Source organism: Pseudomonas sp. LAIL14HWK12:I7, from assembly GCF_000483465.1.
GTDB classification, from domain to species: Bacteria; Pseudomonadota; Gammaproteobacteria; order Pseudomonadales; family Pseudomonadaceae; genus Aquipseudomonas; species Aquipseudomonas kermanshahensis.
Window position 1 is genome coordinate 342,261 of the sequence record NZ_AXYZ01000004.1, and the last position, 113,500, is coordinate 455,760.

At 62.7% G+C, this 113,500-nt stretch carries 105 protein-coding genes, 1 other RNA gene and 2 pseudogenes (2 of these 108 only partly in view); 35 read left to right on the plus strand and 73 right to left on the minus strand.

Going from position 1 to position 113,500, the window contains the following annotated elements; all coding sequences use genetic code 11:
• A protein-coding gene (gene fnrA, locus D886_RS0105505; RefSeq protein ID WP_027592933.1) for a Crp/Fnr family transcriptional regulator FnrA crosses the window boundary here: on the plus strand, positions 1-459 show its 3' portion. The gene continues 276 nt to the left of window position 1, outside the view; only the last 459 of its 735 coding nucleotides appear in the window; its start codon lies off the left edge, out of view; the stop codon is at positions 457-459.
• Positions 460-512: 53 nt separating this feature from the next.
• On the plus strand, positions 513-1,061 hold the full coding sequence (locus D886_RS0105510) for an adenine phosphoribosyltransferase (RefSeq protein ID WP_003254303.1): 549 nt from the start codon (positions 513-515) through the stop codon (positions 1,059-1,061).
• Positions 1,062-1,194: 133 nt separating this feature from the next.
• Here D886_RS0105510 and recR read toward each other — a convergent pair whose 3' ends face one another.
• The 3 genes from recR to dnaX all read right to left on the minus strand — a co-directional run bounded on the left by recR (position 1,195) and on the right by dnaX (position 4,349).
• Positions 1,195-1,797 (minus strand): recombination mediator RecR, encoded by a 603-nt coding sequence (gene recR / locus D886_RS0105515; RefSeq protein ID WP_027592934.1) that lies wholly within the window; start codon positions 1,795-1,797, stop codon positions 1,195-1,197.
• 88 nt (positions 1,798-1,885) lie between these two features.
• Positions 1,886-2,221, minus strand: coding sequence for a YbaB/EbfC family nucleoid-associated protein (locus tag D886_RS0105520; RefSeq protein ID WP_008093501.1), 336 nt, complete (start codon positions 2,219-2,221; stop codon positions 1,886-1,888).
• A 64-nt stretch (positions 2,222-2,285) separates the two neighbouring features.
• Entirely contained in the window at positions 2,286-4,349 is a 2,064-nt protein-coding gene (gene dnaX / locus D886_RS0105525) for a DNA polymerase III subunit gamma/tau (RefSeq protein WP_027592935.1), read from the minus strand.
• 123 nt (positions 4,350-4,472) lie between these two features.
• On the opposite strand from dnaX, the gene D886_RS0105530 reads away from it, so the two are divergent.
• Both D886_RS0105530 and D886_RS28535 read left to right on the plus strand, forming a co-directional pair.
• On the plus strand, positions 4,473-5,240 hold the full coding sequence (locus D886_RS0105530) for an ABC transporter substrate-binding protein (protein ID WP_027592936.1): 768 nt from the start codon (positions 4,473-4,475) through the stop codon (positions 5,238-5,240).
• 536 nt (positions 5,241-5,776) lie between these two features.
• A pseudogene (locus tag D886_RS28535) lies at positions 5,777-5,875 on the plus strand (hypothetical protein); the annotation flags it as partial.
• Between the two features lie 303 nt (positions 5,876-6,178).
• Here the strand turns inward: D886_RS28535 and D886_RS0105540 are convergent.
• The 3 genes from D886_RS0105540 to D886_RS0105550 all read right to left on the minus strand — a co-directional run bounded on the left by D886_RS0105540 (position 6,179) and on the right by D886_RS0105550 (position 8,646).
• A complete protein-coding gene (locus D886_RS0105540; protein ID WP_202883857.1) occupies positions 6,179-7,078 on the minus strand; it encodes an EamA family transporter in 900 nt (299 codons plus the stop codon).
• Positions 7,079-7,234: 156 nt separating this feature from the next.
• Positions 7,235-7,507: a hypothetical protein gene (locus D886_RS0105545; protein ID WP_027592939.1), complete on the minus strand. Its 273-nt coding sequence runs from the start codon at positions 7,505-7,507 to the stop codon at positions 7,235-7,237.
• Between the two features lie 665 nt (positions 7,508-8,172).
• On the minus strand, positions 8,173-8,646 hold the full coding sequence (locus D886_RS0105550) for a DUF2938 domain-containing protein (protein WP_371097202.1): 474 nt from the start codon (positions 8,644-8,646) through the stop codon (positions 8,173-8,175).
• Positions 8,647-8,739: 93 nt separating this feature from the next.
• Between D886_RS0105550 and D886_RS0105555 the strand changes: the two genes are divergently transcribed.
• The gene (locus tag D886_RS0105555; RefSeq protein WP_027592941.1) at positions 8,740-9,183 is read left to right on the plus strand and encodes a helix-turn-helix domain-containing protein; all 444 of its coding nucleotides are present in this window, start codon (positions 8,740-8,742) and stop codon (positions 9,181-9,183) included.
• Here the strand turns inward: D886_RS0105555 and D886_RS0105560 are convergent.
• From D886_RS0105560 to D886_RS0105585, 7 genes are all read right to left on the minus strand, one after another.
• A complete protein-coding gene (locus tag D886_RS0105560; RefSeq protein WP_027592942.1) occupies positions 9,130-10,320 on the minus strand; it encodes an MFS transporter in 1,191 nt (396 codons plus the stop codon). The two genes, D886_RS0105555 and D886_RS0105560, sit on opposite strands and share 54 nt — an antisense overlap.
• A gap of 94 nt (positions 10,321-10,414) precedes the next feature.
• Positions 10,415-10,969 (minus strand): GNAT family N-acetyltransferase, encoded by a 555-nt coding sequence (locus D886_RS0105565; RefSeq protein ID WP_027592943.1) that lies wholly within the window; start codon positions 10,967-10,969, stop codon positions 10,415-10,417.
• A 155-nt stretch (positions 10,970-11,124) separates the two neighbouring features.
• Positions 11,125-11,221: signal recognition particle sRNA small type (ffs, locus tag D886_RS27665), an RNA gene on the minus strand.
• 121 nt (positions 11,222-11,342) lie between these two features.
• Positions 11,343-13,673, minus strand: a complete 2,331-nt coding sequence (ligA, locus tag D886_RS0105570) for an NAD-dependent DNA ligase LigA (protein ID WP_027592944.1) — start codon at positions 13,671-13,673, stop codon at positions 11,343-11,345.
• Positions 13,674-13,912: 239 nt separating this feature from the next.
• Positions 13,913-14,794 carry a cell division protein ZipA gene (gene zipA / locus D886_RS0105575; RefSeq protein ID WP_027592945.1) on the minus strand — a complete coding sequence of 294 codons (882 nt, stop codon included), beginning with the start codon at positions 14,792-14,794 and terminating at the stop codon, positions 13,913-13,915.
• Positions 14,795-14,998: 204 nt separating this feature from the next.
• Positions 14,999-18,487: a chromosome segregation protein SMC gene (gene smc, locus D886_RS0105580; protein WP_027592946.1), complete on the minus strand. Its 3,489-nt coding sequence runs from the start codon at positions 18,485-18,487 to the stop codon at positions 14,999-15,001.
• 2 nt (positions 18,488-18,489) lie between these two features.
• Complete coding sequence (locus D886_RS0105585; protein WP_027592947.1) at positions 18,490-19,149, minus strand: GntR family transcriptional regulator; 660 nt, start codon at positions 19,147-19,149, stop codon at positions 18,490-18,492.
• A 267-nt stretch (positions 19,150-19,416) separates the two neighbouring features.
• Between D886_RS0105585 and xdhA the strand changes: the two genes are divergently transcribed.
• From xdhA to guaD, 4 genes are all read left to right on the plus strand, one after another.
• Positions 19,417-20,871, plus strand: coding sequence for a xanthine dehydrogenase small subunit (xdhA, locus tag D886_RS0105590; protein WP_027592948.1), 1,455 nt, complete (start codon positions 19,417-19,419; stop codon positions 20,869-20,871).
• Positions 20,864-23,263 (plus strand): xanthine dehydrogenase molybdopterin binding subunit, encoded by a 2,400-nt coding sequence (xdhB, locus tag D886_RS0105595; protein ID WP_027592949.1) that lies wholly within the window; start codon positions 20,864-20,866, stop codon positions 23,261-23,263. The genes xdhA and xdhB overlap by 8 nt, the downstream gene beginning before the upstream one ends.
• Positions 23,264-23,383: 120 nt before the next feature.
• Positions 23,384-24,229: a xanthine dehydrogenase accessory protein XdhC gene (gene xdhC, locus D886_RS0105600; RefSeq protein ID WP_027592950.1), complete on the plus strand. Its 846-nt coding sequence runs from the start codon at positions 23,384-23,386 to the stop codon at positions 24,227-24,229.
• Positions 24,230-24,239: 10 nt separating this feature from the next.
• On the plus strand, positions 24,240-25,544 hold the full coding sequence (gene guaD / locus D886_RS0105605; protein ID WP_027592951.1) for a guanine deaminase: 1,305 nt from the start codon (positions 24,240-24,242) through the stop codon (positions 25,542-25,544).
• On the opposite strand, the gene aqpZ is transcribed toward guaD, so the two are convergent.
• Positions 25,541-26,239, minus strand: a complete 699-nt coding sequence (gene aqpZ, locus D886_RS0105610) for an aquaporin Z (protein WP_027592952.1) — start codon at positions 26,237-26,239, stop codon at positions 25,541-25,543. The genes guaD and aqpZ overlap by 4 nt on opposite strands.
• 236 nt (positions 26,240-26,475) lie before the next feature.
• Positions 26,476-27,231, minus strand: coding sequence for a GntR family transcriptional regulator (locus tag D886_RS0105615; RefSeq protein WP_027592953.1), 756 nt, complete (start codon positions 27,229-27,231; stop codon positions 26,476-26,478).
• A 281-nt stretch (positions 27,232-27,512) separates the two neighbouring features.
• Here D886_RS0105615 and D886_RS0105620 point away from each other — a divergent pair, with 281 nt between their 5' ends.
• A complete protein-coding gene (locus D886_RS0105620; protein WP_027592954.1) occupies positions 27,513-28,862 on the plus strand; it encodes an NCS2 family permease in 1,350 nt (449 codons plus the stop codon).
• A 235-nt stretch (positions 28,863-29,097) separates the two neighbouring features.
• Here D886_RS0105620 and uraH read toward each other — a convergent pair whose 3' ends face one another.
• A complete protein-coding gene (gene uraH, locus D886_RS0105625; RefSeq protein ID WP_027592955.1) occupies positions 29,098-29,451 on the minus strand; it encodes a hydroxyisourate hydrolase in 354 nt (117 codons plus the stop codon).
• Positions 29,452-29,826: 375 nt separating this feature from the next.
• Here uraH and puuE point away from each other — a divergent pair, with 375 nt between their 5' ends.
• From puuE to D886_RS0105660, 7 genes are all read left to right on the plus strand, one after another.
• Positions 29,827-30,753 carry an allantoinase PuuE gene (gene puuE, locus D886_RS0105630; protein ID WP_027592956.1) on the plus strand — a complete coding sequence of 309 codons (927 nt, stop codon included), beginning with the start codon at positions 29,827-29,829 and terminating at the stop codon, positions 30,751-30,753.
• Positions 30,753-31,268 (plus strand): 2-oxo-4-hydroxy-4-carboxy-5-ureidoimidazoline decarboxylase, encoded by a 516-nt coding sequence (gene uraD, locus D886_RS0105635; protein WP_027592957.1) that lies wholly within the window; start codon positions 30,753-30,755, stop codon positions 31,266-31,268. Before puuE ends, uraD begins: the two co-directional genes overlap by 1 nt.
• A gap of 49 nt (positions 31,269-31,317) precedes the next feature.
• The gene (locus D886_RS0105640; protein ID WP_027592958.1) at positions 31,318-31,821 is read left to right on the plus strand and encodes an ureidoglycolate lyase; all 504 of its coding nucleotides are present in this window, start codon (positions 31,318-31,320) and stop codon (positions 31,819-31,821) included.
• Positions 31,822-31,864: 43 nt separating this feature from the next.
• A complete protein-coding gene (locus tag D886_RS0105645) occupies positions 31,865-33,181 on the plus strand; it encodes a urate hydroxylase PuuD (protein ID WP_027592959.1) in 1,317 nt (438 codons plus the stop codon).
• Between the two features lie 162 nt (positions 33,182-33,343).
• Entirely contained in the window at positions 33,344-34,699 is a 1,356-nt protein-coding gene (locus D886_RS0105650; RefSeq protein WP_027592960.1) for a nucleobase:cation symporter-2 family protein, read from the plus strand.
• A gap of 143 nt (positions 34,700-34,842) precedes the next feature.
• Positions 34,843-35,628 (plus strand): outer membrane protein OmpK, encoded by a 786-nt coding sequence (locus D886_RS0105655; RefSeq protein ID WP_027592961.1) that lies wholly within the window; start codon positions 34,843-34,845, stop codon positions 35,626-35,628.
• 353 nt (positions 35,629-35,981) lie between these two features.
• Positions 35,982-36,764 carry an outer membrane protein OmpK gene (locus tag D886_RS0105660; protein WP_027592962.1) on the plus strand — a complete coding sequence of 261 codons (783 nt, stop codon included), beginning with the start codon at positions 35,982-35,984 and terminating at the stop codon, positions 36,762-36,764.
• Between the two features lie 65 nt (positions 36,765-36,829).
• Here the strand turns inward: D886_RS0105660 and D886_RS0105665 are convergent, their stop codons facing one another.
• Positions 36,830-37,144 (minus strand): hypothetical protein, encoded by a 315-nt coding sequence (locus D886_RS0105665; protein WP_027592963.1) that lies wholly within the window; start codon positions 37,142-37,144, stop codon positions 36,830-36,832.
• A 152-nt stretch (positions 37,145-37,296) separates the two neighbouring features.
• Here D886_RS0105665 and D886_RS0105670 point away from each other — a divergent pair, with 152 nt between their 5' ends.
• Positions 37,297-39,240 (plus strand): LTA synthase family protein, encoded by a 1,944-nt coding sequence (locus tag D886_RS0105670; protein WP_027592964.1) that lies wholly within the window; start codon positions 37,297-37,299, stop codon positions 39,238-39,240.
• On the opposite strand, the gene D886_RS0105675 is transcribed toward D886_RS0105670, so the two are convergent.
• A complete protein-coding gene (locus D886_RS0105675) occupies positions 39,230-40,138 on the minus strand; it encodes a DUF808 domain-containing protein (protein WP_027592965.1) in 909 nt (302 codons plus the stop codon). The two genes, D886_RS0105670 and D886_RS0105675, sit on opposite strands and share 11 nt — an antisense overlap.
• Positions 40,139-40,268: 130 nt before the next feature.
• Between D886_RS0105675 and D886_RS0105680 the strand changes: the two genes are divergently transcribed.
• The gene (locus D886_RS0105680; protein WP_027592966.1) at positions 40,269-40,880 is read left to right on the plus strand and encodes a TetR/AcrR family transcriptional regulator; all 612 of its coding nucleotides are present in this window, start codon (positions 40,269-40,271) and stop codon (positions 40,878-40,880) included.
• A gap of 135 nt (positions 40,881-41,015) precedes the next feature.
• Here D886_RS0105680 and D886_RS0105685 read toward each other — a convergent pair whose 3' ends face one another.
• On the minus strand, positions 41,016-41,456 hold the full coding sequence (locus D886_RS0105685; RefSeq protein WP_027592967.1) for a heme-binding protein: 441 nt from the start codon (positions 41,454-41,456) through the stop codon (positions 41,016-41,018).
• A gap of 257 nt (positions 41,457-41,713) precedes the next feature.
• Between D886_RS0105685 and gcl the strand changes: the two genes are divergently transcribed.
• The 6 genes from gcl (at position 41,714) to D886_RS0105715 (ending at position 49,361) form a co-directional block, all read left to right on the plus strand.
• Positions 41,714-43,489, plus strand: coding sequence for a glyoxylate carboligase (gcl, locus tag D886_RS0105690; RefSeq protein ID WP_027592968.1), 1,776 nt, complete (start codon positions 41,714-41,716; stop codon positions 43,487-43,489).
• 54 nt (positions 43,490-43,543) lie between these two features.
• Complete coding sequence (hyi, locus tag D886_RS0105695) at positions 43,544-44,326, plus strand: hydroxypyruvate isomerase (RefSeq protein WP_027592969.1); 783 nt, start codon at positions 43,544-43,546, stop codon at positions 44,324-44,326.
• Between the two features lie 166 nt (positions 44,327-44,492).
• Entirely contained in the window at positions 44,493-45,389 is an 897-nt protein-coding gene (locus D886_RS0105700) for a 2-hydroxy-3-oxopropionate reductase (RefSeq protein WP_027592970.1), read from the plus strand.
• 221 nt (positions 45,390-45,610) lie between these two features.
• Complete coding sequence (locus D886_RS0105705) at positions 45,611-46,885, plus strand: glycerate kinase (protein WP_027592971.1); 1,275 nt, start codon at positions 45,611-45,613, stop codon at positions 46,883-46,885.
• Entirely contained in the window at positions 46,882-48,297 is a 1,416-nt protein-coding gene (pyk, locus tag D886_RS0105710) for a pyruvate kinase (protein WP_027592972.1), read from the plus strand. Before D886_RS0105705 ends, pyk begins: the two co-directional genes overlap by 4 nt.
• A 188-nt stretch (positions 48,298-48,485) precedes the next feature.
• On the plus strand, positions 48,486-49,361 hold the full coding sequence (locus D886_RS0105715) for an urea transporter (RefSeq protein ID WP_027592973.1): 876 nt from the start codon (positions 48,486-48,488) through the stop codon (positions 49,359-49,361).
• 428 nt (positions 49,362-49,789) lie between these two features.
• Here the strand turns inward: D886_RS0105715 and D886_RS28540 are convergent.
• Positions 49,790-50,053 (minus strand): annotated as a pseudogene (locus tag D886_RS28540) (RHS repeat-associated core domain-containing protein); the annotation flags it as partial.
• 182 nt (positions 50,054-50,235) lie between these two features.
• Here D886_RS28540 and D886_RS0105730 point away from each other — a divergent pair.
• The 4 genes from D886_RS0105730 (at position 50,236) to D886_RS0105745 (ending at position 55,697) form a co-directional block, all read left to right on the plus strand.
• Entirely contained in the window at positions 50,236-51,057 is an 822-nt protein-coding gene (locus D886_RS0105730) for an ion transporter (protein WP_027592975.1), read from the plus strand.
• A 217-nt stretch (positions 51,058-51,274) separates the two neighbouring features.
• Positions 51,275-52,273, plus strand: a complete 999-nt coding sequence (locus tag D886_RS0105735; protein ID WP_027592976.1) for a sulfate ABC transporter substrate-binding protein — start codon at positions 51,275-51,277, stop codon at positions 52,271-52,273.
• Between the two features lie 103 nt (positions 52,274-52,376).
• Positions 52,377-53,579, plus strand: a complete 1,203-nt coding sequence (locus D886_RS27670) for an alginate lyase family protein (protein WP_081717459.1) — start codon at positions 52,377-52,379, stop codon at positions 53,577-53,579.
• A gap of 93 nt (positions 53,580-53,672) precedes the next feature.
• Complete coding sequence (locus D886_RS0105745; RefSeq protein WP_027592978.1) at positions 53,673-55,697, plus strand: mechanosensitive ion channel family protein; 2,025 nt, start codon at positions 53,673-53,675, stop codon at positions 55,695-55,697.
• Between the two features lie 8 nt (positions 55,698-55,705).
• On the opposite strand, the gene D886_RS0105750 is transcribed toward D886_RS0105745, so the two are convergent.
• The gene (locus tag D886_RS0105750; RefSeq protein WP_027592979.1) at positions 55,706-56,632 is read right to left on the minus strand and encodes a class I SAM-dependent methyltransferase; all 927 of its coding nucleotides are present in this window, start codon (positions 56,630-56,632) and stop codon (positions 55,706-55,708) included.
• A gap of 142 nt (positions 56,633-56,774) precedes the next feature.
• Positions 56,775-57,671: a DMT family transporter gene (locus D886_RS0105755; protein WP_027592980.1), complete on the minus strand. Its 897-nt coding sequence runs from the start codon at positions 57,669-57,671 to the stop codon at positions 56,775-56,777.
• A gap of 133 nt (positions 57,672-57,804) precedes the next feature.
• Here D886_RS0105755 and D886_RS0105760 point away from each other — a divergent pair, with 133 nt between their 5' ends.
• The 3 genes from D886_RS0105760 (at position 57,805) to D886_RS0105770 (ending at position 60,989) form a co-directional block, all read left to right on the plus strand.
• Entirely contained in the window at positions 57,805-58,242 is a 438-nt protein-coding gene (locus tag D886_RS0105760; protein WP_027592981.1) for an Lrp/AsnC family transcriptional regulator, read from the plus strand.
• 470 nt (positions 58,243-58,712) lie between these two features.
• The gene (locus tag D886_RS0105765; protein ID WP_027592982.1) at positions 58,713-60,245 is read left to right on the plus strand and encodes an NCS1 family nucleobase:cation symporter-1; all 1,533 of its coding nucleotides are present in this window, start codon (positions 58,713-58,715) and stop codon (positions 60,243-60,245) included.
• A 15-nt stretch (positions 60,246-60,260) separates the two neighbouring features.
• Positions 60,261-60,989 (plus strand): aspartate/glutamate racemase family protein, encoded by a 729-nt coding sequence (locus D886_RS0105770; protein WP_027592983.1) that lies wholly within the window; start codon positions 60,261-60,263, stop codon positions 60,987-60,989.
• A gap of 214 nt (positions 60,990-61,203) precedes the next feature.
• Here the strand turns inward: D886_RS0105770 and D886_RS0105775 are convergent, their stop codons facing one another.
• The 16 genes from D886_RS0105775 to ccmA form a co-directional block, all read right to left on the minus strand.
• Positions 61,204-62,397 (minus strand): D-amino acid dehydrogenase, encoded by a 1,194-nt coding sequence (locus tag D886_RS0105775; protein WP_027592984.1) that lies wholly within the window; start codon positions 62,395-62,397, stop codon positions 61,204-61,206.
• Between the two features lie 45 nt (positions 62,398-62,442).
• Complete coding sequence (locus tag D886_RS0105780) at positions 62,443-63,105, minus strand: hypothetical protein (RefSeq protein ID WP_027592985.1); 663 nt, start codon at positions 63,103-63,105, stop codon at positions 62,443-62,445.
• Between the two features lie 326 nt (positions 63,106-63,431).
• A complete protein-coding gene (locus tag D886_RS0105785; RefSeq protein ID WP_027592986.1) occupies positions 63,432-63,770 on the minus strand; it encodes an FKBP-type peptidyl-prolyl cis-trans isomerase in 339 nt (112 codons plus the stop codon).
• Positions 63,771-63,811: 41 nt separating this feature from the next.
• Positions 63,812-64,753 (minus strand): DMT family transporter, encoded by a 942-nt coding sequence (locus tag D886_RS0105790; RefSeq protein ID WP_027592987.1) that lies wholly within the window; start codon positions 64,751-64,753, stop codon positions 63,812-63,814.
• 391 nt (positions 64,754-65,144) lie between these two features.
• Complete coding sequence (locus tag D886_RS0105795; RefSeq protein WP_027592988.1) at positions 65,145-65,933, minus strand: PhzF family phenazine biosynthesis protein; 789 nt, start codon at positions 65,931-65,933, stop codon at positions 65,145-65,147.
• Between the two features lie 51 nt (positions 65,934-65,984).
• Positions 65,985-66,923 (minus strand): 2-hydroxyacid dehydrogenase, encoded by a 939-nt coding sequence (locus tag D886_RS0105800; RefSeq protein ID WP_027592989.1) that lies wholly within the window; start codon positions 66,921-66,923, stop codon positions 65,985-65,987.
• 96 nt (positions 66,924-67,019) lie between these two features.
• Positions 67,020-67,439, minus strand: coding sequence for a hypothetical protein (locus D886_RS0105805; RefSeq protein ID WP_027592990.1), 420 nt, complete (start codon positions 67,437-67,439; stop codon positions 67,020-67,022).
• A gap of 12 nt (positions 67,440-67,451) precedes the next feature.
• Positions 67,452-68,642 carry a c-type cytochrome biogenesis protein CcmI gene (gene ccmI / locus D886_RS0105810; protein WP_027592991.1) on the minus strand — a complete coding sequence of 397 codons (1,191 nt, stop codon included), beginning with the start codon at positions 68,640-68,642 and terminating at the stop codon, positions 67,452-67,454.
• Positions 68,635-69,123 (minus strand): cytochrome c-type biogenesis protein, encoded by a 489-nt coding sequence (locus D886_RS0105815; protein WP_027592992.1) that lies wholly within the window; start codon positions 69,121-69,123, stop codon positions 68,635-68,637. The genes ccmI and D886_RS0105815 overlap by 8 nt, the downstream gene beginning before the upstream one ends.
• Positions 69,120-69,656, minus strand: a complete 537-nt coding sequence (locus D886_RS0105820; RefSeq protein WP_027592993.1) for a DsbE family thiol:disulfide interchange protein — start codon at positions 69,654-69,656, stop codon at positions 69,120-69,122. The genes D886_RS0105815 and D886_RS0105820 overlap by 4 nt, the downstream gene beginning before the upstream one ends.
• Positions 69,653-71,626, minus strand: a complete 1,974-nt coding sequence (locus tag D886_RS0105825; RefSeq protein ID WP_177323878.1) for a heme lyase CcmF/NrfE family subunit — start codon at positions 71,624-71,626, stop codon at positions 69,653-69,655. Before D886_RS0105825 ends, D886_RS0105820 begins: the two co-directional genes overlap by 4 nt.
• A gap of 11 nt (positions 71,627-71,637) precedes the next feature.
• Complete coding sequence (gene ccmE, locus D886_RS0105830; RefSeq protein WP_027592995.1) at positions 71,638-72,093, minus strand: cytochrome c maturation protein CcmE; 456 nt, start codon at positions 72,091-72,093, stop codon at positions 71,638-71,640.
• On the minus strand, positions 72,090-72,266 hold the full coding sequence (gene ccmD / locus D886_RS0105835) for a heme exporter protein CcmD (RefSeq protein ID WP_027592996.1): 177 nt from the start codon (positions 72,264-72,266) through the stop codon (positions 72,090-72,092). The genes ccmE and ccmD overlap by 4 nt, the downstream gene beginning before the upstream one ends.
• Positions 72,263-73,030, minus strand: a complete 768-nt coding sequence (locus D886_RS0105840; protein WP_027592997.1) for a heme ABC transporter permease — start codon at positions 73,028-73,030, stop codon at positions 72,263-72,265. The genes ccmD and D886_RS0105840 overlap by 4 nt, the downstream gene beginning before the upstream one ends.
• 46 nt (positions 73,031-73,076) lie before the next feature.
• A complete protein-coding gene (gene ccmB, locus D886_RS0105845) occupies positions 73,077-73,754 on the minus strand; it encodes a heme exporter protein CcmB (RefSeq protein ID WP_371097214.1) in 678 nt (225 codons plus the stop codon).
• Positions 73,742-74,374 carry a cytochrome c biogenesis heme-transporting ATPase CcmA gene (gene ccmA, locus D886_RS0105850; RefSeq protein WP_027592999.1) on the minus strand — a complete coding sequence of 211 codons (633 nt, stop codon included), beginning with the start codon at positions 74,372-74,374 and terminating at the stop codon, positions 73,742-73,744. The genes ccmB and ccmA overlap by 13 nt, the downstream gene beginning before the upstream one ends.
• Positions 74,375-74,539: 165 nt before the next feature.
• On the opposite strand from ccmA, the gene D886_RS0105855 reads away from it, so the two are divergent.
• From D886_RS0105855 to D886_RS0105865, 3 genes are all read left to right on the plus strand, one after another.
• Positions 74,540-76,096, plus strand: a complete 1,557-nt coding sequence (locus tag D886_RS0105855; protein WP_027593000.1) for a flagellar hook-length control protein FliK — start codon at positions 74,540-74,542, stop codon at positions 76,094-76,096.
• On the plus strand, positions 76,093-76,431 hold the full coding sequence (locus D886_RS0105860) for an EscU/YscU/HrcU family type III secretion system export apparatus switch protein (RefSeq protein ID WP_027593001.1): 339 nt from the start codon (positions 76,093-76,095) through the stop codon (positions 76,429-76,431). Before D886_RS0105855 ends, D886_RS0105860 begins: the two co-directional genes overlap by 4 nt.
• An 81-nt stretch (positions 76,432-76,512) precedes the next feature.
• Positions 76,513-79,251, plus strand: coding sequence for a dermonecrotic toxin domain-containing protein (locus tag D886_RS0105865; RefSeq protein ID WP_027593002.1), 2,739 nt, complete (start codon positions 76,513-76,515; stop codon positions 79,249-79,251).
• Positions 79,252-79,437: 186 nt separating this feature from the next.
• On the opposite strand, the gene D886_RS0105870 is transcribed toward D886_RS0105865, so the two are convergent.
• The 35 genes from D886_RS0105870 to fleQ all read right to left on the minus strand — a co-directional run.
• Entirely contained in the window at positions 79,438-79,833 is a 396-nt protein-coding gene (locus D886_RS0105870; protein WP_027593003.1) for a DUF2802 domain-containing protein, read from the minus strand.
• Between the two features lies 1 nt (position 79,834).
• Positions 79,835-80,314 carry a chemotaxis protein CheW gene (locus D886_RS0105875; RefSeq protein ID WP_003254393.1) on the minus strand — a complete coding sequence of 160 codons (480 nt, stop codon included), beginning with the start codon at positions 80,312-80,314 and terminating at the stop codon, positions 79,835-79,837.
• Between the two features lie 42 nt (positions 80,315-80,356).
• The gene (locus D886_RS0105880) at positions 80,357-81,232 is read right to left on the minus strand and encodes a CheW domain-containing protein (RefSeq protein WP_027593004.1); all 876 of its coding nucleotides are present in this window, start codon (positions 81,230-81,232) and stop codon (positions 80,357-80,359) included.
• Positions 81,232-82,020 carry a ParA family protein gene (locus tag D886_RS0105885; protein WP_027593005.1) on the minus strand — a complete coding sequence of 263 codons (789 nt, stop codon included), beginning with the start codon at positions 82,018-82,020 and terminating at the stop codon, positions 81,232-81,234. The genes D886_RS0105880 and D886_RS0105885 overlap by 1 nt, the downstream gene beginning before the upstream one ends.
• Positions 82,021-82,168: 148 nt before the next feature.
• Positions 82,169-83,026 (minus strand): flagellar motor protein MotD, encoded by an 858-nt coding sequence (motD, locus tag D886_RS0105890; RefSeq protein ID WP_027593006.1) that lies wholly within the window; start codon positions 83,024-83,026, stop codon positions 82,169-82,171.
• Between the two features lie 2 nt (positions 83,027-83,028).
• A complete protein-coding gene (locus tag D886_RS0105895; protein WP_027593007.1) occupies positions 83,029-83,769 on the minus strand; it encodes a flagellar motor protein in 741 nt (246 codons plus the stop codon).
• Positions 83,769-84,902 (minus strand): chemotaxis response regulator protein-glutamate methylesterase, encoded by a 1,134-nt coding sequence (locus D886_RS0105900; RefSeq protein WP_027593008.1) that lies wholly within the window; start codon positions 84,900-84,902, stop codon positions 83,769-83,771. The genes D886_RS0105895 and D886_RS0105900 overlap by 1 nt, the downstream gene beginning before the upstream one ends.
• A gap of 46 nt (positions 84,903-84,948) precedes the next feature.
• Positions 84,949-87,168: a chemotaxis protein CheA gene (locus tag D886_RS0105905; protein ID WP_027593009.1), complete on the minus strand. Its 2,220-nt coding sequence runs from the start codon at positions 87,166-87,168 to the stop codon at positions 84,949-84,951.
• A gap of 12 nt (positions 87,169-87,180) precedes the next feature.
• A complete protein-coding gene (locus tag D886_RS0105910) occupies positions 87,181-87,969 on the minus strand; it encodes a protein phosphatase CheZ (protein WP_027593010.1) in 789 nt (262 codons plus the stop codon).
• Between the two features lie 20 nt (positions 87,970-87,989).
• Positions 87,990-88,364 (minus strand): chemotaxis response regulator CheY, encoded by a 375-nt coding sequence (locus D886_RS0105915; RefSeq protein ID WP_077068541.1) that lies wholly within the window; start codon positions 88,362-88,364, stop codon positions 87,990-87,992.
• A 117-nt stretch (positions 88,365-88,481) separates the two neighbouring features.
• Positions 88,482-89,222, minus strand: a complete 741-nt coding sequence (fliA, locus tag D886_RS0105920; RefSeq protein ID WP_027593012.1) for an RNA polymerase sigma factor FliA — start codon at positions 89,220-89,222, stop codon at positions 88,482-88,484.
• Entirely contained in the window at positions 89,219-90,052 is an 834-nt protein-coding gene (gene fleN / locus D886_RS0105925) for a flagellar synthesis regulator FleN (RefSeq protein ID WP_027593013.1), read from the minus strand. Before fleN ends, fliA begins: the two co-directional genes overlap by 4 nt.
• Positions 90,053-90,145: 93 nt before the next feature.
• Entirely contained in the window at positions 90,146-91,453 is a 1,308-nt protein-coding gene (gene flhF / locus D886_RS0105930; RefSeq protein WP_027593014.1) for a flagellar biosynthesis protein FlhF, read from the minus strand.
• An 11-nt stretch (positions 91,454-91,464) separates the two neighbouring features.
• Positions 91,465-93,594: a flagellar biosynthesis protein FlhA gene (flhA, locus tag D886_RS0105935; RefSeq protein ID WP_027593015.1), complete on the minus strand. Its 2,130-nt coding sequence runs from the start codon at positions 93,592-93,594 to the stop codon at positions 91,465-91,467.
• Between the two features lie 316 nt (positions 93,595-93,910).
• Positions 93,911-95,053: a flagellar biosynthesis protein FlhB gene (gene flhB, locus D886_RS0105940; protein WP_027593016.1), complete on the minus strand. Its 1,143-nt coding sequence runs from the start codon at positions 95,051-95,053 to the stop codon at positions 93,911-93,913.
• Between the two features lie 2 nt (positions 95,054-95,055).
• The gene (fliR, locus tag D886_RS0105945; RefSeq protein WP_027593017.1) at positions 95,056-95,832 is read right to left on the minus strand and encodes a flagellar biosynthetic protein FliR; all 777 of its coding nucleotides are present in this window, start codon (positions 95,830-95,832) and stop codon (positions 95,056-95,058) included.
• Positions 95,833-95,839: 7 nt separating this feature from the next.
• Positions 95,840-96,109 (minus strand): flagellar biosynthesis protein FliQ, encoded by a 270-nt coding sequence (fliQ, locus tag D886_RS0105950; RefSeq protein WP_027593018.1) that lies wholly within the window; start codon positions 96,107-96,109, stop codon positions 95,840-95,842.
• Between the two features lie 21 nt (positions 96,110-96,130).
• On the minus strand, positions 96,131-96,886 hold the full coding sequence (fliP, locus tag D886_RS0105955) for a flagellar type III secretion system pore protein FliP (protein WP_027593019.1): 756 nt from the start codon (positions 96,884-96,886) through the stop codon (positions 96,131-96,133).
• A complete protein-coding gene (gene fliO / locus D886_RS0105960) occupies positions 96,886-97,320 on the minus strand; it encodes a flagellar biosynthetic protein FliO (protein ID WP_033693999.1) in 435 nt (144 codons plus the stop codon). The genes fliP and fliO overlap by 1 nt, the downstream gene beginning before the upstream one ends.
• A gap of 12 nt (positions 97,321-97,332) precedes the next feature.
• Positions 97,333-97,797 carry a flagellar motor switch protein FliN gene (fliN, locus tag D886_RS0105965; RefSeq protein WP_027593021.1) on the minus strand — a complete coding sequence of 155 codons (465 nt, stop codon included), beginning with the start codon at positions 97,795-97,797 and terminating at the stop codon, positions 97,333-97,335.
• A gap of 47 nt (positions 97,798-97,844) precedes the next feature.
• Positions 97,845-98,813: a flagellar motor switch protein FliM gene (fliM, locus tag D886_RS0105970; RefSeq protein ID WP_027593022.1), complete on the minus strand. Its 969-nt coding sequence runs from the start codon at positions 98,811-98,813 to the stop codon at positions 97,845-97,847.
• A 9-nt stretch (positions 98,814-98,822) separates the two neighbouring features.
• Positions 98,823-99,320, minus strand: coding sequence for a flagellar basal body-associated protein FliL (gene fliL / locus D886_RS0105975; protein WP_027593023.1), 498 nt, complete (start codon positions 99,318-99,320; stop codon positions 98,823-98,825).
• 198 nt (positions 99,321-99,518) lie between these two features.
• Positions 99,519-100,784, minus strand: a complete 1,266-nt coding sequence (locus tag D886_RS0105980; RefSeq protein ID WP_027593024.1) for a flagellar hook-length control protein FliK — start codon at positions 100,782-100,784, stop codon at positions 99,519-99,521.
• Positions 100,785-100,856: 72 nt separating this feature from the next.
• On the minus strand, positions 100,857-101,204 hold the full coding sequence (locus D886_RS0105985) for an Hpt domain-containing protein (RefSeq protein WP_027593025.1): 348 nt from the start codon (positions 101,202-101,204) through the stop codon (positions 100,857-100,859).
• A gap of 60 nt (positions 101,205-101,264) precedes the next feature.
• A complete protein-coding gene (locus tag D886_RS0105990) occupies positions 101,265-102,956 on the minus strand; it encodes a fused response regulator/phosphatase (protein ID WP_027593026.1) in 1,692 nt (563 codons plus the stop codon).
• A gap of 8 nt (positions 102,957-102,964) precedes the next feature.
• Complete coding sequence (locus D886_RS0105995) at positions 102,965-103,270, minus strand: STAS domain-containing protein (RefSeq protein WP_027593027.1); 306 nt, start codon at positions 103,268-103,270, stop codon at positions 102,965-102,967.
• Between the two features lie 527 nt (positions 103,271-103,797).
• On the minus strand, positions 103,798-104,250 hold the full coding sequence (fliJ, locus tag D886_RS0106000; protein ID WP_027593028.1) for a flagellar export protein FliJ: 453 nt from the start codon (positions 104,248-104,250) through the stop codon (positions 103,798-103,800).
• A 6-nt stretch (positions 104,251-104,256) separates the two neighbouring features.
• Positions 104,257-105,615 (minus strand): flagellar protein export ATPase FliI, encoded by a 1,359-nt coding sequence (gene fliI, locus D886_RS0106005; RefSeq protein WP_027593029.1) that lies wholly within the window; start codon positions 105,613-105,615, stop codon positions 104,257-104,259.
• Positions 105,605-106,375, minus strand: a complete 771-nt coding sequence (gene fliH, locus D886_RS0106010; protein WP_027593030.1) for a flagellar assembly protein FliH — start codon at positions 106,373-106,375, stop codon at positions 105,605-105,607. The genes fliI and fliH overlap by 11 nt, the downstream gene beginning before the upstream one ends.
• Positions 106,376-106,535: 160 nt before the next feature.
• A complete protein-coding gene (gene fliG / locus D886_RS0106015) occupies positions 106,536-107,555 on the minus strand; it encodes a flagellar motor switch protein FliG (protein ID WP_027593031.1) in 1,020 nt (339 codons plus the stop codon).
• Positions 107,548-109,326, minus strand: a complete 1,779-nt coding sequence (fliF, locus tag D886_RS0106020) for a flagellar basal-body MS-ring/collar protein FliF (RefSeq protein ID WP_027593032.1) — start codon at positions 109,324-109,326, stop codon at positions 107,548-107,550. Before fliF ends, fliG begins: the two co-directional genes overlap by 8 nt.
• 15 nt (positions 109,327-109,341) lie before the next feature.
• Positions 109,342-109,674: a flagellar hook-basal body complex protein FliE gene (gene fliE, locus D886_RS0106025; RefSeq protein WP_027593033.1), complete on the minus strand. Its 333-nt coding sequence runs from the start codon at positions 109,672-109,674 to the stop codon at positions 109,342-109,344.
• Between the two features lie 246 nt (positions 109,675-109,920).
• Entirely contained in the window at positions 109,921-111,285 is a 1,365-nt protein-coding gene (locus D886_RS0106030; RefSeq protein ID WP_027593034.1) for a sigma-54 dependent transcriptional regulator, read from the minus strand.
• Positions 111,285-112,502, minus strand: coding sequence for a PAS domain-containing sensor histidine kinase (locus D886_RS0106035; RefSeq protein WP_027593035.1), 1,218 nt, complete (start codon positions 112,500-112,502; stop codon positions 111,285-111,287). Before D886_RS0106035 ends, D886_RS0106030 begins: the two co-directional genes overlap by 1 nt.
• A gap of 244 nt (positions 112,503-112,746) precedes the next feature.
• Positions 112,747-113,500: the 3' portion of a transcriptional regulator FleQ gene (fleQ, locus tag D886_RS0106040; protein WP_027593036.1), read on the minus strand. 722 nt of this gene lie beyond the right edge of the window; the window shows 754 of its 1,476 coding nt (coding positions 723-1,476); the start codon falls outside the window, past its right edge — the gene reads right to left on this strand; its stop codon occupies positions 112,747-112,749.

Here is a 113,500-nt window from a genome sequence, read left to right on the forward strand (position 1 = left end):
CTGGTCGGCCTGTCCGGCATGGACACCGAAGCCTACCCGGTGTCGGCCCAGGCCCAAGAGACCACCTCGGTGTGCGAAATCCCCTTCGAACGCCTCGACGAACTCTCGGTGCAATTGCCGCAGTTGCGTCGTCAGCTGATGCGTGTGATGAGCCGCGAGATCCGCGACGATCAGCAGATGATGCTGCTGTTATCGAAGAAAACCGCCGACGAACGCATTGCCACCTTCCTGGTCAACCTGTCCGCACGCTTCCGCGCACGTGGCTACTCGGCCAACCAGTTCCGCCTGAGCATGTCGCGCAACGAAATCGGCAATTACCTGGGCCTGGCGGTGGAAACCGTGTCGCGGGTCTTCACCCGCTTCCAGCAAAACGGCCTGATTCGCGCCGAAGGCAAGGAAGTGCATATCCTCGACCCGATTCAGTTGTGCGCGCTGGCCGGCGGTGCAATAGAGGCCTGAGCTTTTGTTAACGGGTATACTGGCGCCATCGTTTTTCCAGGATACCCGCAACAATGCATAGCGAAGCCTTCGACCTCAAAGCCCTGATCCGCCCGGTAGTGGACTTCCCCAAACCGGGTGTGATCTTTCGCGACATCACCCCGCTGTTCCAATCCCCACGCGGGCTGCGCTATGTCGCCGACCAGTTCATCGAGCGTTATGTCGAGGCTGAGTTCAGCCACATCGGTGCCATGGACGCGCGCGGCTTCCTGATCGGTTCGATCATCGCCCACCAGCTGAACAAGCCGCTGATCCTGTTCCGCAAACAGGGCAAGCTGCCGGCTGACGTGCTGAGCGAGGGTTATCAGACCGAGTACGGCGAGGCCTTCCTCGAAGTGCATGCCGACAGCCTGTGCGAAGGCGACTCGGTGTTGATTTTCGATGACCTGATTGCCACTGGCGGCACCCTGCTGGCGGCAGCCAACCTGGTGCGTCGTACCGGGGCTCAGGTATTTGAAGCGGCAGCGATCATTGACCTGCCGGAGCTGGACGGTTCGCGCCGGCTGCAGGCTGCGGGTGTGCCGACCTTCTGCCTGACCGAGTTTTCCCTCAGCGAATACTGAGTGCATTGCAGCCATCGCTTTTTGTAGGAGCAGCCTTGCGCTGCGAAGAGGCCAATGACAACGAGGCTATTTTCGTTGCCATTACCGGCCTCTTCGCAGCACAAGGCTGCTCCTACAGACCGCGCGTAGGTCTTTAGAGCGAAATCGGCCTGCGCCCCGCAAAGGCATGGGCCAATGTCCCGCCATCCACCAGCTCCAGCTCGCCACCCAGCGGCACACCGTGGGCAATGCGCGACGCCACCAGGCCTTTCTCGTTCAGCAACTGCGCGATGTAATGCGCCGTCGCCTCCCCTTCCACCGTCGGGTTGGTCGCCAGGATCACCTCGGTAAAGGTGCCCTGCTCCTCGATTCGCGCCATCAGCTGCGGCACGCCGATCGCCTCAGGCCCCAGGCCATCGAGCGGCGACAGATGCCCCTTGAGCACGAAATAGCGGCCGCGGTAACCGGTCTGCTCCACCGCATACACATCCACCGGCCCTTCGACCACACACAACTGCGTGTCGTCACGGCGCGGGTCGGCGCACTGCGGGCAGAGTTCCTGCTCGGTCAGGGTGCGGCACTGACGGCAATGGCCAACCCCTTCCATGGCCTGGGTCAACGCCTGAGCCAACCGCAGGCCGCCGCTGCGGTCACGCTCAAGCAGCTGCAGGGCCATGCGCTGGGCGGTTTTCTGGCCGACACCCGGCAGGGTGCGCAAGGCATCGATCAGTTGGCGGATCAGGGGGCTGAAGCTCATGTAGGCAGGCCTGCAAGTCGGGGGAACAGAATGAACAAGGGAGCAACGGCCCCAAGGCCGTTGCTCCCCATTTGACGCAAAAGGTGAATCAGAACGGCATTTTGAAGCCTGGCGGCAACTGCATGCCAGCGGTCATGCCGCCCATTTTTTCCTGGCTGCTCTGCTCGACCTTACGGACCGCATCGTTCAGTGCGGCAGCGATCAGGTCTTCGAGCACTTCCTTGTCGTCTTCATCGGTCGACATCAGGCTTTGATCGATGCTGACGCGCTTTACGTCGTGACGACCGGTCATCACCACGCTCACCAGGCCGCCACCGGATTGGCCGGTCACTTCGGCGTTGGCCAGTTCTTCTTGCATCTTGGCCATTTTTTCCTGCATCTGCTGGGCCTGCTTCATCAGGCCGGCCATGCCACCTTTCATCATGGGGGTATACCTCGATTGGGTCATGTGATGCGGCCCGGCACCGGGCCAGCCGCATGGTTATCCGTTACTGGCCCTGATTGGCCAGGGCCTCTACAGGCTCAATAGTATCCTGTCGCACCTTGGCACCGAACTGCTTGATCATCTGCTGGATCAACGGATCCTGCTCGATCGACACCACGGCGTCCTGCTGGCGCTCGGCACGCTTGCGCGAGGCGGCCTGGGCTGGCGTTTCCTGCTCAGGGCGTATCAGCTCGATACGCAGGTTCAGGGTGCGCCCCAGGTGCTGATTGAGCGCGTCGTTCAAGCGCCGCTGCTGGGTGGCGTTGAACAGTGCGCCCTGGCCTGGGTCCAGGTGCAACAGCCAGTCGTCGCCGTCGGCGGCAATCAGCGTACAGTTTGCGGCGATGTTGCCTGTCATACCGGAGACAGGCAACTGTGGGAATAATTCCAGCCATTGCAGGGCCAGGCCGGTAGCCGGCTGGGCGGCCGGCAGCGGTTCGGCAGCAGGTTTGGGCTGCTCTTCCTGGACGTGCTCGGCCAGTTCATCGAGGTAACTGAACCCGACGGGGTCGCTATCACCTACGTAGTAATCTTCGTCCGCTGGCGGTTCGTCGTCGCGGTCCATGCCCGCTGCCGCATAGGCCGACGGGTCGAACGGCGGCTCGTCGTAGGCCGGCTGCTCGCGCTGCGGCTCGGCCATGGCTGGCTGGGGCTCAGGTGTTGGCTCAGCCACAGGCACCGGCGAGGCGGCAACCGGCACGGGGGGCGCTACAGGCGCTTCCCAAGGCAGGTCGATGACGTCCTCGACAGGTGCGGGTGCTGGCGCAGCAGGTTCAACTGGCGCTGGCTGGGTAACGGCAGGCGTCGGCTCTACGGCCGGTGCTGCAGGGGGCGGCACCTCCACCGCTTGCGCGACAACCGGCGCCACGGGCGCTGCGGCTGGCTGATAGGCCACTCCCGCAGCTGCCACCGGTGTTGCAGGATCAGCTGTGGCTTGGCTGATCCCCACCGGCTTTAGCACCGGCTTCGGCGCGTCATCGGTGTCGGCCGGGCGGAACGCCAGCATGCGCAACAGGACCATCTCGAAGCCACCCCGCGGGTCCGGCGCCAAGGGCAGGTCGCGGCGGCCAATCAGGCCCATCTGGTAATAGAACTGCACGTCCTCGGCCGGCAATGCCGAGGCCAGCGCCAACACGCGGTCGCGGTCGCCCTGGCCGTTGTCCACCGCCTCCGGCAGAGCCTGGGCAATGGCGACACGGTGCAGCACGTTGAGCATTTCGGCCAGCACGCCACTCCAGTCCGGCCCTTGCTCGGCAAGGTTGCGCACAGCCTCCAGCAGCGCGCGGGCATCGCCTTCGAGCAGCGCCTGCAGCACGCCATAGACCTGGCCATGGTCGAGGCTACCGAGCATGGCCCGCACATCGGCCGCCAGCACCTTGCCTTCACCAAACGCGATGGCCTGGTCAGTCAAGCTCATGGCATCGCGCATCGAACCGTCGGCGGCGCGGCCCAGCAGCCATAGGGCATCTGGCTCGAACGGCACGTTTTCCGCGGTCAGCACATGGCTGAGGTGCTCGACTACCCGCTCCGGGCTCATGTTCTTCAGCGAGAACTGCAGGCAGCGCGACAGGATGGTCGCTGGCAGCTTCTGCGGGTCGGTGGTGGCGAGGATGAACTTGACGTAGGGCGGCGGCTCTTCCAGCGTCTTGAGCAAGGCGTTGAACGAGTGGGTCGAGAGCATGTGCACTTCGTCGATCAAATAGACCTTGAAGCGCCCACGGCTCGGGGCATATTGCACGTTATCCAACAGCTCGCGAGTGTCTTCGACCTTGGTGCGGCTGGCGGCGTCGATCTCGATCAGGTCGACGAAGCGGCCCTCGTCGATCTCCCGGCACACTGAACAGGTGCCGCAGGGCGTCGAGGTGATGCCGGTTTCGCAGTTCAGGCATTTGGCGATAATGCGGGCGATGGTAGTCTTGCCCACACCGCGGGTGCCGGTAAACAGGTAGGCATGGTGCAGGCGCTGGTTGTCCAAGGCATTGATCAAGGCCTTGAGCACATGGGCCTGGCCGACCATTTCGCGGAACGAGCGCGGACGCCATTTTCGTGCAAGAACCTGATAACTCATCGAAAAACCATCGTAGCCTGATCGAGCGGAAGATCGCTAATGCTAGCGGAGCGGGGCCGAAATTGCACCCTGCGCGACTGGTCTAAGCTATGAAACTGGCGCGCTATCCAGGGAGGATGTGCCTTGCGAAGACTGTTGCCCCTGCTATTGCTGTGGACCACCCACAGCCTGGCCGACCCACCCGTGCTGCGTTTTTCCGTCGCCGAGAGCTGGAGCATGCCGCTGATGCGTGTCGAAGGCGATCAACCGGTGGAAGGTTTGCTGTTCGACCTGATGCAGGCTATTGCCCGGGAAGTGGGTGTGCGACCGGAGTATCACGTACTGGCACGCCTGCGCCTGCAGGAAGCCATGGAAAGCGGCGATATCGACGTGCGCTGCTATGTCAGCACCCAGTGGTTTCAGGATCGGCCGGGCAATTTTGTCTGGAGCATCCCCGTGATCCACCAGCGCGACGTATTGGTTGGCGGCGCTGAAGCAAGCAACCCTACCCGCCCAGAGCAACTGGCGCCGCAAGCCATCGGCACTGTGCTGGGTTATGCCTACGGCACCCTGCAACCCTTGTTCGAGCAGGGCCGATTGCACCGCGAAGACAGCCGCAGCCAGCTGCTGGCCCTGCAGAAGCTGCACGCGGGGCGGTATCTGCATGCGGTGAGCAACGAGTTGTCGTTGCAGTGGTTCAACCAAGGCTTACCGGCGGGGCAACAGCTGCAAACGCTGGCAGTGCTGGAAGAGCAGGACTTGGGATGCATGGTGCGCACTGACCCGGAGGTACCGACGCAAGGGGTGCTCAGGGCACTGGTGCGCATGAAGCAGTCCGGGGAGATTGAGCGGATCAGCCAGCGGTATGGGGGTGCGGGGTATGCTGGGAATGCCGCGGCGCGGACGCCTTGAATAGCGCACACGTGTGGGAGCAGGCGTGTGCTGCGAAGAGGGTGTAGCTTCTGGGCAACCTATTCGCAGCACAAGGCCAGATAAAGCGAACTATCAGTTTTACAACTCGCTCATTTTACAAGCTGTCGCGGCTGCGATCCGTAATACACAAAATTGTCAAAGTCTGCATGGCGGTAGGTATCGTGCCGTTCATAATAGTTGTAAACCACCGAAAGTTTTTGCTCACTCACAGTCGGCTCACAATCATGTAACACTTTCCGCCCTTGCATGAGCAGCAATGCCCCTTTGCGCGCATGGATTCTGCCATGCTCTAGCCAAGGCTCCTTTTTACTAGGATGAGAACGCTCGACGCTGAAACGCAATGGCGCCTCTTGGTTCGTCGTCAAAAATAACAGGCACGTTATGCCATTGGTGTCGTAATGAAGCCCTAATGTGCCACCACCCGGAGGGTACGCTTTAATATTTACATCTGACGCGGGGTAAGGCGACACCACAGTGTCGGTGTGGGTGATGATGCTGATCAGCGGCACCAACGCAACAACGCCGAGTATGGTGAGTACGTCACCGGCCCAGAAGTCATCAACGAAGAATCCCGCAAGGCCATGCGCAACGCTCTGAAGCGCCTGGTATACGGCATTAAGCTCCGGCAGATGGCATCTGACATCAGCCCCCTTGAATATGTGATGCTTATATTGCCCACCAAAGTCCGAAACTGCGTCGGTGCCCAACCCTGAGTGCTGAACCAAGTCCACCCCACCCTCATCAATGACATGTTGTACCCGACTGGCCAAGCTGTCACACAACGCTTCCGGCAAAACACCTTCGACTACTGTCAGCAATTCATAGAAGTACTCTCGCCGGTGTTTATTAACATCGAACATTTCATCATCCTCTGACAAAGTGCATCCGTGCGTTGAACGTCCAGTTAGGTTAATGCGCTATTCCGTCAAGCCTCTGCCCCTCATGATCCGCTGCAGGTTGTGGGCGTTGACGAAGATCAAGATGCCCAGCAAGACGAAGCCAATCGCAATCGCTTTGGCAATGCTCATCTGCTCGCCAAAAAACAGGTAGGAAGCAACCAGCCCCGATATAGGCACGAGCAGCGAGAGCGGTGCGACCTGGGCAGCCGGGTATTTCTTCATCAAGTTGTTCCATACCAGGTAGCCTAGGATCGTTGTGATGTAGCTCTGGAACAGCACAGAGAACAAGGCTTCCCACGCTATACCACCGGCAAGCACTGCGAATGAGGCCCAGCCATTGGCTGCGACTGTCAAAACGAATATCGCCGGGACCGAAAAAAGGCTCGACCAGATAATGAACGCGACCATGTCGGCCGGGCGTTTGAGCTTGACCACCAGGTTGCACAGCGACCAGGCCAGGGCAGCGATAAGTACGAGTAGAACACCGGTAACCGTCGACGACTCACCGCCTAATGCCAAGATCATTATCAGACCGCAGGCGGCTGAGGCCATGCCGCACAGATGGATTCCACTGACTCGCTCGCCCAGAAGGAGGCTGCTGAGGAGGATAGTGAAAAAGGCACTGAACTGCAGAAACACCGAAGACATGCCGGGGGACAAGCCTTGGAACATTGCGAAGTTGACCACCCACCACAAGCCGGCGCCGAACATCACACCGTATAGGGCCAGCACCCCATATGAAATGCCTGCCGGGCGCTTGACGAAGAACACCAGAGGCATAGCGCAGAACACGAAACGCAACAGCGTCAGAAGGTAAGGATCCAGGCTTCTCAAGCCTAGTTCGATGACAGAGAAGTTACAGCCCCATAGGACTGTCACCAGAACACCGGCGACCAAATCCCGCTTGCTCATTTTCATGCCTGCTCTCCCTTGTTGCGGCATGCATTACTGTAATGACATTGATTGCGCCTGGATGCAGGAGGCGTCCTACCGACACGTGGGGCTGTTCTGAGAAATTTCGCCTGCATTAAACATCGCTGTTTAAAGCAGCCCGCTGACTGTGGGCAGACCCCGCTACTTCTGGCGTTCGACAGCCAATGTCACGGCATCAGCCTGGCCCCAGGCGATTTGCATGGCGCGCAGGCCATGCTCCAGTAGCTGTCGCGTTTCTTCGTCTTGGATGCGCTCAAGTGCTCGACGGCTATCGCTGTAGGCGAACATTAGGTAGTGGGAGACATTCATCAGCGCGAACTCTATTGGCACGACGCCTTCGCTGATGGCGCGGGAAAGGGATTTACCGGGGGGAAGGTCGAAGGTATGGGGTGGGTCGGGGACGATTTTTTTCATGCAAGCTCCATGTGACCTGAGCTGCACCCTTTTGCTTCCACGCATTAGGGTGACAACTGTACGCGGGGTGGAAGACCAGGCACATGGAAAACCCGGCAGGTACGAGTACCTCCCGCGCACAGCTGCCATAACAGACAACTGCTCCAAGTCATTCCCGGGCTTCCACACCCGATCGCTGAACCGACAGCGACCGCAAAAGCCTATTGGGTGGGGTTTCCAAGGACAATCAGACGGGAGTCGACGGGATGCGTAGGATATTTCTGCAAGCCTTACAAATGCAGCAGGAAACCGCCTAGATAGGTGTAGGAACCGTCCTGGTTTTAGAGCGCGCTGGGGCTGACGGGTGTCCGCCGGAAGCGCTATGGCGCCTTCGAGATCGAGCGCCGCCCGCGCGGCGCTTCGCAGCACAAGGCTGCTCCCACATCTGTTTCGGGCCAGTCACGCCTGTGCCAGCGCGCGCGACCGCCTTGTTTGTACGACACGATATTGAGGCGGGCGCCAAGGGGTCGCGCGCTAATACCCCAGGAATAATTGGCCCGAAACAAATGTGGGAGCAGCCTTGTGCTGCGAAGCGCCGCGCGGGCGGCGCTCGATCTCAACGAACACACAAGACCCACGCCATACGCCAGCCCTACCAATATCCAGGCCCCTACCCCTGGCAGCCTTCAATCAATCGCCACCAAAGCCGCACTCAAAAACATCCCAACCCCAAACACCGTATGGGTCACCAGACTCTTCAGGCAGTTACGCCCAGGTGTCGGCGTCCGCGAGGCAAAGAACCCCGCCCCCATCACCGGCTGCATGAAACACAGCGGCGCCACCACCGTCGCCACACCCCAAACCAGTGCAGGCCAAAGCGTCGGGGCACTTAGCCAGCCCTCCCCGACCATCCCCACCAGCATCACGGCAAACAGCACACCGATCACGTAGTGGATAACCCACCCCAAGGCCAGTTCGTTCGCAACCGGTTCGGCCTTGGCGATAGCGTCGTGGCGCACCCGTCCCTTCATCACATGGCCCGCCCAGCGCCCCACCATGGCGAAATTCAAGGTAGGGATACCCAAGCGCCGCAGCAACATCCCCCACAGGTCCATGATCACGGTGGCCCCAACCCCGATCAGCAAAGCGGCTTTTAGCATGGCAAGCGTCATCGATTCAGCCCTCTAAGATTGACGTTCAGCAACATGCCGCGCAGCATAGAAGTTGAAGTCAACTTCAAGTCAAGGCCTAGAATGGACATTGCCGATGTCGCCAAGCGCACAGGCGTACCCGCATCAACGCTGCGCTATTACGAAAAGAAAGGCTTGCTCAAGTCCCTCGCCGGCCGCGGCCAGCGGCGGCAGTTTGCTGCCGACGTGGCGGACCGGCTGGCACTGATTGCCCTAGGCCAGGCCGCAGGCTTTTCCCTGGATGAAGTGGGCGCGATGCTGGTGGACCTGCAGGTCGATCGGCAAATGCTGATAGCTAAAGCGGACGAAATCGATGCACGGGTCAAGCGCTTGCAAGCAATGAGCAAGGGGCTGCGGCATGCAGCGCAGTGCCCGGAGGACGATCACCTGGCCTGTCCGAAATTTCAGCGCTTGATGAAGCTTTCAGCCGCCGGGGTGTTGGGGGAAAAGCACCTACACCAGGGCGGGCCTGGAAAAACGCGAAGCCAGCCACCTCGCCGTACTTAGCCCTACAACCAAAAGCGCAACGCCTTCAATGCTCAACATCATCGCACTGATGCCTAGCTGCGTGATCAATTGACTGGCTACGAAGGGGAACCCGAACACACCGATGAAATACGACAGGCTGAACAGCAGCAGTGCTTGCGCGGTAAGGCCCGCTGGCGCCTCATTGGCAGCCAGCCCGTTGATTACCGAGTAGTTCAAGCCATAACCCACGCCCAACAGCATGGCCATCGCCAGATAGCGTTCGGCGCTGTGCACCCATTGATCAAAGCCCACTACGGCAGTGGCCATGATCAAGGTTAAAACCCACGAAGTCGCCAGCGGCGGTTGCTTCACAACCCAGCCGGCCAGCAAGAGCCTGCAGGCGATCGCAGCGCCCATGAAGCCAATGAAGAAGATCGAGTAATCAAGCCCGAGGCGGTCGGCATAGCTGGTCTGGAAACTGCCCATCGTGCCGAAAATCGCCCCACCCAGCCCTACCATCAAAATCGACAAGCCCGAACGCGAACGCATCACGTTGAGCGCGGACACCAAACCGATCTGCACCTTCTCAGCCGGTCGTTGCCCCAGCGAAGTCGAACCAAGCCAAGCAAAGTACAACCCCGCCAAACCTGCAGCACACGCCGCCACCCAAAAAGCGAGCTGGGTAGGCAGCGCCACGAAGGCCGCGAACTTACCCAGTAATGGCCCGGTACCTATGCCAGTCAACATGCTGCCGGAGAGCAATGCAAAACAGTGCGTGCGGCGTGATGGCTCGACCATTTGAGCAACCATGATCGGCCCTACCGTGTAGAAGAGCCCCCAACCAACCCCAAGCATCAAGCCACACGCCAACAACGCGCCGCCCAGGCCGGGCACCACGGCAAAACCCACTGACGCCACGACCAGGCAGAACGCCCCGACAGCGATAGCGCGAGCAGCGCCAACGCGCTGCAACAGATGCCCCGAGCCCACCACAGACAGCAGCGTACTGAGCATCGCGACTGCAAATACCCGCCCTGCATCGCTCGCAGTGCCGCCCAACGCCTGCACCAGCATAGAGAGCAGAAACGTCGTGCCATAGCTGATGGACAGTAGGAAGCAGGCGATGCAGAACACGGTAAAGTGCTGAAACCGTGGCGGGGGTACAGACGACTTCATGTAAGCAGTCCTTGCTGAAAGGTACTGCTTTCTATCACGGCACGGCACTGGCAAAGGCATGCATTTGCTGACGTTGAGATCGTCACTTCAGTACCTAAACGACCGCCACCCTTTGACGCCACTGATCGCGGCTCAACTCCCAGATCTCTTTGAGCACGGCGCCACAGACGAAATGCCCCGGCTCAGTCCCGACCAGGCGCATGCCTTCGTGCAGGGAAACACTGCGCGACCTGTCATTGCTCGCCGCCTTGGGCACCTGCATGACGCAACGCCCAAGCGTCTCGAACCAATAGTCGTTGATGACCACACAGGCTTCGCGGATGTAGCCGTTTTTTTGCCAGGCAGGGGTGAGCCAGAAGCCACGGTTGTTACCCGGCTGGTCATAGAGGCTGATGCTGCCGATGATCTGCGTTGGCGCGGTTTTCAGGCGGATCATCCAGTGCCATTCGCAGCCAGCGTTCATGGCAGGCAATGCGATGTCTCGCACGTAGACGAGTGCGCCGTCTTCGGGATAGGGCCATGGCACGCGGCTGTCCAGGTAGCGGACAATGTCCCAGTGCGGGAACAGCTGCTGAATAGCGGGTGCGTCGCCAAGCTGCAGCGGCGTGAGTATCAGGCGCGAGGTTTCGAGGGTAGGAAGGCTGTCCATGGCGCAGCGTCCGTTCTGGAGGCGGTATGGCCTTCTGGCATTCTCACAGAGCAGCGGTTGAAACGTCGAGACGTCATGCGCTTTCGCACATTGACTAAGAGGTATTTTTGAACGAGACATCCTTGAGAGCTCAAGGATTTAAAGAATGGAGGCAGCCCCACCAGCCACACCCCGGCACTCGATGTTCCCGCTATGGCTGCTCCCTTCCGGGCCTGACCAGGTTAACGGGTAATCAATGCGGGGGGACCGATGGGGCCACCACTGACGCAACTCGCTAAGCAGCGAGCCGCGCCATTGTACCGGTCTGAGGCGAAGTTACAACCTCTGCGGGGAGAAAAAGTCATCATTTCTCAATGACTTGCTTAAAGGTGGGTCAGATTGCGATGCCCTGCTCCGCCAGAAAGGCGATGAACGCGTCTTCGTCCAGCACCTTCACACCCAGCTCACTGGCCTTGGCCAGCTTGGAGCCCGCGCCAGGGCCGGCAACCACGCAGTGGGTCTTGCCGGAAACGGAACCGGCCACCTTGGCGCCGAGGCTTTCCAGTTTGTCTTTGGCAATGTCGCGGCTCATGCGCTCCAGGGTGCCGGTCAACACCCAGGTCTGCCCGGCCAAAGGCAGGCCTTCGGCGACTTTCTTCTCGCTGTTCCAGTGCATGCCGAACGCCAGCAACTGGGCTTCGATGTCCCGCGCCAGCTTCTGGTTCGCTTCGTCCTTGAAGAACTCGCGCACGGCCTCGGCCTGCTTGGCGGCCAGGGCCTGGCGCAGGTCGATACCGTCGGCGGCGATAATCTTTTCCAGGCTGTCGAGCTTGGCCACCAGCTTCTCAGCGCCGGTCGGGCCGACCGAGGCGATGTCGAGCTTGGCAATCATGCCGGCCAGGGTGGTGCTGGCGGCGAACTCGGCGGCCAAGTCGCCTTCGTCCTGCAACTGCATGCCGCAGGCGAGCAGTTGCTCGATGACTTTGCGGTTGTGCTCGTCTTCGAAGAAGTTGTGGATTTCATATGCCACTTCAAGCCCGATGTCTGGCAGGTAGGTCAGCACCTGTGGCAGCGCCTGCTGCACCCGCGCCAAGCTGCCCAGCGAGCGAGCCAGGACCTTGGCGGTTTCCTCACCCACATCCGGAATGCCCAGGGCGTAGATGAAGCGCGCCAGGCTCGGGCGCTTGCTGGCTTCGATGGCATCCAGCAGCTTCTTGCTGGAAACTTCGGCAAACCCTTCCAGCCCGACGATCTGGTCGAACTGAAGCTTGTACAGGTCTGCTGGCGAGCCGATCAGCCCTTCATCCACCAACTGCTCGACGCTCTTTTCGCCCAGGCCGTCGATATCCATCGCGCGGCGCGAAACGTAGTGGATGATCGCCTGTTTGAGTTGGGCGCCACAGGCCAGGCGACCGACGCACCGGTACACCGCGCCTTCACTGGTGGTTTCCTTGCCTTTGCTGCGTTTGACCAGCTGCGTGCGCTCGACCTGCGAGCCACACACCGGGCATGCGCTCGGCACTTCAACCGGGCGGGCATCTTCGGGGCGGCGCTCGAGCACCACTTGCATGACTTGCGGGATCACGTCGCCAGCACGGCGGATGATCACCGTGTCGCCAATGCGCAGGCCCAGGCGGGCGATTTCGTCCATGTTGTGCAGGGTGGCGTTGGACACGGTCACGCCGGCCACTTTGACCGGCTTCAGGCGTGCCACAGGCGTCACCGCCCCGGTACGCCCCACCTGGAATTCCACATCCAGCACCTCGGTCAGCTCTTCCATGGCCGGGAACTTGTGGGCAATCGCCCAACGCGGCTCGCGCGCGCGGAAGCCCAGTTCACGCTGAGACGCCAGGCTGTTGACCTTGAACACCACGCCGTCGATCTCATACGGCAGGCTGTTACGGCGCTCGCCGATGTCGCGGTAATACGCCAGGCACTCTTCGATGCCGGCGGCATGCCGTAGCTCACGGCTGATCGGCAGGCCCCAGGCCTTGAGCTGCTCAAGGATGCCAATGTGGCTGTCGCCGATGCTTGCGGACACCTGGCCTACGCCATAGCAGCAGAACTCCAGGGGGCGGCTGGCGGTGATTTTCGAATCCAATTGGCGCAGGCTGCCGGCGGCGGCGTTGCGCGGGTTGGCGAAGGTTTTGCCACCCGCTTCTGCCTGGGCGGCATTGAGCCGATCAAAACCGGCCTTGCTCATGTACACCTCGCCACGCACCTCCAGCACCGCGGGCCAACCTTCGCCCTGCAGCTTAAGCGGGATGTTGCGCACGGTGCGCACGTTGGCACTGATGTCTTCGCCGGTGGTGCCATCGCCACGGGTGGCGCCTTGCACCAATTGGCCGTCGCGGTACAGCAGGCTTACCGCCAGGCCATCGAGTTTGGGTTCGCAGCTGTAGTCGACCGCACCCGGCTGATCGAGGCCATCTACCACACGGCGGCCGAATTCACGCAGGTCAGCTTCTTCGAAGGCGTTACCCAGGCTGAGCATGGGCACTTCGTGGCGCACCTGGCTGAATGCAGCCAGGGCCTGGCCGCCGACGCGCTGGGTTGGCGAGTCAGGCGTTACCAAGTGCGGATGTTCGGCTTCCAGCGCCTTGAGCTCATTGAACAGGCGGTCGTATTCAGCATCGGGCACGCTGGGCTCATCGAGCACGTAGTAGCGGTAGTTATGCTGGTCGAGCTCGGCGCGCAGGTCGTGGATTCGGGATTCGGCGGTCATTCGTTTGTCTTCTCTTGCAAAGCAAAAGAGCAGCCTGGGGGACGTTGCCTGGGGCCCTGGATCCTTTATCCCTGGTCTGGCCCCTTCGCGGGTAAACCCGCTCCCACAGGTACGCCACTGGGTTCAAAAACAGTGGGGTACCTGTGGGAGCGGGTTTACCCGCGAAGGAGCCAGATCAGACAACCTAGGAGCCCGAACCGGCCAGCACGCCCCGCAGGCTGCTCTTTCGTCTGGATCTATCAGCGCTTCTGGGTCAGCGCGCGGCGCTCGAACTCGACGATGCGCTGGCGGTAGTGCTCGATGGTCTGGGCGGTCAGCACGCTGCGCTGGTCGTCCTTGAGTTCGCCATTGAGCTCATGGGCCAATTTGCGCGCCGCCGCGACCATCACGTCGAAGGCCTGCTTAGGGTGACGCGGGCCTGGCAGCCCCAGGAAGAAGCTCACCGCACGGGTGCTGAAGTGGTCGATGTCGTCCAGGTCGAAAATACCGGGCTTCACGGCGTTGGCCATGGAGAACAGCACTTCGCCGTGGCCGGCCATGCTCTCGTGGCGGTGGAAGATGTCCATCTCGCCAAAACGCAGGCCGCTCTCGAGAATGTTCTGCAGCAGTGCCGGGCCCTTGAAACCACCCTCGTCACGGGAGATGACGCTGATCACCAGCACCTCTTCAGCGGGAGGCAGTTCCTTGACCGAGTTGTTGCTGGACGACGCACCGCTGTTGCGGTTGTTGTCGGCGGCAAAATCATCATCGGCATCGGCGAACAGATCAGGCTCGCGCGCCTCTGCGACCAGGTTCAGGTCACCTTGCGGCACTTCTGCGGCGCGCTTGCCACGCTTGCTGGCCTTGACTGGCTTGGGCTCGCGTTCGCGATCGCGCGACGACGCACTGAGCGAGGGCAGGTCGCTCTCGTCCAGTTCTGGTTCCTTGTGGTTATCCAATACCCGCGATGGGCCGAGCACTTCGGCGCCGCCCTCTTCGTCGGGGACATTGGAATAACTGCGGTCCAGACGGAATTTCAACTTGCCTTTCCCGCCGCGCATGCGGCGCCAGCCGTCGAAAAGAATACCGGCAATGACAATGATGCCGATGAGGATCAGCCACTCGCGCAGACCGATTTCCATGTAATCCCGTGCCTCTATAAAAATATGCTTGAAAACAAAGGGTTCAAAGCCCTTTAACACGTGGCGCCAACTCTATGTTCTGACAGGCGTTTTACCCACGCAAAAAACGAGTGACATTAAGCTAGCACGACCAAAGACAACTTTACACCGTCTGTCGCACATGGCGGGGCCATTTCGCTACAGAATGTGCCCTATCTTCGCGCATCAGGCGTCGACCATGGCCATCGCCTCCTCCACATCCACTGCAACGAGGCGTGAGCACCCCGGCTCATGCATCGTCACCCCCATCAATTGATCCGCCATCTCCATGGCAATCTTGTTATGGGTGATGTAGATGAACTGCACGCTTTCACTCATTTCCTTCACCAGCCGGGCGTAACGCCCGACGTTGGCATCGTCCAGCGGCGCATCGACTTCGTCGAGCATGCAGAACGGTGCGGGGTTCAACTTGAAAATGGCGAACACCAGCGCCAGGGCGGTCAGTGCCTTCTCGCCACCGGACAGCAGATGGATGGTGCTGTTCTTCTTGCCCGGGGGTCGCGCCATGATCGTTACCCCTGTATCGAGTAGATCTTCGCCCGTCAGTTCCAGATAAGCGCTGCCACCACCGAAAACTTTTGGAAAAAGTGCCTGTAATCCGGCATTTATCTGATCAAAGGTATCTTTGAAGCGGTTGCGCGTTTCCTTGTCGATCTTGCGGATGACGTTTTCCAGCGTCTCCAAGGCCTCGACCAGGTCGGCGTTCTGGGCGTCCAGGTAGCGCTTGCGTTCGGACTGCTGCTCGTACTCTTCGATGGCCGCCAGGTTGATCGCGCCCAGGCGCTGGATACGCGCCTCGGTCTGCTCCAGCGCCTGTTCGGTGCTCTGTTCGGTGGCGTCCGCTTCAAGGGTGGCAAGCACGCCTTGCAGGTCGTAGCCGTCGGCCAGCAGTTGTTCCTGCAGGGTCTTGCGCCGCACATCCAGGCCCTGGCATTCCAGGCGTAGCTGCTCCAGCTGGCCACGCAGCAGTTGGGCTTGCTGCTCGGCTTGGGTGCGGCGTTTTTCCGCGTCGCGCAGGGCGCGGTCGGCTTCGTCCATGTGCAGGCGCGCCTGGCGCATTTCTTCGTCGACGCTCATGCGCCGCTCCAGCAGCTCTTCGAGCTTGAGGCGCAGCTCTTCGAGGGGCGCTGCGCCCTCCTCCAGGTTCAGGCTCAGTTGCTCCTGGCGCTCGGTCAGGCGTGCTGCCTGCTGTTCCAGGCGCTCCAGGGCCTGATGGGTGGAGTCGTGCTGGGCACGCAGCGAGCCTAGCCGCACGGCCAACTGGTGGGCGTGGTCCTTGTGCTGACGGGCCTCCTGACGGATGCGATCAAGGCCTTCGCGCAGGGTATCGCGGCGAGCCATCAACTGTTCGCGCTGCTCGGTGTCCTGGGCCATCAGGTCCAGGGCTTCTTGCAGCACCAACCGCGCCTCGCCCAGTTGCTCGTGCTCCAGGGCGCGCTGTTCTTGCAGCTCGGTCAGCTCCTCGTGCAGGCGGCGGCGACGCAATTCGACTTGCTCGGCACGGGCCCGGCTGGCCGACAGGCTGGCCTTGAGCTCGCCGTGCTGGCGGCTTTCTTCCTGGGTGCGGCGGCGCAGTTGCTCGCGCTGTTCTTCCAGGCCCAATTGCTGCTCGCGCAAATCTTGAAGCTGTTGCTCAAGGTGCTCCAGGGCGGCTTCCTGCTCCAGCTGTTGCTGGCCCAGGCGCTCGATCTCCTGGCCACGGGCCAACACCCCGCCTTCGGCCTCGCCGCCTCGGCTGACCCGCAAAAAATGCCGGCCAACCCAATAACCATCGCGGCTAACCAGGCTTTGCCCTTCAGCCAGGGTCGCACGCAGTGCCAGCGCCTGGGCCAGGTCATCGACCGGCTTGACCTGCCCCAGCCAGGGGGTCAGGTCGGTACGCCCTTCGACTTTATCCAGCAGGCTGCCCGCCAGCCGCGCACCCTCGCCACTTGCCAGCAGCAAGCGCAACTCGCCTTGCTCCAGGTCGGCAAAAGCCAGGTTGTTGAAATCATCAACCAGCACGGCCTGCAGATCGGCGCCAAGCACCGTCTCCACGGCCAGCTCCCAGCCCGGCTCGACCCGCAGCCCTTCGGCCAGGCGCGGGCGCTGTGCCAGGCCCTGCTCGCGCAACCAGTCTGCGGCACCCACGCCCGGCTCCAGCGCGGCCTGCTGCAAGGCCTCCAGTGATGCCAACCGCCCGCCCAGGCGCTGCAGGTCACCCTGCGCCTGTTGTTGCGCCTGGGTGGCCTGCTGCAATTGCTCGCGCGTGCCTTCGAGTTGCTCGACCACTTGCTCTTCGGACAGTTGCAACGTTTCGAGCAGCATCTCGCTGCTGGCCAACTGCTCGGACAACTCGACCAGAGCCGCGTCCTGCGGCTCGGCACCTAACAGGTCGCGTTCTTCACCCAGCTTGCGCTGGCGCTCCGACAAGCGCTCCAGGCTGGCTTCAAGCTGCTGCAGGCGGGACTGTTGCACTTCTGCCTGACGGCGGGGCTCGGCGGAGCGGGTGTTGAAGGTGTCCCATTGTTCTTGCCAGCCGTGCATGCCCAGCTCGGCTTCTTCGAGGGTGGCAGCGGCTTCTTCGGCGGCCGCCAGGGTCATTTCCTGTTCGGGCTCGAGCATGGCCAGCTCTTCGCCGAGGGTGGCCAGCAAGGTGCGGTCATGGCCCAGGTGGGACTCGGTCTCCAAGCGCGTGCGCTCAGCTTCCTTGAAGTCGTCCTGCAACTGGCGAAGGCGCTGCTGGCCGTGCTGGATGCTCTGCTCGACCCGGGCAATGTCGCCCGCTACTGAATAGAAGCGGCCCTGCACCTGGTTGAAGCGCTCGGACAATTCGTGGTGGCCATCGCGCAGGCGCTCGATACTCGCGTCGGCGTTGCGCTGCTCGGCCACCAAGGCCTCGTGAGACACGTCCTGATCACCGATCACCGCCTCGCGCTGGCGTACGCGTTCGTCCAGGTCGCGCCAGCGCAGGGCCGACAAGCGGGCTTTCAGCTGGCGTTCCTGGGCCTTGTACTCACGGTACTTTTCGGCTGCCTGGGCCTGACGGTGCAGGCGTTCGAGCTGGCGTTCGAGCTCGTCACGCAAGTCGGTCAGGCGCGCCAGGTTTTCCTGGGTGCGGCGGATGCGGTTCTCGGTCTCGCGGCGGCGCTCCTTGTACTTGGAGATACCCGCCGCTTCTTCGATGAAGTTGCGCAGCTCTTCGGGCTTGGCTTCGATCAGCTTGGAGATCATGCCCTGCTCGATGATCGAGTAGCTGCGCGGCCCAAGGCCGGTGCCGAGGAAAATATCGGTGATGTCCCGGCGACGGCATTTTGCGCCGTTGAGGTAATAGCTGTTCTGCGCGTCGCGGGTCACCTTGCGGCGGATGGAGATTTCAGCGTAAGCCGCGTACTCCCCGACCAAGGTGTTGTCGCTGTTGTCGAACACCAGCTCGATACTGGCCTGGCTGACCGGTTTGCGGCTGGTAGAGCCGTTGAAGATGACGTCGGTCATCGACTCGCCACGCAGGTTCTTCGCCGAACTCTCGCCCATCACCCAGCGTACCGCGTCGATGATGTTGGATTTGCCGCAACCGTTGGGGCCTACCACGGCCGCCATGTTGCTGGGGAAGTTGACCGTGGTGGGGTCGACGAACGACTTGAACCCGGCCAGGCGAATGCACTTGAGGCGCATCGTCAGGCCCGGGCCAACGCCGCCAGCACCAGCTCACAGCTGCGCTGGCAATAGGCGGTGAGCACCTCGCGAATGCGCGGCAGGTCGCGGGCGACCACCGCCTCGAGCAGGCGCGCGAACAGCTCCAGGTAGTCGTCCGTGCTGGCCTGGCGTTGGTCCAGGGCCAGGTAGTAGGCGCGGCTCATGGCCGGCTGCAGGTTTTCGACGGTTTCCTGCAGGTACGGGTTGTCGGCGAACGGGTAGGCAGCCCGCATGACGGCGAAGCTTTCGGCGACGAAGGCCTTGATGTCTTGCTGGTCGCGGGCATGCTGCAAGCGCTGCTGGATCTCCAGAAACGGGCGCAAGTCGGCCTCCAGGCGCCATTTTTGTGCAACGGCGTTGCCCAGCAGGATGTAGAACTCACCCATCAAGTTGCACAGGCTGCGCACACTGCGCTCGTCCAGCTTGGTCACATGCGCACCGCGACGCGGCAAGATCGCTACCAGGTGGCGACGTTCGAGGATCAACAGCGCTTCACGCACCGAGCCGCGGCTGACATTCAGCGCCTGGGTAACCTTCTGCTCCTGAATGCGCTCGCCCGGCGCCAGCTCGCCGCGAATAATGCGTTCGGCCAGGTAATCGGCAATCTGCTCGGAGAGGCTGTCCGGGGCCTTGAACGTCATGGTTTTCCTTCAAAATCATTGAACTGGGCACAAGGGGCGGATTGTAGCGTACTTGACCCGCACTCGCGCAGAGGGACCTTGCGCTTTATTTGGCCTGCCAGGCAGCTGCCTGCACGGCGCGATCTATGCTTGTGATATGGGCAATGTGTTCGGCCGGGTGTAGACATACGCATTTTCCTGACCTTTGAGTCAGAAAAATATTGACCAGTTCGTCAGGTCTGCTTATTGTCCGCCCAACAACAATAAAACCATTGCGAGGCCATCCCCGTGATCCAGTTTCTCGTCAACCAGGAGCTGCGTAATGAGCACGCCCTGGACCCTAACATGACGGTGCTGCAATACCTGCGCGAGCACCTGGGCAAACCCGGCACCAAGGAAGGCTGCGCCAGCGGTGACTGCGGTGCGTGTACCGTGGTGGTCGGTGAATTGACCCAGGACGACCAAGGCCAGGATACCCTGCGCTACCGTAGCCTCAACTCATGCCTGACGTTCGTTTCGTCACTGCATGGCAAGCAGTTGATCAGCGTCGAAGGCCTCAAGCACCAGGGTGAACTGCACAGCGTGCAAAAAGCCATGGCCGACTGCCATGGCTCGCAATGCGGCTTCTGCACCCCAGGCTTTGTCATGTCGCTGTTCGCCCTGCAGAAAAACAGCCAAGGCGCCGACGTGCATCAGGCCCAGGAAGCCTTGGCCGGCAACCTGTGCCGCTGCACCGGCTACCGGCCGATCCTCGATGCCGCCGAGCAAAGCTGCCGCCAGCCTTGCCGCGATCAGTTCGACGCCCAGCAAGCCCAAACCATCAGCCGCCTCAAGGCCATCGCGCCAACCCAGACCGGCGAGCTCAACAGCGGCGACAAACGCTGCCTGGTGCCGCTGACTGTGGCCGACCTGGCCGACCTGTACAGCTCGCACCCCGAAGCACGTCTACTGGCCGGTGGTACTGACCTGGCGCTGGAAGTGACCCAGTTCCACAAGACCCTGCCGGTGATGATCTATGTCGGCCATGTGGCCGAGCTCAAGCGCATCGACAAAACCGCCAGCCACCTGGAAATCGGCGCAGCCACCCCGCTCACTGACTGCTACGAGGCGCTCAACGCCGAGTACCCTGATTTCGGCGACCTGCTGCACCGCTTCGCCTCGCTGCAGATCCGCAACCAGGGCACCCTGGGCGGCAATATCGGCAACGCGTCGCCGATTGGTGACTCGCCGCCCCTGCTGATCGCCCTGGATGCCCAGGTGGTGCTGCGTCAAGGCGAACGCCAACGCACCCTGGCGCTGGAGGACTACTTCATCGACTACCGCATCACCGCGCGCCAGGACAGCGAGTTCATCGAGAAGATCATCGTGCCGCGCGCCAGTGAGGATTGGGCCTTCCGCGCCTATAAAGTGTCCAAGCGTCTGGATGACGACATCTCTGCCGTGTGCGCAGCGTTCAACCTGAGCATCGAGAACGGGGTGGTCAGCGGCGTGCGTATCGCCTTCGGTGGCATGGCCGCGATACCCAAACGCGCCCGCGCCTGCGAAGCAGCCCTGCGCGGCAAGCCATGGAACCAGGCCAGCATCGAGCGCGCCTGCCAGGCCCTGGCCGAAGACTTCACCCCGCTCAGCGACTTCCGCGCCAGCAAGGAATACCGCCTGCTGACGGCGCAAAACCTGCTGCGCAAGTACTTCATCGAACAGCAAACGCCGTACATCGAAACCCGGGTGACCGCTTATGTCTAACCATCACGTAGCCAAGAGCCAGGCCGAGATGGCCGAACTGTTCAGCCAGGACCTGACCACCGGGGTCGGCCGCAGCGTCAAGCACGACAGCGCCGACAAGCACGTGGCCGGCGAAGCGGTGTACATCGATGACCGCCTCGAATTCCCTAACCAGTTGCACGTCTATGCGCGCACCGCCGACCGTGCCCATGCGCGCATCCTGCGCATCGACACCACGCCGTGCTATGCCTTCGAAGGCGTGCGCATCGCCATCACCCACGAAGACATCCCGGGCCTCAAGGACATCGGCCCAGTAGTGGCCGGTGACCCGCTGCTGGCCATCGACAAGGTCGAGTTCTTTGGTCAACCGGTGCTCGCCGTGGCCGCCCGTGACCTGGAAACCGCCCGCCGCGCCGCCATGGCGGCCATCGTCGAGTACGAAGACCTGGAGCCGGTACTGGATGTGGTCGAAGCGTTGCGCAAGAAGCACTTCGTGCTCGACAGCCACACCCACCAACGCGGCGACTCGGCCGCGGCCTTGGCCAGTGCTCCGCATCGCCTGCAAGGTACCTTGCACATCGGTGGCCAGGAGCACTTCTACCTGGAGACGCAGATTTCTTCGGTGATGCCCACCGAGGACGGCGGCATGATCGTCTACTGCTCCACGCAAAACCCCACCGAGGTGCAGAAGCTGGTGGCCGAGGTGCTGGACGTGCCGATGAACAAGGTCGTCCTCGACATGCGCCGCATGGGTGGTGGTTTCGGCGGCAAGGAAACCCAGGCCGCCAGCCCGGCCTGCCTGTGCGCGGTCATTGCGCGCCTGACCGGCCAGCCGACCAAGATGCGCCTGCCGCGCGTCGAAGACATGACCATGACCGGCAAGCGTCACCCGTTTTATGTCGAGTACGACGTTGGCTTCGATGACAACGGCCGCCTGCACGGTATCAACTTCGACCTGGCCGGCAACTGCGGCTACTCGCCCGACCTGTCCGGCTCAATCGTCGACCGCGCCATGTTCCACTCCGACAACGCCTATTACCTGGGCGATGCCACCGTGCATGGCCACCGCTGCAAGACCAACACCGCCTCCAACACCGCCTACCGCGGCTTCGGCGGCCCACAGGGCATGGTCGCCATCGAACAGGTGATGGACCACATCGCCCGCCACCTGGGCCGTGACCCGCTGGCCGTGCGCAAAGCCAACTATTACGGCAAGACCGAGCGCAACGTCACCCACTACTACCAGACCGTCGAGCACAACATGCTCGACGAGATGACCGCCGACCTGGAAGCCAGCAGCGATTACGCCGAACGCCGTGAGTCGATCCGCCGGTTCAATGCCAACAGCCCGATCCTCAAGAAGGGCCTGGCGCTGACTCCGGTCAAGTTCGGCATCTCGTTCACCGCCACCTTCCTCAACCAGGCGGGGGCGCTGATCCACATTTACACCGACGGCAGCATCCACCTGAACCACGGCGGCACCGAGATGGGCCAGGGCCTGAATACCAAAGTCGCCCAGGTGGTGGCGCAGATCTTCCAGGTCGATTTCGACCGTATCCAGATCACCGCCACCAACACCGACAAGGTGCCCAACACTTCGCCAACCGCGGCCTCCAGCGGCGCCGACCTGAACGGCAAGGCAGCGCAAAACGCCGCCGAGATTCTCAAGAAGCGCCTGACCGAATTCGCCGCGCGGCACTACCAGGTGACCGAAGAGGACGTCGAGTTCCGCAATGGCCATGTGCGCGTGCGCGACCAGATCGTCAGCTTCGAGCAACTGGTGCAGCAGGCGTACTTCGCCCAGGTGTCGCTGTCGAGCACCGGCTTCTACCGCACGCCGAAAATCTTCTACGACCGCAGCCAGGCCCGCGGCCGGCCGTTCTATTACTTCGCCTTTGGCGCGGCCTGCGTGGAAGTGATCGTCGACACGCTGACCGGCGAGTACAAGATGCTGCGCGCCGACATCCTGCATGACGTGGGCGACTCGCTGAACCCGGCCATCGACATCGGCCAGGTCGAAGGCGGCTTCATCCAGGGCATGGGGTGGCTGACCACCGAGGAACTGGTGTGGAATGCCAAGGGCAAACTGATGACCAACGGCCCGGCCAGCTACAAGATCCCGGCAGTAGCCGACATGCCGCTGGACATGCGCGTGAAGCTGGTGGAAAACCGCAAGAACCCGGAGGACACCGTGTTCCATTCCAAGGCCGTGGGCGAGCCGCCGTTCATGCTCGGCATCGCCGCCTGGTGTGCGATCAAGGACGCCGTGGCGAGCTTGGCCGACTACCGCGTGCAGCCGAACATCGACGCACCGGCGACCCCGGAGCGCGTGTTGTGGGGCTGTGAGCAGATGCGCAAGGAAGTGGCTCAGCAGCAATTTGCCGAACAAGAACTGGAAACCGTGACTCACTGACATCGCGTAACCCTGTGGGAGCGGGCTTGCCCCGCGAATACGAGGGTGTGGCCACTGCCGCATTCGCGGGGCAAGCCCGCTCCCACAAGGACAATGTCAGCCTTCAAGAGAGGTTGAATCATGCACCAATGGATCAACGCCCTCGCCGACCACCAGTCCCGTGGCGAACCCTGCGTACTGGTCACCATCATCGAGGAACGCGGCTCTACCCCGCGCAACGCCGGCTCGAAAATGGTCGTCAGTGCCACCGCGCTGTTCGACACCATCGGCGGCGGCCACCTGGAATACAAGGCCCTGCACATCGCCCGGCAGATGCTCGAAGCACAACGCACCACCCCGCACCTGGAGCGCTTCAGCCTCGGTGCCAGCCTCGGCCAGTGCTGCGGCGGCGTCACCGTGCTGCTGTTCGAACCGATGGCCGCAGTGCAGGCGCAGATCGCGGTGTTCGGTGCGGGCCATGTCGGCCGCGCTCTGGTACCCTTGCTCGCCGCGCTGCCCTGCCGGGTGCGCTGGATCGATTCGCGCGATCAGGAATTCCCCGAGCTCATCCCCCCTGGGGTGACCAAGGTGGTCAACGAGGAGCCGGTCGATGAAGTGGCCGAGCTGCCAGCCGGTTGCTATTGCATCGTCATGACCCATAACCACCAGCTCGACCTGGAACTGACCGCCGCCATTCTCAAGCGCAACGATTTCACCTGGTTCGGCCTGATCGGCTCGAAGACCAAACGGGCCAAGTTCGAGCACCGCCTGCGCGAGCGCGGCTACGACGCTGCCGTCATGGCCCGCATGCGCTGCCCCATGGGCATTGCCGAGGTCAAGGGCAAGCTGCCGATCGAGATCGCCGTGTCCATCGCCGCGGAAGTCATTGCCACCTACAACGCCTGCTTCGGCCAGCATGACGCTGCCGCCAACGCCGGCCCCATTGCCCAGTTGCTGCCGCCCTCCCGGCGCAGCCAAGCCATTTGACGAGCGCTTTATGACCGCAACCCGCAAAGCCTACCGTGCCGCCATCCTGCACAGCATCGCCGACCCGGCCGAGGTCGGCCTGGAGGCCTCCCATGAATACTACGAAGACGGCCTGCTGGTGGTCGACGATGGCCGCATCAGCGCCATCGGCCACGCCAGCGAGCTGCTGCCGACCCTGGATGCCGGTATCGACGTGGTGCATTACCAGGATGCCCTGATCACCCCGGGCTTCATCGATACCCATATTCACTTCCCACAGACCGGCATGATCGGCTCCTACGGCGAACAGCTGCTGGACTGGCTCAACACCTACACCTTCCCGTGCGAAAAACAGTTCGCCGACAAGGGCCACGCTGACCAGGTCGCGAAAATCTTCCTCAAGGAACTGCTGCGCAACGGCACCACCACGGCCCTGGTGTTCGGCAGCGTGCACCCGGAGTCGGTCAACGCCCTGTTCGAAGAAGCCGAACGGCTCGACCTGCGGATGATCGCCGGCAAGGTGATGATGGACCGCAATGCCCCTGATTACCTGACTGACACGGCCGAGTCTGGTTACACCGAAAGCAAGGCACTGATTGAGCGCTGGCACGGCAAGGGCCGCCTGCACTATGCGGTCACCCCGCGTTTCGCACCGACCAGCACTCCAGCGCAACTGACCCTGGCCGGCCAATTGCTCAAGGAGCACCCGGGCGTGTACCTGCACACGCACCTGTCGGAGAACCTCAAGGAGATCGACTGGGTCAAGTCGCTGTTCCCCGAGCAGAAAGGCTACCTGGACGTCTATGACCACTTCGAGCTGCTGGGCGAGCGCTCGGTGTTCGCCCACGGCGTGCACCTGTGCGACGACGAGTGCCAGCGCCTGGCCGAAACCGGCTCGGCCGTGGCCTTCTGCCCGACCTCCAACCTGTTCCTGGGCAGCGGTTTGTTCAACCTGCCCCAGGCCGAGCGCTTCAAGGTCAACGTTGGCCTGGGCACCGACGTGGGCGCCGGCACCAGCTTCTCGCTGCTCAACACACTGAACGAGGCGTACAAGGTCATGCAACTGCAGGGCGCACGCCTGCACCCGTACAAGTCGCTGTACCTGGCCACCCTCGGCGGCGCCCGCGCACTGCGCCTGGACGACCGCATTGGTAGCCTGCGCGCCGGCAACGATGCCGACTTCGTGGTGCTCGACTACAAGGCCACGCCGCTGTTGGACTACCGTATTCAGCAGTCCAACAGCATCGAAGAGACCTTGTTCGTGCTCACCACCCTGGGCGATGACCGCACTGTGCGCGAAACCTACGCCGCTGGGCGTTGCGTGCACCAGCGCTAAGGCTCTTTCGCCAGGCCCCGGTACAACGCGCCGCCGATCGCTGCCCCGATCAGCGGCGCCAGCCAGAACAGCCACAGCTGCTGCAGGGCCCAGCCACCGACGAACAGTGCCGGCCCCGTGCTACGCGCGGGGTTGACCGAGGTATTGGTCACCGGGATCGAGATCAGGTGGATCAGGGTCAGGGCCAGGCCGATGGCAATCGGCGCAAAGCCTGCCGGGGCGCGGGCATCGGTGGCCCCCATGATCACCACCAGGAACATCGCCGTCATCACCACCTCACTGACAAACCCCGCCCCCAGCGAATAACCGCCGGGCGAGTGATCGGCGTAGCCGTTCGACGCCAACCCCGATGACAACTCGAAACCGGCTTTGCCGCTGGCGATGAAATAGATCACCGCTGCCGCAAGGATGGCGCCGATCACCTGGGCGATAACGTAGGGCAGTAGTTCTTTGGCAGGGAAACGCCCGCCCACCACCAGCCCGAACGACACGGCGGGGTTGAGATGACAGCCAGAGATGTGACCGATGGCGAACGCCATGGTCAGGACAGTGAGGCCAAACGCGAAGGCGACACCGAGAACGCCGATGCCAAGCGGGGAACTGGCTGCGATTACCGCACTGCCGCAGCCACCGAGGACCAGCCAGAAGGTGCCGATCAGTTCGGCCCCCATGCGTGTACCGAGGGACATGCTCATGAACCCTTTCCTCAAGAAGTTGAACGCAACGAATGCGCAAGCCCAACTGCTTGATGAAGGTTTGCTCACAAGAATTTAGCAGACGTTTGGTTTATGGCCAGTAACGACCAGGGGCCGCGTTGCGCCCCATTCGCAGCACAAGGCTGCTCCTACAAAGGATTGTGTAACCCCTGTAGGAGCAGCCTTGTGCTGCGAATGGGCCGCAACGCGGCCCCCTAGTTCATACAAGCAAACGATCAACCCTTGGCAGCAACCTTGGGCTTTTTCAACAGATGCGAAAACACCGCATGCAGATCGTCCGAGGCACTTTCTTCGTCCAGGTTCAGCTTGCTGTCGATGTGGTCCATGTGATGCATCATCAGGCTCACCGCCTGCTCGGCGTCACGCGCTTCGATGGCATCGATCAGCTGCATGTGCTCGTCGTACGAGCAATGCGAGCGGTTGCCGCTTTCGTACTGGGCAATGATCAGCGAGGTCTGCGACACCAGGCTGCGCTGGAAACTGACCAACGGCGCATTACCCGCCGCCTCGGCCAGCTTCAAGTGGAATTCGCCAGACAGGCGGATGCCCGCGCCGCGGTCACCACGGGAGAAGCTGTCACGTTCCTCACGCACCATCTGACGCAGCTCGTTGAGCTGCTCGAGGGTGGCGTGCTGCACGGCCAGTTCGGTGATGGCGCGTTCGACCATGCGCCGCGAGAAGAATACTTGGCGTGCCTCTTCCACCGTCGGGCTGGCCACCACCGCACCGCGGTTGGGCCGCAGCAGCACCACACTTTCGTGGGCCAGGCGCGACAAGGCGCGACGGATGATGGTGCGGCTGACGCCAAAGATCTCGCCCAGCGCTTCCTCGCTCAACTTGGTGCCCGGCGCCAGACGCTGTTCGAGGATCGCCTCGAAAATATGCGCGTAGACGATGTCGTCCTGGGTACCGCTGCGGCCGGCCTTGCCAGCGCGCACAGGTTTTTTCAGAGGTTGCAGCTGTTCGTTCATGGGCTCTCGAGGCACGAAGGAAAGTATGGCGCCATTGTACACAGGCTGAGCCGTTTCTGCAGGTGGCCTTTTACCTATATAGCCGTTGTACGACGCATTGCGCACACAAAAGATAAAACATTATTTGCTTTCTTTGTACACAAAAGCATAATCCACCGTGCAACTTCCTGACCCATAAGTCAACAAAACGGTCAGGCGTCTGCCTTCCCTCGCGGAGCCGCCAAGTGCAAGCGCAGGACAATGGCTCCAAAACAACAAGAAAGACTTGAGGAGTACCCGCTGTGGAAAGCCGCAAATCCGAAGCCCCTACGCTGGATCTCGCCCCACCGCTCGAAACGAGCTGGCTGGAGCGGATTTTCAAACTCAAGCAACATGGCAGCACCGTCAAAACCGAAATGATCGCCGGGGTGACCACCTTCATCACCATGGCGTACATCATCTTCGTCAACCCCAACATCATGGCTGACGCCGGCATCGACCACGGCGCGGCGTTCGTCGCCACCTGCATTGCCGCCGCGCTGGGCTGCCTGCTGATGGGCCTGTACGCCAACTGGCCGGTGGGCCTGGCGCCTGGCATGGGCCTAAATGCCTTCTTCACCTACACCGTGGTCGGCACCATGGGCTACAACTGGGAAACGGCACTGGGCGCGGTGTTCGTCTCGGGTGTGCTGTTCATGTTCCTGACCTTGTCAAAAGTGCGCGAGTGGCTGCTCAACAGCATCCCGCTGAGCCTGCGCCATGCAATGGGGGCCGGCGTCGGATTGTTTCTCGGGCTGATCGGCCTCAAGACTGCAGGCATCATCGTCGACAGCCCAGCCACGCTGATCAAACTGGGATCGCTGCATGAACCCGGTCCACTGCTGGCGGCGCTGTGCTTCCTGTCGATTGCCATCCTCAGCTACAAGCGGGTGTTCGGCGCGATCCTGATCAGCATCATCGGCGTCACCCTGGCGGGCTGGGGCCTGGGCCTGGTGAAATTTGGCGGGGTGATGTCGATGCCGCCAAGCCTGGCGCCCACCTGGATGGCCATGGATGTGGCCGGCGTGTTCAACGTCAGCATGATCAGCGTGGTGCTGGCGTTCCTGTTCGTGCACATGTTCGACACCGCCGGCACCCTGATGGGCGTGGCGCAACGCGCCAACCTGGTGGCAGCGGATGGCTGCATCGAAAACCTGTCGCGGGCGTTGAAGGCCGACAGTGCATCGAGCGTGTTCGGTGCCGTGGTCGGCGTACCGCCAGTGACCAGCTATGTGGAAAGTGCTGCGGGGGTTGCGGCGGGTGGCCGTACGGGCCTGACTGCCGTCGTGGTCGGCCTGCTGTTCGTCGCCGCGATGTTCTTCGCGCCGCTGGCGGGGATGATTCCTGCCTATGCCACTGCCGGTGCGCTGATCTATGTAGCGATGCTGATGATGGGCAGCATGGCCCACATCCACTGGGACGAAGCCACCGACAGCATTCCGGCGATCGTCACGGTGATCATGATGCCGCTGACCTTCTCGGTCGCGGACGGTATTGCCCTGGGGTTCATCACCTATGTGGCGCTGAAGGCGGGGACTGGCAAGTACAAGGAAATCTCGGCCAGCCTGTGGGTGCTGTGTGCGATTTTCATTGCCAAGTTTGTGTTCCTCTGACACCCACTTGCACTCACAAAGGGCGCCTCGGCGCCCTTTTTTGGTGCCTCAACTGGCCTCTTCGCGGGCAAGACCCACAGGTTTGCTCCACTGCCCGGCAGAGCGACGCGATCTCTGTGGGAGCGGGCTCGCCCGCGAAGAGGCCAGTTGAGGCAACACAAAAACACCAGACGAAAAAAAGCCCGCCAGTGTGAGAGCGGGCCAAAGGACCTACGAAGATTCTTCTAGCGACCAACTAGCTTCCGCGATAGGTCGAATAGCTGTACGGCGAGATCAGCAGCGGCACGTGGTAATGCTCCTGTTTCTCGTCGATGCCAAAGCGCAGCACGACAACATCCAAAAACGCCTGGGCCGGCAGTTGCACACCGCGAGCGCGGTAGTAATCGCCAGCGCTGAACTGCAACTGGTAAACGCCCGTGCGGTAATCGTCACCCTGCAGCAACGGCGCATCAACGCGGCCATCGCTGTTGGTCAGGGCGGTGTTCACCAGCTCCAGCTGTTGGCCTTCGACACGGTACAACTCGACCTTGATCGAGCTGCCCGGGCAGCCATGCGCGGCATCCAGTACGTGTGTGGTCAAACGTCCCATTGCTTGTCGCCTCTTGTTCAATCTGTGGGCAAAAAATACACGGCCATCATCACGCCAACCGGCCTGCGATGTGCGGGAATGACGTTATTAAGACATTCCATCGCCAAATTGTACACAATTTTTTGAACCCATCCGTCGCGGCCCTGGCAAACCCGCCAACAGTCGCAAATACAGGCACCGTGCCGAGGCCAACGTCATTAGCTGACCAATCAGGCAGGTTTATTGCAAGGGATTCTCAAGCGACAAAAGGGAAGAAATGCGGAAAAACAGGCTTACAAAAGATTTCAGAAGTTGTATACAATCAGCCCATCCGGTGGTGCGACATACCGACGCGGCCCGCCCACCCCGCACTAACACACAAGAAGGAAGACTGCAGTGAGCGCTGACTATCCTCGCGACCTGATCGGTTACGGCAACAACCCACCTCACCCGCAATGGCCGGGCAACGCCCGCATTGCCCTGTCTTTCGTCCTCAATTACGAAGAAGGTGGCGAGCGCAACATCCTGCACGGTGACAAAGAGTCCGAAGCCTTCCTGTCCGAGATGGTCGCCGCCCAGCCGTTGCAGGGCCAACGCAACATGAGCATGGAGTCGCTGTACGAGTATGGCAGCCGTGCTGGCGTGTGGCGCCTGCTCAAGCTGTTCAAGGACAGCGGCGTACCGCTGACCGTGTTCGCCGTGGCCATGGCCGCCCAGCGCCACCCGGATGTGATCCGCGCCATGGTCGAAGCCGGCCACGAGATCTGCAGCCACGGCTACCGCTGGATCGACTACCAGAACATGGACGAGGCCCAAGAGCGCGAGCACATGCTCGAAGCCATCCGCATCCTCACCGAACTGACCGGCGAGCGCCCTGTGGGCTGGTACACCGGCCGCACCGGCCCGAATACCCGCCGCCTGGTGATGGAGGAAGGTGGTTTCCTCTATGACAGCGACACCTACGACGACGACCTGCCCTACTGGGAGCCGAACAACCCCACCGGCAAGCCGCACCTGGTGATCCCCTACACCCTGGACACCAACGACATGCGTTTCACCCAGGTACAAGGCTTCAACTGCGGCGAGCAGTTCTTCCAGTACCTCAAGGACGCCTTCGATGTGCTGTACGCCGAAGGCGCCGAAGCGCCGAAGATGCTCTCCATCGGCCTGCACTGCCGGCTGGTCGGCCGCCCGGCGCGCCTGGCCGCGCTCAAGCGCTTCGTCGACTACGCCAAGAGCCATGACCAGGTCTGGTTCGCCCGTCGCGCGGACATCGCCCGCCACTGGCACACCACCCACCCGTACAAGAAAGAGAACGCCTGATGACCGCTTTCAAGACCCTCACGCCATCGACCCTGGGCCGCGACGCCTTCGTCGCCGCCTTCGCCGACATCTACGAGCACTCGCCGTGGGTCGCTGAAAAAGCCTATGGCCTGGGCAACCTGAGCGAGCTGGACGAGATCGAAGTGCTGCACCAGCGCATGAGCGACATCCTGCTCAGCGCCAACCACGCCGACCAGCTGGCGCTGATCAACGCTCACCCGGACCTGGCCGGCAAAGCCGCCATCCAGGGCGAGCTGACCGAATCGAGCACCAACGAGCAGGCCGGTGCCGGTATCCACCAGTGCACCGCCGAAGAGTTCGCCCGTTTCACCGAGCTCAACGACGCCTACAAGGCCAAGTTCCAGTTCCCCTTCATCATGGCCGTGAAGGGCAGCAACCGGCACCAGATCCTCGCCGCTTTCGAGAAACGCATCCACAACGACGCGGATGCCGAATTCAAGGAAGCCCTGGCGCAGATCAACCTGATCGCCCTGTTCCGTCTGCTGCAGCTGTAAGCAACAGCCGAACCTCATTCAGAAAACGAACAATAGAAGAGATAACCGCATGCGCACCCTGATGATCGAGCCCCTGACCAAAGAAGCCTTCGCCCCCTTCGGTGACGTGATCGAAACCGATGGCAGCGACCACTTCATGATCAACAACGGCTCGACCATGCGCTTTCACAAGCTCGCCACGGTCGAAACCGCCGAGCCTGAAGACAAAGCGATCATCAGCATCTTCCGCGCCGACGCGCTGGACATGCCGCTGACCGTACGCATGCTGGAACGCCATCCGCTGGGCAGCCAGGCTTTCATCCCGCTGCTCGGCAACCCCTTTCTGATCGTGGTCGCGCCCGTTGGCGATGCACCTGTATCAGGCTTGGTCCGCGCCTTCCGCAGTAACGGTAGGCAGGGCATCAATTACCATCGCGGCGTTTGGCACCACCCGGTGCTTACGATCGAAAAGCGGGATGATTTCCTGGTGGTTGATCGCAGTGGTTCTGGCAACAACTGCGATGAGCATTACTTCACCGAGGAACAGATGCTGATCCTCAATCCCCACCAATAAGAAAAGGTCGATCATCGTAAGGTGATCGGCAGAGGTACATACTGTGGAAGCACACCTTCACGAATGGCTGAACCTGAGCATTCGCTGGGTTCACATGATCACCGGTGTCGCCTGGATCGGTGCATCGTTCTACTTCGTCTGGCTGGAAAACAACCTGAACCGGAGCAATCCGCGTGACGGGCTGTCGGGTGACCTTTGGGCCATCCACGGCGGTGGTATCTATCACCTTGAAAAGTACAAGCTGGCACCCCCGAAAATGCCCGAGAACCTGCATTGGTTCAAATGGGAAGCCTACTTCACCTGGATGTCCGGTATCGCCTTGCTGTGCGTGGTGTTCTACTGGAACCCGACCCTGTACCTGCTGGCCCCTGGCAGCACCCTGAGCGGTGCCGAGGGCGTGGCCATTGGTATCGGTTCGCTGGTGGCCGGCTGGTTCATCTACGACCTGCTCTGCGACTCGCCGCTGGGCAAGCGCCCGGCATTGCTGGGTGGCGTGCTGTTCGTGCTGATCATCGCTGCGTGCTGGGGCTTCAGCCTGGTATTCAGCGGCCGTGGCGCATACCTGCACACCGGCGCGATCATCGGCACCATCATGGTCGGCAACGTGTTCCGCATCATCATGCCGGCCCAGCGCCAGCTGGTGGCAGCGATCGAGAACAACACCACGCCTGACCCACGCCTGCCGGCCAAAGGCCTGCTGCGTTCGCGTCACAACAACTACTTCACCCTGCCGGTGCTGTTCATCATGATCAGCAACCACTTCCCGAGCACCTACGGTAGCCAGTACAACTGGCTGATCCTGGCCGGCATTGCAGTGGCGGCGGTATTGATCCGTCACTACTTCAACACCCGTCATGACAGCAGCAAGTACGCCTGGACCCTGCCCGTCGGCGCCCTGGCGATGATCTGCCTGGCCTACGTTACCGGCCCCAAGCCGATGGCCGTCAGCCCAGAGCAAGCCGCCGCGAAGATCGAGTACCAGCCGCTGCCCGCCACCGCCGTCGGCGGCAAGACGGCTGCCGAGCTGCGCGCCGAGGAGGCCAGCAAGCCCGCCGAAGCCCCTGCGGCACCGGCGCCAGCCACTGCCCAGGCAAGCGGCGACAGCTTCGACAAGATCCACAATGTCATCCAGGAACGCTGCACCGTGTGCCACTCGTCCAAGCCGACCAGCCCACTGTTCAGCGCCGCCCCTGCCGGCGTGATGTTCGACACCCCGCAGCAGATCCAGGCCCAAGCCGCGCGCATCCAGGCGCAAGCGGTCGCCAGCCAGATCATGCCGCTGGGCAACATCACCCAGATGACCACCGAAGAGCGCAAGCTCGTCGGTGACTGGATCGCCAAAGGCGCCCCGGTCAACTGACCCATCGGGCACACACCGCTCCCGGTGGGAGCGGGTTTACCCGCGAAGAGGCCGGCCTGTCCGGCCTCTGTTTCAAGGCAATACGCAACCAGCAAGCATCGAGCGCCAGGCCTGCAGCCTGGCGCTTGGATCCGAGAATAAAAACAAAACTCGAGGTGCTGCATGTCCGAGTCACGCAAGGCGTACATTCCCGTTGCGCCGCCGCGTCAGCCTCTGCCCCTGTTCCAACTGATCCTGGTAGGCCTGCAACATGTGCTGTTGATGTACGGAGGCGCGATTGCCGTGCCTTTGATCATTGGCCAAGCCGCCGGATTGTCCCGTGAAGAAGTCGCCTTCCTGATCAACGCCGACCTGCTGGTCGCAGGCGTCGCTACAATCATCCAGTCGTTCGGTATCGGCCCGGTGGGCATCCGCATGCCCGTGATGATGGGCGCCAGCTTCGCTGCCGTCGGCAGCATGGTGGCCATGGCCGGCATGCCCGGCGTCGGCCTGCAGGGGATCTTCGGCGCGACCATCGCCGCCGGGTTCTTCGGCATGCTGATCGCGCCGTTCATGTCCAAGGTCGTACGCTTCTTCCCGCCCCTGGTTACCGGTACCGTCATCACCTCGATCGGCCTGTCGCTGTTCCCGGTCGCGGTCAACTGGGCCGGTGGCGGCCATGAGGCAGAAGCCTTCGGCTCGCCCATCTACCTGATGGTCGCAGGCCTGGTACTGGCCGTGATCCTGCTCATCAACCGCTTCATGCGTGGCTTTTGGGTCAACGTTTCGGTGTTGGTCGGCATGGGCCTGGGTTACATCCTGGCCGGCTCCATCGGCATGGTCGACCTGACCGGCCTGAAAGACGCACCGTGGCTGCAAGTGGTCACCCCACTGCACTTCGGCATGCCGACCTTCAGCCTGGCACCGATCCTGTCGATGTGCCTGGTGGTGGTGATCATCTTCGTCGAGTCCACGGGCATGTTCCTCGCCCTGGGCAAGGTGACCGATCGTGAAGTCACGCCTGGCATGCTGCGTCGCGGCCTGCTGTGCGATGCCGGCGCGTCGTTTGTCGCGGGCTTCTTCAACACCTTCACCCACTCCTCGTTCGCCCAGAACATCGGCCTGGTGCAGATGACCGGGGTACGCTGCCGCTACGTCACCGTGGTGGCCGGTGCGCTGTTGATCCTGCTCAGCCTGCTGCCCAAAGCGGCCTTCCTGATTGCTTCGATCCCGCCTGCGGTACTGGGCGGCGCGTCCATCGCCATGTTCGGCATGGTCACCGCCACCGGGATCAAGATCCTTCAGGAAGCAGACATTGGCGACCGTCGCAACCAGCTGCTGGTTGCGGTGAGTGTCGGTTTCGGGCTGATCCCCGTGGTACGCCCGGAGTTCTTCGCACAGATGCCGCAGTGGATGGAACCGATCACCCACAGTGGCATCGCCATGGCCACGGTCAGCGCCCTGGTGTTGAACGTGCTGTTCAACATCCTCGGGGGTGCCGACCGCGCGGCGCATAACGACGCCTGTCACCAGCACTGAGCCAGAGGGGGCGGCGCAATGGCCGCCCCTGACTCACACCCGCAGTAACCGCTACACCGTCGGCCCGCCGGAATGGGCCGCTCGGGGCGCCCCTGCGCGCTAAAAAAACCGCCAACAAAAACAATAAGTCCGGGAATCACGACATGAAGCGCATCACCACGTCCCTGTTATTGGGCAGCAGCCTGCTGGCCACCCTCCCCTCGCATGCAGGCGAATGGCTGCAATGGCACGGCGAAAGCCTGAGCTACCTGTACGGCAAGGACTTCAAGGTCAACCCTGATATTCAGCAGACCATCACGTTCGAGCACGCCAACAAATGGAAGTACGGCGACACCTTCATGTTCGTCGACAAGATTTTCTACAACGGCAAGGCCGACCGCAGCAAAGGCGGGACCACCTACTACGGTGAGTTCAGCCCGCGCCTGTCGCTTGGCAAGATGACCGGCCACACGTTTGAGTTCGGCCCGATCAAAGACGTGCTCATCGCCATGACCTACGAGCGTGGCGAAGGCGACAACGAGGCTTACTTGATCGGCCCCGGCTTCGACCTGGCCGTCCCCGGCTTCAACTACTTCACCTTAAACTTCTACGTGCGCAACACCGAGGGCAGCCGCCCCGGCGACAACGTCTGGCAGATCACCCCGGCCTGGTCGTACACCATTCCCGTGGGCAGGTCCGACATCCTCATCGACGGCTACATGGACTGGGTCGTGGACAACGACCAGACCCGCCGTGGCACCTACCACGCCAACCTGCAGTTCAACCCGCAGGTCAAATACGACCTGGGCAAGGCCCTGAACCTGGGTGCCAAGCAGTTGTACGTGGGCTTTGAATACAGCTACTGGAAGGACAAATACGGCATCGACAGCCGCGGCAATGTGGACAGCAACCAGAGCGTTGCAAGCGCCCTGATCAAAGTCCATTTCTAATAACCTGACCAAACGCACAAGTTTGATTCACACCGCTCCAGGACGGAGCACTTGAGGACCGGCGCGCAAGCCAGTAATCTGCGCGCCCCCTCGATCAGGGCAGAACGGATTCTGCCTGCGTTTACTGACCGCTCAGTCAATGAATACGGGCGGTTGGCCAACGTGTTGCCAGCCTGAAAGACCCTTTTCATCCGTTCAGAACGAAGTCGAGCAGGAAGGTTGTGCCAGCCCGGAAAAGTTGGCTCAGCTCTTGCCAAACAGCTGTGGCCTATCGAAAAAAGCTGACTCAAAAGACAAAAACAGCGCCAACACCGAGCGCTGACAACAGATCAATCAAGGGAGCGACACTCGCAATGCGTACCATCAACAGCCTGATCCTCGCCGGCGGCCTGCTGGCCTGCGGCACCACCTTCGGCGGCGACCTGCTGCAGTGGCAGAACAACAGCCTCACCTACCTGTGGGGCAAGAACTTCAAGGTCAACCCCGAAATCCAGCAAACCGTGACCTTCGAGCACGCCGATGGCTGGAAGTACGGCGACAACTTCATTTTCGTCGACAAGATCTTCTACCAAGGCAAGAAAGACGCGGGTAACGGCCCCAACACCTACTACGGTGAAATCAGCCCACGCCTGTCGTTTGGCAAGATCTTCGACCAGAAGCTGGCGTTCGGCCCGGTCAAGGACGTGCTGCTGGCGATGACCTACGAGTTCGGCGAGGGTGATACCGAGTCCTACCTGATCGGCCCGGGCTTCGACCTGGACATCCCAGGCTTCGACTACTTCCAGCTGAACTTCTACCAGCGCACCACCGACGGCAGCCGCGCGGGTGACAACGTCTGGCAGATTACCCCGGTCTGGTCCTACACCATTCCAGTCGGCTCATCCGACATCCTCATCGACGGCTTCATGGACTGGGTCGTGGACAACGACGAGAACCGTCGCGGCACCTACCAAGCCAACCTGCACTTCAACCCACAGGTCAAATATGACCTGGGCAAGGCGTTGCACCTGGGTGAGAAGCAACTGTATGTCGGTTTTGAATACGATTACTGGAAGAACAAATACGGCATCAAGGACTCCGATGCCTTTACCACTGACCAAAACACAGCGAGCTTCTTGGTAAAAGTACACTTCTAAGCCGCTGAAACGTGACAGCGTTGCTAACCGGTGACGCTGTCACGCACTAAGTTGTAAGAGACTTCTTACAAGCTTTTAGGAGAAAACCTACCTAACAAATAACTTGCCTTGTAGGTCAATATAACCCCAGCCGGCAGAATAATACCCACTATCACCAATGCCATCTCCACCTGATGGTGCTCAAGCATCTGCAGGATATCCACCACCAGCATCACCACACTGATGGTCAGCGCCACGCCAAACATTGCGCAGCCCTTGTAGAGCGCCTGCATGTCTATCCCGCTCAGCAGGAAGCCAAAGCCCAGGCTCACCCAGGCAATCGCCGTGATCAGATACAACGCCAAGTGATAGGCGTCGTAGGTCAATACATTGCCGAACATGTGCACACCTCCCCATCAAGTCTGTAAACGACAGTGCCTAACTATAAATCTGACTTTCTCTGTGCGCACCGCAAAATTTTGACATTTTTTTTGCAAACACTGATCTAATCTGCCGCTCTCTGCACAACTAAAAAAGACAACAGGGCTATTTGATGCGCACTACCCTCGCCGCCCCTTGGCGCTACTTGGTACTACTTTGCTCACTCTGGTTCGGTATTTTCCTACTGACGCGGTTGGTATTGCTGGTAACCCACCTGGATGAAGTCAGTGGCAATTACTTCTCGTTGTTCTTCGACGGGGCGATCTACGACCTGAGCTTCCTGGCCTATGCTGCCCTGCCGATGGGCCTGTACCTGGCGGTTTGCCCTACCTCGCTGTGGCGTACGCGCGCCCATCGCGGGCTGCTGACCGGGCTGCTGGTGGTCAGCCTGTTCGTGATGCTGTTCGTCGCAGTGTCGGAATGGCTGTTCTGGGACGAATTCGGTGTGCGCTTCAACTTCATCGCCGTCGACTACCTGGTCTACTCCAAGGAAGTACTGGACAACATCCGCGAATCCTACCCCTTGCCCACGCTGCTCAGCGCTATCGCGTTGGTCGCAGTGGTGCTGGCGGTGCTGCTGCGCAAACCGCTGGCCCAGGCCCTGGCCGCCCCCGCCGCGAGCGTGCGTCAACGGGTACTGGGCATTGCCCTGCTGGCGGCGCTGGCTGGCCTGAATGGCGTGGTAATCGATCAGCAGTTTCCGCGCGGCCAAGGCGGCAACGCCTACCAGCGCGAGCTGGCCAGCAACGGCCCGTATCAGTTCTTCGCCGCCTTCCGTAACAATGAACTGGACTACACGCAGTTCTATGCCAGCCTAGACGCAGCTGACGTCGGCGCGCACATGCATCAGGAACTGGCCGAACCCGACGTCCGCTTCCAGGGCCAGGAGCCACAGGACATTCGCCGCCACATCAGCGCCCATGGCCCACAGCGCACCCCGAACATCATCCTGGTGACCCTCGAAAGCTTCAGCGCCAAATACATGGGCAGCAACGGCGACGCGCGCAACCTCACGCCCAACCTCGACGCCTTGCGCCGCGAGAGCCTGTACTTCAACAATTTCTACGCCACCGGCACCCGCACCGACCGCGGCCTGGAGGCCATCACCCTGTCGATTCCGCCAACCCCGGGGCGCTCGATCGTCAAGCGCATCGGCCGCGAAAGCGGCTATGCCAGCCTCGGCCAGCAGCTGACGGCCAGGGGCTACGACGCGGTGTTCGTCTACGGTGGGCGCGGCTATTTCGACAACATGAACGCGTTCTTCAGTGGCAATGGCTATCGCATCGTCGACCAGAGCAGCATCGATGAAAGCGAAATCAGCTTCAAGAACGCCTGGGGCATGGCTGATGAAGACCTGTATCGGCAAACCCTGAAGCTGGCCGACGCTGACCATGCCAAGCAGCAGCCGTTCTTCCTGCAACTGATGACCACGTCCAACCATCGCCCCTACACATACCCGGAAGGCCGCATCGACATTCCATCCGGTGATGGCCGTGAAGGTGCGGTGAAGTACACCGACCATGCCATCGCGCAGTTCCTGCAGGCGGCCAAGCACAAGCCGTGGTTCGACAACACGCTGTTCATCTTCGTCGCCGACCACACCGCTGGCAGCGCTGGCGTGGAAGACCTGCCGGTGAGCAATTACCAGATCCCGTTGTGGATCTATGCACCCAAGCTCATCGCGCCCCAAGAGGACGCCAAGCTGGCCAGTCAGATCGACCTGGCGCCGACCGTGCTCGGCCTGCTCAACGTTGACTACACCTCGACCTTCTTCGGCCGCGACCTGCTCAAGGAAGATGCACTGCCACCTCGCGTACTGATCGGCAACTACCAGCACCTGGGCCTGTTCGACGGCAAAAACCTGGCCATCCTCAGCCCACGCGGTGGCATGCGCGTGCATGAAGACGCCTTGGGCAACAGCCATGAAACCACCGTGGGCAACGACAACCCGTTGGTACGCCGTGCCATTGCCTACTACCAGAGCGCCGCCTACGGCTTCAGCAAGGGCCTGCTGGCCTGGAAGCCGGAGGAAAGCGGCGTGGTCGTCAGCCCCTGACGGCGCGCCACACCTTCGTTACGCCGCTGACCACCGCCAGCACCACGGCCCCGGCCACGACACCGGCCACGCCGTTGAGCAAGGCCACGGTCAGCCCACCACCGCGCCCCACGCTGAAGGCCTCGATGGCATGATGCAGGGGCGCGATGCCATGCACCAAAATCCCGCCGCCGACCAAAAACATTGCCGCCGTCCCGATCACCGACAGGCTCTTCATCATGTAGGGCGCGGCGCGCAGGATGCCGTTGCCGACCGCCTGGGATAGCCTGGATGCTTTGTGGGTCATCCACAGGCCCAGGTCATCGAGCTTGACGATGCCGCCCACCAGCCCGTAAACGCCAACCGTCATGACGACGGCGATGCCCGACAGCACGATGATCTGCTGGGGCAGCGGCGAATCCGCCACGATCCCCAAGGTGATGGCAATGATCTCGGCCGACAGGATGAAGTCGGTGCGCACCGCACCCTTGATCTTGGCCTTCTCGTAGGCGACAAGGTCGACACTGGCGTCGGCCACGGCCTCCTTGCGGGCCTCATGCTGCGCGCTGTCCTCTTCCTTGCTGTGCAAGAACTTGTGCGCCAGCTTCTCGAACCCCTCGTAGCACAGGTACGCGCCGCCGACCATCAGCAACGGCGTCACCGCCCACGGGATGAAGGCGCTGATCAGCAACGCTGCCGGCACAAGGATCGCCTTGTTGACGAACGAGCCTTTGGCCACCGCCCAGACCACCGGGATTTCGCGTTCCGCGCGCACGCCGGTTACCTGCTGGGCATTGAGCGCCAAATCGTCCCCCAGCACGCCGGCCGTCTTTTTCGCCGCGACCTTGGTCATCAACGACACGTCGTCGAGTACCGTGGCGATATCGTCGATCAGTACCAGTAGACTGCTTCCTGCCATGTGCCTGTTTCCCGTGAAATGAATGTGCCGGAGTCTAGCCGAAAGTCGCTGCCTTGAGCGCCCTTCAGCCGCGGTGCTAACATGCCCGATCCCTCTTAGAGGTGGCCAGACACGAGGAAGATCCCTGACAATGAGCACCATTCGCGAGCGCAACAAGGAACTGATCCTGCGCGCGGCCAGCGAGGAATTCGCCGACAAGGGCTTCGCCGCCACCAAGACCAGCGATATCGCGGCCAAGGCCGGCCTGCCCAAGCCGAACGTGTATTACTACTTCAAATCCAAGGACAACCTCTACCGCGAGGTCTTGGAGAGCATCATCGCGCCGATCATGCAGGCCTCGACGCCGTTCAATGCTGACGGTGACCCTAAAGAAGTGCTGAGTGCCTACATTCGCTCGAAAATCCGCATTTCCCGCGATTTGCCGCATGCCTCCAAAGTGTTTGCCAGCGAGATCATGCACGGTGCGCCGCATTTGTCGCCCAACCAGGTCGAGCAGCTCAACGAGCAGGCACGGCACAATATCGAGTGCATCCAGGGTTGGATCGAGCGCGGGCAGATCGCCAAGGTGGATGCGCATCACCTGATGTTCAGCATCTGGGCGGCGACCCAGACCTATGCCGATTTCGATTGGCAGATTTCGGCGGTGACGGGCAAGGCCAAGCTGGCCGAGAGTGATTATGACGCGGCGGCCGAGACCATCATTCGGCTGGTGCTCAAGGGCTGTGAGCCTGAGGCGGCCTGATAGGGCCAGTGGGGCTGCTCTGCAGCCCTATCGCCGGCAAGCCGGCTCCCACAGTGACCGCACAGCTTTTGAACACTGTGAATTTCCTGTGGGAGCCGGCTTGCCGGCGATGAGGCCAGTACAACCAATAGAGATTTAAGCAGCCACCCCCGCATCCGCCTTCAACCCAACTGCCTCGATCGCACTGATCGCGCATTGCTCGTCGATATCCGACGTATCCCCGCTGATCCCCACCGCACCCAGCACCTTGCCGTCCTGATCACGAATCAGCACACCCCCCGGTGCCGGCACCACCGGCCGCTCTCCCAGCCCATTCAATGCGGCAAAAAACGCCGGCCGTTGCTGCGCATCCAGCGCCAACAAGCGTGAGCCCTTGCCCAGCGCAATCGCCCCCCAGGCCTTACCGGTGGCCACTTCCGGCCGAATCAGGCTAGCGCCATCCTCGCGCTGCAGGGCCAGCAAGTGCCCGCCCGCATCCAACACCGCCACAGTCAACGGCGCAGCGTTGATCTGGCGGCCTGCCGCCAGCGCAGCATTGACCAGGCTTACCGCGACTTTCAGGTTCAGAACGTTCATGAAAAGGTCCTCTTCTTGTTGTGAGAAGCCCTAAGGGCAGTTGAAAACCAATAGCGCAAATAGAACACAACAGAAGATATTTTTGTATACAATATTTTAAAACGATCGTACTCGATCCGACAGAACGCCGTTTTCACGGGCGGTCCGACGAAAGCCATTCTCCCTGATGAAAATCCATTGACCTAAGCAGGCAGGCGTGAATACACTCTGCCGCACAGCAAGTTGTATACAATTACAAAATCGATGAGGCACAACCCATGAGCAAAATGAGAGCAATCGATGCAGCCGTTCTGGTCATGCGCCGTGAAGGTGTAGATACCGCGTTCGGCATCCCAGGGGCTGCCATCAACCCGCTGTACTCGGCCCTGAAAAAAGTCGGTGGCATCGATCACGTCCTCGCTCGCCACGTTGAAGGTGCCTCGCACATGGCCGAGGGCTACACCCGTGCCAACCCAGGCAACATCGGCGTGTGCATCGGCACTTCCGGCCCTGCCGGCACCGACATGGTCACCGGCCTGTACAGTGCGTCGGCCGACTCCATCCCAATTCTCTGCATCACTGGCCAGGCCCCGCGTGCACGCCTGCACAAAGAAGACTTCCAGGCCGTCGACATCACCAGCATCGTCAAGCCGGTGACCAAGTGGGCGACCACCGTGCTGGAGCCAGGCCAAGTGCCTTACGCGTTCCAGAAGGCCTTCTATGAAATGCGCACCGGCCGCCCAGGCCCTGTGCTGATCGACCTGCCGTTCGACGTGCAGATGGCTGAAATCGAATTCGACATCGACGCCTACGAGCCGCTGGCCGTCAACAAGCCATCCGCCACCCGTGTTCAGGCCGAAAAAGCCCTGGCAATGCTCAATGACGCCGAGCGCCCACTGCTGGTGGCAGGCGGCGGCATCATCAACGCCGACGCCAGCGACAAGCTGGTCGAGTTCGCTGAGCTGACCGGTGTACCGGTCATCCCGACCCTGATGGGCTGGGGCACCATCCCGGACGATCACGCCCTGATGGTCGGCATGGTCGGCCTGCAGACGTCGCACCGCTACGGCAACGCCACCCTGCTCAAATCCGACCTGGTGTTCGGCATCGGTAACCGTTGGGCCAACCGCCACACCGGCTCCGTCGACGTCTACACCGAAGGCCGCAAGTTCGTGCATGTGGACATCGAACCGACCCAGATCGGCCGCGTATTCACCCCAGACCTGGGTATCGTGTCGGACGCAGGCAAGGCGCTGGATGTGTTCCTCGAAGTGGCCCGCGAGTGGAAAGCCGCTGGCAAGCTCAAGTGCCGCAAGGCCTGGCTGGAAGACTGCCAGGAGCGCAAGGCCACCCTGCAGCGCAAGACCCACTTCGACAACGTGCCGGTCAAGCCGCAGCGCGTGTACGAAGAGATGAACCAGGTGTTCGGCAAGGACACCACCTACGTCAGCACCATCGGCCTGTCGCAGATCGCCGGCGCGCAGTTCCTGCACGTGTACAAGCCACGTCACTGGATCAACTGCGGCCAGGCTGGCCCGCTGGGCTGGACCATCCCTGCCGCACTGGGTGTGGTCAAGGCCGACCCATCGCGCAAAGTGGTCGCCCTGTCGGGTGACTATGACTTCCAGTTCATGATCGAAGAGCTGGCAGTCGGCGCGCAGTTCAACCTGCCGTACGTCCACGTGCTGGTGAACAACGCCTACCTCGGCCTGATCCGCCAGGCGCAGCGTGGCTTCGACATGGATTACTGTGTACAACTGGCGTTCGAGAACATCAACTCCAGCGACGCCGCCAGCTACGGTGTCGATCACGTCGCCGTGGTCGAAGGCCTGGGCTGCAAGGCCATCCGCGTATTCGAGCCAGGCGAGATCGCCCCTGCCCTGCTCAAGGCGCAGAAAATGGCCGAAGAGTTCCGCGTGCCGGTGGTGGTTGAAGTGATTCTCGAGCGTGTGACCAACATTTCCATGGGCACCGAGATCAACGCGGTCAACGAGTTCGAAGACCTGGCCCTGGTCGGTAACGACGCGCCAACCGCCATCTCGATGCTGGACTGATCGCCTGACGCCCCCAGGCATGCCCTGGGAGCCTTCATCGCAAGGAGACAACTCATGCCTCGCTTCGCTGCCAACCTGTCCATGCTGTTCACCGAACAGGACTTCCTGGCCCGCTTCAAGGCCGCCGCCGATGCTGGTTTTAGCGGCGTCGAATACCTCTTCCCGTACGATTTCAGCGCCGCCGAAATCAAGCAGCAGCTCGATGCGCACGGCCTGACCCAGGTGCTGTTCAACCTGCCGGCCGGCGACTGGGCCAAAGGCGAGCGTGGCATCACCTGCCACCCCGACCGCGTTGAAGAGTTCCGCGCCGGTGTCGACAAGGCCATCGAATACGCCAAGGTCCTGGGCAACACCCAGGTCAACGCCCTGGCCGGCATCCGCCCGCAAGGCCTGCAGTGCGCCGACGTGCGCAAGACCTTCGTCGACAACCTGAAGTTTGCCGCCGAAAAACTGAAAGCCGCCGGGATCCGCCTGGTCATGGAAATGATCAACACCCGCGACATCCCAGGCTTCTACCTGAATACCACGAAGCAAGCCCTGGAAATACAGGCCGAAGTCGGCAGCGACAACCTGTTCCTGCAGTACGACATCTACCACATGCAGATCATGGAAGGTGACCTGGCTCGCACCATGGAAGCCAACCTGAAACTGATCAACCACATCCAGCTGGCCGACAACCCAGGTCGCAACGAGCCAGGCACCGGCGAGATCAACTACCGCTTCCTGTTCGAGCACCTGGACCGCATCGGCTACCAGGGTTGGGTGGGCGCAGAGTACAAGCCGCTGACCACCACTGAAGCGGGCCTGGGCTGGCTGAAGACCCACAACGCAATTTAAGGGCGCATACGCACTGTGTAGGAGCAGCCTTGTGCTGCGAAGAGGCCATCGCTGCGCTAGAAGATCTGCCTGTCATACCGGCCTCATCGCAGCACAAGGCTGCTCCTACAAGGGCCTGCGTTGCCTGCTCCATCGAGATTCAACAAATACAACGAGGTAATCTCTCATGGCTAAAATCGGCTTTATCGGCACCGGCATCATGGGCAAGCCCATGGCTCAGAACCTGCAAAAAGCAGGTCACAGCCTGTTCGTTTCCACCCACCACGACGCCGCCCCGGCCGACCTGATCGCCGCTGGCGCGGTGGCCCTGGCCAACCCGAAAGAAGTGGCCCAGGAAGCTGAATTCATCATCGTCATGGTCCCCGACACCCCGCAGGTAGAAGCCGTCCTGTTCGGTGAGAACGGCGTGGCCGAAGGTGTCGGCCCGAACAAGGTCGTGATCGACATGAGCTCGATCTCGCCGACCGCTACCAAAGCCTTCGCCGAGAAGATCAAGGCCACCGGCGCCGCCTACCTGGACGCCCCGGTGTCCGGCGGTGAAGTCGGCGCCAAGGCCGCGACCCTGAGCATCATGGTCGGTGGCTGCCCGAAAGCCTTCGAGCGCGCCCTGCCGCTGTTCGAAGCCATGGGCAAGAACATCACCCGCGTGGGTGGCAACGGCGACGGCCAGACCGCCAAGGTGGCCAACCAGATCATCGTTGCGCTGAACATCCAGGCGGTTGCCGAAGCCCTGCTGTTCGCCGCCAAGAACGGCGCCGACCCAGCCAAGGTGCGTGAAGCACTGATGGGCGGCTTCGCTTCGTCGAAAATTCTCGAAGTGCACGCCGAGCGCATGATCAAAGGCACCTTCGACCCAGGCTTCCGCATCAACCTGCACCAGAAGGACCTGAACCTGGCCCTGCAAGGCGCCAAGGAACTGGGCATCAACCTGCCCAACACCTCCAACGCCCAGCAAGTGTTCAACACCTGCCAGGCCCTGGGTGGCGGCAACTGGGACCACTCGGCGCTGATCAAAGGCCTGGAGCACATGGCCAACTTCTCGATCCGCGACGAAGGCAAGTAAGCTGAATTTGGGGGCTGCTTTGCAGCCCTTTCGCGACGCAGCCGCACCTACAGGGATCGCGGTCTCCTGTAGGAGCGGCCTTGTGTCGCGAAAGGGGCGCAAAGCGCCCCCAGGGTCTCTGACCCAACACCGAGCAACACCCGCCCCTGGTTCGGCCTGCACGGAGGCAGTTCCAGGGGCGTTTTCGATTCTGCAGAACAACAATAATTTGGGAGCCTGCCATGTCGGTCGATCCGCAAAAAATTCTTCGCGAGCTGTTCGACACAGCCATCGCCGCCGCCCACCCGCGCCAAGTCCTCGAACCCTACCTGCCCGCCGACCGTAGCGGCCGGGTCATCGTCATCGGCGCCGGCAAGGCCGCAGCCGCCATGGCCGAAGTGGTCGAGAAAAGCTGGCAGGGCGAAGTGTCCGGCCTCGTCGTCACCCGTTACGGCCACGGCGCCAACTGCCAGAAAATCGAGGTGGTCGAAGCCGCTCACCCGGTCCCCGATGCCGCCGGCCTGGCCGTGGCCAAGCGCGTGCTGGAGCTGGTCAGCAACCTGAACGAAGACGACCGTGTCATCTTCCTGCTCTCTGGCGGTGGTTCGGCACTGCTGGCACTGCCCGCCGAAGGCCTGACCCTGGCCGACAAGCAACACATCAACAAGGCGCTGCTCAAGTCCGGCGCCACCATCGGCGAGATGAACTGCGTGCGCAAGCACCTCTCGGCGATCAAGGGCGGCCGCCTGGCCAAGGCCTGCTGGCCGGCCACGGTCTACACCTATGCCATTTCCGATGTACCGGGCGACCTGGCCACGGTCATCGCCTCCGGCCCCACCGTCGCCGACCCAAGCACCCGCGCCGATGCCTTGGCCATCCTCAAGCGGTACAACATCGAAGCGCCCAAGGCCGTCATCGACTGGCTCAACAACCCTGCCTCGGAAACCGTCAAGGCCGATGACCCGGCTCTGGCCCGCAGCCATTTCCAACTGATCGCCAAGCCCCAGCAGTCGCTGGAAGCCGCCGCCGTCAAAGCGCGCCAGGCTGGCTTCAGCCCGCTGATTCTGGGCGACCTCGAAGGCGAGTCGCGTGAAGTGGCGAAGGTGCATGCTGGCATTGCCCGGCAGATCGTTCTGCACGGCCAGCCGCTCAAGGCACCTTGCGTGATCTTGTCGGGTGGCGAAACCACCGTCACCGTACGCGGCAACGGCCGCGGCGGGCGCAATGCCGAGTTCCTGCTCAGCCTCACCGAAAACCTCAAGGGCCTGCCGGGCGTGTACGCGCTGGCCGGTGACACCGACGGCATCGATGGCTCCGAAGAAAACGCCGGCGCCTTCATGACCCCTTGCAGTTATGCCCGCGCCGAAGCCTTGGGCCTGTCGGCCAGTGACGAGCTGGACAACAACAACGGCTACGGCTACTTCGCTGCGCTCGATGCGTTGATCGTCACCGAGCCGACACGCACCAACGTCAACGACTTCCGCGCCATTCTGATCCTCGAGACTCCGCAATCATGACGCCTGATAAAAAAGTCAAAATCCTCGCCACCCTCGGCCCTGCGATCAACGGCATCGACGACATCCGTCAACTGGTCGAAGCCGGGGTGAACATCTTCCGCCTCAACTTCAGCCACGGCGAGCACGCCGACCATGCCCTGCGCTACCAGTGGATCCGCGAAGTCGAGCAGCAACTGAACTACCCGCTGGGCATCCTCATGGACTTGCAGGGGCCGAAACTGCGCGTTGGCCGCCTGGCCGAAGGCAAGGTGCAACTGCAGCGCGGCCAGTCACTGCGCCTGGACCTGGACACAACGCCGGGCAACAGCGAGCGGGTCAACCTGCCCCACCCGGAAATCATCGCCGCGCTGGAGCCGGGCATGGACCTGCTGGTGGACGACGGCCGCCTGCGCCTGCGGGTGACCTCCAAGCACGCCGACGCTATCGACACGACCGTGCTGAACGGTGGTGAGTTGTCCGACCGCAAGGGCGTCAACGTGCCGCAAGCGGTGCTCGACCTCTCCCCGCTCACCGAAAAAGACCGTCGCGACCTGGCCTTCGGCCTGGAGCTGGGCGTGGACTGGGTGGCCCTGTCGTTCGTGCAGCGCCCTGAAGACATCGTCGAGGCGCGCCAGCTGATTGGCGACCGTGCCTACCTGATGGCCAAGATCGAGAAACCCTCGGCGGTCGAACAGCTGCAGGCAATCGCCGAACTGGCAGACGCGATCATGGTGGCCCGCGGTGACCTGGGCGTGGAAGTACCCGCCGAAAGCGTGCCGCAGATCCAGAAGCGCATCATCGGCACCTGCCGCCAGCTGGGTAAACCGGTGGTGGTGGCCACGCAGATGCTCGAATCCATGCGCTTCTCGCCTGCGCCCACCCGCGCCGAAGTCACCGACGTGGCCAACGCCGTGGCCGAGGGTGCTGATGCGGTGATGCTGTCGGCCGAGACCGCGTCAGGCGACTACCCGCTGGAAGCCGTGCAGATGATGAGCAAGATCATCCGCCAAGTGGAAAACGGCCCGGACTACCAGGCCCAACTTGACGTTGGCCGGCCGAAAGCCGAAGCCACCGTATCGGACGCCATCAGCTGCGCGATCCGCCGTATCAGCGGCATTCTGCCGGTGGCGGTGCTGGTCAACTACAGCGAGTCGGGCGCCTCGACGCTGCGTGCCGCCCGCGAGCGACCACGGGCGCCGATCCTCAACCTGACGCCGAACCTGAACACAGCGCGCCGCCTGAGCGTGGCCTGGGGTGTGCATTCGGTGGTCAACGACCGCCTGCGTCAGGTTGACGAAATCTGCTCGACCGCCCTGGAAATTGCCCAGGCGCAAGGCATGGCCAGCCGCGGGGACACGCTGTTGATCACCGCCGGTGTGCCTTTCGGCAAGCCGGGTTCGACTAATACGCTGCGGATCGAGACCTTGGTCTGAAACCGCTGGGGGCGCTTTGCGCCCCTTTCGCCGGCAAGCCGGCTCCCACAGGCCGTACGCGGTCCCTGTAGGAGCTGGCTTGCCTGCGATGGAGGGCAAAGCCCTCCCCTTGCTCAGCGTCAAAAACCCTGCGGAAAACCGAGGCCCAAAGAGGCCCACCGCTTTTCAATCAACCTTACCGACTGCCCATGTACACCAAAAATTTTGTCAACCCGTGCCCCGACTGGGCCACGGCGCTGCTCAACGGCTTCAGCCAGGTGCTGCTGCTGCGCAACCCCCTGTGCGGCCTGTGCTGCCTGCTGGCCATCCTGCTGACCGCCCCCAACCTGGTCGGCGGCGCCCTGCTCGGCGCCCTTGCAGGCCTGCTCACCGCCCAGCGCCGCGGCTACGACCGCGCCGACCGCCAGGCCGGGCTGTACTGTTACAACGGCGTGCTGATCGGTATCCTGATCAGTGCGGTACTGCCGTGGTCAGCGATCATGCCGCCGCTGATCCTCGCAGCCGGTGGGCTATCGAGCATCATCACCCACCAATGGCGCAAGCGCGGTGGCAAGTTGCTGATCGCTTATACGGCGCCGTTCGTGCTGTTGGGCTGGGGCGCTTTGCTGATCGCTGAACCCTCGACGGCTGTCTTTGCCGAGCCAGACCCGCTGTACGCCCTGGCGCGCGGTGTCGGCCAGATCTTCCTGCTTGATAACCCATTCGCCGGGCTGCTGATCATCGTCGGCATGTTCATCGCCAGCCCCTACGCGGCTATGTGGGCCGTGATCGGCTCTGCCATCGGGGGCGGCGTCGCGCTGCTCATCGACCAGGCGCAGGTGGCCTGGATGGGACTATACGGCTTCAACGCAGCGCTGGCGGCACTGGCCTTCAGCCGCCAGAGTGAAAAACCCTGGGTGACGTTGTTGGCAATTGCCCTGGCCCTGTTGCTGCAAGCGCTGTTGAACTTGATGCCGATTTCAGGACTGACAGCCCCCTTTGTACTGGCCTGCTGGCTAATGCATTCAGGTAACCAGTTCTGGCAACTTTTACTGCGGCGATACTCCTGGCGTCTACCCAATTGATGACTGAAGCACATCGGACGTGCCGGTCTCTCACAGACAAGCAGTCATATTTAAGAAACGTCGCCGAAAACAAACACCCGATTCACAACTTCCTCCCGCTCCTGCTGCTCCCTGACTAAAACCATCCTACGCTCAATATTGCCAATTTCACTGCTCTGGGCACGCTGGTGATTGGGTACCATCTGGTCCACGCTCATCGGCTCAGTAGCTGGTCTGTGCTCCCAATACCGTACCTCCTTCCAAAAGGATTCACGCTCATAAAAAGAAGGCCCGCCTATGATCAAGTCCGGCACCCCGTACGAGCGTCTCTGCGCGCCCTGCAAGAGCTCACTAGACCCGGAACCGACCACTTCAACAAATTCCATCGAAGTAATTCGCGCTTGCACATACCTTCCCGGACCTGTTTTCAACTCCGGGGGCACTGGAAAGAGACTGAAAAACCCGTATCCCCCAGTCGGGTCTAAGCGATTGACTGGATCGCATTGGCAATAGGCATAAGAGTTGACTCCGCCCTTACCAAACGGGCTCAAAGCATCCGGGCTTAAAAAGCGCATCAACGCGGGGCGATAGAACCGATGTCCATTGCCCAATCCATAGCCATGCAGAACCCCGCTTCTCCGCTCGCCGTTGAAACCCAGCGAAGTACCCGACCCTTCCACCGAATGGCCATAAGCGCTATACGATAGCGTCTGTAATACCAAGCCAGGCTGGTCAGCTGCCCTATTCATGACCGACTCACACGCTCGCCCATACCTGATGCCATTCTGCGGCCAACATTCGCGTCTCAACAACTGGCATTATTGCCAGCTCGCCCTGTTGCAGGCCCAAGCGCTGACCTTCTAGGCTTAATGCTTACGCACCCGGAACAAAAACCATGCAAACCCCGCAATCAATACGTGAGCGGCTCTACGTCATCGTCTTCCAGACCGACACCGTCGCCGGGCGCCGCTTCGACAAGACCCTTCTGCTGATCATCCTTGCCAGCCTGGTCACGGTGATCCTCGACAGCATCGACGAAATCCACCAAGGCTACGCCGGCCTGCTCGCTGCCATCGAATGGGGCTTCACCGCGATCTTCCTGGCCGAATACCTCACGCGCCTGTACTGCTCGCCCAAGCCCCTGCGCTACGCTTTCAGCTTCTACGGCCTGGTCGACCTGCTGGCGATCGTCCCCGGGGTCATCGCCCTCTATTACAGCGACGCGCAATACCTGCTGATCATCCGGGTCATCCGCATGCTGCGGATCTTCCGCGTGCTCAAGCTTGGCCAGTACCTCAAGCAGGCCAACTACCTGATGGCCGCGCTGCGGGGCAGCAAGCAGAAGATCATCGTGTTCCTGGTCACTGTCTCGACCCTGGTGACGGTGTTCGGCACCTTGATGTACGTGATCGAAGGGCCGGAGCACGGCTTTACCAGCATTCCCAAAGGCATCTATTGGGCCATTGTCACCCTGACCACGGTGGGCTTTGGCGACATCGTGCCGAAGACGCCGCTGGGGCAGGTGCTGTCGTCACTGGTGATGATCACCGGTTATTCGATCATCGCCGTGCCTACCGGCATCTTTACCGCAGAATTGGCCAATGCCATGCGTGGGGAGCAGTTGCAGCATGACTGCCCAACCTGCCACAAGAGCAGCCACGAACACGATGCGTCATTCTGTTCGCGCTGCGGCAATGGGCTATTTCCCAAGCAGTGATGCTGCCTGTGCCGGCCCTTTCGCGGGTAAACCCGCTCCCACAGGATCACCACAGGCCTGAGCAGTGCGCGTTCCCTGTGGGAGCGGGTTTACCCGCGAAAGGGCCGGCACAGGCAGAAGCATAACCAAAGTCGTTTTTGTTCTTTAACCCGCATAAACCCAGCCGCTATAGTCGCTGGCAATCTGCCCCAATAACCTTCAAGAACAAGGAAGCAACGTGAAAAAACTCTTCACCGCCTCGCTGCTCGCCGCAGGCCTGGCCCTCGGCAACCTCGCCCAGGCCGCCCCGACCCTGCTCAACGTCTCCTACGACGTGATGCGCGACTTCTACAAGGACTACAACCCGGCCTTCCAGAAACACTGGGAAGCCGAGCACAACGAGAAGGTCAATGTGCAGATGTCCTTCGGCGGCTCGAGCAAGCAAGCGCGCGCGGTGATCGACGGCCTGCCGGCCGATGTCATCACCATGAACATGGCCACCGACATCAACGCCCTGGTCGACAACGGCAAGCTGGTGCCGGACAACTGGGTCACCCGCCTGCCGAACAACAGCGCGCCGTTCACCTCGGCCACCGTGTTCATCGTGCGCAAAGGCAACCCCAAGGCACTGAAAGACTGGCCCGACCTGCTCAAGGATGGCGTGCAAGTGATCGTGCCCAACCCGAAAACCTCGGGTAACGGCCGTTACACCTACCTCTCGGCGTGGGGCTATGTGCTCAAGCAAGGCGGTGACGAGACCAAGGCCCGCGACTTCGTCGGCAAGCTGTTCAAACAGGCGCCAGTGCTGGATACCGGTGGCCGCGCCGCGACCACCACCTTCATGACCAACCAGATCGGCGACGTGCTGGTGACCTTCGAAAACGAAGCCGAAATGATCGCCCGCGAATTCGGCCGCGACCAGTTCGAAGTGGTCTACCCAAGTGTTTCCGCCGAAGCTGAGCCACCGGTAAGCGTGGTTGACAAGGTGGTGGCGAAAAAAGGTACCCAGGCCGTGGCCGAGGAATACCTGAAGTACCTGTGGTCGCCAGCGGCACAGGAAATCGCCGCCAACAACTACCTGCGCCCACGTGATCCGGCGGTGTTGGCCAAGTACACCGACCGTTTCCCGAAAGTCGACTTCCTGTCGGTGGAAAAAACCTTTGGTGACTGGCGTACCGTGCAGAAGACCCACTTCAACGACGGTGGTGTGTTCGACCAGATCTACAACGGGCAGTAACTTACAATCACAGTCCTCACCCTACGGCTACTGCTAGCTCTGTGAGTAGCCGTACTTCAGAAACTTGGCAGCATGGGCCTCATGACTCAATGAGGCACTCACCATGCGTAAATTCCTTTTAATCTCCGCCCTCACCCTTGCAGGTCTCAGCACGGCCAATTCTGCAAACTCCCAAAGCCTTTCGCCGACTGTCGGTCTGCCACTGAACCACCCTGGCATCCTGGTTGACACCGCACTTTTGAATCTCGTCAAAGCCCGATTAGACACGCAGCCTTGGAAGGATGCCTTTGCGCAAGCCAAGCACAGTAAATGGGCCGCTGAGGACTACAAGGCCACCCCCTTCGCCAAGGTTGAATGCGGCTCGGGCTCCACTAACCCACGCGTTGGCTGCTTTGAAGAAATGGATGACGCAGCGGCGACGTACACACAGGCGTTGCTGTGGTCGTATACCGGTAATCCTCAATATGCCGCGAACGTCAGAAGCATTCTGCTGGCGTGGGCAACGACGCTGACGGGCGGACATCAGGCAAGTAATGGCCCATTGCAAGCTGCCTGGACCGCCGCACTCTTTACCCGGGGCCTTGAAATCGTCGATGAAGGCTACACCGGTTGGTTGCCGGATGAACGGGCGAAGGTTAAGAAAATGCTCACAGAGCAGCACCTCCCCACTATCAGGCAGATGTTCATCTCTGGCTCGCTGTGCCATAACAAGAACTGGCATGCCACCGCGATTGAGGCAATGGCCAATATCGGTATCGTCACGGATGACCGCGCGTTATTCGACGAAGCCATCGGGCGTTGGCATCAACTCGTACCTGCTTATATTTATGACGAGCAAAACGGTAACAGGCCGCCCAATGCACCGTGGTGCAGGCTCGATGACGATCGCATCAAGGCCCACTGGCACTTTCCCACCCACTACGTGAAGGGCCTTAGCCAAGAAACCTGCCGTGACCTCGCCCACACTTCAATGGGCTTGGCAGCCATCATCAATGTCGCAGAAACCGCCAGGCTGCAGGGCGTCGATTTGTATAGCAAAGAGCAGCAACGCATCGTCGCAGCGCTGGAACTGCATAGCGCGCAGATGAATGGCAACATCCCGCAGCCGCTCTGCGAAGGGCCTATCCGCGAGAACATCAGCGGCACCTTCGAAATTGCCTACAACCATTACGCACTGCGCAAAGGGGTCAACCTGCCCGAGACGCAAACATTTCTGGCAAAAAAACGCCCACAAGTGGGCGCGTTTCACCTGCGCTGGGAAACGCTCACCCATGGGCTGACGGGCTCGCTGCAAGGCAATCGCTGACCCCAGCACACGCACATCGAACTTTCGCACCGCTGAACGGCTCAGTTTCTGGAGTAACCCTGCCCCGCTCATCCCGGCCCAAGGAGTACTCCAGTGCTGCGCTACCTCACCACCCTGCTGCTCGGCTGCCTGCTGAGCACCCACCTGCTGGCGGCCGACCCCGCCCCCACCGACGCACAACCTGCCGAACCGGAGCCGGTACTTCAGGGCGGCCTGCTCGGTGCCTTGGCCGACGGCCTGGACAGTGCCGCCCAGGAGCTTGACCTGGATGCCCACTTGGTCGACGCCTGGCGCCTGCGCACTGACCGTGCAGCCAAGGAAGTGGAACGCCTGGTCGATCGCCATTCGGCCAGTGACTCGCTCACCTTGGCAGGTAACTTCATCCTGCTGACATTCACTTGGGCCGCGGCCTTCGCAGTGCTCACCACCCTTGGCCGCTGGGGCGCCACGCGCAGCGCCCGCACGGCATGGCTGCGCGACCGCCCGCGCGCCAGCAGCCTGCTCGGCTACCTGCTGCCCTATACGCTTCCCGCCCTGGCCAGCTTGCCGCTGACCTTGTATGTCAGCCGCTTCCTTGACCCATCGATCGCCCGCGCCCTGGGCCTGAGCCTGGCGTACGCCACCAGCAGCGGCCTATTCTCAACCTCGATCATTCTGTGCCTGGTCACCTTGTTCGATGCCGGCCACAAACGCTCGGCCGTGGCAGTGATCAAACGCCTGGCACCGCGCCCGCTGTTCCTGATCGGCTTCCTGGCTGCCTGGAGCGATGCGCTGACCAGCCCGCAGATCGCCCGCCAGTTAGGCGGCAACATCACCGCCAGCATCGCGGTACTCACCGGCCTCACCGCCACGGTCATCTTTGCCAGCCTGGTGATTCGCCTGCGCCGCCCGGTTGCCCACCTGATCCGCAACCGCGCCTTCAAGGACCGCCTGCAACACCGGGCGGTACAGGAAACCCTAAGGATCTTCTCGGTGGTGTGGTATTTGCCGATCCTGCTGATGATCCTGGTCTCGGCCATTCACCTGATCGGCGCTGGCGAAGAAAGCCAGAAGGCGCTGCAAAAAGCCTTGCTGACCACGGTGCTGCTGGTGTCCACGGTGTTTCTCAGTACTTTGCTGCAACACCTGTTGGCGCCCCGCGAAGCCGATGCTGGGCAACGGGTACGGCCTTACAAGGAACTGCTGCGCAGCCTGGCCCACGCGCTGCTGCGCATTGCCATGGCGGTGGCCTTCATCGAACTGCTGGGGCGTATCTGGGGCGTCTCGGTCATCGGCTTCGCCCTGAGCAACCGCCTGGGCCAGGCCATCAGCAATTCGCTGTCGAGCATCGGCCTGATCCTGCTGGTCACCTGGCTGCTCTGGGTGGTGCTCGACACCGCCATTCAGGAAGCACTCAAACCAGCGCCCGGGCGCCGTACCGCGCGCCAGCCGAGCACGCGGGTGCGGACCATCCTGCCCATGCTGCGCAATGCCATCAAAGTGGTGCTGATCGTCATCTGCACCATCACCACCATGGCCAACCTGGGCATCAACGTCGCGCCGCTGCTGGCCGGTGCCGGGGTGATCGGCCTGGCCATCGGCTTTGGCTCGCAGCAACTGGTGCAGGACGTGATCACCGGGCTGTTCATCCTGATCGAAGACACCATTTCGATCGGCGACTGGGTGGTGCTCGACTCTGGCCACGCCGGCACTGTCGAAAGCCTGACCATCCGTACCCTGCGCCTGCGCGACGGCAAGGGGTTTGTGCACTCGGTGCCGTTTGGCCAGATCAAGGCGGTTACCAACCAGTCGCGGCAGTTCGCCTATGCGTTTTTCTCGGTGCAATTCACCTACGACAGCGATGTGGACCAGTCGCTGGCGCTGATCCATGAGGTGGGGCAGTCGATCAGCGACGATCCACTGCTGCGCATCAACCTGCAGGGGCCGTTGCAGGTATTCGGGGTGGACCGCATGGACTTGAACGGGTTTGTGCTGACGGCGCAGTTCCGCACCATTTCCGGTGGGCAGTATGCGGTGAGCCGCGCGTTCAACGAGCGGCTGAAGAAGCGGGTGGACCAGACGGAGCAGGTGAGCTTTGCCCAGGTGTATCCGCTGCCTATGCGTGGAGTTTCAGCGTGATGCAAGCTTCAACCCTGCCGGAATACCAAGGCTTTAAGGCCCCCAGCCGGATCCGCATCAGGAAACTCCGGCGGGTTCTCCAGCCGCTCGACAAAAGCCAACGCAGGCGCCTGCTCGGCCATGCCTTCGATCAAAAACGCTGGCCCGATCCCCGGGTCGTTCACACAGGCCAGCACGGTCCCGCCCTCACTCAGCAGCTCCGGCAACCGCCGCAGAATCTTCGCGTAATCCTGGGTCAGCACAAAGCTGCCCTTCTGGAAGGTGGGCGGGTCGATGATGATCAGGTCATAGGGCCCGTACTTACGCACCTTGCCCCAGGACTTGAACAGCTCATGCCCCAGGTACGCCACCCGTGACGCATCGTGGCCATTGAGCCGGTGGTTGTCTCGCCCGCGGGACAACGCCGACTTGGCCATGTCCAGGTTCACTACCTGCTCCGCCCCACCCGCAATGGCCGCTACCGAGAAACCGCAGGTATAGGCAAACAGGTTGAGCACCCGCTTGCCTGCTGCCTGTTCGCGTACCCAGCGTCGGCCATAGCGCATGTCCAGGAACAGGCCATTGTTCTGACGTACGCCCAGGTCCAGCAGGTAAGTCAGGCCGTCCTCGACGACCTCCCGCTGCTGGCACGGCTCGCCCAACAGCCATTGGCCGGGGCTGTCCGGCAGGTAGCGATGCTGGATGAGGATGGCCTGGCCGTACCATTGCGGGCGCTGGGCGAGGTTACGCAGCATGGCCTCCAGCTCTTCCAGTTGGCCTTCAGGCGGCTCACGGAACAGCGCCACCGACAGCACGCCTTGCAGCCAGTCCACCGTCACCTGCTCAAGGCCCGGCCAGCAGCGGCCACGGCCGTGGAACAGGCGACGGGTTTCCTGTGGGGCGGGGTCGAGGGCGGCGAGCAGGTGTTGCTCAAGGGTCTGGATCGGCGAGGTCATGGCGGGTCGCAAGCTGGAAAAAGCGGCATTCTACCCTTGCGGGCCGCTTCGCGGGTAAACCCGCTCCCACCCGTACTGCACCGCTTCGAAGGACAGCACCTGTGGGAGCGGGTTTACCCGCGAAGAGGCCCGCAAGGTCACCTCAATGTTTGGCTGCAACCCGCGCAGAACTAAACCACCATCCCTGCTGCATCCCCGCCGCTGCCAGCAGAATCAGTGCCACACCCAGCCATTGCAACGGTGCCAGCCGGTGCCCAAAGGCCACCCAGTCGACAAGAATTGCCGCAATCGGGTAAACGAACGACAGCGCGCCAGTCAGTGCGGTAGGCAAGCGCTGGATAGCGCTGTACAGCAACACATACATCACCCCGGTATGAACGATGCCGAGGGTCACCAGGCTGGCCAGCGCCGAAGTCTCACCCGGCAACCCACTCAGCTTGACCCACGGCGCCAGCAGCAGCACGCCGGTGGCAACCTGGATCAATGCAATCAGGTGCGGTGGCGTACCTTTAAGGCGCTTGATGATCAACGCAGCGATTGCATACAAAAACGCCGCGCCCAGCGCCAGGCCAATACCCAGCAGGTAATCCTCGCCACTGCCCTGCCCCACGCCGTGGGCGCTGACGATAGCCAGCATGCCCAGGAAGGCAACGCTCAACCAGGTGACCTTGGGCAAGGTGATCTTCTCGCCCAGAAACACAGCCGCCAGGCCCACCAGCATGAACGGTTGGACGTTGTAAACGGCGGTGCCGATGGCGATCGAAGCGCGTGAATAGGAGGCAAACAGCAACACCCAGTTGCCGACGATGGCCACACCGCTGGCAATCGCCAGCACAAACGCCGTGCGGCCGATCACACCCGGTTTGAGAAAGCCCAAGGCCGCGCAGATCACCAGCAACGTGCCGGTACCCAACACGCACCGCCAGAACACCACGTCGAGTACTGGCTGGCCCGACACCAGCACGAACCAGCCGATGGTCCCGGAAATCAGCATGGCAGCGACCATTTCCAGCGAGCCACGGCGCAATGAACTGTCCATCTCACACCTCCGTTGATAATGGCAACAGTATGCAAAGGGTGGCGGGGGACCTTCCAGCTGATAACAAAGGCGCATCCGCCAGCTTGCCTTTACTATCAAGGCAAATCACCCGAATAGCCTGATGAGGTTACGCATGACCGATGCTATCGACCAACTGCTGATCAACGCGTTGATGGAAGACTCGCGGCGCTCACTCAAGGCCCTGGCGCAGATTAGTGGCTTGTCTGCCCCCAGCGTCAGCGAGCGCTTGCGCCGCCTGGAAGAGCGCGGCGTCTTGCGCGGTTACACCGTGGATGTCGACCCGCGCAGTTTTGGTTACCAGCTGCAGGCGATCGTGCGTATCCGCCCGCTGCCGGGGCAGTTGCAGGAAGTGGAGCGGCAGATCATTGCGATCCCTGAGTTCACCGAATGCGACAAGGTGACCGGCGAGGACTGCTTCATTGCGCGTTTGCATGTGCGCTCGATGGAACAGCTCGACACCCTGCTCGACCGGATCAACGTGCTGGCCGAAACCAACACCGCGATCATCAAGAAGAGCCCGGTGAAGCGACGCCTGCCGCCGATGGGCTGAACCTGCCTCGAGTGGTCTGCGCAGGCAAAAGCTGACTATTTTTTGTACACAGGAATGTCACCATAGGTGCCATTTTTGTGTGCACTTTTCTCAACCGCGCCCCAATACGTTACACCCTTCACGCCACTAATTTTGACCAATTGATCAACTAACAAAACGATCAAAAAATAAAAGCTGTTTATTTGGTCAATTTTTATTTCCTTAATTTCATTTAGTTAGCGTTAAACAAGACGAGTTCAAAACAATGGCAACTTGAACGTCGCTTTTCGGCTGGCATGGAACTCGCTTTTGTGTGTTCGTGTTTTGTATACAAGTTAGGCAAAACATAAATACACAAGAACCCGCGACGCCGCCCTACCCGTCGGCCGCCGCGCCCAGAACCCAGTGATGCCAACGCTGCACCGACGAGATGGCGAGCCCGTGCGCATTGCCCGCTCATCGCAGTCCACGTGCATCAGGAGCCTGCCGGAATGCGTACAAGCCTCGACCTTGCCCCTGAACTTTCCGTCGCCAGCAGCAACCCCATCTCCACACTTGCTGGCCCTGCGCCAGCACTTGAACTGAGCCCGCGCCTGCACAACCGCGACCTCGCCCCGACACGCGCCGAAGGTCGGCGCTGGGGCGGTTACAGCATCTTTGCGTTATGGACCAACGATGTGCACAACATCGCCAACTACTCGTTCGCCATGGGGCTGTTCGCCCTCGGGCTGGGCGGCTGGCAGATACTGGTGTCGCTGGCCATTGGTGCGGCGCTGGTGTACTTCTTCATGAACCTGTCCGGTTACATGGGGCAAAAGACCGGTGTACCGTTTCCGGTCATCAGCCGCATTGCCTTCGGTATCCATGGTGCGCAAATACCGGCGTTGATCCGCGCGGTCATTGCCATTGCCTGGTTCGGCATCCAAACCTACCTGGCCTCGGTGGTGCTGCGCGTGCTGCTGACCGCCGTGTGGCCGCAACTGGCCGTCCACGACCAGGACAGCATCCTTGGCTTGTCGAGCCTGGGCTGGGTCTGCTTCGTGGCGATCTGGTTGGTGCAGTTGGTGATCCTCGCCTACGGCATGGAGATGGTGCGCCGCTACGAGGCCTTCGCCGGCCCGGTGATCCTGCTCACCGTCGCCAGCCTGGCGGTGTTCATGTACTTCAAGGCCGACGCGCGAATCGCCTGGTCGGTGGCGGCGCCGCTGACCGGTTACGAGATGTGGCACAACATCTTCGCGGGCGGTGCCCTGTGGTTGGCGATCTACGGCACCCTGGTGCTCAACTTCTGCGACTTCGCCCGCTCATCGCCCTGCCGCAAGACCATCCGCGTCGGTAACTTCTGGGGCTTGCCGGTGAACATCCTGGTGTTCGCGATGATCACCGTGGTGCTGTGCGGCGCGCAGTTCCAGATCAACGGCCAGATCATCGACAGCCCGACGCAGATCGTCGCCAGCATCCCCAACACCCCCTTCCTGGTCCTGGGTTGCCTGGCCTTCCTGATCGTCACGGTGGCCGTGAATATCATGGCCAACTTCGTCGCCCCGGCTTTCGTGCTCAGCAACCTGGCGCCACGCCACCTGAACTTCCGTCGCGCGGGGCTGATCAGCGCCACCCTCGCCGTGCTGATCCTGCCCTGGAACCTGTACAACAGCCCGCTGGTGATCGTGTACTTCCTGTCGGGCCTGGGCGCCCTGCTCGGCCCGCTGTACGGGGTGATCATGGCCGACTACTGGTTGCTGCGCAAAGGCTGCATCAACGTGCCGCAGCTGTACAGCGAAGACCCGGCCGGCGCTTATCACTACACCAAGGGCATCAACCTGCGCGCCGTGGCCGCCTTTGTGCCGGCCGCACTGCTGGCCATCGTGCTCGCCCTGGTACCCAACTTCCATAGCGTGGCGCCGTTCTCCTGGCTGATCGGTGCCGGCATCGCCGCGGCCCTTTACCTGCTGATCGCGCCACGCAACCGCCACTACCTGGATGTCAGCGGTGAGTGCATCGCCGTTGACCACAGCAGCCACTGATAAGGGAGAGCTGCCATGCGTATTCTGATTGCCAACGTCAACACCACCGAAGCCATCACCGAGGCCATCGCCGAGCAGGCGCGCGCCGTTGCCGCGCCAGGTACCGAAATCATCGGCCTGACCCCGTGGTTTGGCGCCGAGTCGGTGGAAGGCAACTTTGAAAGCTACCTGGCGGCCATCGCGGTGATGGACCGGGTGCTTGCCTACGATGGGCCCTACGATGCAGTGATTCAGGCCGGCTACGGCGAGCACGGCCGCGAAGGCCTGCAAGAGCTGCTGAACGTCCCCGTGGTGGACATTACCGATGCCGCCGCCAGCACGGCCATGTACCTGGGCCACGCCTACTCGGTGGTGACCACCCTGGACCGCACCGTGCCCTTGATCGAAGACCGCTTGCGGCTTTCCGGCCTGTACGACCGCTGCGCGTCGGTGCGCGCCAGTGGCCTGGCCGTGCTCGAGCTGGAAGCCGACCCACAGCGCGCCGTGGAAGCCATTGTCGAGCAGGCCGAGCGCGCTGTGCGCGACGACAAGGCCGAGGTGATTTGCCTGGGTTGTGGTGGCATGGCGGGGCTGGATGAGCAGATCCGTCAACGCACCGGCGTGCCGGTGGTGGACGGTGTGAGCGCAGCGGTGACCATTGCCGAGTCGTTGGTGCGGATGGGGTTGAGTACGTCCAAAGTGCGGACCTATGCCACGCCGAGGGTGAAGAAAGTGGTGGGCTGGCCGATGCGCTTCGGGCGGTAAGATTCAGGTGCCTTAAGTGGCCCTAACGCCGGCAAGCCGACTCCCACAGGATGACCACAGGCCAGAAGGTTCTGAGACACCTGTGGGAGCAACTGTCTTGTGGTGCTTGTTCCGGCCTCATCGCTGGCAAGCCAGCTCCCACAGGTGCGGCGCTAGACTTGAAGGCTACATAGTTCGGGTGGGAGCTGGCTTGCCAGCGATAGGGCCGGTCCAGTCAGCGCAACATTCTGGCCAACCGCTCCCCACTGCCACAGGCCAACGTAAAACCCAGTGCCCCATGCCCCACGTTCAGCCACAGGTTCCGATACGCCGTCGCCCCAATGATCGGCACCCCGGTAGGCGTCGCTGGCCGCATCCCCGCCCATTCCACCGCCTGCCCGTAGTCGGCGGCGTTGGGCAGCGTATCCACCGCCAGCCGGCGCATGCTGTCGAGTCGGCGCGCATCCACCGCTTCATCGTAACCGACGATATCCACCATCGCCGCAACCCGCAGTTGGCGGTCCAGCCGCGCATAGACGATCTTGCGCTCGTAGTCGGTAACACTGACCTCCGGCGCCCGATGCTCAGCGGCAATCGGCGCAGTCAGGCTGTAGCCTTTCAGCGGATAGACCGGCAACTTCAACCCCGGTAGCGCCAACCCCGCACTGCGATGACCCGCACACAACACCAGGCGCTGCACATCGACCCGCTCGCTGCCCAACTGCAACGCAACCACCCGATCGTGATGTGTGACCAGCTGAGTCACAGGCTTACCCAGCAAAAACTGGCACTGCCCGGATGCACGCAAGCGCTCGGCCAGGCGTACACAGAAGCGGTAACAGTCGGCGACTTCCTCATCAGGTGTGAGCACGGCCCCCATGAACGGCCCCCCGGCCAAGGCCGGCTCCAGGGCCTTGAGCTCGGTGGCATCGAGCACGCGTTGGCTGATTGGATCGAGCAGGCGCCTGCGTCCTTGGGCGAACGCCCGCTCACTGCGAAAGGCGACCAGCTTGCCGTTACGCCGCCAGGCAAAATCCGTCAGCCCATCCTCCTCGCGCCAGCGCGCCAGGGCGGCTTGGCTTTCCAGCGCCAACGCCAGCAGTTGTGCGCCATTGCGAGCATTGACACGGCTGCGACAGGCCATCATGAACGCCAGTAACCAACGCCACTGCGCCGGGTCGAATCGCAACCGCAAACGCAGCGGCGAATCCCCCTGCAGCATCCAGCCCATTGCCTGCAACGGCACACCGGCATCGGCCAATGGCGCCACATAGCGGTACGACAACTGCCCGCCATTGGCGAAACTGGTGGCAGACGCCAGGCTATCCCGCGCCTCGATCAGTGCTACCGACAACCCTTCGCGTACCAGCGCATAGGCCGTCGCCAGGCCAATGACACCCCCTCCAATGACCGCCACCTCGTGCTTCATGCATGGCCCCTGTTTCAGCTTCCTTGCCCAAACAGTAGCAGCGCATCAGCTCGGACAGCTATGGGCACCATCATTGAGGCCCTGCCGTACATTGCGGCTGAGCAGGCTGGCCTTGCCGTCGTGCCAGGTCAGCGTGAGCACATACAGGGTGTCGAAATCGTCACCGTTCCAGTCCTCGGTGATCACCCGCTCTTCACCCAGGGCCTTGCCGGCCACGGTATTGATGAGTTCTGGCAGGTAACCATGGGACCAAGCGGTGTAGACCGTCGCGTTGCGGTATTTGTCGCTCAGCAACTCTTCGGCCAGCGCGTCGGTGTCGTTGGCACCGTAGTCGATGTTCACCGGCAGGCCCAAGCGGATGGCGCTGGGGGTGATGGTCATCAGCGGGCGGATATAGCTGTAGCTCTCGTCCTTGCTGCCCTCCTCGACATGCCGCGACGGGTTGGCAGCGAACACGTAGTCGGCATTGCCAAAACGTTCTGGCAGCAACGTGGCCAGGTCCAATGCCCGGTTGAGGCCTTGGCAGTTCAGTTGCCCCAGCCCCTCGCCCGGTTTCTCGGCGTGGCGCAGGAAGACCAGGGTCTGGGTGCCATCGACCGGCTGCGCACGGCTTTCGACAGCATCCAACGCCAGCGGTATGGCCACAGCCGTGAGCGCCAGGCTCAACAGCAAGTGGCGACGACGGCGGAGAAAGGTTGGCAACTTCATCAAGGCAGGCTCTTGTGGCAGAGAAAATCGGGTTGACCCGCCACGTTGCCCTGCGTCGCAGCCGCAGGGCGTCCTTGTAGTGAGTGCCATCCCTGGCAACGAGTGAGGGTCAGAGTGCCGTCAACCCGTTTGGTTCCTCCCTGAGCGTGATTGCCGTTCCCTAGGCAAGGCCAACGTTAGAGGATGTGTGTTGCTGAATTATGTATACCCTGTATGTACGGCGTGAATGATCTGGCGCCTACGAGACCGAGCGCCGCGCGGGCGGCGCTCGATCTCGTAGGCACTGCAAACCTCAAGGCATACACCCGCAAAAACTCATCAATATCTCAATCATCCCGCGTCAGCACTTCCAGCAGCTCGATCTCAAACGTCAAATCCGAATTCGGCGGTATCGCCCCCACACTGCGCTCGCCATACCCCAGGTGCGCCGGCACCTGCAGTTTGCGTTTGCCGCCGACGCGCATGCCCATCAAGCCTTGGTCCCACCCTTTGATCACGCGCCCCGTGCCGATCACGCACTGGAAGGGTTTGCCGCGCGACCAGGATGAATCGAACGTGCTGCCGTCGGCCAGCCAGCCGGTGTACTGGGTGGTGATCAGGGCGCCTTTGACGGCGGCTTTACCGTCGCCTTCGACGAGGTCGATGATCTGCAGTTCGCTGCTCATGGGCATGCTCCAACGCTGAAAAAATCAAAGCCGCCCTTTTCTCAGGTATGCACCGGTTTGGCAAGTTCTCGCGGCGTTCCGTGCTGGCGCATGGACCACAGCACGCCGCCAATCACCAGTATGATCGCTGCCGCCTCTAGTACGCTCGGCCCGGTCTGCCGCCAAAGGAAAGCATAAAGCAGGGCGAACAAGGTTTCGAAGACGATCAGTTGGCCGCTCAGGGTGAGTGGCAGGCGCTTGGAGGCAGCGTTCCACAGCGCCATGGCCAACCACGAACCCAGCACCGCGCAGCCCAGGCTGGCCGCCCAGAACAACCACCAGCGCGCCATCGGCGCGTCCACCTGCAACTGTTGCGGCTGCCACAGGGCCAGGGCTGCAACCATCACCAGGCTGGCCAGTCCGGTCATCACCCCGCACAGCACCGACCACTGATGGCTGTCGAAATGCCCGCATTGTTTGAGGTAACGGCTGTTCTGTACCGCGTACCAGGTCCAGCAGGCCAGGGCGGCCAATGCGTAGCACAGGCCCAGGAGCTTGTCGCCGATGTCGCCGGGGGCGAAGGCGAACGTCTGCAGGTTGATGCACAGCATGCCCGTCAGGATCAGCGCCAATGGGCCGATCAGCCGCGCCAGCGGTACCGCGCCACTGTCGTTGCGACCGTACAGGGTGATGGTCAGGGGCAGTACGCCGACAATCAGCGAAGCCGGCGCCACGCCCAGACGCTGGATGGCGGCCACCAGGAAAACGAAATAGACCAAGTTGCCGATGACGGCCAGGCGCAGCAGCATCCACGCGTCGTGCAGGGTCAGCTGACGCAGTTGGCGGGCCATGGGCAGTGCCAGCAGCAACGAGATGACCCCGACCATGACATAGCGCACGCTGCTCAGCAGCATCGGGTTGAACTCAGGCAGCAGCTCAGGGACCATCAACACCATGCCCCACAACGCACCGGCCATGCCGGCGTACATCACACCGCGTCTCACGTCTGCGATCCTCGTTTGAATTGGGCGCAGGCTACTGGTTGTGCGGGGGGGAGGCAATGATTTGGGGGATGCGGGTGGGGTTGCGGGGGCATGTCTTGGGGTTTGCAGCGCCTGGGAGATCGAGCGCCGCCCGCGCGGCGCTTCGCAGCACAAGGCTGCTCCTACATTTGTTTCGGGCCAATTAGTCCTGGGGCATTGGCGCGCGGCCCCTTGGCGCACACCATGATATCGCGTCGGACCAACAAGGCGGTCGCGCGCCGCCCCCACAGGCGTGACTGGCCCGAAACAGATGTGGGAGCAGCCTTGTGCTGCGAAGCGCCGCGCGGGCGGCGCTCGATCTCCCAGGCGCTGCAAACCTAAAGACATGCACCTCAGGCACCAAAAACATCCCTCAGATAAACACCTGCCCCCGCAGATACAACGCCGCCCGCCCGCTAATGATCACCCGCCCATTGCCCGGCACCTCGCACAGCAACTGCCCCTTGCGCACCCCACCCTGCTCGCAACTCAGCACATTCTTGCCCAGCCGCTCGGCCCACAACGGCGCCAGCGAGGTGTGCGCCGAGCCCGTTACCGGGTCCTCGTTCACGCCCACCCGCGGGCCGAACCACCGGGTGACAACATCAAACCCACGCCCCGCCGCAGTCACGGCGACCCCGCGCACATCAAAGGCCGACAGGGCGACAAAATCGGGTTTCAACGGGTCCAGCAACGACGCGTCATCGATCACCACCACCAAGTCATCGCTGCGGTACACCGCACGCGCACTGCTCAGGCCCAGCGCCTCCAACAGGCCCGCTGGGGCCTCCACCGCTTCCGGCTGCTTGGCTGGGAAGTCCATCGCCAGCAGCCCGTCGGCGCCACGGCTGACGCGCAACTCGCCGCTGCGGGTATTGAACCGCAACACGGGCGCCTGCTCGCCCAACTGCTCGAACAACACATAAGCCGAGGCCAAGGTGGCATGGCCGCACAGGTCGACCTCGACCGTCGGGGTGAACCAACGCAGATCGTATGCCTCACCGTTACGCACGAAATAGGCGGTTTCGGACAGATTGTTCTCTTCGGCGATGCGTTGCAGCACATCGTCCGGCAGCCAGCTGTCCAGCGGGATGACTGCCGCGGGGTTGCCACCGAAAGGCTCAGCGGAAAACGCATCGACCTGGAAGATCTCGAGTTGCATGCACACACTCCTTGTTGGCCGGGACGCTGCCAGGCTCATGGGTGAAAAGAGTCAGTTTCGTACCGGGGTCAGCACCGGCTCACCGGCAAAGAACGCCTGCAGATTGCGCACCACCAACGTCACCGTGTCGCGCGCGGCCTCCGGCGACTGGCCCGCCACATGGGGCGTCAGCACCGTATTGCCGAGCGCCTTGAGGGCATCGGGCACTGCCGGCTCGTCGTCGAATACGTCCAGGCCGGCACCGGCAAGCTGGCCGCCCGCCAGCGCCGCCACCAGGGCCTGCGTGTCCACCACACTGGCACGGGCGATGTTGACCAAGTACCCCTCGGCGCCGAGGGCTTTGAGCACCGGTGCATCGACCAAGTGCTGGGTAGCGGCGCCGCCTGGCGTGGCCACGACCAGAATGTCGACGGCATCGGCCAGGTGCAGCGGGCTGTCGTACCAGGTGTACGGCACATCCGGGCGCGGCGTGCGGCTGTGGTAGCTGATGCTCATGTCGAAGCCGAGGTTGGCACGCTTGGCGATCGCCAGCCCTACCGCACCCAAGCCGAGAATGCCCAGGCGCTTGCCGCTCACCGACGGGCTGATCACACGGTTCCACTCGCCACGGCGGGTACTGGCATCGGCACGGGGAATGTCACGCAGCAGCGCGAGCACCATTGCCAGGGTATGGTCGGCGACCGCGGCGGCATTGGCCCCGGCACCGTTGGTCACCGTGATACCGCGCGCGGCGGCGGCGGCCAGGTCGACCTGCTCGTAGCCGGCGCCGATCACGCAGATGATCTGCAAGTGGGGCAGCGCCTCGATTTCTGCGGCAGTCAGGCCCAATGGGCCCCGGGTGAGCACGGCATCGATTTCGCGGGCGTGGCGTTGGATGGCTTCGGTACGCAGTTGCGGCGACGGTGCGCGAATCAGCCGATAACCCGCCTGTTCCAGCAGGGGCAGGTAATCGTCGACGGTTTCCACCAACACCAGGACTGTCTTGCTCATGCCACCTCCGCGTCTGATCGAAGGGGCATTATGCGTAATCAGCGGGCGGTACAGTCAATCGATAAATCAGCAGAAAACTGTACTGTACCGGGCAATTTACTGGGCGAACGCCCGCCCAAGCCCACCAGGTACACCGCTGCTGTCGGTGTCCTGCCATGGGCCATCGGGGCTCAGTGACCAGCTCCAGCCCCCGTCGTAGCGGTAGTAGGTGCGCTGGCGGTAGAAGGTGTTGGGTTTTTTCTCCAGCACGTACACGCCCAGCTTAGGGTCCCAATGGCTGGAACCGCCCGGTGGCGGTGCAAAGCTGGCAGACGTGCGGGGCATCGGCTTGGGTGTCGCTGCGGGTTTGCTCGGTTGGGTCGAAGGCTGCCCGCCTGGCAACGGCTTGACCACCGGCCCCTGGTGCGGCGGTAGCCGCTCGATCGGTGGCGCGGGCTGCTCGTAAGGTTCATGCACCGTACACGCGGACAAACCCAGGGCCAGGGTGATCAGGGTCAGGCGGACGGTGCTGTGCATGGCAATGCTCTCTTACGGGTCTGGGCTGTCGATGGTCAGGTGTTGCGTGGCCTGAGTGGCAGTGGCCAGTGGCGAACCCTGGCCGATCCATTCGCCATGAGTGGGCTGGCCGGCACGCGACACACGGGCAACGAGTTGGACTTCAGTAAAGTCCGACAGTTTCATCTGCGGCATCATCGCGTCGGCATCAGACAACTCCACCTCGATCGGCAACTGCGCCACGGTCACCCGCTTCGCTGCCAGCGGCATGGGCGGGCCATTACTGGCACGGGCGAAAATGAACACCGTGTCGTCGGGCTTGACCTTGTCTTTGAGCGCCGCTGCCAGCTCCACACGCACCTTCAGCCGGGCAGCCACGGGTGTGACGGTTTGGCCAGGCTCACCGCCCAGGCGCTCGGCAGCCCGGTCGATACCGCCTTGCAAGGCGGCGCGCGAAGCATCGCCTTCAGGCAGTTGCGCCAGCAGGCGTTTCCAGTAGTCGATGGCTTCCTGGTAACGCTCACCCTCGAATGCAGCAATGCCGCGCAGGCCCAGGCTGGTCACTTCGTTCGGGTCAGCCTTGAGGGCTTCATCGGTCAACGCCTGCAGTTGCGGGTTCCACTGTTTGTCAGCGGCAAAGTACTGCGCTTGGGCCCATTGCCCCAGCAACTCGGGCTGACGGCCCGCCAGGGCCACGGCACGTTCGAAGGTACGCGCCGCATCGCCCGGACGCTGTTCGGCCATGTAGGCACGCCCAAGGAAATACAGGGCTTCGGCGGAATCCGGCTGGGCCTTCACCACACGCTCAAGGCGCGTGGTCATCTCGTCCATGGTCTTGGGCGCCTGGGCAAATTCCTGGGTCAGCTCGACTTTGTCAGCCGCGCCAAAGTGCAGGTACAGCCCCAACGCCATCAGCGGCACCAACACCGCCGCCAACAGCGGCAGCGCTCTGCCCAGATGACCTTGGCGCGCGGACTCACCACCTTCGGTGTCAGCCAGCAGTTCACGGGCCGCTTCGTCACGGCCCTTGGCCAATTGCACGTCATCGAGCACGCCAGCGGCTTGCTGCGCAGCCAGTTCGGCCACGCGCTCCTGGTACAAGGCGACGTTCAGGGCGGTGCGGTCTTCCTCTTGCTGACGGCGACGGCCACGCAGGATCGGGATCAGCAGAAAGCTGAGGGCAGCGAGCAGCAGCAGGCCCGCGCTAAGCCAGAATTCAATCATGGGTCTGTTCTTTTTCCAGCAGTTTGGCGAGACGCTCGCGTTCGTCGACGGACAACTCATGCGCACCTTGGGCCGCTGCACCGCGGCGGCGGCGAACGATCACCAGCAGCACCACGAAACCACCGGCCAGCAGGATCCCCGGGCCGAACCACAGCAGCCAGGTGCGCCCGCTGAGCGCGGGCTTGTAGCGCACGAAGTCACCGTAGCGGTCGACCATGAAGTCGACGATCTGCTCGTTGTTCTTGCCTTCGCCCAGCATGCGGAAGATTTCGCGGCGCAGGTCGGCGGCAATCGGCGCGTTGGAGTCGGCGATGTCCTGGTTCTGGCACTTCGGGCAGCGCAGCTCCTTGGTCAGTTGCTGATACCGCTCACGCTCGGCGTCATCGCGGAACTGGTAGGTATCGATGGCCGCCCTGGCCACGCCCGCCACGCCCAGGCCCAGGGCCAACCCCAGTACGGCTGCTGCCAGCCCGCGCTTCATGGCTTGGCCTCATCGACCAGGCCCTGGTACAGCGGCGCCAGCTGTTCGCGCCAGACGCTGGCATCGACAATGCCCACGTGCTTGTAGCGGATGATGCCCTTGGCGTCGATCAGGAAGGTTTCCGGCGCGCCATACACGCCCAGGTCCAGGCCCAGGGTGCCCTGCTCGTCGCGGATATCCAGCTGGTAGGGGTTGTGGAACTCGGCCAGCCACTTCAGCGCCGCGCCATTGTCATCCTTGTAGTTGACCCCGTGGATCACCACGCCCTGCTCGGCCAGCTGGTTCAGGTACGGGTGCTCGACCTTGCACGAAGGGCACCAGGTCCCCCACACGTTGACCAACGCCGGGCGGCCCAACAGGTCAGCCTGGGTCAGGTTGCGATCACCTTGCACCGAGGCCAGGGAAAATGCCGGGAAGGGCTTGCCGATCATCGCCGAAGGCAGTTCGTCGGGTTTGAGGAACAAGCCTTTGTAGAGGAAAACCGCCACCAGCAGAAACACCGCCAGTGGCACCACCATGATCCAACGCTTCATGCAGCTGCTCCAGACACGCCCAGGACATCACGCACCCGGGTCTTGACCTTGACGCGGTAACGCCGGTCCAGGGCCGCCAGCAAACCGCCCAGGCCGGTCAGCAGACCGCCCAGCCAGATCCAGCGGACATAAGGCTTGATATGCACACGCACCGCCCAAGCGCCGTTTTCCAACGGCTCGCCCAGGGCCACGTACAGGTCGCGGGTGAAGCCGGCGTCGATGCCGGCTTCGGTCATCATCGACTGCTGCACGGTGTACAGCCGCTTCTCAGGGTGCAGCGTGGTCACTTCGCGACCGTCGCGAGACACCACCACAGTACCCTTGTCGGAAATGAAGTTCGGCCCCTCGAAGTGCTTGGCACCCTGGAACAGGAAGTGATAGCCGCCAAGCTCGACGCTTTCGCCCGGCGCCATGCGCAGGTCGCGTTCGGCACTGTTGTTGCTCGACAACACCACGCCCAGTGCGCACACCGCCAGGCCCAGGTGCGCCAGCTGCATGCCCCAGTAGCTGCGGGTAAGGCCACCCATGCCTTTGGCCAGGCCCTTGTGGCGGGTCTTGTCGAGCACATCACGCAACCCGCTGAGTACGACCCAGGCCGCCAGGGCAAAGGCCGTCAGCGTTGGCCAGTCGAAATCGTCGACGATGAAGCCCGCGACCGGGGCGAGCACTGCGCTGCCGATCAGAACCGGGGTCATCATGCTTGCCAGCCATTTGCCGGGCGTGTCCTTCCAGCGCACCACCACGCCCACCCCAAGCACCACCATCAGCAGTGCCATCAGCGGCAGGAACAACGCATCGAAGTACGGCGGGCCGACCGACAGCTTGGCCCCGGTCAGGGCATCGAGCACCAAGGGGTACAGGGTGCCCAAAAGGATCATAGAAGCCGCCACTACCAGCACCAGGTTATTGGCCAACAGCAGCGTCTCGCGCGACCACAGGGCAAAGCCGACCTGGCTCTTGACCACCGGCGCACGCAGGGCGAACAGGGTGAGCGAGCCACCCACCACGAACAGCAGGAAGATCAGGATGAACACGCCGCGTGACGGGTCAGCGGCAAAGGCATGCACCGAGGTCAGCACCCCGGAACGGACCAGGAAGGTGCCCAGCAGGCTCAACGAGAAGGCTGCGATCGCCAACAGCACGGTCCAGCTCTTGAACACCCCACGCTTCTCGGTCACCGCCAGCGAGTGGATCAAGGCCGTGCCCACCAGCCAAGGCATGAACGAGGCGTTTTCCACCGGGTCCCAGAACCACCAGCCGCCCCAACCCAGCTCGTAGTAAGCCCACCACGAGCCCAGGGTGATGCCCACGCCGAGGAAGGCCCAGGCGACGATGGTCCACGGCCGCGACCAGCGTGCCCAGGCGGCATCAAGGCGCCCGCCAAGCAAGGCGGCGATGGCGAAGGCAAAGGCCACCGAGAAGCCCACGTAGCCCATGTACAGCATCGGCGGGTGGACGATCAGGCCGATATCCTGCAGCAACGGGTTGAGGTCACGGCCATCGGTCGGCACTTGCGGCAGCAGGCGCTGGAACGGGTTGGAGGTGATGATCAAAAAGCTCAGGAAGCCCACGCTGATCATGCCCATTACCGCCAGCACACGGGCCAGCATCACTTGCGGCAGCTGGCGCGAGAACACCGACACGGCGAAGGTCCAGCCGCCCAGGATCAACGCCCACAGCAGCAACGAACCCTCGTGCGCGCCCCACACGGCACTGAACTTGAAGTACCAGGGCAAAGCGCTGTTGGAGTTGCTGGCGACGTAGGCGACCGAGAAGTTGTCGGTCATGAAGGCATGGGTGAGGCAGGCAAAAGCAAAGGTCAGGAAGGCGAATTGCCCCCAGGCCGCCGGGCGTGCCAGGCTCATCCACAGGCTGTCGCCGCGCCAGGCGCCGAGAAGCGGCACACTGGCCTGCACGGCGGCAAAGCAGATGGCCAGGATCATCGCCAACTGGCCGAGTTCGGGTATCACCAGTGCCGCGTTCATGGTTTGGCCCCCGCGCCGGCGGCGGCTTGGCCGCTTTCTTTCAGGGCCTTGGTGACCTCGGGCGGCATGTATTTTTCGTCGTGCTTGGCCAGCACTTCATCGGCCACCACCACGCCCTCGGCATTGAGCTTGCCCAGGGCAACGATGCCCTGCCCTTCGCGGAACAGGTCGGGGAGGATGCCGCGGTAGGTGATCGGCACCGACTTGTTGAAGTCGGTGACCACGAAGCGCACGTCGAGCGAGTCGGCCGAACGCTGCACCGAGCCTTTTTCGACCATGCCACCGGCACGGATACGGGTATCCTGCGGCGCCTCGCCGTTGGCGATCTGAGTGGGGGTGTAGAACAGGTTGATGTTCTGCTGCAAGGCGCTCAGGGCAAAGCCGACGGCAACCCCGACACCGACCAACAGGCCGACGATGAGCAACAGGCGTTTCTTGCGCTGCGGATTCACTGGTTGTTCTCCCGGCGCAAACGGCGCGCCTCTTCTTGCAGGTAGCGACGGCGGGCCATCAGCGGCGCGGCGACATTCAGCGCCAGCACCGCCAGGCAGATGCCATAGGCCGTCCACACGTACAGGCCATGGTGGCCCATGGCGAGAAAATCACCGAACGAGGCAAAACTCATCGTGCGGCCCTCCGCCCCAGGCTGTTCAATACTTCCTCCTTGACCCAACTGGCGCGTGCCTCACGCTTGAGCACTTCAAGGCGCATGCGCATCAACAGCACCACGCCGAAGAAACAGTAGAAACCCAGCGCCGTGCACAGCAGCGGCAACCACATTTCGGCAGGCATCGCGGGTTTTTCGGTCAGGGTGAACGTGGCGCCCTGGTGCAGGGTGTTCCACCACTCCACCGAGTACTTGATGATCGGGATGTTGATCACACCGACAATCGCCAGCACCGCACAGGCCTTGGCCGCGCTGTCACGATTACTGATTGCCTGGCCCAGTGCAATGATGCCGAAGTACAGGAACAGCAGAATCAACATCGACGTAAGGCGGGCATCCCACACCCACCAGCTGCCCCAGGTCGGCTTGCCCCAGATGGCACCGGTGACCAGCGCCACGGCGGTCATCCAGGCGCCGATCGGCGCTGCGCACTGCAGGGCGACGTCGGCCAGTTTCATCTTCCACACCAGCCCCACCACCCCGGCCACCGCCAGCAGCACGTAGCAGGACTGCGCCAGCATCGCCGCCGGCACATGGATGTAGATGATGCGGAAACTGTTGCCCTGCTGGTAGTCCTGGGGCGCGAATGCCAGGCCCCAGGTGATGCCCACCAGCAGCAGCGCAAGGGAGGCAATGGCCAGCCACGGCAACATACGGCCGCTGATGGCATAGAACCATTTGGGGGAACCGAGCTTGTGGAACCACGTCCAACTCATTTTCATCAGGGTACATCCAGGGTATTAGCCAGGCTTGAGAGCCCAGGACTCGTTATTCGCCGACGCTGATCTTCAGGCCGGCCGCTATCGCAAAGGGTGCCAGTGTCACCGCCAGGGCCGTGAGGCTGGCAAGCCAGAGCAGATGGCCGGTGGCTGGCATATTTTGCAACGCTGCCTGCAACGCACCACTGCCCAGGATCAATACAGGGATATACAACGGCAGAATCAGCAATGCCAGCAGCAGACCACCGCGTTTAAGACCGACCGTCAGCGCCGCACCCACCGCACCCAACAGGCTCAGCACGGGCGTACCCAGCAGCAACGAGGCAAGCAGCACCGGCAGGCAATGGCTCGGCAGCCCCAGCATCAGTGCCAACAGTGGCGCCAACAATACCAGCGCCAGGCCGGAAAAGATCCAGTGCGCCAGCACCTTGGCCAATACCAGGAGCGCCAGCGGATGCGGCGACAGCACCCATTGCTCCAGCGAGCCATCCTCGAAATCGCTGCGGAACAGGCCGTCCAGCGACAGCAGCACGGCCAGCAAGGCCGCCACCCACACCAGGCCCGGCGACAAGGTTTGCAACAATTGGCTCTCAGGGCCGACCGCCAGCGGGAACAGGGCCACGACGATGGCGAAGAACACCAGCGGGTTGGCCAGCTCGGCCGGGCGGCGGAACAACAGGCGCGCTTCGCGACGCAACAACAGGATGAATACGCTCATGCCGCCCATTGCCCCAGGTTCAGTTCACGGTAGCCCGACGGTTTGCGTTCGAGGCTGTGGTGGGTGGTCAGCACCACCGTGCCGCCCTGCTCGCAATGCGCCGCCAGGTGCGCTTCGAGCTGCGCCACGCCTTGTTTGTCGAGGGCGGTGAACGGCTCGTCGAGAATCCACAAGGGGGGGCTTTCGAGGTACAAGCGGGCCAGGGCCACACGGCGCTGCTGGCCGGCGGACAAGGTATGGCAAGGCACGTCTTCGAAACCGCGCAGGCCGACCGCCGCCAGCGCCGCCCAGATTGCCTCGGCGCTGGCAGGTTGGTGCAAAGCACAGAGCCAGGTGAGGTTCTCCTCGGCGGTGAGCAGGTCCTTGATCCCCGCAGCATGGCCAATCCACAGCAGGATGCTGGCCAGGGCATGGCGCTGTTCGGCCAACGGCTGGCCACCGAGCAGAATCTGCCCGGCAGTCGGCTGCATCAACCCGGCCAGCAGGCGCAACAAGCTCGTCTTGCCGCTGCCGTTGGGGCCACTGATCTGCAGCATGTCGCCGGGCCGCAGCTCGAAATCCAGGTGCTCGAACAGCAGGCGCCAGTCGCGCTCGCAGGCCAGGCCCGCGGCTTGGAGGTGAAGGGTCACGGTTTCGCCTTATCTGTGTAGGGTTCAAGACCAGTCGCCGATCTTGAACCCAGTGCCTCAAGTCGCCCCCCTCCCTGCCGTTACAGTGGCAGTGGCGGACGGGCGGCATTATTACATGCACGGCCTCGCTGCCAAGAGGGCGGGTTCGACAGGTTGTATACAATCATGACTGAAATCAATAGTCTCGGCGCACAAACCGCGATCAGCGCCCAGACCATCAAGGCGGGCATGACCGGCGAACTGCTGCGCCTCACGCAAGCACAACCCGGCTTGCTGGCCCCGGGCGAAACGGCGCAGGCCGAGGTGTTGTCGATGCGCCAGCTGGGCCGGGAATTCCAGCTTGTGCTGCGGCTGATGCAGGCCAACGGCGCCCAGACCCAACTGCACGCCAGTGCCAGCCAGCCCTTGCCCCCGGGCAGCCAGGTCACGGTCAGTCAAACCGAAGGCAATCGCCTGGCCATCTTGTTGCAACAGGCCAGCACCAGCAACATCGCCACCCTCACCCGCCTGGACACGGCCAAGGTACCGGTCGGCACCCTGCTGCAAGGCAAGGTCCTGACCAACCAGCCCATCCTTCAAGCGCAGGGCCAGGCCGCCGGTTACCGTTCGCTGGTCAGCCTGCTCAACAGTGCCCAGGCCGGCGCCACCCTGACCATCGACAGCCCACGCCCGCTGCCGGTGGGCAGCCTGCTCAGCGCGCGGGTGCAAGGCGACCAGTCGCTGCAATTCGTGCCACTCAGTGGCCGGCAAGACCAGCTGAGCATTGCCCAGCAACTGCTCACCCAGCAAAACCGTCAGGCCTCGTTACCGGGCCTGCTCAGCGCATTGCAACAGCTCGCCCGCGACCCGGGCGCCGACGGCGACTTGCGCGCGACCGCCGACCGCGTGCTCGCCGGCCTGCCCGACGCGCGCCAGCTCGGCGATGCCAAGGCCGTCGCCCAGGCCCTGAACAACAGCGGCGCCTTCCTCGAGGCAAAGCTGCTGGGCGGCCTGCCAGCAAGCGTCGCGACCGACCTCAAGGCGCACCTGCTCAGGTTGGTGACCCAGGCCTCGGTCACCACACCCGGCGCAACAGCCCTAGCCCCCAGTACCTTGGCCCTGACAATGCCGGCCTTGGCGCGCGGGGCGCTGGGCATGCTGGACCGAGTCAGCCCGAAACCCCAGCCGGGGGCGTTTCCGCTGCCCTCACGGCTGCTCAAGGCCATGGAAGACGAAGGTGACCTGCAACAACTGCTGCGCCTGGCCGCGGCGGCTGTCTCGCGCCTGCAAAGCCACGCCATGAGCAGCCTGCAACAAACTGGCACGCTTGAAAACGGCAACCTGCAAACCACCTGGCAGACCGAAGTCCCCATTCGCCATGGCCAGGAGTTCATCCCGCTGCAGGTCAAGCTGCAACGCGAGGAAACGCCGCAGCAGCAAGCCGACCGCCAGCAGGCATCGCAAGACCCGCTGCAGGCCCTGTGGCGCATCGAGCTGGCCTTTGACCTCGCGCCGCTTGGCCCGCTGCAAGTCCAGGCCCAGTTGAGCCAGGGCCGCTTGAATGGCCAACTGTGGGCAGAACGTGAACCCACCGCACGGCTGATCGACAGCCAGCTCGGCACATTGCGCGAGCGCCTGCTGGCCCGCGGCCTGGACGTCGGCGACCTGGAATGCCACCCCGGCATCCCCCCTCAAGGCCCCCGCACGCGGGTCGAACAACGCTGGGTGGACGAAAACGCATGAGCCTCAACCCCCCCCGCCAGGCCATTGCCCTGAGCTACGACGGCCAACAGGCACCCACCCTCAGCGCCAAGGGCGACGATGCCTTGGCCGAAGCCATCCTCGCCCTGGCCCGCCAACACGAGGTGCCGATCTACGAGAACGCCGAGCTGGTGCGCCTGCTGGCCCGGCTGGAGCTGGGCGATCAGATACCCGAGGCGCTGTACCTGACCATCGCCGAGATCATTGCCTTTGCCTGGCAACTGCGCGGCAAGGTGCCGCCAGGCTTTGACGATTCCGCCAAACCCGAGCGTGACGTCACCGAGCTGTTGCCGCGCCTGCCCGGCAAGTCGGGCTGAACCGCCCGGCAAGCATTATCTACCGTCGCACCCTGGCCCTGTCGGTCGATCCTGTGGTTTTTCCCCACCACGGAGACCGACATGCCGACCACCCACATCAACGCGGCTGGCGTGCAGTACGTACGCAATCACCTCGCCACCCTGCCCCGACCCGACCGCGACGCCAAGCAGGCCATCCAGGACTGGCTGGCGACACAAGGCGTGCACCTGGACCCCGACCAGGTCGAGGTGGTGACGCTGCACATACACCCGGCCGGAGCCACCCAGTACCAGGCACAGGTAGTGCAGCGTGTGAGCCTGACGCAAGCCGTGCTGATGAACTGGCAAGGTGAATCCAACAACGACTTTTTCGGCGGCCTGTTCAAAGCCCCCTGGGCCGGCAGGCTGCCCGAAGACGGCCCAATCACCTGTGTCGAGCATCTCCCAGCACAACCGCACGTCGACAACGGGGCCTGGTATGAGGTGTTCAACGGCCTGTTCAAGCGTAGCGAACCTGCCCGCTACGACCACTCGACGCTGCTGAACGTGCGCGCCGAAGCCCTGCAGCGTCACATCGAGGCACTGGACTTCCACACCCGCTACAAGACGTCGCTCGACGCTTACTGGCACGACCAACTGCCCAGCTACCGCCTGTGCTGCAAACTCAACTTCCTTGCTGCCTGCAACAAGCAGATCGGCGACGGCAGCCTCAGCGACGCCGCGGGCCAACTGGCCTGGCGCGCGGCCGATGTCATCCCACGCGGCAAGGGCCTGCGCCTGAGCACCCTGAGCATTTACGGCTACGCATCCACGGACCTGCTGTACATCAACGACAGCCACAGCGACCTGACTTTGCTCTATGTACCCGGCAACAGCTCGCCCCTGCTGGAATTCGCCAGCGAAGCTCTGTTGAAGGATTGGGTCGGCCAACAGTGCAAGGACGCCACCCGGCGCCAGGCGCTCAAGCAACACTTTCGCTTGGCCGATGGCCCCCAGGGTATCGACTTCAGCGGCCTGGACACCGCGCTTGAAGGCTTGGGCGAATACCCACGCAGCCATCGCCTGCCACCGGAACATGGCTTTTTCAACGACGACGGCACCTGGCCCCCGCGCACCTATGTCAACTACCGCCCCGGCAAGTACAACCCGCGCATCACCGGCGACCTGTTCCAGGCCATGGCCCTGCGTCAGCGGCAGCGCTGCTACGACGACGCCGATTTCATCATCACCAGCAACAGCGAGATCAGCAAACGCAAATGGCGCAGCCACCTCAATAGCACGCTCAACCTGCTGGCGCCGCTGACCTTCGTGGTGCCTGGCCTGGCGCCCTTGCTGGCGCTGGGCGGTATCGTGCAACTGGGCCTGGGCCTGGACCAAGCCATCAATGGCAAGACCCTGCACGACAAGCTCGACGGCATCGGCAACATCACCTACGGCCTGCTCAATGCAACGCCGCTGGCACTGGAAGCGGTGGCCAAAGGCAAGGGCCTGCTGCGTTTCGAGCAGGACGGCTTCGTCGCCCCGCGCCGGGTGAACGAGCAGTGGGGTTACCCGCTGAGCCCTTCCGACCCACCGCATTTGCCCCCGGTGGATGTCGCGCCCTACTTCCACCGCCCTGCCCCCATCGCGCCATTGCCGGACGGCGATGCCGCAGTGGCCAACTCTATACGGCGCTACCCGCGGTACAACGGCGATACCGATCGTATGATCAGCTATTACGAGGAGACGCCGGATTACCCGGAAGAGCTTGAATTGGTTTATGACATGCAGGCCGACCTGTTCATCACTGAGGAAGGCACCAATGAGGTAGACCCGACCTACTTCGAAGCCGAACCGCTCACCGGCAACATGCGCCTAGCCAACCCCGAAGGCCGGGCCGTCACCGACCCGATGCGCATGGCATCACTGCGTGGCCTGGGTATCGACCTGCAACTGCCTGTGCAGCTACCCAGCCCATTTCCCGCCGGCGCTCGCCCCATCCCGCAACGGATTACATCGCTGTGGGTAGGCGACAAGACACTTGGCCCCGAGCTGCTTGAGACGTTGGCTGGCAATGCCCGGCGCCTGGAGGAAGGCCCGTACCAGTACCGGCTGTACCTCTCCAAGGCAAACCCGCAGGCCTATGCGCACAACGTCGATGAACTGGCCAGGAACGTGCCGGGGCTGCAAGTACTGCCATTGGAGGACCAGGCCTTTTTCAAAGCCTTCGAGCAGAGCCAGTACTTCGGTCATTACCAAGCGGCCATCGAGGGCAATGATGGCGTGGCAAGCAACTTCGCCTCCGCCTCGGACGTATTGCGCTACCCGATGCTGCACGCCGAAGGTGGGCTGTACATGGACGTCGATGACGAACTACTGGGCCAAGGCGCACACGCGGCGATCGATGATGTGGTGCTGGCAACCACGGATGACGGGTTGCTCCTGCATCCGCCCATGTCCAACCAGAAACTGGGCATGAACACCCTGTACAACAACAGCATGATCGGCAGCCATGCCGGCAACCCGACCTTGCTGGCGATATCGGAAGAGATGCAGGCGCGTTTTCTTGCCGACCCGGACTTCTACCGGGCGCGGCCGACCTTGGCCAGCGACCCGCGAGGGTTCTATGCGTACGCCAAACGCCTCAGCCACATCACCGGCCCGGCGATGCTCAGCGCCGTGACCGACCGCTTGCTGCCCGACCTGTACCTGATTCGTCAGCTGTACAACCTGTACACGATGCCGCGTATCAACAGCTTCCTGTACGTCGACCTGGAGGCCTTGCGCCTGGTCTGGCGTGACCGCTTGCCGCTCAATCGCCTGGCCAAGGTGGGTGGCATGCATTCCTGGTCTACCACCTGAGGTGTGAGCCATTGGGGCTGCTGTGCAGCCCTTCGCAGCACAAGGCTGCTCCTACAAAATGGCGCTGTACCTGTAGGAGCAGCCTTGTGCTGCGAAGGGCCGCACAGCGGCCCCAAGGACCACCGCACATTCTGTAGGAGCAGCCTTGTGCTGCGAAGGGCCGCACAGCGGCCCCAAGGATTCAGCTCACTCGGTACGGTGCAACTTGCTCATCAACTCCGCCTCGGCCTGGGTCAGGCCGCAGGTCTCGGTCAGCTCGGACACGCTCGCCCCCATGCCGACCAGCTTGGCCGCCTGGCTGAAGGTGACGCTGCTGGGGTCACGCTGCTCCAGCCGCTCCAGCCGATCCGGCAAGGTGGCCAACGTCTCGCGCACGTCTTGGATAGCCTCACCCATGCGCACGGTACCGTTCTGGTAGTCGTCCAGGCGCTTGGCCAGGTCCTTGATACGCTGATCACGCAGCGCATCGCCCGCAGCCTGTTGCGCCGCCAGCTCGCGCTGGCGCTTGGTGTGGTTGAGGAACATCCACACACCCAGCGCCCAAAGCAGCGCCAGGAAGATGACAGCAACCTCAAGGATCAACTCAGATGTTCTCAAGCTCGGACCACTCTTCCTCGGTCATCATCTTGTCCAGTTCCACCAGGATCAGCAGCTCGCCGTTCTTGTTGCACACGCCCTGGATGAACTTGGCCGATTCTTCGTTACCCACATTCGGCGCCGTCTCGATCTCGGACTGACGCAGGTAGACCACCTCGGCAACACTGTCGACCAGGATGCCGACCACTTGCTTGTCCGCCTCGATGATGACGATACGGGTGTTGTCGGTCACCTCGGTCGGCATCAGGCCAAAACGCTGGCGGGTGTCGATCACCGTCACCACGTTGCCACGCAGGTTGATGATGCCCAGCACGTAGCTCGGCGCGCCCGGTACCGGGGCGATCTCGGTGTAGCGCAACACTTCCTGCACCTGCATGACATTGATCCCGTAGGACTCGTTGTCCAGACGGAAGGTTACCCATTGCAGGATCGGATCTTCGGAACCTTGTGCGGACGACTTTTTCATTCCCCTACCCCTCAAAATCCGCGCTAGGCGGTGTGTTCGGTGTCATTTGTGTTTGGCGTGCATCTGCTTGACTGCGCCGCTGGCGATCAGCTCGGCCAGTTCGGCGAGGTCAAGCAAGGCACACATGTGTTCGATCACCGTGCCGGCCAACCAGGGGCGCTGGCCACGCTGGCTGCGCCACTTGATCTCGGACGGGTCCAGGCGCAGGGAACGGCTGACCTGGTGCACGGCCAGCCCCCATTCATAGCCCTGGACCGAAATCACATACTGCAGGCCCTGGCGAAAATCGTCGCGGTAGCGGTCGGGCATTACCCAACGCGCGGTGTCGAGGACCTTCAGGTTGCCGGCCTGGCAGGTCAGGATGCCAAGAAACCAGTCCGGTTGGCCGAACAGCGGCGTCAGCTCCTGGCCGGCCAGGTTGTAGATCGAGCCCAGGCACACCAAGGGCACCGCCAGGGTCAGCCCGGCGACGTCGAACAGCAGGCACTCGAACGGCTCCGCTGCCCAGGCCGGGCGGCCATCGATGCTTGCTGGCGGCACCGGCAGGTTCGGCGCAGGCAGGTGCACATCCACCACCGGCACCGCCGGTTCTACCGCGGGCGCTTCGATCAGCACCGGGATGCTGGCCTCGGCCACTACCTGCTGCTCGACCACCGCCACCACCGGTTCTTCCACCGGCAGCACGCTGGGCAGTACTTGTAACCGCGGCTCGGCAAAGGGCCGGGGCGCCGCGAGGGTGGCCTGGGCAGGCTGGCGTGCATCACGCGCCTGCTCCTCGCGCGCCGCGTCGGCGAAGTCCTCCGGTGCTGTCGGCAGCTCGAGCAGGTCGTCGGCCTCGGTGGCCTCTTGCAACAAGCCATCGAGGTAGGATTGCAGGGCCATCTGCGGCCGCGTGCTGGTTTGCCGTGTCTGCGTCATCAGGCCACCTGCACTGCGGTTTTGTAGGTCAGTAAATGCTTGAGCAGCGCCCGGTAGGCAATCAGCCCACGGCTCTTGCCATCGAACTGCGAAGGCGTCACGCCCTTGCGGCTGGCATCGCGCAAGCGCGTGTCGACCGGGATGTAACCCTGCCAGACATGCTGCCCATAGGTGTCGCGCAGCAGTTTGAGCGTGCCCAGGGAGGCCTGGGTACGGCGGTCGAACAGGGTCGGCACGATCTGGTAAGGCAAGGCCTGTTTACGCGAACGGTTGACCATGGCCAGGGTCCCAACCATGCGCTCCAGGCCCTTGACCGCGAGGAATTCGGTCTGCACCGGGATCACCAGTTGCTGGCTCGCGGCCAGGGCGTTGACCATCAGCACGCCGAGCAAGGGCGGGCTGTCGATCAAGGCAAAGTCGAAGTCTTGCCACAGCTGCGCCAGACTCTTGGCGATCACCAGCCCCAGGCCGTTCTTGCCCGGCGACTGGCGCTCCAGCACCGCCAGCGCAGTGCTCGATGGCAACAGCGAAATACGCTCGTCGCTCGTCGGCAGCAGCAATTGCCCCGGCAAGCCCTCGGGCACGCTGCCCTGGTGCAGGAACAGGTCATAGCAGCTGTGTTCCAGCGCATCGGGGTTGTGCCCGAAATAACTGGTCATCGACCCATGCGGGTCGAGGTCGACGACGACCACGCGCTTGCCCGCCTCAGCCAGCAGGCCAGCCAGGGCGATGGTCGTGGTGGTCTTGCCGACGCCACCTTTTTGATTGGCTACTGCCCAGACTCTCATAGGACAACTCTTGACTCATGATGACGCTGATACCCTGTGGGAGCCGGCTTGCCGGCGATCACCGGCAAAGCCGGTGCCACACACCGCGTTGCCTGCATCGCCGGCAAGCCGGCTCCCACAGGGTACGCGGTGACAGAGAATTGACGAGTTATTGCCCCGTCCCCATTGCTGGCGTTGCCGGTGCACTTTGTGTGCCAGCACGGCGCAACGCCGCATCCGGCGTGGCATTGGCGCTACCTGTGCCAGTCAGGCTGCGGCGCACTTCGAGGTTGCGCGAAATCACCAGCACCACGCGGCGGTTGCGCGCACGGCCTTCGGCACTGTCGTTGCTGGCGACCGGCTGATACTCGCCATAGCCCACCGAGGCCATGCGCGCCGGGTTGACCCCTTCCATGGCCAGCAGGCGGACGATGCTGGCCGCCCGCGCCGACGACAGCTCCCAGTTGGTCGGGTACTGCGCGGTGCGAATCGGCAGGTTGTCGGTAAAGCCTTCGACATGCACCGGGTTGGCGAACGGTTTGAGGATGTTCGCCACCTTTTCGATGATGTCGAAGGCCTTGTCGCTGGGCATGGCATCACCGCTGCCGAACAACAGCGAGGAACTGAGCTCGATTTCAATCCACAGCTCATTGCCGCGCACGGTCATCTGGTCGGTCTTGATCAGGTCGCCAAAGGCGTCGCGCACGTCATCGCTGATGGTCTTCAGCGGGTCGACGTTGGTCTGCGCCAGGCCCGCTTCGGTCTGCTCGCTGTCCCTGACCAAAGGCTCGGCCGGGCGCACGCTCAGCGGCTGCTCATCACCGATGGGGATCGGCTTCATGCTCCGCTCGGGGTCGTTGAACACCCCGAGCAAGGCCTGCGAAATGACCTTGTACTTGCCCTCGTTGATCGAGGAAATCGAGTACATGACCACGAAAAACGCGAACAGCAAGGTGATGAAGTCGGCGTACGACACCAGCCAGCGCTCGTGATTCTCGTGTTCCTCGGTATGACGACGGCGGCGCATGGTTACTCCATGAAGCCTTGCAGCTTCAGCTCAATCGAGCGCGGGTTTTCACCCTCGGCAATCGACAGCAGGCCCTCAAGCAGCATCTCGCGGTAACGCGACTGGCGCATGACGATAGCCTTGAGCTTGTTGGCGATCGGCAACAGGATCAGGTTGGCGCTGGCCACGCCGTAGATGGTGGCGACGAACGCCACGGCGATGCCGTTACCCAGCTGCGACGGGTCGGCCAGGTTGCCCATCACATGGATCAGGCCCATGACCGCGCCGATGATGCCGATGGTCGGGGCGTAGCCGCCCATGCTCTCGAACACCTTGGCGGCCTGGATGTCACGGCCCTCCTGGGTCAGGAAGTCGACTTCAAGAATGCTGCGGATGGCTTCAGGCTCGGCACCGTCGACCAGCAACTGCAGGCCCTTGCGCGCATAGGGGTCGGGCTCGGCATCAGCCACCCCTTCCAGGCCCAGCAGGCCCTCTTTGCGCGCCGTCAGGCTCCAGTTCACCACCCGGTCGATACCGCCTGCCAGGTCGACCCGGGGCGGGAACAGGATCCAGCGCAAAATCTGCAAGGCACGCTTGAAGGCCGACAGCGGCGACTGCAACAGCGCCGCCGCCAAGGTGCCGCCCAGCACGATCAAGCCCGCCGGGCCATTGATCAGCGCACCCACGTGCCCGCCTTCGAGGAAGTTGCCGCCGACAATCGCGACAAACGCCAGGATCAGGCCGATCAGGCTTAGCACGTCCATCAGACGCAGGCCTCGACCAGGTGCTTGCCGATCTCGTCCAGGCTGTACACCGCGTCGGCCAGGTTGGCCTTGACGATGGCCATGGGCATGCCATAGATCACGCAGCTGGCTTCATCCTGGGCCCACACGGTACTGCCGCCCTGCTTGAGCAGGCGCGCGCCTTCACGGCCGTCGGCGCCCATGCCGGTGAGCACCACCGACAGCACCTTGTCGCCGTAAGACTTGGCCGCCGAGCCGAAGGTGATGTCCACGCACGGCTTGTAGTTCAGGCGCTCGTCACCCGGCAGGATCTTCACCGTGCCACGGCCGTCGATCATCATCTGCTTGCCACCCGGGGCCAGCAGCGCCAGGCCTGGGCGCAACAGGTCACCGTCCTCGGCTTCCTTCACGCTGATCTTGCACAGCTTGTCCAGGCGTTCGGCAAACGCCTTGGTGAAAGCCGCCGGCATGTGCTGGATCAGCACGATCGGCGCCGGGAAGTTGGCGGGCAGTTGCGTCAGCACCCGCTGCAGCGCCACCGGGCCGCCCGTGGACGTACCAATGGCCACCAGCTTGTAAGGTTTGCGCTTGGGTGCCGGGGCATGTGCCGCGGGCGCTGCGGCCGGGGTGCGTACCGGCGGTGCCGTGCGCGCCGGGGCCGTGGCCGGGCTTGCGAAGCTGCTGGTCGGCGCATGGCTGCTGCTGGTAGTGACCGGCGCAGCAGCAGGTGCTGGGTTGTAACTGCCGAAACGACGGTTGCTGCGCGACAGGGTATGCACCTTTTCGCACAGCATCTGCTTGACCTTCTCGGGGTTGCGCGAGATGTCTTCGAAGTTTTTCGGCAGGTAATCCACCGCACCGGCATCCAGCGCGTCGAGGGTCACCCGGGCGCCTTCATGGGTCAGCGAAGAGAACATCAACACCGGCGTCGGGCAGCGCTGCATGATGTGCCGCACTGCGGTGATGCCGTCCATCATGGGCATTTCGTAGTCCATGGTGATGACATCGGGCTTGAGCGCCAGCGCCTGGTCGATTGCTTCCTTGCCATTGGTCGCGGTACCCACTACCTGGATCGTCGGGTCCGCCGAGAGGATTTCCGAGACACGGCGGCGGAAGAAACCGGAATCATCCACCACCAGGACCTTGACTGCCATAAACACTCCATTAGGCGGCGCAACCCGCCAGGGCGCGCCACCGAAATCAAATACGCCGCGCGGCGTAACGCTTGAGCATGCTCGGAACGTCGAGGATCAACGCGATGCGACCGTCGCCGGTGATCGTGGCCCCGGACATGCCCGGCGTGCCCTGCAGCATCTTGCCCAGCGGCTTGATTACCACTTCTTCCTGGCCCACCAGTTGATCGACGACAAAGCCGATGCGTTGGGTGCCGACCGACAGGATCACCACATGGCCCTCGTGCTGCTCTTCGTGCACCTGGCCCTGGACCAGCCAGCGCTTGAGGTAGAACAGCGGCAATGCCTTGTCGCGCACGATCACCACTTCCTGGCCATCGACCACGTTGGTACGCGAGAGGTCGAGGTGGAAGATCTCGTTGACGTTCACCAGCGGGAAGGCGAAGGCCTGGTTGCCCAGCATCACCATCAAGGTCGGCATGATCGCCAGGGTCAGCGGCACCTTGATGACGATCTTCGAACCCTGGCCCTTGGCCGAGTAGATGTTGATCGAGCCATTGAGCTGGGAAATCTTGGTCTTCACCACGTCCATGCCGACACCACGGCCAGACACGTCAGAGATCTCGGTCTTGGTCGAGAAGCCCGGGGCGAAGATCAGGTTGTAGCAGTCCGACTCGCTCAGACGCTCGGCGGCGTCCTTGTCCATCAGGCCCTTCTCCACGGCCTTGGCGCGCAGGATGTTGGGGTCCATGCCCTTGCCGTCATCAGAGATCGACAACAGGATATGGTCGCCTTCCTGTTCAGCCGACAGCACCACCCGCCCCGTACGCGCCTTGCCGGTGGCTTCACGCTCGTCGGGCATCTCGACGCCATGGTCGACGGCGTTGCGCACCAAGTGCACCAACGGGTCGGCCAGGGCCTCGACCAAGTTCTTGTCGAGGTCGGTTTCTTCACCGACCAGCTCCAGGTTGATCTCTTTCTTGAGCTGGCGGGCCAGGTCGCGAACCAGGCGCGGGAAGCGGCCGAAGACTTTCTTGATCGGCTGCATGCGGGTCTTCATGACCGCGGTCTGCAGGTCGGCGGTGACAACGTCGAGGTTCGACACGGCCTTGGACATGGCCTCGTCACCGCTGTTCAAGCCCAGGCGCACCAGGCGGTTACGCACCAGCACCAGTTCGCCGACCATGTTCATGATCTCGTCCAGGCGCGCAGTGTCGACGCGCACGGTGGTTTCCGCCTCGCTGACCGCATGTTTTTCTGCCGCTGGGGCCGGCGCGCGAGGCGCAGGTGCGGGCTTGCTGGCAGCTGCTGGGGCGGCGGCTGGAGCAGGTGCCGGTTTGGCCACCGGCTTGCTCTCGACCTTGGCGGCGACAGGCGCTTCGACCGCGACCGCGTCACCCGAGAACTTGCCCTTGCCGTGCAACTCATCGAGCAAGGCTTCGAACTCGTGCTCGCTGATCTCGTCACTCGTTGCGCTGGCCGCTGCAACGCTTTGCGGCGCTGCCGCTGCTGGCGCATTGGCGGCCGGCAAGGCATCGGCCTGGAAGGTGCCCTTGCCGTGCAACTGGTCGAGCAGCGACTCGAACTCTTCATCGGTGATTTCATCGCTGACCGGGGCCGCAGCGCTGGCCACAGGCTCAGCGGCGACTTCGGCGCTGAACTGGCCTTTACCATGCAACTGGTCGAGCAACGATTCGAATTCGGCGTCGGTGATTTCGTCACCGGCGCTGCTGACGGTTTCGCCTTGCATCTGCTCATCGGCAGCGGCCTGGGCCTTGACCGCGTCGAGCGAGTCGAGCAGCTGCTCGAATTCGCTGTCGGTGATGTCTGGCTCTTCGGCAGGCGCCGCGGCGACCGGCTCGGCTGCAGCCGCAGGCGCTGCGACCGCGTCGGCAGCAGCAGGCTCGGCCAGGCGCGACAACGCCGCCAGCAGTTCTGGGGTAGCGGGGATGACCTCGCTGCGCTCGCGGACCTGGCCAAACATGCTGTTGACCGTGTCCAGCGCCTCCAGCACCACGTCCATCAATTCGGCGTCGACCCGGCGCTCACCTTTGCGCAGGATGTCGAACACGTTCTCGGCGATATGGCAGCACTCCACCAGCTCGTTGAGCTGGAGGAAGCCGGCGCCCCCTTTTACAGTGTGGAAACCGCGAAAAATGGCATTGAGCAGGTCGGCATCATCCGGTCGGCTTTCCAGCTCGACCAGTTGCTCGGACAGTTGCTCAAGAATTTCGCCGGCTTCTACCAGGAAATCCTGAAGGATTTCTTCATCGGCGCCGAAGCTCATTAAACGTGCTCCTTAAAAACCCAGACTGGACAGCAGATCATCGACATCGTCCTGACCGGACACGACGTCTTCACGCTTATCGGCATGAATCTGCGGACCTTCACCCCGAGTCGGATGTTTTTCTTGATCTTTTTCAGCACGCAGCTGCTGGTGGTCATGTTCGATACCGGCAAACCGGTCGACTTGACTGGCCATCAGCACGAGCTTGAGCAGGTTGCTTTCCACCTCGGTGACCAGCGCGGTGACCCGCTTGATCACCTGCCCGGTCAGGTCTTGATAGTCCTGAGCCAGCAGAATGTCGTTGAGGTGGCCTGAGACCTTGCGGTTACCTTCAGCGCTGTGCGTCAGGAAACTGTCGACGCGTTTGACCAGGTCACGGAATTCCGGCGCGGCCACTTCGCGGCGCATGAAGCGCTGCCAGTCCACGCTCAGGGCCTTGGCCTCACCCGCCAGGTCGTTGAGCACCGGCGTGCTTTCCTCGACCAGGTCCATGGTGCGGTTAGCGGCACCCTCGGTCAGCTTGACCACATAGGACAGGCGCTCGGTGGCGTCGGTGATCTGCGAGACCTCCTCGGCCTGCGGCATGTGCGGGTCGATCTGGAAACTGACGATCGCACTGTGCAGCTCACGGGTCAGCTTGCCGACTTCCTGATACAGGCCGCGATCGCGGGTCTGGTTCAGCTGATGAATCAGCTGCACCGCCTCGCCGAAGCGCCCGCGCTCCAGGCTCTCTACCAGCTCCTGGGCATGCTTCTTCAGGGTCGATTCGAACTCCCCCAAAGACGTTTGTGATGAATCCATGGCGCGCCCCCTGACGTGACTCAGCCGTTGACGCGTTCGAAGATCTTCTCGATCTTTTCTTTGAGCACCTGAGCGGTGAACGGCTTGACCACGTAACCATTGACGCCGGCCTGGGCCGCTTCGATGATCTGGTCGCGCTTGGCTTCGGCCGTCACCATCAGTACCGGCATGGTTTTAAGCTTTTCGCTGGCGCGGACTTTGCGCAGCAGGTCGATACCGGACATGCCCGGCATGTTCCAGTCGGTCACCAGGAAGTCGTAGTGGCCGTTTTCCAGCATCGGCAACGCAGTGGTGCCGTCGTCAGCTTCGTCGGTGTTGGTGAAGCCCAGATCACGCAGCAGGTTCTTGATGATCCGCCGCATCGTCGAAAAGTCGTCAACGATGAGGATTTTCATGTTCTTGTCCAATTAGACCTCCAAGCAGTCTCAAACGCGCTCGGCCCCCGAGCACGCATTCATTCAATTCGGCACAACGTGAAACGGCTGCAGCGTCTTCAGTGCAACGGCTGGCGTTCAGCGCGCCCGCCACTCACCCAGACGGCTGCGCAAACGTGCGGCGCACTGGCTGTGCAACTGGCTTACCCGCGACTCGCTGACGCCCAGCACTTCACCGATTTCCTTGAGGTTCAGCTCTTCGTCGTAGTACAGCGCCAGCACCAGCCGCTCGCGCTCTGGCAGGTTGGCGATCGCATCGGTCAGGGCAGCCTGGAAGCGCTCGTCTTCAAGGCCCCGCGCCGGTTCCACCTGGCCACTGGCGCCGTCTTCGTGCAGGCCTTCGTGCTCGCCATCCTGCAACAGGTCGTCGAAGCTGAACAGCCGGCTGCCCAGGGTATCGTTCAAAATCCCGTAGTAATCATCGAGACTCAATTGGAGTTCGGCAGCAACCTCGTGATCTTTAGCGTCGCGACCGGTTCTTGCTTCAACCGCGCGCATTGCATCACTGACCATGCGGGTATTGCGGTGCACCGACCGCGGTGCCCAATCACCCTTGCGCACCTCGTCGAGCATGGCGCCGCGGATGCGGATGCCGGCGTAGGTCTCGAAGCTGGCGCCCTTGCTGGCGTCATACTTGTTGGCCACTTCCAGCAGGCCGATCATGCCGGCCTGGATCAGGTCTTCGACCTGGACGTTGGCGGGCAGCCGCGCCAACAGGTGATAGGCGATGCGCTTGACCAGCGGGGCGTAGCGTTCGATCAGCTCATACTGGGCGTCTTTCGACGCCCTGCTGTACATCTTGAAGCCGCTCGCATTCATAGTACCGGTCCTGCGCTGGTGGGCTGCACCAGACGCTCGACGAAGAATTCCAGATGCCCGCGCGGGTTGGCCGGCAACGGCCAGCTGTCGACCTTCTGCGCAATGGCCTTGAAGGCCAACGCACACTTGGAACGCGGGAACGCCTCGTACACCGCGCGCTGCTTCTGCACTGCCTTGCGCACGCACTCGTCGTACGGCACGGCGCCCACGTACTGCAGGGCAACGTCAAGGAAGCGATCGGTGACCTTGGTCAACTTGGCGAACAGGTTGCGCCCTTCTTGCGGGCTCTGCGCCATGTTGGCCAGCACCCGGAAGCGGTTCATGCCGTAGTCACGGTTGAGCAGTTTGATCAGTGCGTAGGCGTCGGTGATCGAGGTGGGTTCGTCGCACACAACCAGCAGCACTTCCTGGGCCGCGCGAACGAAGCTGACCACCGAGTCACCGATACCCGCAGCGGTGTCGATCACCAGCACGTCGAGGTTGTCGCCGACGTCGCTGAACGCCTGGATCAGGCCAGCGTGCTGGGCCGGCGCCAGGTGCACCATGCTCTGGGTGCCGGAGGCCGCCGGTACGATGCGCACACCGCCGGGGCCTTGCAGCATCACATCGCGCAGCTCACAGCGCCCTTCAATAACGTCGGCCAGGGTGCGTTTGGGGGTCAGGCCAAGCAATACGTCGACATTGGCCAGGCCCAGGTCGGCGTCCAGCAACATGACCCTGCGGCCAAGCTCGGCCAGCGCCAGAGACAGGTTCACTGAAACGTTAGTCTTGCCGACGCCACCTTTGCCACCGGTCACGGCGATCACCTGTACGGGATGCATGCTACCCATGTCTGTTTTTTACCTTGTCTCGCTGGGACTCAGGCCACACGTGAGGCAATTCTGCGTGCCCCTTGGCATAGCTACGTTGCACACACTTCATCATCAACCCGCTCGCCGTGGGTTGTGATAGAGATCAGCGAACATATCGGCCATGGCCTCTTCGCTGGGCTCGTCCTGCTGCTGCACATTGACCGCACGGGTGACCAGCTGGTGCGCCCGGGGCAAGTGCAAATCATCGGGAATGCGCGGCCCATCGGTCAGGTAGGCCACCGGCAATTCATGACTGATGGCAAGGCTCAGCACGTCGCCGAGGCTTGCCGTTTCGTCGAGTTTGGTCAGGATACAGCCGGCCAGGCCACAGCGCTTGTAGCTGTGGTAGGCGGCGGTCAGCACCTGCTTCTGGCTGGTGGTTGCCAGCACCAGATAATTCTTCGCGGCGATGCCACGGCTGGCCAGGGTTTCCAGCTGCATGCGCAGGGCCGGGTCGCTGGCCTGCAGGCCAGCGGTATCGATCAGCACCACGCGTTTACGCAGCAGCGGTTCCAGCGCCTGGGCCAGGGACTGGCCCGGGTCGACGTAGGTCACCGGCACATTGAGGATGCGCCCCAGGGTCTTGAGCTGCTCCTGGGCACCGATGCGGAAGCTGTCCATGCTCACCAGCGCCAACTGCGGGGCGCCGTACTTGAGCACGTAGCGCGCAGCCAGCTTGGCCAGGGTGGTGGTCTTGCCCATGCCAGCCGGGCCGACCATGGCGATCACACCGCCCTCTTCAATCGGCTCCACCTCGGGGATTTCGATCATCCGCGCCAGGTGCGCCAGCAGCATGCGCCAGGCCTGGCGTGGCTCTTCGATCTCAGTCGTGAGGTCGAGCAGTTCACGGGCAATCGGGCCGGACAGGCCGATGCGTTGCAGGCGGCGCCAGAGGTTGGCCTGCTGCGGCTTGCTGCCTTGCAGCTGGCTCCAGGCCAGCGAGCCGAGCTGCACTTCCAGCAGCTCGCGCAGGCCCGACAGCTCCGAGCGCATGGCATCGAACAGGCGCGGGTCGACCGGCGCCGGGGCTGGCGCAGCGGCAGGTGCCGGGGCGTCCACGTGCGGCTCGACCAGCGGCTCGGAGGCCGTCAGCGACTGGCCGGCGAACAATTGGCGGTTGTTGTCGCTGGTGTCGCTGCGCTGGTCCAGTTCGGCCTGGGCCGTGGCAATGCGCGTGTGGGTCTTGCGCAGCTCTTCTTCAAGCTCGGCGTTGGGTACGCGCGGGGCCAGGGCGGACAATTTGTAGTCCAGCGCGGCCGTCAATTCGACACCACCGGCGATGCGGCGGTTACCGATGATGGCGGCATCGGAGCCAAGCTCATCCCGGACCAGCTTCATGGCCTGACGCATATCGGCGGCGAAAAATCGCTTAACTTGCATTATCCACTACCTCAGCCGTTAGGGCCCACGGTGGCAACGATGGTGACTTGCTTGTTGTCAGGTATTTCCTGATACGCCAGAACATGCAAATTCGGTACAGCCAGGCGACCGAAGCGCGACAGCATGGCGCGGATCGGGCCGGCGACCAGGAGAATGGCCGGCTGGCCTTGCATCTCTTGGCGCTGGGCCGCGTCAATCAGCGAACGCTGCAGCTTTTCGGCCATGCTCGGCTCCAGAAGAACACCGTCTTCCTGACCCTGCCCGGCCCTTTGCAGACTATTGAGCAAAATCTGTTCCAACCTCGGTTCAAGGGTGATCACCGGCAGCTCAGACTCAACGCCGACAATGCTTTGCACGATGGCGCGACACAATCCGACGCGCACCACGGCCACCAGCGCGGCGGTATCTTGACTCTTGCCTGCGTTGTTGGCGATCGCCTCGGCGATGCTGCGGATATCGCGCACCGGCACTTGCTCGGACAGCAATGCCTGCAGGACCTTCAGCAGCCCCGACAAGGAAATGACACCCGGCACCAATTCTTCTGCCAGTTTAGGCGAAGCCTTGGACAACACTTGCAGCAATTGCTGCACTTCCTCATGGCCGATCAGCTCGTGACAGTGCTTTTGCAGGATCTGGTTGAGGTGCGTGGCCACCACCGTACTGGCATCGACCACGGTATAGCCCAGCGACTGCGCCTGGGAGCGCTGGCCGACGTCGATCCACACCGCTTCCAGGCCAAAGGCCGGGTCGCGTGCGGCAATGCCGTTGAGGGTGCCAAATACCTGGCCCGGGTTGATCGCCAGTTCGCGGTCCGGGTAAATCTCCGCCTCAGCCAGGATCACCCCCATCAACGTGAGGCGGTAGGCGCTGGGCTGCAGGTCGAGGTTGTCGCGAATGTGCACGGTGGGCATGAGGAAACCCAGGTCTTGGGACAGCTTCTTGCGCACGCCCTTGATCCGCGCCAGCAACTGGCCGCCCTGGTTGCGGTCGACCAGCGGGATCAAGCGGTAGCCGACCTCGAGGCCGATCATGTCGATCGGGGTGACGTCGTCCCAGCCCAGCTCCTTGGTTTCCAGCGCACGCTGTGGCGAGGGCAGCAGGTCCTGCTGGCGCTGCGCCTCTTCCTGGGCCTTGACCTTCACCTGCTGCTGTTTCTTCCACACCAGGTAGGCACCGCCACCGGCCATCAGGCCCAGGCTGAGGAAGGCCACATGCGGCATGCCCGGCACCAGGCCCATGATGATCATCAGCGCACCGGAGACCGCCAGGGCCTTGGGTGAGTCGAACATCTGCCGGTTGATCAGCTTGCCCATGTCTTCCGAGCCCGAAGCCCGGGTGACCATGATGGCCGCAGCGGTGGACAGCAGCAGTGATGGCAATTGCGCCACCAAACCGTCACCGATGGTCAACAAGGCGTACACCTTGCCGGCTTCGCTGAACGGCATGCCGTGCTGGAGCATGCCGATGAGCATGCCGCCGATGAGGTTGATGAACAGGATCAACAGGCCGGCGATGGCGTCGCCGCGCACGAATTTGCTGGCACCGTCCATCGAGCCATAGAACTCGGCCTCCTGCGCGACCTCGGAGCGGCGGGCCTTGGCCTGGGCCTGGTCGATCAAGCCGGCGTTGAGGTCGGCGTCGATGGCCATCTGTTTGCCGGGCATGGCATCGAGGGTGAAGCGCGCGCTTACCTCGGAAATACGCCCGGCACCCTTGGTCACCACGACGAAGTTGATGATCATGAGGATGGCGAACACCACCGCACCGACCACGTAGTTGCCGCCGATGACCACTTCACCGAAGGCCTGGATCACCTTGCCCGCAGCGCCATGGCCCTCCTGGCCGTGGAGCATGACCACGCGGGTGGAGGCGACGTTCAGGGCCAGGCGCAGCAGCGTCGCCACCAGCAGGATGGTGGGGAATGCGGCGAAGTCGAGTGGGCGCAGGGCGTAGACGCAGACCAGCAGCACCACGATCGACAGGGCGATGTTGAAGGTGAAGAACACGTCGAGCAGGAACGGCGGTATCGGCAACATCATCATTGCCAACATCACCAGCAGCAACAGCGGCACACCCAGGTTGCCCCGGCCGAGACCGGCCAGGTTGTGGCGTGCGTTGTTGATTAACTGAGTGCGATCCACCGCGAGTCCTCTTGATGCAAAACTTTGACGCCCAGGGGGCGCCTGGGCGTGGCTCTGCAAGAAGCCTTCCAACTTTGCTGTTTGGGTGTTCGCCTTGGGGTTTTTGGGTGGGTTTGAGATCGAGCGCCGCCCGCGCGGCGCTTCGCAGCACAAGGCTGCTCCTACATTTTTCCCGGGCCAATTATTCCTGAGGCGATCGCGCGCAAATATCACAGGCCTCACTGGCCCGAAACAGATGGAGCAGCCTTGTGCTGCGAAGCGCCGCGCGGGCGGCGCTCGATCTCACAGGCGCTGAACGACCATCGCCATGCACCTATCAGCTATCACGCCGCAAATCCGGCGGAATCGGCAGGTCATCCTTCAACGGCTCCGGCCGCTTGCCTTTGCCCGACCGGTACTGACGAATCTGGAACACATACGCCAACACCTGCGCCACCGCCAGGTACAACCCCGCCGGGATCTCGTGTTCAAGCTCAGTGGAGTAATAGATCGCCCGCGCCAGGGCCGGCGATTCAAGGATCTGGATCTTGTGCTCGACACCAATCTCGCGAATCTTCAACGCCATGAAATCGGTACCCTTGGCCAGCAGCAAGGGCGCTGCCCCGCCCTTCTCCGGGTCGTACTGCAGGGCCACGGCATAGTGCGTGGGGTTGGTGATGATCACGTCCGCCTGCGGCACCGCCGCCATCATGCGCCGCTGCGACACTTCGCGCTGCAGCTGGCGAATACGCTGCTTGACCTCAGGCTTGCCCTCCGAGTCTTTGTACTCGTCACGCACTTCCTGCTTGGTCATCTTCATTTTCTTGTGCGTCTGCCACAGCTGGAACGGCACGTCCGCCGCCGCGATCAGCAGCAGCCCCGCCGACATCCACAGCGCACTCCACCCCACCACCTGGACACTGTGAATGATCGCCTGCTCCAACGGCTCATTGGCAATCGACAGCAACGCCTGGCGGTCGCTGACCAGCACCACCACCGCCACGATCAGGATCGCGAAAAACTTGGCCAGGGCCTTCAGCAACTCGGTCAGGGCATGCATCGAGAACATGCGCTTGATCCCCGACAGCGGGTTCATGCGGCTGAATTTGGGCTGCAGCAGGCTGCCGGAAAACAGGAAACCGCCCAACGCGATCGGAGCAACGAACGAGATCACGAACAGCAGAATCAGTACGGGCTGCACCGCCCAGATCGCCATCTTGCCCGAGGCCAGCAAAAACGCGCCCATGGCGCGTTCATCGACGATCATGTCCCGGGTCAGGCTGAAGTTCATGCGCATCACGCTCAGCAGCGTCTCGGCCAAGTGGCCGCCGAACATCAGCAGGCCGCCGGCGCCTGCCAGGGTCACCGCCACCGTGTTCAGCTCCTTGGAGCGGGCGATCTCACCTTTTTCGCGCGAATCGCGCTTGCGCTTGTCGGTGGGGTCTTCTGTCTTGTCCTGACCACTCTCGCTTTCAGCCATGCTCAGCGCGCCCTTGCCAGATCACGCAGCCATTGCAGCGCGTCGCTGGCCAATGCCTGGTAGTGGGAAAGCATATCGGCCAGGCCGACCCAGAAAATCCCCATGCCCATGACCAGCGTCAGCGGGAAGCCAATGGAGAAGATGTTCAGCTGTGGCGCCGCCCGCGTCATCACGCCAAAGGCGATGTTCACCACCAGCAACGCGGCAATCACCGGCAAGATCAGCAACAGCCCGGCACCGAACACCCAACCCAGGCGCCCGGCCATTTCCCAGAACTGGCTGACCATCAGCGCATTGCCCACCGGCAAGGTGGTGAAGCTTTCGGTCAGCACTTCGAAGACCACCAGGTGCCCGTTCATCAGCAGGAACAGCACACTGACCAGCATGGTCATGAACTGGCTGATCACCGTGACGTTGACGCCGTTGGCCGGGTCGACCATCGAGGCGAAGGCCATGCCCATCTGCACCGCGACGATCTGGCCAGCGATGACGAAGGCCTGGAACAGCAGCTGCAACGAGAACCCGAACAACGCCCCAACGATGATCTGCTCGCCACACAGCAGCAGGCCCTGCAGGCTCAACGGCTCGAACTCGGGCAACGGCGGCAGCGCCGGGACGATCACCACGGTGATGGCCACCGCCACGTACAGGCGCACCCGCGCCGGCAGCATGCGCGTACCGAAGATCGGCATGGTCATCAGCACTGCCGTCACCCGGAACAACGGCAGGATGAAGGTGGCGACCCAGGTGCCGATCTGTGCGTTGGTCAGCTCCAGCATGGCCGTGTCAACCGATCAGCTGCGGGATGCTGGTGTAGAGCGTGGTGATGTATTCCATGAACTTCTGCACCAGCCAAGGCCCCGCGACGATCAGCGTGACCAGCATCACCAGCAGACGCGGCAAGAAGCTCAGGGTCTGTTCGTTGATCTGCGTGGCGGCCTGGAACATCGCCACCATCAGGCCCACCAGCAGGCTCGGCACCACCAGGATGCCGACCATCAGCGTGGTCAGCCAAAGCGCGTCACGGAACAGGTCGACAGCAACTTCAGGGGTCATGCGTGGCTCTCCTTGACGGCGTCAAACGCCGCCGAAACTACTGGCCAGTGTGCCCATGATCAGCGCCCAGCCATCGACCAGGACGAACAGCATGATCTTGAACGGCAGCGAAATGATCAGCGGCGACAGCATCATCATACCCATGGCCATCAGCACGCTGGCGACCACCATGTCGATGATCAGGAACGGGATGAAGATCATGAAGCCGATCTGGAACGCGGTCTTCAGCTCGGACGTGACGAAGGCCGGCACCAGGATGGTCAGTGGCACCTGGTCAGGGCCTTCGATGTCGGTGCGCTTTGACAGGCGCATGAACAAGTCCAGGTCGCTCTGCCGGGTCTGCGCCAGCATGAAGTCCTTGAGCGGCCCCTGGGCCTTGTCGATGGCCTGTTGGGCAGTCATCTGCTCTTTCAGGTAGGGCTGCAGCGCATCCTGGTTCACCCGGTCGAACACCGGCGCCATGATGAACATGGTCAAAAACAGCGCCATGCCGGTCAGAATCTGGTTCGAAGGCGTCTGCTGCAGGCCCAGGGCCTGACGCAAAATCGAGAAGACAATGATGATGCGGGTGAAGCTGGTCATCAGGATGACGAACGCCGGGATAAAGCTCAGCGCCGTCATGATCAGCAGGATCTGCAGGCTGACCGAATACTCCTGCTGCCCGTCTGCCCCATTGGACAGGGTAATGGCCGGGATCGACAGCGGGTCGGCGGCCAGGGCCAATGGCGCGGCCAGCAGCAGCGCCAGGGTCAACATCATGCGCAGCACGCCGGTCATCACTTCTTGTCCTTCTGGTCCTTGCCCATCAGCTCCATCAGCCGCTGGGCAAACTCCGGCGCTGCCTGACGGGCAGCTGCGGGCACTTCGACGGGTTCGGCCAGCACATGCAGGGCCTCGATACTGCCTGGGGTGTGGCCGATCAGGATCTGCTCCTTGCCGACCTGCACCAGCAACAGGCGGTCACGCGGGCCAATGGCCCGGCTGCCGACGATCTCGATCACCTGGCCACCTTTGACCGCCGCGCCTTGCATGCGGCGCAACATCCAGGCCAGGAAGAAGATCAGGCCCACCACCAACAGCAGGCCAAAGACCATCTGCGCCAGTTGCCCACCCAGGCTGCCAGGCGCGGCAGCGGTGGTTGCCGCAGGGTTGGCCGCCGCGCAGGCCCACTGGCTGGCGAGCAGCCCGGCAAAAGCAGCGCCGGCGCGCATCGTGCCCTTCACTCAGCGCAGCTTCTTGATACGTTCGCTGGGGCTGATCACGTCGGTCAGGCGGATGCCGAACTTCTCGTTGACCACCACCACTTCGCCATGGGCGATCAGCGTGCCGTTGACCAGCACGTCGAGCGGCTCGCCGGCCAGGCGGTCGAGCTCGATCACCGACCCCTGGTTGAGCTGCAGCAGGTTGCGGATGTTGATCTCGGTGCTGCCCACTTCCATGGAAATGTTCACCGGAATGTCCAGGATCACGTCCAGGTTAGGGCCTTCGAGGCTGACGTTCTCGTTAGGCCGCGGCGAGCTGGCGAACTCTTCCATCGGCAGGCGGCCCGCGCCGCTGTTGCCGGTGTCGCCGCCCAGCAGCGCGTCGATATCGGCCTGGCCGGCATCACCGGTTTCTTCCAGCGCCGCCGCCCATTCGTCGGCCAGGGCCTGGTCTTCCGGGGACGTGATCTCGTTTTCGTTAGCCATGATTTCCTCGACAGGCATTCAATTCGTAGTGAGCGACCGGCACGCCGTCAGCGGCGTTCGATCGGGTCGATGATCTGCAGGGCCAGGTTGCCCTTGTGCGAACCCAGCCGCGCCTTGAACGACGGCACACCGTTGGCGCGCAGCACCAAGTGCTCGGGCAGCTCCACCGGGATCACATCGCCAGGCTGCATGTGCAGGATGTCGCGCAGCTTCAGCTGGCGGCGGGCAACCGTGGCGGTCAGTGGCACGGCCACGTCCAGCACGTCTTCGCGCAGGGCCTTGACCCAGCGCTCGTCCTGGTCGTCCAGGTCGGACTGGAAGCCCGCATCGAGCATCTCGCGCACCGGCTCGATCATCGAGTACGGCATGGTCACGTGCAGGTCGCCGCCACCGCCGTCCAGCTCGATGTGGAAGGTCGACACCACCACCGCCTCGCTGGGGCCGACGATGTTGGCCATGGCCGGGTTGACCTCGGAGTTCATGTACTCGAAGTTGACCGGCATGATGGCCTGCCAGGCTTCCTTGAGGTCGACGAAGCACTGGTCGAGGACCATGCGCACCACGCGCAACTCGGTCGGGGTGAACTCGCGGCCTTCGATCTTGGCGTGACGGCCGTCACCGCCAAAGAAGTTGTCCACCAGTTTGAACACCAGCTTGGCGTCGAGGATGAACAGCGAGGTGCCGCGCAGTGGCTTGATCTTGACCAGGTTGAGGCTGGTCGGCACATACAGCGAATGCACGTACTCGCCGAACTTCATCACCTGCACGCCGCCAACCGCCACGTCCGCCGAGCGGCGCAGCAGGTTGAACATGCTGATGCGGGTGTAGCGGGCGAAGCGTTCGTTGATCATTTCCAGGGTCGGCATACGACCGCGGACGATACGATCCTGGCTGGTCAGGTCGTAGCTTTTGATACTGCCTGGTTCGGAAGCGCTCTCGGTCTGCACCAGACCATCGTCGACACCGTGCAACAGCGCATCGATTTCATCCTGGGACAGCAGGTCCTGTACGGCCATTGCGGACTCCTACTGCAATACGAAATTGGTGAACAGCAATTGGTCGATGACCGGCTTGCCGACTTCCTTCTGGGCGACTTCCTGCACCACGGCGGTGGCTTTCTGGCGCAGCATCTCTTGCCCTACCGGGCTGCCGGCCAGGGTGTCAAAGCCCTGCCCGGAGAACATCATCACCAGGTTGTTGCGAATCACCGGCATGTGCACCTTGAGGGCATCCAGGTCAGCCTGGTTGCGCGCTTGCAGGGTGATGCTCAGTTGCATGTAGCGCTGGCGGCCGTTCTGGTTGAAGTTGACCACGAAGGCCGGGGTGAGGGCTTCGTAGATGGCCACAGGCTTGACGTTGGCGGCGGCCGGGTCGGTGGCCGGCGCGGACTCGCTCTTGTGCATGATGAACCAGGTAGCGCCCACCGAAAGGCCGATCGCCAGCACCAGGCCCAGCACCAACAGCAGGATCAGCTTGAGTTTGCCTTTTGTGGCGGGGTCTTTTACTGCTTCGGGTTTCGCCATGCCAATAATCCGTCGTCCATCGGGGGTTCAAAGGAGGATGACGTGGCTTGAGCAAGTGTTATGCCAGGTTTTGGGTGGGGGATGGAATGAGGTTTGGGTGGGTTTGGCGTTAGGGGGGCAGCGCCTGGGAGATCGAGCGCCGCGCGGGCGGCGCTCGTTCTCAACGGCACCAACAACCTAAAGACAGGCACCCCGCCCTCACGCGTAATAATCAACCGCACTGTCGCCAATCACCACCTGCTGCTCAACCGGCCTGCTGCTATCGACCTGTTCGGAGCCGCCCTGCCCAGCCTGTTGCCGCGCCGCGACGCCCGACAGATTGCTGCCCTGTTCCTGCGCCTGCTGATGCTGTTGCCCGCGCGACTGGTCAGCAACGTTGACGTCTGGCTGCGCCAGGCCCTGCTGGGTAAATAGCTCGCGCAAGCGGTGCACCTGGCTGTCGAGGGCATCACGCACACCGGCGTGGCCGCTGATGAAGGTCACCTGGGTCGACTGATCCGCCGCTACATTGACGCGAATGTCCAGCCGCCCCAACTCGGCGGGCTCCAGCTGGATGTCTGCCGACTTGAGGTTCTGGCTGGACAGGTACATGACCCGATTCACCAGGCCTTCGGTCCAGGCGCTCTGGTTCATCGGCAAGGGTTGGTGCAAGGGGCTGGCATTCGCCGGCACGGCATTGGCGGTTTTCGCCGTGGCCGCCTGGGTCAGGCTGGCCAGGCGATCGGCGAAATCGTCGACGCGCGTGTCGCTGTTGGCGCTCTTGGTGTCCTTCAGGCCCTCTTCAAGCAGTGCACCGAAGGCCTTGTCGCCTGGCTCGCCCGCCTCACCCTCAGCGGTATCGACCAGATTCGCCAAGGTATTGACGGCTCCTCGGCCTTCATCACCCTGAGCTTGCGAAGGGTCCACGGCGTGTGCCGAGGTGGTGCCTTTGGCCTGGGCGCTCTGTTCCAGTGCCAGGCGCAAGGTTGGCAGGTTGGCCAAGGGGTCGGCGTCGGGGTCGAACGCCTCTTCGGCGGCAGGCTCCTCCGTCAGCGCTGCGCTGGCTTGCGACTGTGCGGTGGCAGCCTGAAGCACGGGCGCAACGGCCTCAGCCTGGGCTTGAATCAGTTGCGCGCCGGGCTGCGCATCGGTGACCTGGCCGGCCACCAGGCTGGCGTCGCGCAACCCTGTGTCAGCGGGGTCCGAGGCCTGATCGTCGGCTGGCAATTTGTTGCCGTCATCGGCAACCGATGGCTTGTCGGCAGCATCTTTCTTGCCGCCGTGTGCCACTTCTGGCTTGTCCTTGGGTTTGGCCTGGGCGACCTTGTCGTCCTGCCCAAACGCTTTCTGCTTGGCCATGACCTGGTCGAAGCCACCGCCCGCGTCACCCAGCGCCTGCGAGGGCTTGTCCACCATCGAGCTGGTCGCTCGCGACGACTTGCCAACAGCGTTTGCTTGCAACAAAGGATTGGGTGCGACAGGCATTGAGCGGTCTCCGCGCCAGAAACTGAAAAGTCATCCGGGCAAAGAAAAGCAAGACTCGCGCCAAGTCGCGCATCAGCCTGCTGAGATACGGTGCTCCTCACCGCGGTAGAAGCGCCGAACCTCTACATATTCCAGGTCGATACGGTTGATCAGGTCCTCGATGCCATACAGCGGTGGCTGGCGCACGCGGTCTTCCAGTTGCTGGCACAGGCCAGCCAGCGCGACAGCCCCCATGTTGCTGCTGCTGCCCTTGAAGCTATGGGCCGCTGAGCCCAGCTCATCGGCGTTTTTGGCAGCGTGCAACTCGCTCAAGCGCCGCTCGGAGTCATCCAGGAATGTCTGCACCAGATGCAGGTAGCCATCCTCCATGACCTCACGCAGGTCGTTGAGCACCTTGTGGTCGATATGAATCTCAGTCACTTGCTCACTCCTTGATCAAGCCAGATTATGCCCGAGCCAGCCCCAGGGTCACAGGCGGGCTCACCATACAAACTCTACCCGGGCGCAGCGGCCGCCTTCGCACCATTGCGCATTACTGCCCAGCCGCGTTACCAGCTGCAGGCCACGGCCACTCAGGCCCTGCTCCGAGGGCGGTTGCGACAGCACCCGCTGTACATCAAACCCTGCGCCGCTGTCACGCACCTCGATCATCAGACGCCCGCCATCGGCGAGGGGTTCAACCTTCAAGTCAATGCGCACAAAACCGTCAGCCAATGCCGCCAGGCGCTGGGCTCGCTCCCGGTAGTAATCTGCAAAGCCCTGCACATCGCGCTTGAGCCGTGAATCCAGGCCCAACACCCCATGCTCCAAGGCATTGGAGAACAGCTCACTGAGCACACTGTGCAGATTGCCGGTGCGCGCGCGCAGCGGGTGGATTTCCTGCAACAGCTGCACCAGGTACGGCACTGGGTTGGACTGCTTCAGGCTTTCGCCGCGCAGTTCGAACCCAAGCGACCAATCCAGCGGGCTGGGGCGACCGCGTTCAGCGTAGATCATCGGTGCCGGCACCCGCTCATCGGCCGCGAACATGCGGATATCGCACAGGCTGATGTCGTCCCGAGGCTGCCCGCCGAAACGTTCCAGGGCCTGCATCACCTCATCGAACAAGTGGGCCGGGTCTCGGTTGCCAGCCAGCACCCCTTGCAAGCGCTCGACGCCAAACAAGCGTTCCTGGTCATCGGCCGTGTCCAGCACGCCGCCTGACAACAGCAGCAAACGCTCACCCGCCGCCAGCGGCAGCACTTGCGTGCTGTCGTCGAAGCGCTCAGGGGCAAGAATACCCAGCGGCAAATGGCGCGAAGCCAGCGTCGACAGCACCTCGCCGCCTGCAGACAAGCGATAGCCGTCTGGCATGCCGCCGTTCCACACCTCCACCGAACCACGCTGCACGCTCAGGTTGAGCATCACAGCACAGCAAAACATGTCCACCGGCAGGATGCGTTTTAGCTTGGCGTTCATTTCGCGCAGGGTTTGCGCCAGGCCATACCCCTTGGCTGTCATGCCGTAGAACACTTCTGCCAGGGGCATGGCGCCAACTGCGGCGGGCAGGCCATGGCCGGTGAAATCCCCCAGCAGCACCTGCATGTCCCCCGAGGGCGTGAACGCGGCCAGCAGCAGGTCACCGTTGAACAGCGCATAGGGCGATTGTAGGTAGCGAATATTGGGGGCAGCCAGGCAGCCCGCATGGGCCACCTTGTCGAATACCGCCTTGGCCACCCGCTGCTCGTTGAGCAGGTGGTGATGGTGGCGGGTGATCTCGTCGCGCTGGGCCAGCACGGTGGCCTGCAGCCTGCGCAGGCGGCCCATGGCGCGAATCTTGGCGGCGAGGATCACCGCGCTGTAGGGCTTGGCCATGAAGTCATCGCCGCCGGCCTCCAGGCAGCGCACCAGGGCATCCTCCTCATTCAGCGAGGTAAGGAAGATGATCGGCACCAACGCTTCGCCGGCCAGGGCCTTGATCTGCCGGGCCGCTTCGAAACCGTCCATCACCGGCATCAGCGCATCGAGCAGCACCAGGTGCGGGCGCCGCTCGACAAACAGCGCCACCGCCTGCTCGCCGTTTTCTGCCGTGAACACCTGATGGCCCTGGCGCCGGACGATCTGCGCCAGCAACAAGCGGTCGGCGGCCCCGTCTTCGGCGACCAGCACGGTCAACGCCTGTTCGGCAGCCATCACGCGGCTCAACTGATGTCGAACAGTTTTTCGAAATTGGAGATGGCGAGGATCTTGCGCACATCGGAGCTGGCGTGCACCACACGCACATCCGAATCGTCGCCGCCCGCGTGATCGCGCAGCAGCAACAACATGCCGAGCGCAGAGCTATCGAGGTAGGTGGTTTCTGTCAGGTCGACAACCACCGAGTCCGGCCGACCCGGCTGGCGCTCGTAGGCTTCGCGAAACGCCTGGTGCTTGCCGAAATCGAAACGACCCTTGACCTTGATCGTCAGCTTTTTCCCGTCCTGCGAAAAATCAGTCTCGACTGCCATGCTAGCGATTCCTTCGATGATGGCGGATGCAACCCTTTAAGGTTTAGCAGCCTGGGGTGGGAGTGCAAGCGAGACGGCCAACAGATCCCCCTCAGCGGCGCGCCCCCCTGTAGGAGCAGCCTTGTGCTGCGAAGGGGCGTGAGGGCAAGCTGGGGCTACTGGCCTCTTCGCAGCGCAAGGCTGCTCCTACAAGGAATTGTGCGCCGCTGCTCAGAAGCAAGCGAGACGGCCTGGGAGATCGCTCTGCCTGTAGGACAAGCCTTGTGCTGCGAAGGGGCCGTGAGGGCAAGCTGGGGCTACTGGCCTCTTCGCAGCGCAAGGCTGCTCCTACAAGGAATTGCGCGCCGCTGCTCAGAAGCAAGCGAGACGGCCTGGGAGATCGCTCTGCCTGTAGGAGCAGCCTTGTGCTGCGAAGGGGCCGTGAGGGCAAGCTGGGGCTACTGGCCTCTTCGCAGCGCAAGGCTGCTCCTACAAGGAATTGTGCGCCGACGATTAGAAACAAGGCATTGTGCGCCGGCGATAAGAAATCAGGGGTGATTCTGCCTGGGCAAGCGCTGCGAGAGCTCATCCAACAGGCGCTGCTCGCGCTTGTCTTCGGCGCGCCGCGCTTCATCCAGGTAACGCTGTACCAACTTGCGCAACCCCTCGACCCGAGCATAGGCCTGCTGCCAGGTGCCGCGGGCGTTGTTCAGGTTGTTCTGGTGCCAGGTCAGGCTCTGGCGCTGCTGGGTCATGGCTGTTTCCAGCTGCCCGAGAAAACGCTGGTAATTGACCAGCCAGCTGCCATTGACGCCCTGCCCGCCGCGGTTGATCCACTGCAGCTGGTAGTCCTCGCGAAAACGCTCCAACTCAGCCAACTTGACCTGCGCCTGGGTCACCAGTTGCTGAAAATGCCCAAGGCGCTGGGCGGCCTTGCGCTCGGCCTCTTCGGCCATGTCCACCACCGGCGCCAGGCGCGCGGCACGTCCGGGCAGTGCCATGGCCTATCAACCGCCCGCCGGAGGCGTGAAAATCGCCCCCAACTGATCGCGGCTCTGCGCCATGCCGACGTTCTCGTCCAGGCCTTGACGCAGAAAATCCACCAAGCGGGACTGCAAGGCGATCGCCAGGTCGGTCTCCGGGTCACCACCGGCCACATAGGCACCGACGCTGATCAGGTCGCGGCTCTGCGACAGGCGCGACCACAACTGCTTGAATTTTTGCGCCTGGCGCAGATGATCAGTATCGACCACCTGCGGCATTACCCGGCTGATCGACGCTTCGATGTCGATCGCGGGGTAGTGGCCTTCTTCGGCCAAGCGCCGGGACAACACGAAGTGGCCGTCGAGCACCCCCCGCGCCGAGTCGGCGATCGGGTCCTGCTGGTCGTCGCCCTCCGACAATACCGTGTAAAACGCAGTGATCGAGCCGCCACCAGGCTCGCCATTGCCCGCCCGCTCCACCAGCTTCGGCAGCTTGGCGAACACCGACGGCGGGTAACCGCGGGTGGCCGGCGGCTCGCCGATCGCCAAGGCGATCTCGCGCTGAGCCTGGGCAAAACGGGTCAGCGAATCCATCAGCAACAGGACATTCTTGCCCTTGTCGCGGAAGTATTCGGCAATGCGCGTGCAATACATGGCCGCGCGCAGGCGCATCAACGGCGCGTCATCGGCGGGCGAGGCGACCACCACCGAGCGCTTGAGGCCCTCTTCACCGAGGATGTGCTCGATGAATTCCTTCACCTCGCGGCCCCGCTCGCCGATCAGCCCAACGACGATGATCTCGGCTTCGGTAAAACGCGTCATCATGCCCAGCAACACCGACTTACCCACACCGGTACCGGCGAACAGGCCCAGGCGCTGGCCACGGCCGACGGTGAGCAGGCCGTTGATGCTGCGGATGCCCACGTCCAGCGGCACGCTGATGGGGTCGCGGTTGAGCGGGTTGATCACCGGGCCATCCATTGGCACCCAGTCTTCGGCCTTCATGCCGCCTTTGCCATCGAGGGCGCGCCCGGCGCCATCCAGCACTCGCCCGAGCATGCTCATGCCCATGGGCAAGCGGCCGCCGTCGTCCAGCGGTACCACCCGCGCACCGGGGGCGATGCCGACGATGCTGCCAACCGGCATGAGGAATACCTTGGACCCGGCAAAGCCCATGACTTCGGCCTCGACCTGCACCGGGTGGTAGCTGTCGTCGTTGATCACCAGGCAGCGGCTACCCACTGCGGCGCGCAGGCCTTCGGCTTCGAGGGTGAGGCCAACCATGCGCAGCAGGCGGCCTTCGACGATTGGCTGCACCGGCAGCTCGATCGCCTCGGCGTAACTGCCCAGGCGCTTGCCGAAACTGGTGCGGTCAAGGCGCATCGGGGCGGTCCAGGTCGATCGACACATCGGCCGGTGCGGGGTGCAGGGAATGGTCGTGAAGCTGGTCGAACAGCTGCGCCACGGCCTTCTCGATGCGTGTTTCCATGCTGGCGTCGATACGGCTGTGGGCGGTCTCGATGCGGCAGCCACCCGGCAGCAAGGCTTCGTCTTCGAGCAGCCGCCAGTTTTCTTCGTGGCGCTCGCGCAGGGCCTTGGCCAGCTCGAAGTCCTGGGGGTTGAGGTGAATGCGGATGTTGTCGGCGCCCATTGGCAGCAGCTTGAGGGCTTCGCGCAGCACGTGGGTAATCTGGCTGGAATCGCTACGCAGCTCGCGGCCGATCACCTGGCGGGTCATGTGCGCGACCAGGTGCACCAGGGTTTTCTCGATCTGCGTGTCTTGCTCGGCGATGGGCGCCATCAGGTTGACCATCAGCCGCTCGAGGCTGCCGACCTTGGCCGCCAGGGCCTGCTCAGCCTCTTGGCGCACCTTCAGCTGGGTGCTGTGAAAGCCCTCGCGCTCGCCGGTGGCAAAGCCTTCGTTGTAGGCGTCCTGGCGAATGGCTTCGAGTTCTTCGAGGGTCAGCGGCTGGACTTCTTCCAGCGGCACTTCCTCGACTTCTTCCTCGATGACTTCGGGTTCCGGGTCAGGCTCGGGTTGCGGCTCGGGTTCCGGATCGAAGCTGGGCAGCGCCCAGACATCGACGCCCTCGAGGTCGCGGGCGCGGATCAGGTCGCTGGGGTGATGTTCTTTGCTGGACATGCTGTGATGTTCTCAAACCACGTTCAGCCAACGCGATCCCTGTGGGAGCGGGCTTGCCCGCGAATGCGTCGGCAGGGACAACCTCATCACCCGATCTGGCGCCTTCGCGGGCAAGCCCGCTCCCACAGTGGGCTGCGCCAGTCGGCAGAATCCGGCAACGTTAGATCATTTCCTCGGCACCCTTGCCGCCGAGCACGATCTCGCCGGCCTCGGCCATGCGTCGGGCGATGGTGAGGATTTCCTTCTGTGCCGTTTCCACGTCGCTGACCCGTACCGGCCCTTTGGCCTCCAGGTCGTCGCGCAGCAGTTCCGACGCACGTTTGGACATGTTCTTGAAGATCTTGTCCTTGACCCGCTCGTCGGCGCCTTTGAGCGACACCACCAGCACGTCCGAAGACACCTCGCGCAGCAGCGCCTGGATGCCACGGTCGTCGACGTCGGCCAGGTTGTTGAAGACGAACATGAGGTCTTCGATCTGCTCCGATAGGTCGTTGTCGACTTCGCGGATCGAGTCCATCAGCGCACCTTCCACCGAACTGTCGAGGAAGTTCATGATGTCAGCAGCCCGCTTGATACCGCCCAAGGTGGTCCGCGCAGCATTGGAGTTGCCCGAGAACTGCTTCTCGAGGATCTGGTTCAGCTCTTTCAGCGCCGCCGGTTGCACGGTGTTCAGCGACGACACGCGCAGGATGATGTCCAGGCGCACCTTGTGGTCAAAGTTGCTCAACACTTCACCGGCCTGGTCAGGGTCCAGGTAGGCGACCACGATGGCTTGGATCTGCGGGTGCTCGTAGCGGATCACATCGGCCACGGCACGCGGCTCCATCCACTTGAGGCTGTCCAGGCCGCTGGTGTTGCCCCCCAGCAGGATGCGGTCGATCAGGCCGTTGGCCTTGTCCTCGCCCAAGGCCTGGTTGAGCATCTTGCGGATGTAACCGTCAGAGCCCACGCCCAGGCTGGTCTGGTCGCCGACGATGTCGACGAACTCGCTCATCACCTGCTCGACCTGGTCGCGGTGCACGTTGCCCATCTGCGCCATGGCCACGCCCACGCGTTGCACTTCCTTGGGGCCCATGTGCCGCAGTACCTGGGCCGCATCGGTTTCACCCAGCGAGAGCAGGAGGATCGCCGCTTTGTCGACGCGGCTCAGCTTGGCGGTAACGGCTCGGTTATCACTCATCGGCGTTGATCCAGTCTTTCACGACCTGGGCCACGCGGCCCGGGTCTTCGGCCACCAGGCCTTTGATTGCGTTGAGCTGTGCCTCGTAGCCCTCGCTCGGGCTTGGCAACAGAATGCTTGTCGGGCCACCCAGACTGACGCGGTCGTTGGCCAGTTCGCCATCCAGACCGATCATGCCGCCCAGCTCCATGTCGCTGTCTGAGGCAGCCTGCTTGCCGCCCCCTGTGATGTTGTTGAGCACCGGGCGCAGCACGCCGAACACCAGCACCAGGATGAACACCACGCCCAGCACTTGCTTGACGATGTCCCAGAACCACGGCTGCTGATAGAAGGCGATGTCGGCGATTTCTTCGCCACGGTCGGCGGCAAACGGCACGTTGATCACCGTCACGCTGTCGCCACGGCTGGCATCGAAGCCGACTGCGTCCTGCACCAGGCGGGTAAAGCGCGCCAGGTCCTCGGTACCCCAAGGGGCACGCGTGGTCTCGCCACTGGTGGGGTCGATCTTGAGCTGGTCGTCGACCACCACCGCCACCGACAGGCGGGTCATGCGGCCCTGCTGCTGACGGGTGTGGCTGATGGAGCGGTCCAGCTCGAAGTTCTTGGTGCTTTGCTGGCGTTTGTCTGCCGGGTAAGGCGCAAGCATCGGCTGGCCGGTGGCCGGGTCCATGATCTGCTGGCCGTTGGCATCCACCAGCGGCTGGCCGGGCTGGATGGCGGCGGCCGGGGTGGCGGCTGCGCCCGTGGTTTGCGGCGCAGACGCCGCACCCGGTGGCTGGTTGCTCAGCGCGCCGGGCACGCCTTGCGGGCCCTGGCTGCTGGCGCGCTGTTCGTCGACCGACTGTTCGCTGCGCAGCGCCGGCTGGTCGGGGTTGAACTGCTCGGAGGTCGATTCGACCGCACTGAAATCCAGGTCGGCGGAGACTTCGGCCTTGTAGCGATCGTTACCCAACACCGGCTGCAAGATATTGTGCACACGCTGGGTAAGCATGCTTTCCATGCGGCGGCTGTAGTCGAACTGTTTGCCCGCCATGGTCAGGGCGGTGTCCTGCAGCTGTTCGGAGAGCAGGTTGCCCTTCTGGTCGACGACAGTGACTTGCGACTTGTCCAGCTCTGGCACGCTGGTGGCGACCAGGTTGACAATCGCCATCACCTGCCCGGCTTCCAACCCACGGCCTGGGTACAGCTCGACCAGTACCGAGGCGCTGGGCTTGCGTTCGTCACGCACGAACACCGAACTTTTCGGAATGGCCAGGTGCACGCGCGCAGCCTTGACGTTGTTCAGGCTGGAAACAGTACGGGCCAGTTCGCCTTCCAGGCTGCGGCGATAACGGGTGGCCTCCATGAACTGGCTGGTGCCCAGGCCCTGCTCCTTGTCGAGCAGCTCGAAACCGACGTTGCCATCGCTCGGCGCCACGCCTGCGGCCGCCAGTTTCAGGCGCGCACGGGAGAGGTCGTCGGCCTTGACCAGCAGCGCGCCGGAATTGGGCTCGACGTTGTAGGGAATGTCTGCGGCGGCCAGGGTTTCCATGACCTGCTTGGTGTCCATGCCCGACAGGCTGCCATACAGCGGCCGATAGTCCGGCTGTTGCGACCACAGCACCACGGCGAAGCCGATCGCCACGCTCGCCGCCAACCCGACCATGAGGCCGACCTGACGCAGCATGGGCATCTGCGAAATGTTTTCCAGAAACGCCATGCCGAACAGCGGCGGTTTGGCCGCTGGCTGGCCGCTCTTGGCGGGGGCGTTATCGACGACTGCTTCAGCCATGGGTTACGTCCGTCCTCAAACCGGCATCTGCATGATGTCTTGATACGCCTGGACCAGCTTGTTGCGTACCTGGGTGAGTGCCTGCATGGAGACGCTGGCCTTTTGCGAGGCGACCATGACATCGGTCAGGTCGACGCCGGTCTTGCCAATTTCGAAGGCGTTGGCCAGCTGGGTGGAAGCCTGCTGCGTCTCATGCACCTTGCCGATGGCCTGGCCGAGCATGTCGGCAAAGCTGCTCTGGCCCGGGGCCAGTTCGGGGGCAGCGGACACCTTGGGCAGCGACATGGCATCAGCCTGCATCGCGCGCATGTCCAGCATCAGACGATTGAATTCAACACCTTGGCTCATGACCTTCTCTCTCCGGCGGCCGCATTTTTTTGACACTCATGCGGCGGATAGCTCGTGTAAAGCAACAAAGGTGCCAGCCTTGCCACCCTGTCCATTTGGTTTAGCGCGATCCCTGCAAAGCAGGCTGGTGATGTTTGCTGTGGAGCTGAAATCCAGGGGCTGCTTCGCAGCCCATCGCAGGCAAGCCAGCTCCTACAGAAAAACCCGTAACCTGTTGATTTAGCGGGTGCCTGTGGGTGCGATGCATCAGCCGAAGAGGCTGGCCTCGACGTCGAACCCGGCATCGCGCATCTGCGCCAGCTTGTAACGCAGGGTGCGCGGGCTGATGCCCAGGCGCTCGGCGGCTTCCTTGCGGCGGCCGCGTTCGGCGCGCAAGGTGTCGATGATGGTCTGGTACTCATGGCGGCGCAGGTCATCGCCCAGGCCACTGGCTTCGGCAACCACGGCTGCCACTGACGGCGCCGCGCCGGCCGACAATGGAATGGCGCCCGCCAGACAGAAATCCGCCGCTTCGATTACCCCGCCCTGCTGCAGGATCAAGGCGCGCTGCAAGGCGTTGTCCAGTTCGCGCACGTTGCCGGGCCAGGCATGCGCCTGCAGGCAGGCCCGCGCATCGGCAGACAGGCGCACGGGGGCGTGCTTCATCTTGCTGACATGGCGTGCCAGCAAACGCTCGGCCAGCGGCAGGATATCGCCCTTGCGCTCGCGCAGTGCGCACCAGGCCAGGGGGAACACCGACAGCCGGTAATACAGGTCTTCACGGAAGCGGCCAGCCGCCACTTCGCCTGCCAGGTCGCGGTTGGTGGTGGCCAGCACGCGGATGTCCAGGCTGATCGGCTTACGCCCACCTACCCGCTCCACCTCGCGCTCCTGCAGCACCCGCAACAGCTTGGCCTGCAAGGCCAGCGGCATCTCGGAAATCTCGTCGAGCAGCAAGGTGCCACCCTCCGCCTGCTCGAACTTGCCGGCCTGGGCCGCGATGGCGCCGGTGAAGGCGCCTTTCTCGTGGCCGAACAGCGTGGCCTCGAGCATGTTGTCGGGGATGGCCGCGCAGTTGATCGCCACAAAGGGCTCGGCCGCCCGCGGGGACTGCTGGTGAATGTAGCGCGCCAGCACTTCCTTGCCGGTACCCGACTCGCCAGAGATCAACACGGTCGAGTCGCTGCGCGCTACCCGCGCAGCCAGCTCGAGCAACTGCCGGCTGGCAGGCTCGCAGGCCACCGGCCCTTCTTCTTCCGCTGCACTGACACGGCCTGCGGCGTGGCGCTCCACCAGGCTCAACAGCGCCTTGGGTTCGAAGGGCTTGACCAGGTAATCGGCAGCGCCTTGGCGCATCGCCTCCACGGCACGCTCGACTGCGGCATGCGCCGTCATCAGCAGCACCGGCAGTTGTGGCTGCTGGCGACGCAATTGCGCCAGCAGCTGATGCCCATCCATGCCGGGCATGTTCACATCACTGACCACCAGGCTGAACGCCTCGGCCAGCACCGCCTCCAGCGCCTCTTCGGCACTGCCCACGGCACGGTAGTCGAAGCCGCCGATTTCCAGGGTGTCGCCAAGCGCCTGGCGCAATACGCGGTCATCCTCGACCAGCAGCACCTTGATCGCCATCAGCCCGCCTCCGCCAGTTGCCCATCAATCAGCGGCAGCTCGACCCGCACGCAGGTGCCGCGCCCAACTTTCGAGCGCAGGCTGAGGGTGCCCTGGTGCGCCCGCACCACGGCCTTGACCACGGCCAGGCCCAGCCCGGTGCCAGTAGCCTTGGTGGTCAAGAACGGCTCGCCCAGGCGACCCAGCAAATCGGCGTCGATACCGCTGCCGGCATCGCTCACGCACAGGTGCAACACCTGCTCACGACGGAACACGTGCACCTTGAGCCGGGCCGGTTCTTCGCTGGCTTGCAGGGCGTTCTCGATCAGGTTGAGCAAGGCGCCAACCAGGGTATCGCGGTTGCACAGCAGCTCGCCCAGGTGGCTGTCGCACTGCCAACGCACGGCATGCCCTTGTACGTGCGACTGCGCCGCCTGCTGCAGGGCCTGGAACAATGCTTTCGGGGTCACACGATCACCCAGCGGCAGCTCGCCACGGGCGAATACCAGCATGTCGCGCACCTGGTGCTCCAGCTCGTGCAGGCGTTCCTTCAAGGTACCGGCGAAGCGCTGGCGGGTTTCGGCGCTCAGGTCTTGCTCGCTGTCGGCCAGGTGGCTGGCGTAGAGCATGGCCGCCGACAGTGGCGTGCGAATCTGATGGGCCAACGAGGCGACCATGCGCCCCAGCGACGACAAGCGCTCATGGCGCGCCAGCTGATCTTGCAGGCGACGGGTTTCAGTCAGGTCGTTGAGCAGCACCAGTTGGCCGGGTTCGGCATCCAGCGAGCGGGTGGCGATGGACAGGCGGCGGCCGTCGCGCAGCGACACTTCATGGCCGTCATCCTTGCGCGGGGCAAAGCTGCGGGCAATGACCTGGCGCCACAGCTCACCGATCAGCGGCTCGCCGAGCAGCTCGCAGGCGGCGGGGTTGGCTTCGCGCACCCTGCCCTGGCCATCGATCACGATCACCCCACCCGGCAACAAGTCCAGTAGGTTCTGCAGGCGATTGGCCAGGCGTTCCTTTTCGTTCAGCTCGTCCATGCGCTGGGCACTGACCACGGCCAGTTCGCCCTTGAGCTCACTGACGCGGGCTTCGAGCAGGCTGTAGGATTGGCTTAGCTGGCTGGAGACCTGATTGAACAAGGCGAAAGCCTGCTCGACACCCTGTCGGCTTTCCTGCTCGACCGGGGTATGCCCCTGCAGATCGGGGGCTCGGGAAACGTGGGCGGCCTGGGGCATCGTGCTCTCTCGCGTGGCTGACCGTCATAAAAACGGTGTGGTGCCAGCGGTGTAGCAATAGCCGTGCCGAAGATGGGGTTTTACCAAACTGCGATGCGTATTGTGCAACCCGTGTAGGAGCAGCCTTGTGCTGCGAAGAGGCCGGCGCATGCACAGAGCCTTTCTGTGCTGCCACCGGCCTCTTCGCAGCACAAGGCTGCTCCTACACGGGTTTACCGACTGCCTGAAACAGGCGCAAAGGGGGTCAACCCTCTGCCTGTTCCTCGCCACCCTGACGGCTCATACCGTACTTGCGCATCTTCTCGACCAGCGTGGTACGGCGGATACGCAAACGTTCAGCCGCGCGCGCAACGATACCGTTGGCATCGTCCAGCGCCTGCTGGATCAGGCCCTGCTCCAGGCTGCCCAGGTAGTCCTTGAGGTCAAGGCCTTCGGGCGGCAGCATCGCGGGGTTGGCGAAGTTGGGTGCATGGCCGTTGATGGCCACGCGCTCTTCGAGATCACTGCGCAAGTGGTCGACCATCTGCTCGTCTTCATCATCGACGTAGCGGAATTTTTTCGGCAGTTCGGACACGCCGATCACCCCGTACGGGTGCATGATCGCCATGCGCTCGACCAGGTTGGCCAGCTCGCGCACGTTGCCCGGCCAGCCATGCCGGCACAGCGACATGATCGAGGCCGAGTTGAACCGGATCGAACCGCGCTTCTCGTGCTCCATGCGCGAGATCAGCTCGTTCATCAGCAACGGGATGTCTTCCACCCGCTCACGCAGGGGCGCCATCTCGATGGGGAAGACGTTCAGGCGGTAGTACAGGTCTTCGCGGAACGTCCCATCCTCGATCATGCTTTCGAGGTTTTTGTGGGTCGCGGCGATAATGCGCACGTCGATGCTCTGGGTCTTGTTGCTGCCCACGCGCTCGAAGGTGCGTTCCTGCAACACGCGCAGCAGCTTGACCTGCATCGGCAGCGGCATGTCGCCGATCTCGTCGAGGAACAGG

What these genes read in the sequence shown, in the direction of transcription:
- D886_RS0105650 (WP_027592960.1), top strand. Translation starts at nt 33,344, where the DNA reads ATGTCCGAGTCACGCAAGGCGTACATTCCCGTTGCGCCGCCGCGTCAG.
- D886_RS0105795 (WP_027592988.1), bottom strand. Translation starts at nt 65,933, where the DNA reads ATGCAACTCGAGATCTTCCAGGTCGATGCGTTTTCCGCTGAGCCTTTC.
- dnaX (WP_027592935.1), bottom strand. Translation starts at nt 4,349, where the DNA reads ATGAGTTATCAGGTTCTTGCACGAAAATGGCGTCCGCGCTCGTTCCGC.
- D886_RS0105545 (WP_027592939.1), bottom strand. Translation starts at nt 7,507, where the DNA reads ATGAAAAAAATCGTCCCCGACCCACCCCATACCTTCGACCTTCCCCCC.
- D886_RS0105910 (WP_027593010.1), bottom strand. Translation starts at nt 87,969, where the DNA reads ATGGATTCATCACAAACGTCTTTGGGGGAGTTCGAATCGACCCTGAAG.
- fliH (WP_027593030.1), bottom strand. Translation starts at nt 106,375, where the DNA reads ATGTCCAGCAAAGAACATCACCCCAGCGACCTGATCCGCGCCCGCGAC.
- D886_RS0105555 (WP_027592941.1), top strand. Translation starts at nt 8,740, where the DNA reads ATGGACATTGCCGATGTCGCCAAGCGCACAGGCGTACCCGCATCAACG.
- D886_RS0105895 (WP_027593007.1), bottom strand. Translation starts at nt 83,769, where the DNA reads ATGGACGTGCTAAGCCTGATCGGCCTGATCCTGGCGTTTGTCGCGATT.
- xdhC (WP_027592950.1), top strand. Translation starts at nt 23,384, where the DNA reads ATGCACCAATGGATCAACGCCCTCGCCGACCACCAGTCCCGTGGCGAA.
- fliF (WP_027593032.1), bottom strand. Translation starts at nt 109,326, where the DNA reads ATGGCTGAAGCAGTCGTCGATAACGCCCCCGCCAAGAGCGGCCAGCCA.
- D886_RS0105715 (WP_027592973.1), top strand. Translation starts at nt 48,486, where the DNA reads ATGTACACCAAAAATTTTGTCAACCCGTGCCCCGACTGGGCCACGGCG.
- D886_RS0105750 (WP_027592979.1), bottom strand. Translation starts at nt 56,632, where the DNA reads ATGACCTCGCCGATCCAGACCCTTGAGCAACACCTGCTCGCCGCCCTC.
- D886_RS0105900 (WP_027593008.1), bottom strand. Translation starts at nt 84,902, where the DNA reads ATGGCAGTCAAGGTCCTGGTGGTGGATGATTCCGGTTTCTTCCGCCGC.
- D886_RS0105815 (WP_027592992.1), bottom strand. Translation starts at nt 69,123, where the DNA reads ATGAAGCGCGGGCTGGCAGCAGCCGTACTGGGGTTGGCCCTGGGCCTG.
- D886_RS0105770 (WP_027592983.1), top strand. Translation starts at nt 60,261, where the DNA reads ATGCGTATTCTGATTGCCAACGTCAACACCACCGAAGCCATCACCGAG.
- D886_RS0105760 (WP_027592981.1), top strand. Translation starts at nt 57,805, where the DNA reads ATGACCGATGCTATCGACCAACTGCTGATCAACGCGTTGATGGAAGAC.
- D886_RS0105680 (WP_027592966.1), top strand. Translation starts at nt 40,269, where the DNA reads ATGAGCACCATTCGCGAGCGCAACAAGGAACTGATCCTGCGCGCGGCC.
- fliQ (WP_027593018.1), bottom strand. Translation starts at nt 96,109, where the DNA reads ATGACCCCTGAAGTTGCTGTCGACCTGTTCCGTGACGCGCTTTGGCTG.
- D886_RS0106035 (WP_027593035.1), bottom strand. Translation starts at nt 112,502, where the DNA reads ATGCCCCAGGCCGCCCACGTTTCCCGAGCCCCCGATCTGCAGGGGCAT.
- D886_RS0105805 (WP_027592990.1), bottom strand. Translation starts at nt 67,439, where the DNA reads ATGCACAGCACCGTCCGCCTGACCCTGATCACCCTGGCCCTGGGTTTG.
- fliR (WP_027593017.1), bottom strand. Translation starts at nt 95,832, where the DNA reads ATGCTGGAGCTGACCAACGCACAGATCGGCACCTGGGTCGCCACCTTC.
- D886_RS0105615 (WP_027592953.1), bottom strand. Translation starts at nt 27,231, where the DNA reads ATGAACGAACAGCTGCAACCTCTGAAAAAACCTGTGCGCGCTGGCAAG.
- D886_RS0105550 (WP_371097202.1), bottom strand. Translation starts at nt 8,646, where the DNA reads ATGCTAAAAGCCGCTTTGCTGATCGGGGTTGGGGCCACCGTGATCATG.
- fliP (WP_027593019.1), bottom strand. Translation starts at nt 96,886, where the DNA reads ATGACCGGCGTGCTGCGCATGATGTTGACCCTGGCGCTGCTGCTGGCC.
- D886_RS0105705 (WP_027592971.1), top strand. Translation starts at nt 45,611, where the DNA reads ATGTCGGTCGATCCGCAAAAAATTCTTCGCGAGCTGTTCGACACAGCC.
- xdhB (WP_027592949.1), top strand. Translation starts at nt 20,864, where the DNA reads ATGTCTAACCATCACGTAGCCAAGAGCCAGGCCGAGATGGCCGAACTG.
- D886_RS0105780 (WP_027592985.1), bottom strand. Translation starts at nt 63,105, where the DNA reads ATGAAGTTGCCAACCTTTCTCCGCCGTCGTCGCCACTTGCTGTTGAGC.
- guaD (WP_027592951.1), top strand. Translation starts at nt 24,240, where the DNA reads ATGACCGCAACCCGCAAAGCCTACCGTGCCGCCATCCTGCACAGCATC.
- D886_RS0105860 (WP_027593001.1), top strand. Translation starts at nt 76,093, where the DNA reads ATGAGCCTCAACCCCCCCCGCCAGGCCATTGCCCTGAGCTACGACGGC.
- fliN (WP_027593021.1), bottom strand. Translation starts at nt 97,797, where the DNA reads ATGGCTAACGAAAACGAGATCACGTCCCCGGAAGACCAGGCCCTGGCC.
- motD (WP_027593006.1), bottom strand. Translation starts at nt 83,026, where the DNA reads ATGCGCCGCCGTCGTCATACCGAGGAACACGAGAATCACGAGCGCTGG.
- D886_RS0105640 (WP_027592958.1), top strand. Translation starts at nt 31,318, where the DNA reads ATGCGCACCCTGATGATCGAGCCCCTGACCAAAGAAGCCTTCGCCCCC.
- fliG (WP_027593031.1), bottom strand. Translation starts at nt 107,555, where the DNA reads ATGAGTGATAACCGAGCCGTTACCGCCAAGCTGAGCCGCGTCGACAAA.
- smc (WP_027592946.1), bottom strand. Translation starts at nt 18,487, where the DNA reads ATGCGCCTCAAGTGCATTCGCCTGGCCGGGTTCAAGTCGTTCGTCGAC.
- D886_RS0105905 (WP_027593009.1), bottom strand. Translation starts at nt 87,168, where the DNA reads ATGAGCTTCGGCGCCGATGAAGAAATCCTTCAGGATTTCCTGGTAGAA.
- D886_RS0105675 (WP_027592965.1), bottom strand. Translation starts at nt 40,138, where the DNA reads ATGGCAGGAAGCAGTCTACTGGTACTGATCGACGATATCGCCACGGTA.
- D886_RS0105670 (WP_027592964.1), top strand. Translation starts at nt 37,297, where the DNA reads ATGCGCACTACCCTCGCCGCCCCTTGGCGCTACTTGGTACTACTTTGC.
- fliI (WP_027593029.1), bottom strand. Translation starts at nt 105,615, where the DNA reads ATGCGCCTTGACCGCACCAGTTTCGGCAAGCGCCTGGGCAGTTACGCC.
- D886_RS0105685 (WP_027592967.1), bottom strand. Translation starts at nt 41,456, where the DNA reads ATGAACGTTCTGAACCTGAAAGTCGCGGTAAGCCTGGTCAATGCTGCG.
- D886_RS0105800 (WP_027592989.1), bottom strand. Translation starts at nt 66,923, where the DNA reads ATGAGCAAGACAGTCCTGGTGTTGGTGGAAACCGTCGACGATTACCTG.
- gcl (WP_027592968.1), top strand. Translation starts at nt 41,714, where the DNA reads ATGAGCAAAATGAGAGCAATCGATGCAGCCGTTCTGGTCATGCGCCGT.
- D886_RS0105560 (WP_027592942.1), bottom strand. Translation starts at nt 10,320, where the DNA reads ATGAAGTCGTCTGTACCCCCGCCACGGTTTCAGCACTTTACCGTGTTC.
- D886_RS27670 (WP_081717459.1), top strand. Translation starts at nt 52,377, where the DNA reads ATGCGTAAATTCCTTTTAATCTCCGCCCTCACCCTTGCAGGTCTCAGC.
- D886_RS0105775 (WP_027592984.1), bottom strand. Translation starts at nt 62,397, where the DNA reads ATGAAGCACGAGGTGGCGGTCATTGGAGGGGGTGTCATTGGCCTGGCG.
- recR (WP_027592934.1), bottom strand. Translation starts at nt 1,797, where the DNA reads ATGAGCTTCAGCCCCCTGATCCGCCAACTGATCGATGCCTTGCGCACC.
- ccmD (WP_027592996.1), bottom strand. Translation starts at nt 72,266, where the DNA reads ATGAGTTTTGCCTCGTTCGGTGATTTTCTCGCCATGGGCCACCATGGC.
- fliM (WP_027593022.1), bottom strand. Translation starts at nt 98,813, where the DNA reads ATGGCCGTACAGGACCTGCTGTCCCAGGATGAAATCGATGCGCTGTTG.
- D886_RS0105730 (WP_027592975.1), top strand. Translation starts at nt 50,236, where the DNA reads ATGCAAACCCCGCAATCAATACGTGAGCGGCTCTACGTCATCGTCTTC.
- D886_RS0105980 (WP_027593024.1), bottom strand. Translation starts at nt 100,784, where the DNA reads ATGCCTGTCGCACCCAATCCTTTGTTGCAAGCAAACGCTGTTGGCAAG.
- D886_RS0105880 (WP_027593004.1), bottom strand. Translation starts at nt 81,232, where the DNA reads ATGACGCAGACACGGCAAACCAGCACGCGGCCGCAGATGGCCCTGCAA.
- D886_RS0105995 (WP_027593027.1), bottom strand. Translation starts at nt 103,270, where the DNA reads ATGGCAGTCGAGACTGATTTTTCGCAGGACGGGAAAAAGCTGACGATC.
- fliL (WP_027593023.1), bottom strand. Translation starts at nt 99,320, where the DNA reads ATGGCGAAACCCGAAGCAGTAAAAGACCCCGCCACAAAAGGCAAACTC.
- fliJ (WP_027593028.1), bottom strand. Translation starts at nt 104,250, where the DNA reads ATGGCACTGCCCGGACGTGCCGCGCGCCTGGCGCCGGTGGTGGACATG.
- D886_RS0105665 (WP_027592963.1), bottom strand. Translation starts at nt 37,144, where the DNA reads ATGTTCGGCAATGTATTGACCTACGACGCCTATCACTTGGCGTTGTAT.
- aqpZ (WP_027592952.1), bottom strand. Translation starts at nt 26,239, where the DNA reads ATGAGCATGTCCCTCGGTACACGCATGGGGGCCGAACTGATCGGCACC.
- D886_RS0105585 (WP_027592947.1), bottom strand. Translation starts at nt 19,149, where the DNA reads ATGACGTTCAAGGCCCCGGACAGCCTCTCCGAGCAGATTGCCGATTAC.
- D886_RS0105655 (WP_027592961.1), top strand. Translation starts at nt 34,843, where the DNA reads ATGAAGCGCATCACCACGTCCCTGTTATTGGGCAGCAGCCTGCTGGCC.
- D886_RS0105820 (WP_027592993.1), bottom strand. Translation starts at nt 69,656, where the DNA reads ATGAAGCGTTGGATCATGGTGGTGCCACTGGCGGTGTTTCTGCTGGTG.
- D886_RS0105840 (WP_027592997.1), bottom strand. Translation starts at nt 73,030, where the DNA reads ATGAAAATGAGTTGGACGTGGTTCCACAAGCTCGGTTCCCCCAAATGG.
- D886_RS0105765 (WP_027592982.1), top strand. Translation starts at nt 58,713, where the DNA reads ATGCGTACAAGCCTCGACCTTGCCCCTGAACTTTCCGTCGCCAGCAGC.
- D886_RS0105565 (WP_027592943.1), bottom strand. Translation starts at nt 10,969, where the DNA reads ATGGACAGCCTTCCTACCCTCGAAACCTCGCGCCTGATACTCACGCCG.
- zipA (WP_027592945.1), bottom strand. Translation starts at nt 14,794, where the DNA reads ATGGAAATCGGTCTGCGCGAGTGGCTGATCCTCATCGGCATCATTGTC.
- D886_RS0105885 (WP_027593005.1), bottom strand. Translation starts at nt 82,020, where the DNA reads ATGAGAGTCTGGGCAGTAGCCAATCAAAAAGGTGGCGTCGGCAAGACC.
- flhB (WP_027593016.1), bottom strand. Translation starts at nt 95,053, where the DNA reads ATGGCTGAAAGCGAGAGTGGTCAGGACAAGACAGAAGACCCCACCGAC.
- ccmB (WP_371097214.1), bottom strand. Translation starts at nt 73,754, where the DNA reads ATGGGCGGCATGAGCGTATTCATCCTGTTGTTGCGTCGCGAAGCGCGC.
- D886_RS0105990 (WP_027593026.1), bottom strand. Translation starts at nt 102,956, where the DNA reads ATGGCTGCCGAACAGGCGTTGACCGTGCTGGTCGCCGAAGACGGGGCC.
- fliE (WP_027593033.1), bottom strand. Translation starts at nt 109,674, where the DNA reads ATGAGCCAAGGTGTTGAATTCAATCGTCTGATGCTGGACATGCGCGCG.
- hyi (WP_027592969.1), top strand. Translation starts at nt 43,544, where the DNA reads ATGCCTCGCTTCGCTGCCAACCTGTCCATGCTGTTCACCGAACAGGAC.
- fleN (WP_027593013.1), bottom strand. Translation starts at nt 90,052, where the DNA reads ATGGGTAGCATGCATCCCGTACAGGTGATCGCCGTGACCGGTGGCAAA.
- D886_RS0105700 (WP_027592970.1), top strand. Translation starts at nt 44,493, where the DNA reads ATGGCTAAAATCGGCTTTATCGGCACCGGCATCATGGGCAAGCCCATG.
- D886_RS0105540 (WP_202883857.1), bottom strand. Translation starts at nt 7,078, where the DNA reads ATGAAAATGAGCAAGCGGGATTTGGTCGCCGGTGTTCTGGTGACAGTC.
- ccmI (WP_027592991.1), bottom strand. Translation starts at nt 68,642, where the DNA reads ATGATTGAATTCTGGCTTAGCGCGGGCCTGCTGCTGCTCGCTGCCCTC.
- fliA (WP_027593012.1), bottom strand. Translation starts at nt 89,222, where the DNA reads ATGAATGCGAGCGGCTTCAAGATGTACAGCAGGGCGTCGAAAGACGCC.
- fliO (WP_033693999.1), bottom strand. Translation starts at nt 97,320, where the DNA reads ATGCGCGCCGGCGCTGCTTTTGCCGGGCTGCTCGCCAGCCAGTGGGCC.
- D886_RS0105785 (WP_027592986.1), bottom strand. Translation starts at nt 63,770, where the DNA reads ATGAGCAGCGAACTGCAGATCATCGACCTCGTCGAAGGCGACGGTAAA.
- ligA (WP_027592944.1), bottom strand. Translation starts at nt 13,673, where the DNA reads ATGACCGCCGAATCCCGAATCCACGACCTGCGCGCCGAGCTCGACCAG.
- D886_RS0105510 (WP_003254303.1), top strand. Translation starts at nt 513, where the DNA reads ATGCATAGCGAAGCCTTCGACCTCAAAGCCCTGATCCGCCCGGTAGTG.
- D886_RS0105865 (WP_027593002.1), top strand. Translation starts at nt 76,513, where the DNA reads ATGCCGACCACCCACATCAACGCGGCTGGCGTGCAGTACGTACGCAAT.
- D886_RS0106030 (WP_027593034.1), bottom strand. Translation starts at nt 111,285, where the DNA reads ATGGCGATCAAGGTGCTGCTGGTCGAGGATGACCGCGTATTGCGCCAG.
- flhF (WP_027593014.1), bottom strand. Translation starts at nt 91,453, where the DNA reads ATGCAAGTTAAGCGATTTTTCGCCGCCGATATGCGTCAGGCCATGAAG.
- D886_RS0105755 (WP_027592980.1), bottom strand. Translation starts at nt 57,671, where the DNA reads ATGGACAGTTCATTGCGCCGTGGCTCGCTGGAAATGGTCGCTGCCATG.
- D886_RS0105855 (WP_027593000.1), top strand. Translation starts at nt 74,540, where the DNA reads ATGACTGAAATCAATAGTCTCGGCGCACAAACCGCGATCAGCGCCCAG.
- pyk (WP_027592972.1), top strand. Translation starts at nt 46,882, where the DNA reads ATGACGCCTGATAAAAAAGTCAAAATCCTCGCCACCCTCGGCCCTGCG.
- D886_RS0105660 (WP_027592962.1), top strand. Translation starts at nt 35,982, where the DNA reads ATGCGTACCATCAACAGCCTGATCCTCGCCGGCGGCCTGCTGGCCTGC.
- D886_RS0105875 (WP_003254393.1), bottom strand. Translation starts at nt 80,314, where the DNA reads ATGAAAAAGTCGTCCGCACAAGGTTCCGAAGATCCGATCCTGCAATGG.
- uraH (WP_027592955.1), bottom strand. Translation starts at nt 29,451, where the DNA reads ATGGGACGTTTGACCACACACGTACTGGATGCCGCGCATGGCTGCCCG.
- D886_RS0105520 (WP_008093501.1), bottom strand. Translation starts at nt 2,221, where the DNA reads ATGATGAAAGGTGGCATGGCCGGCCTGATGAAGCAGGCCCAGCAGATG.
- D886_RS0105915 (WP_077068541.1), bottom strand. Translation starts at nt 88,364, where the DNA reads ATGAAAATCCTCATCGTTGACGACTTTTCGACGATGCGGCGGATCATC.
- uraD (WP_027592957.1), top strand. Translation starts at nt 30,753, where the DNA reads ATGACCGCTTTCAAGACCCTCACGCCATCGACCCTGGGCCGCGACGCC.